Genomic DNA, 115,343 nt, shown 5'->3' with positions numbered 1-115,343 from the left:
CATCCTCTGTTAAATCTCCGTTCGCTACGACGGTCACTGCTGAGGACAGACGTTTAAGCGGACGTGTAATATTGCGCGTAAGATAGACCGCGATTAAAATACTCAACACTAAACTGAGTGCACCTGCGATGATGGAATAGATTTGTGCTCGATCCGCAGTTTTTTGAACGTTCACATTGCCTTTAGCCAATAAATCATTTTGGAAGTTCGCCATTTCTGCTGTTTTTTCCCGGATTGTAACATTGATCGGACGCAAGTTACTTTCTAAAAAAGCGGTCGCTTCTTCAACGTCTCCACCTTTTACCAGTGAGATCAGTTCTTCTGCAGAAGCGTAATATTGTTTAGATAACTCTTGCGTACTCTCAACCTTTTCTTTCATTTCAGCTGTAACTGCGATAGCAGCCATGGAGTCCAGAGAATCTTCCATGTGCTTATGCTGCTCTTCAAATAAGTCCAAATCCGATCCATCCCCACGTAACAAGTACGACCGTATGGATTGTCCTTGAAGCGCACTTTCCGCTTCGACTGTTTTAGAGAGAATACTCAGTGCAACATTCGTTTCCAGTAAGTCAGTGTATTCATCTTGAATGTTTCCAAGTTGAAACCGGCTCCATGTTGTCGAGATTAAAATAATCAAAACGATAATTCCAAATCCAGCTCCAAGCTTTTTCCCTATTGACATGTACATTCGCTCTTTTCTATCGTTTTTAGTTTCATACTAGTATTTTCGGCTGGTCAATTGAAATATGAATGATCTTGAAAGTTGGCGCAACAAATTGTTTTATTTGTTCCTATCCGTTCAATTGACTACTGCCTATGAATTTATAGCGATTTACTACAGTTGCTTCATATCACTAGCGTCGCATAAATAATGTGCGAATATTCTGTTTACCATTTTTATGTTTTTAGAGAAAAAACGAAAACACCAAAGTAACGGTAGTGAACATCCATTTTTTTACTATATCCTTTGGCAAGCTCAACAGAAGTTATTTCTTGCGGTTATGGAACGCTTTTTCCTTGGATTTTCCGAATCCATATCCGAGCTGGTTTCCATAAAGCTGCTTTTAAATAGAGACTGATTTGAAGATAGGTTCGTTTACTTTTGGTCTTTAGCTGCGCTAATACATTCAAGCAATAGACAATCATGGCAAGAAAGACTTGATTATGAACGCTTTGCTGACTTTGACCGTAGAACTTCTTGATGTTCAAATGTTGTTTCATCCATTTGAAAAACAGTTCAATTGCCCAACGAGATTTATACATCTCTGCGACTTCATCCGCTGATAAATCAAAATGATTCGTTAGGAGATTCAGCTGATTCCCTTTGGAATCTAAGACCTTGAGAAGGCGAAAAGTGTTTTCAGTACGTTTTTGTGCTTTACCAATGACCACCATCTCGTCCGACTCCACTGGTGAATTCTCAGACAGCTCAAAGCTTTCGATGGATCGAACAATCGCATTTTTGCGTAAGCGAGAAACGAAGAAATACCCTTCATCTGTCATCCGATCGAATCGTTCATAATCCAAATAGCCTCGGTCAAACACATACATGCATTCTTTATCGTCGATAAGAACTTTCAGCTGACCAAGGTCGTGTTCCTTTGCATTTGTTAAGACCGCCTTGTCGGGATAGGAACACCCTTTTTCCATGAATGCTAATCGTAAATGAAGTTTGATCCAGGACTTTGTTTTTCGGAATTTTGCCCATTGATGATTTTTCAGATTCAAAGGAAGTGTGCTCGAGTCAATAAGTTTCAAGGGAGTCGTTGTTTTTCGTCTGAATTGGAGATTAGTGGCTTCATTGATTTGAGTCACTAAATCTAAAAAGATTGCTTGAAAGAATCCCGTAGGAATTCGATCTAAACGTCTACCTAACTGGGAAAAGCTGATTGAATCAAGGTTAGAGGCTTCTTGTAATTCTTCCGAGAAAATGCAATCACTGATAGCACGCAAGCTCTCCGTTTCATGAAGTTGGGCATGCAATAACAATTTCGTAAACGAAGCCATATAAAGCTTCTTTGTATAGTAGTCTAGATGATGTGCGTTCACCTGTTCATCAAATAATACGGTAGAAATAGGTGAAAGCCATTGTTCAAATGAAGTTTTTCGTGTAATCTTATCCATTGTAGGGTCCTTTATTTTGGATTTGGATAGGTTACCACCGCCAACCCATTATAAAGGATTTTTTTGTGCAAAGCATTAATTTCGAATTATTCAAATTATAAGTTTGGTTATCTTATTTTAATGCGACGCTAGTGCAAAATACTATAAAATCAAATTAAAAAAAGAAGCGCCACGAGTGCGCTTCTTTTTTAAAAATCACTTATTTCAATTGGTATTTCGCATACCCTTCTTCAGAAGGTGCGATATAGATAATCCTAGAATCATTACCAATGTGCTCTTTACCTTTTATTGATGTATTGAATATCATCGTCGCACCTTCTACAGGTTGAATCGACCAGTTATTATCCACATAAGGTTCGATCTGGTCAATTGTCTCCAGATAATCAATCACGGCTTCACGATTCTCATCTTGATAGAAAATAACTTCTTTTGCATCACGGACACCCGGGAAGTTTCCACTGCCGCGATAGTTGTTCGTTACAACGACGAACTCTTGTGTTGCATCAATAGGCTCATCGTTATATTTCAAATTCTTTATGCGATTTGCAGTTTCATTGATAAGCTTGCCTTCTTTACTATCATACTTTGCAGGTTGTGTAATATCTATCTCGTACGTCAAACCGTCAATCACGTCAAAATTATATGAACGATGGTTTTCATTCACAATATCCTGTTCTTCTATTTTTAACGGATCCACTTGGTTGAAAGCTCCTGCAGACATCTCAAGCCATTCCTTTATATCGTTACCTGTCAGAACAACTGCTGCAACTGTATTATCATACACATACAAGTCAGCCATGTTTTTAATGGAAACATCTCCGGCTGGGATATTTGTATAATAATCTGAACCATATCTTCCGCCGAATTTCAAAGGTGATCCTGCGGATAATATCGGCAGGTTATTGTACTCAGTATCTTTGATTTTGTCTTCTACATAGTGTTTCTGTGCTTCTGTGAGAATTTGAATGGATGAATCATCACGGATAAGCCCAAAATAACTTGTCAACGGCGCTGTTGTTTTGGATACCGGAGTGCGGATGTAATCCAATGTCGCTTTATGAACTTCTTTCACAGCGTCCACGACCGCTTGGTTTACTTCTTCTGAGTCTTTATGAACTTCCCTTACAGATCCTTTTCCTGAAAGTACTGTCCACTTTCCGTCAGTTACCTTCAATTGGTAATCGAGTAATCCAAGATGGCTCCCGAAACGGTTTGGCATGACAACTGGGGTACCATTTAGTGTACCTTCTTCAGAATTCACATTTTTCACGTCTTTGAAATCTCCAGGAAACAGAGCATGATTATGACCTGTCAGTATACCGTCTACACCGTCAATTGCAGAAATCTGCCAAGTGACATCGTCTTCATCTTTGTCATGATTCTCATCACCGATGCCAGAGTGGGCAATGACAAATACGACATCAGCGCCTTCTTTTTGAACTTGCGGCATGAATTTTTCTACAGTATCTGATGCATCTTCAACGGTGACTTTCCCTTTTAGATGCGAGCCGTCCCACCGCAGAATTCCTGGTGCCACAACGCCAATTACGCCTACTTTTAATGTATGCTTCTTGCCCATGGAATCCATTACTTGCTTATCTAAAATAACATAAGGCGTAAAGCGATTTTTACCCGTCTTTGCATCATAGACGTTCGCATTTAGAACGGGGAATTCCGCTCCTTCAATAACGTTGTCCAAGTAATCCAGTCCGAAGTTAAACTCATGATTCCCTAATGACATCACGTCATACTTGAGTGCATTTAAGCCGGCTACAGAAGGATGCACTTCCCCTTTCTGAAGCGGTTTTTCCTTCACTTTATAGCTGCCTAACGGTGTTCCTTGAATTAAATCTCCATTATCGAATAGCAGCGTGTTTTCAACTTCCGCACGTGCTTCATCTATCAAGACACCTGTTTTGGCAAGTCCATAGTCTTGAATCTCTTTATCCTGATAGTAATCATAATTCATCAGGTTCGTATGAATATCCGTCGTGCCCATAATACGGAGTGCGACTGTCGTTCCATCAGGATGCTGCTGACTGATTTTAACTAAGCGCGTAATCATTGCACGCATTTCGTTTTTCATTACAGCACGTTTCGGCTTTGCGGTACCATCTGAATAGCCCTTCATCAGTCCAAGTCCGATACTTTTGGCCATCTCTGGACGCAGTGTAGCGCCGAAATCCTTTTTATCTTTAAACCGGTTTAATAAGTTCATCGGATAGGTTTTATTTGATTTAGCAGCTCGAGCTGATATAACAAATGCTTGCTCCCGCGTAAGCGAACCGTTCGGATCGAAAACCGTTGACGAACGCCCTTGAACAAGCCCTGCTTTCACTGCCGCCTCTACATAGGGTGCTAGCTGCTTGTCTACATCTTTAAATGTAATTGTAGAACCGTCACTTGTGGACAAATTCAAAGCCTGAACAACTTTTTGGATGAATTCCCCTCTCGTCGCTTCGTTAGACTTAGCCGCACTCGCACTTTGCGGAAACGCTAAACTTCCAACCGCAAGCAACATCACAAGAAGTCCACACCCAATTCTCTTCAATACATTCATTCATTTCTTCCTTTCATTCAATAAGTTTAGTAATTCCCTTGGAATCCAAATCTAGTTATCTTAAGACTATTTAGAGAAAAAGAGGCGCAACAGTTGCGCCTCTTTTGTTGTAGCTTATTTCAATTCATACTTCGCATAGCCATCTTTCGTTGGTGCAACGTACTTAATACGTGCATCGTTACCTAGATAATTCTTACCTTTTTCTGACGTTTCGAAGATCATGTTCGCGCCTTTAACTGATTGTATTGACCAGTTACCGTCCGCAGATGGATCGATTGGATCGACTGATTTCATGTAATCGACAATCGCTTCACGGTTTTCGTATTGATACGAAATTGTATCGATTGCATCCCGTACCCCTGGGAACTCACCGCTTGCACGGTAGTTATTTGTAACAACAATGAACTTCTGCTTCGGATCAATCGGCTTGCCGTCAAACATCAAGTTTTTCACTCGGTTTGCATTCGCATTGACGACTTTCCCTTCGCCATCATATTTGTTTGGCTGAGTTACGTCGTATTCGTATTCAACGCCGTCAATAACGTCAAACAAATACGATCTGTAATTTTCGTTCAATACATTTTGTTCACCAGACTTCGCTGGATCGATTTGATTGAACTGACCGCCCGACATTTCAAGCCATTCTTTCACATCGGCTCCTGTCATAACAAGTCCTGTAATCGTGTTATCAAATACATACAGGTCTGCCATGTTCTTAATCGCAATGTCGCCCGCCGGAATATCTGTATAGTAATCAGATCCATAACGACCGCCTGCTTTAAACGGTGCACCTACTGATAGAATCGGCAGGTCTGCGTACTCTGTACCTGGTGTTTGGCTTGCAACATAACGCTTCTGCGCTTCAGTTACAATTTGAATCGATGGATCATCTTTAACTAACGCGAAATAACTTGTAATTGGCGCATTAGTCGTTGAAACTGGTGTGCGGATGTAATCTAGTGTACCGTCATGAGCTTTTTGAACTGCATCCATCACATCTTGGTTGATTGCTTGTGAATCTTTATGAACTGCGCGAAGTGAACCTTTTCCGGAGACAATCTTCCACTTGCCATTTTCCATCTTCAGTTCATAGTCAAGCAATCCTAAGTGAGTACCGAATTTCCCTGGCATTACGACAGGTGTTCCGTTCAATAGACCCTCTTCTTGGTTTGCATTTTTCGTATCTTTAAAGTCTCCAGGGAACAACGCGTGGTTGTGGCCTGTCAGAATTCCGTCTACACCGTCAATGTCAGAGATCTGCCATGTAATATCATCTTCGTTCTTTTCATGAATTTCATCACCAATTCCTGAGTGAGCAATTACGAATACTACATCAGCGCCTTCTTCTTTAACTTTCGGCAAGAATTTCTTAACTGTATCTGCGCCATCTTCTACAGTGACTTTACCTTCAAGGAGCGCACCATCCCAGCGAAGAATTCCTGGAGCAACAACCCCGATAACGCCAACTTTCAACGTATGTTTCGCACCTTTAGAGTCAGTTACTTCCTTATCCATCACAATGTAAGGATTGTAACGGTTGTCACCTGTTTTCGCATCGTAAACGTTTGCGTTAATAACAGGGAAACCAGACTCATCAATTACTTGGTCCAGATACTCAAGTCCGTAGTTAAACTCGTGGTTTCCTAAAGACATGACATCATAGTCCAATGCTTGCATTGCAGCAAATGCTGGGTGAACTTCACCCTTTTTCAATGGATCCACACTCACTTTATATGTACCGAGTGGAGTTCCCTGTATTAAATCACCATTGTCAAACATCAGCGTGTTTTCAGATTCAGCGCGTGCTTCATCTACCAACACACCTACTTTAGTCAGTCCATAATCTTCAACCTTCGTATCCTGATAATAATCGTAGTTTACGAGGTTCATGTGCAAATCCGTTGTCCCCATAACACGGAGTGACACTGTCGCTTCATCCGTTCCTGGAGTTTCGCCTGGGTATTGCTGGCTTATTTTAACTAAACGATTTACAATTGCACGCATTTCATTTTTCATGACAGCTTGTTTCGGTTTTGCCGTGTGGTCAGAATACCCTTTCAACAGACCAAGCCCGATACTTTTCGCCATTTCTGGACGCAAAGAAGCACCGAAGTCTCGCTTGTCCTTAAATCGGTCAAGAAGGGTCATCGGATAGGTTTTGTCTGTTTTTGCAGCACGTGCAGAAATAACAAACGCCTGCTCACGCGTCAATGATCCATTAGGGTCAAAAACAGATGCAGAACGTCCTTTTACGAGGCCCGCTTTCACAGCAGCTTCTACATATGGAGCCAACTGCTTGTCTACATCTTTAAACGTAAGCGTCGAACCATCGCTCGTCGACAAGTTAAGGGCTTGTACAACTTTTTGGATGAATTCTCCCCGTGTTGCTTCATCAGGCTTAGCAGCAGTTGCTTCTTGAGGTATAATCAAACTACCAAGAGTTAGCAATACAACGAGAAAGCTAAAGCCGATTCTTTTAAGCAATGACATGTTCATCTCCCTTTCAATTCTTAGTTTTCATACTACTCTAACATACCATAGTTTCCTGATAGTTCCAATGCAATATTCGACAAGTTTGAAAGCCTTTTCATTCCTGTCAGAACGGGAATAGGAAGGTTAGTAACTTATTGCTTAAAACGGCAGTCTACGCATCTCTTATTCATCAAAATCGAAAGGATGATTCCCATGTTATCGGAAGATCTATCTAAACTTATTCGCAGCGCTTCATTCGAAATTGAACAGCTAGGCACACTGCCAGATGATTTGCTGCAGCTTGCTTTTGAAGAGAAATTATTTAAGTTATTCATTCCAGAAGAATTGGGCGGCCGCGGTCTGTCACTTCCTGAGGCGGCACGTGTTTTCGAGGATATGTCCTATGAAGATGGCTCCCTCGGCTGGCTGACGACAATCGGATCAGGCGGAAATCTGTTTCTTGAAAACATGACAGAAACCCAAGCGAAGGAATTATATTCACCTGCCGAAGCAGTAATCGCAGGAAGCGGTTATGCAACAGGCGAAGCCCACGCACAATCGGATGGGTATATGGTTTCCGGTGAATGGCGCTACTGCAGCGGTGCACCGTATGCTTCCATGTTTACAGCAAACACCATCATTTGGCGCGATGGTCAGGAAACAGACGAAATGCGCGCCTGCACTTTCATGCCCGATCAAGTCGAAGTGATTGAAGACTGGAATGCCTTCGGGCTTAAAGGCACAGGCAGTCATACTATCCGAGTAAAGAATGCATTTGTTCCATTCGATCGAACATTTTCAGTCGTTGAGAAAGTGAATACGCTGGGTTCACCCGTTCATTCATTCCCATTTGTTCAATTTTCACAAGTATCATTTGCATCGGTTTGTCTAGGTTTAGGCGCACGCTTTCTGGAAGAAGCACATACCCTTGCAGAACACGCAAAGTCCCGCTGGAATGCAGAGAAGATTGCTGGCACGGTGCGGCTGCTGAAAGAACAGCAATCCCGTTTCAGCCAAGCCCAACAATTGTTCCATTCAGCGGTTGAACGTCGCTGGGACATGCACGTGAACGGTTCACTCGATGACCACGAACTCGCGCAGTTGTCTGCGGTATGCATGGAAAGCTCAGACATCGCAACCGATTGCGCGGTTCAGTTATTCCGCAACCTCGGCATGCAAGCCGTCATCGAAACATCCCCTGTCAACCGCGCTTTCCGTGATTTGTGGACAGCCGGCCAACATGGATTCTTGACACGCTCATTAACCTAATTGTGGAAGCAGTCTCTAAGATTGATTAGAGGCTGCTTTTTGTATGTTGAGTTGTTACACGATATCGATTCTCCAATTGCGATTCCTTTTCACAGCGTGGTAGCCCTTCCCTATAACAAGCGAAGCGCTACCAATTAATCCCTTATTGCTCGTGAATTCTAATCTATTTCCGATTAACTCTCCCAGAATGCCGATTCTTTTCCTGATATTGCCGATTCTCCCTCTCGTCATGCCGATACCGACCGCCATAATGCCGATAACCATCACCATATTACCGATTCTCCTTCACAGCGCACTAGCTCCTCCCTAAAACAAGCGAAGCGCTACCAATTAATCCCTTATTGCTCGTGAATTGTAGTCTATTTCCGATTAACTCTCCCAGAATGCCGATTCTTTGCCTGATATTGCCGATTCTCCCCCTCATATTGCCGATACTGACCGCGATCATGCCGATAACGCTCGCCAAGTTACCGATTCCCCTTCGCAGCGCACTAGCACTTCCCTAAAACAAGCGAAGCGCTACCAATTAATCCCTTCCCATGCTCGAATTGTGTCCCGTTATCGACAAACTTTGAGTTGTGTCGGACAAATCTCTCGTAGTGTCGGACAAATCCACACTAGTAACCGCGAACACTCCCCAACTGATCGACAACCACCCCAAAATGTCAGACAATCCCCATCCATCCCAGCTACCAAAAAAGAACGACACCCGAAGGCATCGTTCTCTTCATAAATCCATTATCAATTCGCCATCGCAAACCATGGCCATTGAACACCTGGCTTCGCGAGCTTGCGGCCATATCGATCGTAGAACTCCACATTTTCAGCACTTGCACCGTTAATATAACGGATCTTCAACACGTTTTCAGCGCCAAAAATGCGTAACGGATTCGTTCCATCCACCACTACATCCCCTTGCACCGTCCACTTCGTATCAATCGTCAAGCCTTTTTCTGTCGGCTTCAACGTCACCTTGTTTTTCGCAAACCCGAGCCCGCTCAAAATTGCATATTGGCCAGTCAATGTAACGCCATTTTTCACGCGAGAGCGATAATCCATCGTAATCGACGAACCTTTCGCATCAACTGTTAAGCTTGGTTTCTTATAATTCAACAAGAAGTAATACTTGCTGACCGGAACCTTTTCCCACTCAAACGGCTGCTCTGGCTCAATCTTTGTCTTCAATGCCAATTGCACAAGAACCGGATCGTGATCACTTGCGCGACCCGCTATATCCGTATAATCCGCGTTCACATGCAGCATATCGATTTCAGCAGTGTCTGCTAAGTTATTCGACACCAGGACATGATCCAATACTTGCGAATTGCCTTGATACACGTACGAATAGCGATCCGACTCTTCGACTTTATTGACCAGATTCGTCATCAGTTCCCCTTCGTGGATCTTGAGCGCATCTGTAAATTGGAAGTCGTTGAAATCACCTAGCGATACAATATTTGCATCGGGGTTTTTCGTCTTCACATCATCTATGAAGTTATACACAATTTGCGCGATTTTTTTGCGCTGGATTTCACTGTTATACACAGGGGGCTGGATTGCGCCAAACAACGGCGTGTCTCCACCTTTTGAATTCCAGTGATTCGCAATGACAATTACGTCTTCACCATCGAACGTAAACTCTGCAGCTAACGGCTTCCGGCTGCTCTTGAACGCAGGATTCGCCGGGTCAATTCGACCAGGATTCACCGTCAAACTGCCGTTCTCATACCCAACCGCAGTCGTTGCATCCCCATGAGGAGCCCCGTCTTTCAATGAAACGCGCTCAGGATTGTACAAGAAGCCAACACGGATATTCGCATTCGGCTGCCCGCCATCCTGGTTATTCACCGGGTCGATGTTGACATACTCATACTTCACACCGCCTGCGTCTACAATCGCTTGAATTAACCGTTCATAACTTGCATTTGCTTCCGGTCCGCCAGCATCTGGTCCGTTATTATCTTGCACTTCCGTGACGCCCACGATATCTGGATTATGCATGTCGTTCGCAATCGCACGCGCTAATTTTTGCGCTTTATCGTTTGAAGTCGTCTTCGTATTATTCGAGAAGTTTTCCAAGTTGTACGATCCAACCGTCAATTTCTCATCGTCTTTGACAATTGTCGTCACTTCAGGCACTGCATCGCCTTTTACAAACTTGTCTTGCATCTCTTCTAATCCAACATAAATCTTATAGTTTTGGAATGAATACCCGACAACTCCGACGATTGGCCCTTCAAACTTGTCGCCTGTTGCTACTTCAAAATTACTCGCGACTGTATTCGGCTCCAAACGGAACTGAACCAAGTCTGCGTTTGGCTTGTCTTTTTTCAACAGCACTCCACCGTTTTTCGTCTCTGTCTTTCGAGATTCCAAAACAGTCGTCAAATCACCATATTGCTGAGGTCCAACGGCTTTTACATTGCCCACTTCAACGAGCATTGCTTCACGGCTTTCCCAGAAATCGCCTGCATATTTCGTCGGATCGAATTCCTTTAAGCCTTCGCTTAATACGTTATCTGCTGGTAAATTCGTTTCGTCAATGACGAATGGAGTCGGAATTTCAACACCGCTTTCCAACACGTTGACAACGCCGTTGCGATCTTCACGAACGTTGATTTGCGTCGTTTTCAAATCTGTTTGTTGACGGTCCGAATAGCCGTCAATCGCATATTCACTCACCTGACCTGTCACCGAAACCAAGTCGCCTTTTTTCAAGTTCCACGCATCGCGCCCACTATATAGCGTGATCGCTTCGGACGTATTCAAATCGCCATCGCGCTTTGCATCAGGTGTTTGAATGTGATAATACGTCGAGCCTTGCAGTTCATACTTATACGTCACAACGCCTTGGACTCCGTCGACCACTTGTCCGACAAATGGAGACTCATGGCCTGACCCTTGAATGTCATGGATTTGAAGTGCATCTGTAATCGTATAATCGAACGTTTGAACAGCACTCGTACGTCCATCTTCCGTTTTCGCCACCGCTTTCACTTGAACGTTATCCGTAATCTCCAAAGGCGTCGCATACGTTGCGCCGTTTTCAATCGGATCCGTTCCATCCAATGTATACAGGATTTCTGCATCCACGGTTCCTGTTGTCAGTGTCACATCGACCTTCTCAACAAACGTTCCGCTTCCCGGATTCGCAATAACTGGCTGAACGACTGAAGCATCTGCGACAATGTCCGTCGCACCACGCGGAATCACTTGGTAAATATCGTCAAACTGTTGGACAATCCCTGTAATCGAGTCGTACGTCATGCCCGCCTGTAAGCCGAGACTGTCGTTTTCATCACGTACAGTAAATTCGGTTCCATCCGTAGCTATGAAGTTCGCCCAGCCAGGACCTGCTTCTTTCGATGAAAGCGTGACGTTACTCACTGTAATAAGCTGAGACTCCACGTCTTCACCAATCGCTTCTCCTTTAACCGTTTTAGAAGTCGGTACTTCCGCTGCCGTTTTTTCAACAAGCGATGCACCATCTACTTGCAGCAACCCACGATAGTCGACAAGTTTACCTGTAATGGTTACTTCATCGCCTACATTTGCCGCTAAGCTTGTCGGACGCAGCGCGATACCGCCTGTTTCATCTTGAATTGAAATTGTATTTTTTAGTTTTGCTGTGACGATACCTTTCACACTGACTTCTTGTCCAGCTGGCAATGCACGTGCGTCTGCAATGGAAAGCAGCTCAAGCGGAACGTCAGGCTCTTCTGGATCAGTTGAATCGGAACCATCTAACTCATGAGACCCTAAGAATGTGAAGGTATCTTTCGGGTGCACTGTCCACTCTGCTGTTCTGTCAAACGGATCATCATAAACTGAATCGCCTTTCGACACTGCCGCATTTCGAACCAGCGTCACGTCCGTCCCCCAACCGATGTCCCGAGCGCCAACTTGTCCAAAGGAATCGATTACTGCATCTCCTTTTTTCAATAAAAAGGCATCGTCTCCATTGAAATTGGTAACGCCACCAATTTCAAAATCAGCTTTCGCTTTCAACTCAGGTCCTGCTTGGTTGTGAACGATGACAAATGTTTTACCGTCTTCGAGCATTCCTTCTAGCTGCAGTTTGTTCGTTGGTGCAACCGCACCGTTTGCGAACAATTCAATAGAATAACCACTTAAGTCAAGGGCAGCACCCGTGCCATTATATAACTCGATTGCCTTATTGAAGCTAGAGCCTTCCACGTACTCAGAAATCAGTAAATCCTTTGCTTTTGCAGCAGGTGCTTCTGCCGCATAAACCGGAACTGCCGGTGCAGCTAGTCCTGCGACAAGCGTTGTTGCCATCAGTGAACTTAACCATTTCTTTCCCGTTCGACCGTGCATTGCCTCACACTCCTTATTGGAATGAACCCGCCAATAGCCAAGCGTTTATCTACCGACAAGATTCTAGTTTCACATTAAGCGTACCATTGCATTCGACAACCTACTATGCGTCTTTATGGTAGTATTCGCCAATTTTAAATGAGCAAACGGATCTATTTTCAGAATGTTTTAAATAGGTATTAGCACACACAAAAAACAGCCTTATAATGAGAAGGCTGTTCAGAAAGGTTCATTTATCAGTAGATAATTCAGGATAAACCACCGTATCATCTTGTTCAATAATTGGCATCGCGCCCCATTTGCCCAGTTCATGCGGAACGAGTTCTCCCGTCCCCTCACTTGTCGGGACAATATGCACTACATCCCAATCATGTACCGCTAACCAATTGCTGATGATCAACCGATGACACCGTGCAGGGTGACGTTCGGAACAGCAATAGGCAGTTCTTTTACTAGATGCAATTTCTGTTAACTGCTTTAGACCTTCCTGAAAACAATGCGACAGCGTATAATCCGCGTAGTTATGGAAGGATTGGTTTTGCCAGCCGCCATTTAACGCTGGTGAAACGAGTTGAGAGGGTTGACGTCTTCCTCCAAGTTCCTCAATATGTGTGTACTCAATTCCTGCTGCGGGCAGCCATTCCGCCATTTTTTCTTTCGCAAACCAAGGAAATTTTCGACTTCCCGGAAATGAACGGACGTCCACAAGTACTTCGATTTCAGCTTGCTTCAGCAAAGCGATAAATTCTTCTTTTGTATGGGAATAGTGACCGATTGTGTAAATGTACATAGGATCCATCCTTTAAAAGCATTTGTTATTCACATGCCCTTATCAGGATCCCTTAAAACCTGACCTTCTTTCCGTCGTCAGCAGCTATTACTTTTACGCTTCCTTTTTCAACGTAAATCTGCATTTCGGATACGCACTGCAGCCTACGAACTCACCATACTTCCCCCGGCGCTGCACAAGTTCACTTGCACAGCGCGGACAGTCCCCCAAAGAATTTGCACTTTCTTCCACAGTGACTGCTGTTTCCAACTTTGCCAATGGTATTGGCTTATTGCTTTCACTTTTCATCGCGCTGGCATTAACTTTCGGTTGATTCAACTTAGATGGCTTTTGAGAAAACTGTTTACGTTTCACAAATTCCAAATGAGCTTTCTTCACCTGCCGCTTTTCCAGCCTGTCTGTAAAAACCAGCTGCTCAAGCAAGTCATTGATCCGCTTTAGTTCTGCTTCACTCAACACGTTGTCTCCAAATTTTATAATCACTTTATTCAACTCATTTGCGTGAATGACATGGGCAGTCTCAAATGGTTCCTTGAATTTAAGCTTCGCATCACTCGAGAACGCAATAATCGAATGTATGTCTAGGTTTTCATTGTTCAAATAGCCTTTTAACGATTGTATGTGACCGAAATTCTGCCAAATAGGATTGTACAATTTCTCTTTCCGTTTGTAGATGACTTGCGTCCAGTTTTTCTGCCGGTCACTTCCAAAAATCCATCCGCTATAATGCTTCGTCTCAATTACAAATATCCCTTTCGTAGATGTAACAATATGATCGACTTGGGTGGTGCCGCCTTCGCCATTCGGTACGTAAAGATCTGCAAAAACGCGATAGTCGCCGCCTAGTTTAGCCAGTCTTCGATTCACTTTCCACTCGCCAATCACGCCCCTGATCGCAGGTCGTTTAAGTCGATAAATCATTCGCAGAACGACCAACCCGACTAGTACGTAAAATATCGGCATTTTTGTATAGATTAAGATTCCTGATAAAAACCCATTCAATAATTCCGGCAATAGAATCCCTTCTTTCTACTCGTATGCACTTTTCAGCTTCGTTTAGTGTCCATGTAATCCTATTACTCTTAATCATAATGATTTAAGGAAGAAAGTCTACAAAAATATTGGTTTTTTTTACAAATTTATGTATTTAATCGAAAATAATATTAAAAAGGTTATTTCAATTCATTCACAGTTCACACTTTCATGGTTTAATTACGAAAGCTTTCAATCAATCGAACTTATTTTGGTTTTATCCATTTTTTTATAGTCAGTCTGTAATTATAAGAAAATATTGATCCAAAATGAGATTGATTTCGTTAGCTTTAAAATGATAACTGACCACACGAGGAGGGAATGCAATGAAAAAAGGTACATACAATCGATTTTGGAGATGGCATTTCTTCGGCGCCTTGTTCATGGCCCCACTGCTGATCACGCTCACATTGAGCGGAATTGGGTTTTTATTTTACAACAACGTTGAAAACATCGCGTACAAAGATCTTTTCTTCGGCAACAGCGAAGAGACCTACCAATTGACCATTGACGAAGGAATTTCACTAGTCAAGCATGAGAATGAAGGATTTGAAGTTTCTAAGATTATGATTATGAATGAGCCCTACAATACGAGGCTTACTCTAAAGTCCGATTCGGGTGAAGAGAAATATGTATTTCTCGATGAACACAACGAAATTGTTGGTTCTCAAAATCCAAAATATACGTACGCCAATATTATGAGAAACATTCATAGTTCGCTCTTTGTCGGTGGAACTGTCGTGAATTACTTAGTTGAATTAGCTGCATGCTGGGCAATCTTTTTATTATTTTCCGGTCTTTATATGACATTCAAAAGTCGTGCGCTAAAGAAACCGAAGAAATCGACACGTCGCCTTAAGTTTAAACGGATGCATGCGTATATCGGAACGATCATTACGATTCCAATGATTATTCTCATTTTCACGGGGCTTCCTTGGTCCGCGTTCATGGGGAACTTCATCTATACTGCGTCACAAGATCATCCGTCAATCGGGACGCCGCTGCTTCAACAGCAGCCGCCGACTTCTGATATGAGTGAGATCCCTTGGGCAACTCGTAAAGAAGAAGCACCTGAGTCTGAAAAGCCAGACCCGCATGCGAATCACGGTGGGAATGGTAAAATGCCTGGAATGGATATGGGGAATAACGGAATTCTTGTTGAGAAGTTGATGTGGAAAGTGCGGGATGAAAAGATTTCAAAGCCGTATTCAATCGTCTACCCATTTTCTGAAGACGGTGTGTTCACTGTATCGAAAGGCAGTAACACTGGTGTGACTGGATTAGATGTAAGTCCTGCTGCAGAAATGACTTCTTATTTCGATCAATACAGCGGCGATCTGATCTCTAAGGTGGGGTATGACGAGTATGGAATTTTGGCGAAGTGGTTCACGTGGGGAATTCCACTGCACGAGGGTCATTTGTTTGGCTGGCCGAACAAAATTATTAACTTAGTCATCTGCCTCGCGTTCTTGTTCCTGATTTTTTATGGATTCAAAATGTGGTTGTCAAGAAAACGAAAAGGTGATCTTTCAGCACCACCTAAAACAACAAGCAGCATTTCTATTGGTTTTGTTGTATTAATGGTAATTTTAGGCGTCATCATGCCACTTTTCGGAATTTCGTTGTTGTTTGTACTGGCGATAGAAGGTGTCTTGTATTTGGTCAATAAAGGTAAAAACTCTTCAAGCATAAATTAATCACGGGTACTATTGCTACACGAAAAGAGGAAGCCTCTCCACACGGAGTCGGCTCCCTCTTTTTTCATTCGTCATTCAGATACTTTAACGACCTGTTTCCCAAAACTTTTACTCTCGAATAGGTCGATGAAGGCTTGAGGGCTGTTTTCCAGTCCTTCGACGATGTTTTCTTTGTATTTTAACTTTCCTTCTTGAATCCATTTTGCCATTTGTTCGATGGCTTCATCGTTTTTGTCTTCGTAATCATAGACGACGAATCCTTTGATCATGGCACTTTTCGTGACAAGCTGGTTCAAGAAGCGGGGTCCTTGGTCTGGATTTTCTTCATTGTATTGAGAAGTTTGACCACTAACAACGACGCGTGCGTGATAATTGATTAACTGCAGTGCAGCGTCAGTAATTTCACCGCCCACATTGTCAAAGTAAATGTCGATTCCATCTGGACACACTTTCTCAAGTGCAGCTTTCATGTCTTTTGTCGTTTTGTAATTAATGGCTTCGTCGAATCCAAGTTCTTCTGTCAAATACCGGTTCTTTTCATCCGAACCCGCGATTCCAACTACACGGCAGCCTTTGATTTTAGCAATTTGGCCAGCATTCATACCCACCGCACCAGAAGCTCCGGAAACGACTACTGTTTCTCCTTTTTCAGGCGGTGCAATTTCTGTAAGTCCGAAATAAGCGACTAATCCAGGGACACCAAGAACGCCAAGGTAAGCAGACGCTGGTGCGATGTCGATATCAATCTTCTTCGTAGCTTCTCCATTCGAAACGGAGTAGTCTTGCCACCCCAATCGTTCGAAAACCGCATCCCCTTTTTCAAAGTTCTTGTTTTTGGATTCAATCACTTTACCGACAGATCGTCCGGTCAGCACTTCATGCAGTCCGAATGGAGACGTATAAGATTCTTTGTCTTTCATCATATTACGCATTCCCGGATCTACAGATAAAAAAAGTGTTTGAATTAGGATTTCGCCATCTTTCAATTCAGGCACATCCGCTCCGACTAATTCAAAATCACTCGTTTGAGGCTTCCCTTCAGGACGATTCGCTAATTGGATTTGTCTATTTTTCAATGATGTCATTTATAAGGATCTCCTTTGTGATACTTAAGTATAGTGAATGCACCTATATAGGTATACCCTTCGCGTCTCTAAATAAATCACACCAAAATAAAACACCTGTGAGTACGCGATCTCACGGGTGCCTTTTCAACTATATTTGCTACTCATACTTCGAACAAGTTATCTACACGCATCCACAAATGCCGCGAACAAGTTTTTAGACGGTGGATCTCCAGCGCACGCCGTGTCTTCCGGATGCCATTGAACGCCTAGTGCAAACGTGTGAACTTCACTCATAATTGCCTCAATAACGCCATCACTCGATGTGCCGCATACTGCAACATGATCTCCTATGGCTTTAACAGCTTGGTGATGAAAGGAATTCACTAAAATGTCAGATGAACCTAGGATAGCAGCAAGCTTTGAACCCTTTCCTAACTGAACACGATGGGATAAGTGATCTCTTCTCGCTACTTGTGCATGCTGCAAAACGTTTCTATCAAACTGAGCATAGATATCTTGATACATCGTCCCGCCTTGGGCAACATTCAACACTTGATGACCACGGCAAATCCCAAAAACCGGTTTGTCAGCTTTAAGGAACGCGCGGACTAATTCTAATTCGTTTACATCACGTCCTGGAAAGATTTCTCCAAGCTCATTGATTGGTTCTTCTCCATAGAATAACGGATTAATGTCAAAACCACCAGATAGCAATAGGCCGTCCAAACGTTCCACCAGCACATCCACATCGTTTTTAAAACCCAAAGCGAGCAACAGCGGAACACCTCCCGCTTCAGTAACCGATTGTACATAGGAATGATTGAGCATATATTGATAGTCGAAATCATGATGGCAGGTAATTCCTATTAATGGACTCATCCGCGCTCTCTCCTTCACCTTATGTTAGATTACTGGACTGAATTGGCGAGCATAATTGCTCCTCGAATGAGCCGATAGCAATGCAGCCAGTTTTCATTGGTAAAGCGGACTGTTACAGGATTACTTCTTTCATATAGCGGGACGATTTCCACAGCATCTGCAAAGCCCGTGTTCAAAAACTCGATTTCAACTGTATATGGACCATTCATATTGAAAGGTGTTTGACTGCCGATATCTTTCAATGACTCGGTCGTCTTTTGCTGAATCAGCGCGCATGATTCATTTGGACTTAAGTTCAATGCGGCTGTTCGGGATATCGACTCTTTTACTATCGCAGTCTTTATATCGGGCACTAACGCTCCCGCTTCCTCCGCCAGTAAATTGCAGCCTGATACAAACACGGTCGGCACATTAAAATGCCCAGCAACAAATGCATTCAGCCCAAATTCTCCCAATTCGATTCTATTAACCCGGACTGTCTGAATCACTCTACCGCTAAATGTATGATTGAGAATGCCGTTTGAACCCGCCCGTGTATGGTAACCTACGAACAGTGCTGCATCATAGTCTTCCGTTAACCCTTCTACCATCGCGAGCTTTTTCGGAGAACCCATCAACAATTTCGCTTTACTATGTAACTGATCCGGATAGATATTGCGCATAGTTCCGTGAGAATCATTGACCACAATTTCATCCGCACCCGCTTCAATCGCACCTCTTATACATGCGTTCACTTCTTCGGTCATCAGCTTACGAGCATAATCGTGCTCTTTCCCGTCGCGTATAGTATGCTCGGCATGGACGACACCCGCTACTCCTTCAATATCTGCTGAAATGTAAACCTTCATAATCCACCTCTTATTCTGTTACGACCTGAAAATGATCTAAGAACGCTTCCCCTTTTTCCGAAATTTTTGTTCCGCCTCTGCCAATACGCGCATGAATCAGCTGTTCTTCCTGCATAATTTCTAAGCGTAAACGCAATTGCTGGTCAGATAAGATAATCCCTTTATCGGCCAACTGTTCTTTGACTTTCGCTCTTCCCAGCATTTTGAATGATTCTTTTCCTTCTTTAAATATAGATAAGATCACCAGACTTTCATCTAGAAATCCGTGAGTGTCAATTTTGTGCTTCATGTCGGCAATTTCTTTTGTACTTAGTTTTTGGATAGATTCTTTTCTATGCACGCCAGCTGCCTTGTTCACTTGTGAAGTGTTCACTTCATCTTCTACAGGAATTGTTGCTTGATTCACAGCTACTGTGACTTGTGATTTAAAAAAGCGATTCATTAGCGTTGTTTCAGATATCGATGTCTCTAACTCAGACTCAATTTGTTTTATTGTTGAAAAGTCCAACGTCCGCGGACCGATGTCGATCACATTTTTGTAGGCAGCTGGCACCAATTCCATCTCACCTGGAGTAATAATCCAGTCCATATTTTCTGGTACTGGATGTAAAGGATCGTAAGTCTGATACTCGTGTTCATAATAAATACTGGATAATGATTCAGCTGTTTCGTCTGCATGTTCCATTGTGTCATTGATAATCAGGATACGTTGTCCGCCAGGCAGTGCAGATAGTTTTTTAGTTGCAGCAATATTTATTTCACGTTTTGCAATAATGATTGGACAAGAGCTTGGAATGAAAGAAGCAGTGATTCCTCTAAGGATTTCCTTAGAAAGCAGCACAAAGTCTCCTTCTCCAACCGTTTCTACGGTCAATTGCTGCAGTGTAATCGGACACACCTCTGTCTTGTCACCAAAAATATCAAATAGTTGATAGGCGACGATGTCTAAATATTCTTTTTGAATCGAGATGATATGAAGTTTTTTCATGTTAAATAGTCTCTAGCTCCTCAGCATAATGACATGCTACATAATGACCAGGTTCGAGTTCACGAAACTCTGGGACTTGAATTTTACACGTTTCTTGCGCAAATGGACAGCGCGTATGGAACGTACAGCCAGACGGAGGATTCGCAGGACTTGGGATATCACCTTTTAAAATGATCCGCTCCCGTTTGACCGTTGGATCTGGAATTGGAACTGCGCTTAACAACGCTTTTGTATACGGATGCAACGGTTTACCAAATAATTCATCGCGTGTCGCCAGCTCGACCAAGCGTCCTAAATACATAACCCCTACCCGATCCGAAATATGTTCCACGACACTTAAATCGTGCGCAATGAAGACATAGGTCAATCCGAATTCTTCCTGCAAGTCCTTCATCAAATTTAACACTTGTGATTGAATCGAAACATCCAATGCGGACACTGGCTCATCTGCAATAATCAGCTTGGGATTCACCGCTAGTGCTCGAGCGATTCCGATACGCTGGCGCTGTCCTCCACTAAATTCATGAGGGTATCGATCTGCGTGGTATTTATTCAGACCCACCACTTCCAGAAGCTCCGTGACACGCTGATTACGATTTCCTTTGTTAAAATCGTGAACAATGAGAGGTTCTTCAAGGATTTCTTTAATAGTCAATCTCGGATTCAGTGATGCGTAAGGATCTTGAAAGACCATTTGAAATTCTTTTCGAAGCGGTCGAATTTGGTCGTCCGTCATATTGGTAATGTCTTTCCCTTCAAAAATCACTTTTCCTTCAGTAATATCAAGCAACTTCATGATCATTCTGCCAGTTGTGGACTTACCGCATCCACTTTCGCCTACAATACTCAATGTTTCACCTTTGTTCACGGTAAATGAAACACCGTCTACCGCTTTAACCACTTCCTTCTTTCTACTGAACAGTTTTGAAGGGATTGGAAAATGTTTTTTAACGTTCTGAACTTCCAACAAGGTTTGACTCATCCGTTGGCACCTCCTTATGCAGCCAGCAGCGTACAGAATGATTATCCGTTAACTTATCAAACGATGGTTCCTGTTCCCAGCAAACGTCCATCGCATGTGGACATCTCGGTGCAAATTTACATCCCATTGGCATATGTGCAGGAATCGGGACGTTACCCGGAATGGAAGAAAGCCGATCGACACGGTCTCCGATTTTAGGGATAGATTCCAGTAATCCTTGAGTATACGGGTGTTTTGGATTTGTAAAGATTGAGATAACATCGCTTTCTTCGACCGCTCTTCCGCCATACATGACGACGACCCGGTCACACATTTCAGCCACAACGCCGAGATCATGAGTAATGAGCAAGATTGCAGTATCTGTTGTCGTTGTTAAACTTTTCATCAGTTCCAGAATTTGCGCTTGAATCGTTACGTCAAGTGCTGTTGTTGGTTCATCGGCGATCAAAACTTTAGGGTTACATGCCATTGCCATAGCAATCATGACACGCTGTCTCATTCCCCCGGAAAGCTGATGGGGAAATTCAAAAACGATTTTTTCCGGACGTGAAATTCCAACTGCCGTCAGCATTTGAATAGAACGCTCCCGTGCCGCTTTTTTCGATACTTTCATATGCAGAATAATCGACTCTTCCAGCTGCCGGCCAATTTTATAAACCGGGTTTAGCGAAGTCATCGGCTCTTGAAAGATCATTGCGATTTCATTGCCGCGAATCTTCCTCATTTCCCGTTCACTAACTTTAGTTAAATCTCTGCCTTCGTATAGAATTTCACCGCCTGCAATTTTTCCTGGAGTATCTTTTAACAGTCTCATAACAGAAAGGGACGTCACACTTTTCCCGCTTCCTGACTCTCCTACAATTCCTAAAGTTTCTCCTTTACCAACTTCAAACGAGACACCGTCTACTGCTTTGACAACACCTGAATCACGCGTGAAGTGTGTCTGTAAATTTTTCACTTGAAGAACCTTCTCTTCCATTCTTGTTCCTCCTTTCATACGACTATTATTCTTTTATCTTCGGATCCAATGCATCCCGCAGTCCGTCACCAAGCAAGTTAAACGCGAGTACCGTAATAAAAATTGCGATTCCTGGAAAAATCGTTACGTGTGGAGCAATGTTTAAATAGTCACGTCCGCCACTCAACATCGCGCCCCATTCTGGAGACGGTGGCTGAGCACCCAAACCAAGGAAGCTCAAACTCGCAGCGGTTAAAATTGCAGAACCGATCCGCATCGTGAAATAGACAATGATACTTGAAACAGTACCAGGGAAAATATGTTTCCAAATAATCCGTTTCTTCCTTGTTCCAATTGATTTCGTTGCTTCAATATAAAGTGTAGATTTCACTGCGAGTGTCGAACTTCGAACAATCCGAGCAAACATCGGAACACTGAATATCGCCACTGCAATAATTACGTTTCCTAAACCGGGTCCAAGAATCGCGATAATTCCAATCGCCAGCAAGATTCCAGGGAATGCAAGCAGTACATCACAAATCCGCATAATGATCGAGTCAATGCGTTTGCCATAATAGCCTGCAACAATTCCGAGGAAAGTACCGCCAATTGCCCCAAGCAAAACAGATGTTAATCCTACGTAAAGAGAAATCTGCGTACCCGCAAGTACTCGGCTAAAGATATCCCGGCCATAAGCATCGGTTCCGGCCCAATGTTGTGCAGACGGGCCTGACAATACGTTTTCATAATCCGGCTCCGTAATATCGTATGGAGTGATGAAGGGTCCTATAAATGCGAGCAGAATCAAAGCAACGACGAAGAAAAATGCGACAAACGCCAGTTTTTGTTTCTTAAACTTCCTCCAAAACTCGGAAAACGGTGTCTTAGATGGAATGTTTTCTAAAGTTTGTTGATAATAAGCTTCCTTATTTGATAACTTGAGTTCAACCACAAAGCACCCTCCTATTCATAACGAATTTGCGGATTCAAGATTCCGTAGAGTAAGTCTACGACTAAGTTAATGATGATGAATTCCAAAGCAAAGATCAGCATCTCGGCTTGAATAACTGGATAATCGCGATAAGCAACGGAATCGATTAACAGCTTACCTAGTCCAGGCCAGCTAAATACAGATTCGATAACTACGGATCCGCCTAGCAAGAATCCAAACTGGAGACCCGTCATGGTAACAACAGGAATCATCGCGTTTCGCAATCCATGTCCCCAAGTAATTCTTCTTTCGTTCAAACCTTTAGAACGACCTGTTCGAATATAATCTTCTTTTAAAACGTCCATGAGTGAAGATCGAGTGAAACGAGCTACGACAGCTGCTACACCAGTCCCCAATGTGAATGCAGGTAAGATATAACTTTTCCACGAGTCCATCCCTCCGCTTGGCAGCCATCCGAGCGTGACTGCAAACAGTTGAATGAGCATGAGTCCTAACCAAAATGACGGCAATGACAATCCGGATACCGCTCCAAACATTCCCAAATAATCTTGCCATTTATTCCGTTTCGTTGCAGATACTACCCCGATAATCAGTCCCGCAACTACTGCCCAGGACATACTCCACACGGTCAGCCAAAACGTCGGCATGAAGCGCTCACCAATTTCATAGCTCACTTCCCGACCTGTCTTTAACGATTTACCCAAATCCCCTGTAACTAAGTTTTTCATATACGTGACATATTGCTCTACAATCGGTTTATCGAGCCCTAACTCTTTTCTAACCAGTTCAACGTCTTCAATCGTGGCGTCTTCCCCTGCAACAAGTCTCGCTGGATCTCCAGGTATCATATGTACAAAAAGGAAAATGAAAATGGAAACCAATATAAGGATCGGTATGATTTGCAGCAATCGTTTTCCGAGAAATCTTAACATTCATAAGCCCCCTTTAGATAAAGAAGGAGCGCTTTAAAATTCAGCGCTCCTGTTCCAATTCTTTTACTCAATTTCAGCTTCAGAAACACTTAACGAACCGTCAGGCAATAGGTAGACGCCTTTTAGGTAGTTTTTCTTTCCAGCCAATGTGTTGTCAGCCGATAAGAATACCCATGGTGCATCATCCCAAAGTAATTTTTGAACGTCTGCATATGCTTCTGCACGCTTATCTTCATCAGCAGTTTCCAGCCCTGCGCTGATTAGCTTGTTTGCTTCATCGTTATCGTAATAAGATACGTTATACGATTTAGGCGGGAACGCGTCTGCTCCGCCAAGTAATGGGCGAATTCCCCAGTCAGCGTCTCCAGTAGATGGTGACCATCCGCCGTAGTACAACTCAAGCTCTGCATCGTCCGCGTTTTGCACGGACCAGATTTTGTCTGACAATGTTCCAGCTTCCATAGGTACCACTTCTACTTCAATACCTACTGCTGCTAACTGCTGTTGCAGGAACTCCATAGCTTTTACTGTACTAGAACTATTTCCGCCCCATAGCTTTGCTTTCATGCCTTCTTTAACGCCGGCATCTTTCAACAGACCTTTTGCTTTTTCAAGATCGAATTCATAGAGCTCTTGCTGTGAGTAGAACTGCACGTCTGGTGCAATAACGGAATCCAGCTTTTCGCCTTCGCCGTTCATAACCACTTTGATGAATGCGTCTTTGTTGATCGCATAGTTTAATGCCTGACGTACTTTAACATCGTTGTATGGCTCTTTTAATGTATTCATCGCCATATAGCGAACAACAATAGATTTTTCACTTTCCACTTCAATCCCGTTCTTTCCATTTACACCTTCCACTTGCTCAGTTGGAACTGGGTAGATGAAGTCTGCTTCACCCGTTTGAAGCATCGCAATTCGTGAACCGTTTTCTGAAACAGGCTTAAACGTAATTGCATCCACTTTTGGATATCCTTTTTTCCAGTAGTCTTCGTTCTTCTCAATTTTCAACCCTTCACTTGGCTTCCACTCAACAAACTTGAATGGACCCGTTCCAACTGGATGTTTCGCAACATCGTCACCAGATTCTTCAAGGGATTTCGGGCTGTGAAGCAATGCCGCAGGATGTGCGAATGTATTGATCATTGCCCCAAATGGTTCAGACAATGTGAATTTCACTTCATAATCACTAACAACTTCAGTTTTTTCGATCAAGGCGAATAGGCTGTGACGCTTCAATCCACTTTCCGGATCAGCAAGACGGTCAAAGTTCGCTTTAACTGCCTCTGCGTTGAAGTCCGTACCATCATGGAATTTCACATCTTCACGAAGTTTAAATGTGAATTCTGTCGCTTCATCATTTGCCTCATATTCTTCAGCAAGTAATGGGATAACGTTCATGTCCTTATCGAATCCAACAAGTCCCTCCATCATAGTTCGTTGAGCAGAACCAGACAAAGTATCGTTCGTGTCATGCGGATCCATCGTTGTGAAGTTGTCTGCAACCGCGATGACTAGATCGTTCCCTTCCTTTGTTGCTTTCTTTCCATCGCTTTCTTTTTCTCCAGCTCCTTCTTTCGTGCCAGAATCGCTGCATCCCGCTAATACAAGCAGCAACACTAGTACAAAAGCGGACAACCAACCATACGTCTTTTTCATCTTCTTCTCCCCTTTTTGTTTGACTCGTTTATGATAAAATGCACGAAGCATTTTTCAACGTAAACATCGGTTGCAAGTACCCAATTTTCTCGTCACGCGCATTTTTCAAAGCAGGTTCATGGTAAGAAGATAACTGTTCCAACTGGTCATCTGTCAGCAAATCCAATTGCTTAAGAACTTCAACTGCGGCCGGATAAACTGCTCTGCCATTCCCGTCTTCAATCTTAATTGCAATGCCGTATCCTGATTCAAGATCACCTATACAATAAACACCTTCTGCACCGGCTTTCCCGAACATTCTTCCATCCATGACTTTCATGAAGTCCGTACAAAAACGTTCTGTTCCCCCAACCATTTCTGGAGCTTTCATCATTGAAGAAGTCACGCGTTCAATCGCTTGTTTCCGCTTTTCAGGGAAGTGCTCGGGTCTTGCCATTTTCGCAAAGCTGAGTGCTAAACGATCTAGGGGAATACCGTGAACAGGAACACCACATCCGTCAATTCCAATTTCAATTTCATCTACCGGAACTTCGGATAAGTCACTGATTACTTCCAGAATACGTTGCTGAACGGGATGATCGAGTTGGTAATAGTCCTCAGTCGATTCGTTCATATGTTTAGCAGTTGTCAACATCCCGCTATGCTTTCCAGAGCAATTGTTATACACCGGTGTAATGGGTGTATTTGTTTTAATAACGTTAATATAAGTTTCAGACCATCTTGGCGGATGCGTTCCACATTTTAGGTCATCCACTTCAAGTTCCAAACGTGTCAAAATATCTTTTACTCGAAGTGTATGCTGGTCCTCTCCATTGTGAGAAGCACAAGCTAGTGAAATATCTGCAGCTTGCATATTGTAATGATCAGCCGCACCCGTTTCAATAATTGGTATTGCTTGAAGCGGTTTCATGGAGGATCTAGCAAACGTATGACGATATGGATCTCCAGAACTGTAAACCAACTTCCCATTCGAATCGACTACCGCAATGTGTCCGGTATGTCCGCTTTCTATGTATCCACCTCGTACGGCATTCACTAATCGTTCAGCTGTCACACGACCACTCTCCCACTATTCTATATTTTCTAATACTTTACATCATGTTACATCTTGTTACAACAATATATTTCAAATAAACCTTAAAATAGTTCAATATTTAGTTTTATTAGGTTCTTTTAGGTTAAATAAATTACAAATTAGAATAAACGTGGTTATACACCAAAAAAGCCGACAGCAGGTAATTAAACCTGCCATCGGCTTTATAAACATTTACAGTCAATCCAGTTTCACTTTCAACACATTTCCTGTATTCGCGTCAATCTTCACTTCATACTTATGACCGTCACTTGTACGGATATCAATTTCATAGATCAGCATGCCATTATCATATTCCAGCTCCGCCTTCACCACTTGACCAGGGACTTGCTGCAGTGCAATCTGCATCGCCTGATCCATCGAGACTTTGCGGTACTGCGGGTTTTGCCAATGATTCGCCCAATACGGATTCGGTTCAGCCCAACTCTTATTCGTCAATCCATCTCCTCCAATTCCCGTTCTCTATGACAGTGTATGCCTAGATTGGGGATGTGTGCGTATCAAGTAAGTTTGCTTTAGATAATCCATTCTTCCATAAAGAGTTAGCAATATGCTTTTGCTCAATTCTTATAGAACTATATCAATGTAGGTATTAAGAGTAGATAACTTAATAGAGTATTATTAAATTATCCCTAATATTCGACATTTATTTCAAATTCATTCTAAAACTATTATCCTAGGTTTTAAAAATGTGGTAAAGTAATAGGGACAAATTATTGTACAGTTCTTCATTAATTTGTAAAATATTATTCACTTTACATAGAGGTTAGGAGGAGAAGAGCAATGTCAAATCCAACGTATATTATAGAGTCTAACAGAATGTGTGAACAAGCGGGGATGAACCCACATGAAATCTCCTCTCCGAAACACTATTTAAATGAGACAGAATTTGAGATTAAAAGAAAATCATATAATGAAATATTGTCAGTTGTCAGCTTTTTTTCGAACAAGTTACTGAACTCGTTAAAAGGAACACCGATTCTTGTCGTAGTTTCAGATGCAGAAGGCTATCTTCTTTCTATTGAAGGAGATGAAACGATCAAATCTACAAGTGATCAGTTCGGTATCAAACTGGGAGCCCAATTCACGCTGAAAGATACGGGTACGAATGTTGTGAGTCTGTCTTTGCAACAAATGCATCCCATCAGCATTATTGGGGAACAGCATTATCACTCATCACTTCATGAAATCGCCTGTTATGGCACCGCTTTTCATAATAAAGAAGAAAACGATCTACTCGGCAGTATTTCGATTATGATGCCCATATGGTTCCAAAACCCGCTGTACTTGTCGATGCTTGTTCAAGTCGTCGATTCCATCGAGCGGGAGTTGCTGTTGCGAAAACAAAATCGCAAGCTCAACATTATGAACCAAATCATGTTAAAACGAACACGGAACGGCATCGTGATTACCGATGAGCATGGGATTACTACAGAGTTCAATGAATTTGCTGAACGTATTTCAAACAATAGCAGGGAGTCTGTCATTGGCAGAAATATTTGCGAATCTCCTTTAACAGGTGATTATTTTAAACAAGTCTTGCGAGAAGGTAAGACTTTCAACAACGAAGAGCTTAAATTTAAAGACGCTGAGGGGAACCAACTCGTCTGTCTGTTCGATGCGCAGCCTATTTTTGAAAATGGAAAAATGGTTGGTGCGTTTGGTCAGTTCAGAGATATCACAAACCGGTACCAAATGCAGGAAGAATACAACTACCTCGCCTATCACGATGACTTAACGAATCTGCCGAATAGAAGATACATTAACAAGGAAATCGAAACGGTCATTCACCAAATCGATGAAGGACAAAAGCGTAAAATGGCGCTGTTATTTTTAGACTTGGACCGCTTCAAAATCATAAACGATAACTTTGGTCATTCCTATGGTGATGAGCTGCTTCATAAAGTGAGCGATCGTCTTGCAAGTTGTCTAGGTGAAAATGATACGCTCGCCCGTATGGGAGGAGATGAATTCATCTTCCTGCTTACCGATTTCGATTCTCCGGAATACGCTATCAAAAAAGCTGAAGAAATCCTCGAGTTGTTCCATCATCCGTTTGTTGTGAACAACAAAGAGCTGCATACTACTGCAAGTATCGGGGTTGCGGTTTATCCGGATTCGCCCCTTTCAATGGAAAAACTGCTTGTCTATGCGGATAACGCGATGTACCAAGCAAAGGTACAGGGGAAAAATCGTTTTGTCGTCCATACGAGTGAACTGTCAGATGAAATGATTGCCGAATCGGTGTTGGAAATGGAATTGCGGCATGCGATTGAGCACAACGAATTCGTCCTACATTATCAACCTCAAATTCATAATGTTTCTGGTAAATTGATTGGTTTTGAGGCGTTAATTCGCTGGCAGCATCCTCGATTGGGCTTGCTTGCTCCAGGACATTTCATTAAACTAGCAGAAGAGAATGGATTGATCACCCAGATTGGGGAATGGGTGGTCAATGAAGCTTGTTTACAAAACAAAAAGTGGCAAGACGCAGGAATGACGCCAGTCAAAATGTCAGTGAACTTGTCGACACAACAATTTTTAACACGTAATCTGATCTCGTTTGTCGAAGAGGTTTTGGAACGTACTGGACTTGACCCTAAATACTTAGTTGTTGAAATCACAGAAAATATGGCGATGGAATACAACTATTCGATTCTCGTATTGAAACAGCTGAAAGAGCTTGGTGTCGGCATAAGTATTGATGATTTTGGCACAGGATACAGTTCGTTAAATTACTTAAAGAATTTCCCGATTGACTACATTAAAATCGATAAGTCATTCGTCAGTGAATTAATGAAGAGTGAAAATGATGCAATTATTGTGGTTGCAATCATTACACTTGCACACAATCTAGATTTGGATGTCATTGCTGAAGGCGTAGAAACAGAAGAGCAACTAGACTTCTTGAAAAGTCATAACTGCGATATTACACAAGGATTTTTGTTCAGTAAGCCGTTACCAGCTGCTGAAATAGAGAATGTCTACTTGTAACATCATTTGGGGTAGGGAGAGAGTTTGCGTATGAAGAAAGTTGCATCGGTGTTAGTCGAGAATTTTAAACAGTGGGGAGTCCATCATGTTTTTGGGATTCCGGGAAAAGCGATTTCTCCTATTTTGTTTGAATTATTGAGCTATGAAATGGAATTTGTTTTAAGTAAACACGAAGGCGCAGCGGGTTATGAAGCAGCAGGTTATTCTTTAATGAATGACACAATCGGTGTGGCAGTTGGGACATCCGGTCCTGGGGGGACGAATTTACTGTCAGCAGCTGGACAAGCAACCGCTTCTCACATTCCCCTGCTACTCATTACCGGGCATCCTTCGATGAAAGATACTGGAAAAGCAATGGGACAAGACTCCAGTATTTTCGGAACAGATTTGACGGATATGTTTCAAACAGTAACAAAGTTCAGTGCGCGTGTTGAACGAGGGGATATGCTTCAGCCTTATTTACAGCACGCATTGGAAAAAGCAGTGACTGGCGTTAAAGGGCCCGTGCATTTGTCAATACCATTCGATATATTACTATCGGAAATCGAACCGTTTCTGCTGGAGTTCCCAACGTCTCATGAATTGATTTCACCGATTGCATGCGAAGTTGCACAACAGCTCGATGATGCCAAACGTCCTCTCCTGTTTGTTGGAAAAGGCGTTCATTCCAGTAAATCGTATGCGGAAGTCCAGCATCTCGCAGAACATTGGAATATTCCAGTCGTTACAACTCCGGGCGGCAAAGGAGCTTTCCCATCCAATCACAGCCTGTCGTTAGGTGCGTTCGGGTTGGGTGGAACACCCGAGGCTTCACAGTATTTAAGCGACGGAGTGGATTTACTAATTGTTATCGGATCACAACTCAGCGACATGTCGATTGCTGGTCTATCTGAAGCCATGTATCCGAAACAAGTCCTTCACTTTGACTACAATCCTACGTTCATCGGCAAGTCACTTCCCGTTTCAACGACGCCGATCCTCGGAGACATTAAGTCCAACTTAACTGCAATTTTAAAAGACGTTCCCAAAACCGACAGCGGCAGCTTTAAGTTAGAAGTTACTAAGAACGTGTTAGAGGAAAATACACCAGGCAAACGGATGTCTGCAATCCAAGTGTTGAAAGCGATGCGCAATGCGTTGACTGAAGACGCGATTGTTTTCGGAGATGACGGCAGTCATTCGTTCTATGGTATTCAACACTTTGATATTTATCAGCCGGGGACATTCTTCTTTGACGATATCTTCGGCGCAATGGGCAATGGTATCGGGTATGCTGTCGGCGCTAAACTTGCAGCACCTGAAAAACTGATTGTCTGTTTAGTCGGGGACGGCTGCATGTTCATGCATGGAACAGAGCTGTCTACTGCTTACAATTACGACTCCGCTGTACTCTTCATCGTCGTCAACAACGGACGATTGGACATGGTGGAAAAAGGCATGCGCAAGATGATTGGAACTTCAATTGGCGGTATTTACGAAACACCGCTCGATGCGGCTGCATTTGCTCGATCGATGGGACTTGAAGCGAATACGTGTACAACTCCCGTTGAAATTGCAGAGTCCATTCAACAAGCGTTAGTACGCATTCAAGAAACGAACAAACCATATGTCATCGAAGCATTAGTCGATGAACACGAAATACCACCTACAATGGGGAGGCAATAACATGGACATTACCGAACGCAGCACGCAGCGTTTTGAAAACGGCACAGACGTCATGAACGAACTTTTCCCTGAAGAAGTTCAAGTCGGCATGCGCTATATTAAAGAAATTTCCCCAGACCTTTGGAACATGATTGTTTCTTTCGGCTTCGGAGAACTGTATGCAAAAAATACATTAACAATGGCTCAACGGGAGTACGTAACATTGACTGCACTTATTACTCAAGGCGCGTTCGACCAGCTCCGTCCACATCTCTATGCATCACTCAGAGTCGGGCTGACGCAGCAAGAGATTACAGAAATCATCATTCAATGTACAGGTTACGCTGGATTCCCAAAAGCTGTTCATGCGATGGGAATCGCCGGAGAAGTTTTCAAAAATTACGAAGCCGAAAACGCTGAGTCAAAATAACAAAAAAACGACACGTCACTAGAAGTTTCTTTCTTTTCGGACGTGTCGTTTTTATATGATTTTTATTTCTCTTAAACAGTCATCTGTTTTTCGATAAACGCTTTTAATACATGCACAGCAAGCACACAGTCATTTAAGTCCGTCCACTCTTCCGGATTGTGACTGATCCCTTTTTTACTTTGCACAAACAGCATTGCAGCAGGAACTTCACGGCCAAGCACCATAGAGTCATGCCCCGCTCCGCTCATTAATTCCATCGGTTCCATGCCAAATTGCTCGATGGACTCTTTCATATCAGAAAGCAACTTCTCTGGAATGAGCAACGGGTCAACCGTCAATGTTTGCTGACATTCAACTTCCACATTATGAACACTCGCGGATACTTGTGCAGCCCCAATAATCGATTCCACTAAAGCATCCCGTTTATCCTTATGAATATCCCGGATATCTACTGTCAACTCAACCTTTTGAGGAATTACATTGATGCCGTTCGGATAGACATTCAACTTCCCGATGGTCGCAACTGCTGTGTCACTAAACTTTCTAGGTAACGATGCAATCGCGTGGATGAAATGACTCGCTGCAACTAAAGAATCTCTTCGATCATCCATCGGCGTATTACCTGCATGTCCTGCTTCACCTTCAAACGTCACATTCATCCAGACGGGGCCGGCGATTCCTTTTACCGCGCCAACAGATAATCCATTTTTCTCTAGCAACTTCCCTTGTTCAATATGTAACTCAACAAATAATTCAATTTCACTCATGTCCCGTTTCGCTTCCCATACCGCTTCGAGAGAACTGCCATACTCGTCCATCACAGTTTCAAACGATTTCCCATCGAAATCTTTCAGCTCGCTTGGATTCTTTTCTTCCAAATGACCTGCCATAGCATGACTTCCTGTCAATCCAGCACCAAATCGGGAGCCTTCTTCATCCGAGAAAATAATCACCTCATATGGCTTTTCGGGTTGAATCCCAGTCTCTTTCCATGCTTCAGCCACCTCCAAAGCAGCAATCACCCCAAGAGGTCCATCGAAATTGCCTCCGTTCGGAACGCTGTCCACGTGTGAACCAGAACAAATCGCTTTCCCTTCTGTAACACCAGCCATTCTGCCGATCACATTGCCTGCCCCGTCGACAGTGACAGCTAATCCGGCTTCTTCCATCCAAGACATGACCAACTGCTTCGCTTGCTTTTCTTCAAATGAAAATCCTGGCCGATTCACGCCACCTTCAGTCGTCTTTCCAATTTCCGATAGCTCACTCAATCGTTCCGCCATTCTCATTCCGCTGACCCCGCTGCGTGATAAAGATTCATCATACCCCGTTGTTAGTTTTGCAAATACGTTCATCGATGAAGACATCGGCGACACTCCTCTTTTTGAAAAACATTAATAGACTGACTATATCATGAATTCAACTCATATTTTCCTTAAAAGTCTTTCTTATCATTTCTTTTTCGTAACTTCAGATAAAAACCTGCCCGCAAATTCGCGGAAGCAGGTTGTGTACATTTTTATGAGGTTAAATAATTCCTTGGAATCGGAGAATGATTTCAGCAATGACTGCAGACCCGAGAAAAGTGCCGAGCATCACAAGTGTTGCGACGACTATCGTTTTCCATCCGAGCTTTACAAAGTCCGTCCATGAACGGCCGATCGCAATTCCAGCATACGCTAAAATCGGTGTCGCAAGTGCCAGTAGCTGTACTTCTGTTGTCCACTCCACTACCTTCTCTGAACCTGGAAACCATGGCATCGACACGATAACTCCAATAATTGAGATATATGCGATGCTCGGGAAATTCACAGGAATCAGCTCTTTTAAGATGAATCCTGCTAAACAAATCACAATAAGCATAATCATGCCTGGTACCGCTGCTAGCGGCAGGATATCATATCCTGCCCAGTTCCCGACTAAGGAAGTGATGCCAAAAATCCCAAGTAACAATACCCACTCTTGAATATTTTTCAGCATCAGTAGCCCTCCTTATTTCGAGTCATGCGTGCATAGATTTTTTCAGTTAACGGCAGTCCGATGAAGATACTTACCCATAGACCTGTGGAAAGAGACAGCAAGTTACTTGCTCCAGAAAACGCAACGATCTGTGATTCAAGTTCAGGGAAAGCCGCAATGAGCGACCCACTTGCAGCCGCCATCATACTTCCACTTCCGACTCCTGATGCCATCGCAAACGACAGCGGACTTAGCGGTGTAAGCGTCGCAAGTAATCCTGAGATGAGTCCGAGAAACACTGCTCCGAACACTGTACCAAAAATATACATCGCCATAACCCCACGTCCTTCTGGAGAGTTGATGCCGAATTTATCCATGATGAGACCAACGTTCGGTTCACGGCCGATGGAGTGAGTCATTCCGACTGCTTCACGCTTCAGTCCTAACCAAATTGCAACCGGTAACGCAATCAGAATCGTTCCTAAGTTCCCAAGTTCCTGTAAAAGAAGAGCTGGACCTGCAGCGATTACTTCGGGTAAAGACGGTCCAATGATTACTCCAATCTTCGCGAGCAATAAGGCAACGCCAAGAACGATGAGCGGTTCTGCATTTTTCGATTGCTTCTCTTTCACAACTGGTGTGAAAAAGAGCCCCAACCCAATAACGAGTGCATACAGCATCGGCAGTAAAAGAATAACACCAGGTCCTACAGGAATCTTAAACGTTCCAATTAGTTCAGTTACAATGACAATCCCGAGTACAATTGCATGCAGCCGCCAATCTTTCCAAATCCCAGCAAGTGAATTTTCATTTCCATTCATCCGAATCCCCCCTTTATGAAGTCCCTTCGTTGTCCTAACTTAACTATGGAGTTCATGTGCAAGCAATTCCGCCACAGCCGTGGAATCCCGGTGGTATGCGCCTTCTGCACTTGCACGAGTAAACAATTCATACGCTGCATCACTAATCACCGTCGGGATTCCTTCACCGGCAGCTAAGTTCCGATAGAGTGTTAAATCTTTCAACATATTTGAAAGAGAAAACGTGACATCGTCAAATGTTTCATGAATGATATTCGGTCCGAATACCTCCATCACTTTCGTTTGACCCGATCCTTTTTGGAACAGTTTCGCTAACTTTTCTTTCGACATCCCTGCACGCTCTCCAGTTAGCAGCGCTTCTCCTAACAAGGAAATGATTCCGCCAACGACCATGTTGTTACACAACTTGACGATTTGGCCAGATCCGCTTGGTCCCATATATTCAACGTATTCTCCCATCGCTTCGAGTACTGAGGATACATGAGGGAACTTTTCCTCACTTCCGCCTGCCATAATAGTGAGGGATCCTTTACTAGCACCCGCTGGTCCGCCGCTCACAGGACAGTCAAAATACGAAATCCCGACAACATCCGCGGCTTCCGCCAAAGTTCTAGTTCGCGCGACGTCATTCGTACTCATATCGAGCACGGCACCTCCAGCCTTCAAATGGTGTAACGCTCCATCACGCCCTTCCAGTAAAACGTTCTCGACTAAATCAGTCGATGGCAAAGACAAGATAAGCACATCACTAAATTTCGCTAATTCTGGAACTGAACCTGCACCAGCCGCTCCTTCGTTCACAACCCGCTGTACCGCTTCTGGATTCGTATCGTATACCGTCACTTCATATCCTTTACGGACTAAGTTTGTTGCGATTCCGTACCCCATCAGTCCACATCCTACAACGCCAATCGTCTGCATGACTTCCCCTCCAATCATTCAATCTACTTCAAGAATTTTTACGTTTTACGGTCGGATATAAACCGTCTTATAATCCGTCCAGAAGTCCAATGTTGTGGAACCTTGCTCACGCGGACCAATACTGGATGCCTTTTTTCCTCCAAACGGATACTGATTCTCAAAATAATTGGATGGGATATTTACATGTGTCACACCCGATTCAACATTGCGGATGAAATGAAATGCCTTATTCAAATCATTCGTATAGATCGTCGAAGACAATCCGAATTCACTATCATTGGCCACTTCCAGCGCTTCCTCATACGTGTCGACGACAGTCATCGCCATAACCGGACCAAAGATCTCTTCTTTAAATATGGTCATATCTTGTGTCACACCGCTAAATAACGTCGGCGCCACAAAGTACCCTTTTTCTAATCCATCTTCCGTTAACTGCTTCCCGCCACATTCCAGTGTTGCCCCTTCATCAATTGCTGATTTCACGTAATGTAAATACGTATTCAACTGACCTTCATCGACAACAGGTCCGTTGTCTACACCGTCAGCAAAACCGTCCCCAACCTTCAATTTTTGTGCACGCACCACAAGTTTCTTCGTCAATTCATCCGCAATGGAACGGAGAACAATCAAGCGACTCGTACCTGTACACCGCTGTCCATTGTCCAAGAAGCCACTAATGACTAGGTTCTCTACGGTTTCATCGAGATTCGCATCTTCCAGCACAATTGATGGATTCTTTCCGCCCATTTCCGCCTGCATCTTGGCTCCTCGCTCGCTCACCGCTTTGCCTAACGCAAGCCCGACTTGCGTAGACCCAGTAAACGACACTGCTTTAATCTTTTCATGACTGCCAATCGCGTTCCCAATCACACCGCCAGGTCCAGTCACCATATTAATAACACCTGCCGGAACTCCCGCCTGTTCAAACAGCTCCATAATTTTAATGCTGATCAAAGACGTATTACTCGCCGGCTTAAAAATCACCGTATTCCCTGCGATAATTGCAGGAGCAATCTTCCAGATTCCGATACCAAGCGGAAAATTATACGGTGCAATCACACCGACTACGCCAAGCGGTTCACGAATTGTATATGCAAAAATCCCCGAATCGTGCGACGGAACCGTTTCTCCTGTCATCCGGGTTGCTTCTCCACTAAATTGTTTCATCGCTTCAATCGTTTTCCGAACTTCCCCATTCGCTTCACGGAACGACTTCCCGACTTCTTTTGTTATAATCGTCGCCAGCTCTTCTTGCTGCTCACCTAATAGCTGAATTAGGTTAAACAGCACATCACCGCGAGTCGGCGCAGCCGTATTCGCCCAACTCGGAAACGCATCTTCCGCAGCTTGGATCGCTAGCTCTACATCGTCTTCATTCGACTTTTGAAAGTATCCTAATACATCTTGATTCGCTGGGTTCAGGCTCGCATACGTTTCGTTCGTATTCGACGAAATCCATTCCCCATTAATATAATTATGATAAGTTGTACTCACATATACATCCCCTTTCAAACTAAATAACTATCTATTATGATAAATCAAACTATAGAATAGTTATATGTGGGGACAAACAAATATCTTCCCTACTTTTCATGGAGCTCCACATAGATTCGGAACGCAATGACAAAGTCCATCCAATCTTTTTCATTCGAAAAGTCGATTCCTAATAACTCCTCCGTCTTTTTTAAGCGGTAATACAGTGTGTTCGGGTGCACATGTAATTCTTTCGCCGTCTGCTTCTGATTTCGATTCGATCTGATGAACAGCTTCACAGTGTGGATTAAAGCCGTATCCGCCGTTTGCAGCCGATGCAGCTTATCGTGCATATACCGTTCTAGCAGCTCTTGGTCCACTTCACAAAGCAAACGTTCCAATCCAAGCATAGAATACTCGACAACTGGAATCTTATAACGCTTTGCATAGCCAACAGATCGCTTCGCTTCTTTGTATGAGACGGACAATTCCTGAATCGTCGTTTCCCGGCCAATCCCATAAATGTTATCTGTGTCATCTGACCAAATTTGTCGAATGCTTCGAAGCAGCTCTTGTGCGGGTTGTTCCGAACTTGTTGGGAGAATAACAATCAGCTGAAACGCACGTGCAAAGAGTAAAGGGGCTACTTGTTTAACCCGCAATCTCTGTTCCACCGACTTTATTAACCGTTCCTTGTCCACTAAGTGATCGACTTTCCACAAAGGCTTCTGATTCCCTTCAATTATTAAGCACTGCACACGCGTATCGGTCCGCCAATTCACATAGTGGAGAGCCGCATCCAATTCCCTGCCCGATATTCCTTCCAACAACTGATTAAACACTTGTTCTCTGAAATGGATCTCTTTTTCATACAACGCATTTTCTTTTATCAATTCCAGTGCGATCGACAAACTCGCCTGCTCAATTGTAATTTTCTCCATTTCATTAAACTGCTCAAACGGCTGTAGGAACGATAGAAATCCTAACGTATCGACCCCTTTTCGAATCGGGAAGAAGTGTTCCTCTTTCATCCCCTCCAAGTAGCTGTGATAACCGACTTTAGAACCAATCATTTTCTGCAGTAACGATAGAACCGTTTCAATCCCACGGCCTTCAATTATCATTTGATAGAATGTGTTATGTATCGAAATCGATTTCTCCAGTAATGTATTTTTTTGCTGCAGATGCTCATACACTTTCGCATTATCAATCGCAATGGCACTTTGCCCCGCCACAACTTCGATGACATTCATATCTTCTGCAGTGAAAATGCTATCTTGCTTGTAACTATTAACGACAACTACGCCTAAACAGCGATCTTTGTTTAAAATGGGCACACAAAACGTGCTCTTCACTTGGCGTTGATGCACCCCTTCATAGTAATGACGTGCATTCTGATCTGTCATATTTTCCATATGCTCTTCAATTTCCACACGCGTTGTGAACAACTTTGCCTGTCGATGAACGAACACTTTCCCCGTAATCGATTCCCCTTCAGCAAATGCAACACGTGACAAAGCCTCTTCTTGAACTCCTTCCCCTTTGGCAAAACGAAGCGTTTTTGTATCTTCATCGTACAAATAGATAATGATCACATCAGCCACTTCCACTAGTTCACTAGCTGCCTGAACAACGTTATGCAGAATTTCGTCCAGCTGCAGTGATTGGGTAAGCATCTTATTGATTTCTAATAGCTTATTCGCTTTATATAAATCCATTTCGAGTTTTGCCAGCATTTCTCCACCCCTTTAAGCTCTCCAATTATTCAATTATCCGATAATTACATCTTTATCTCAAGGTAATCCATATTTCACTAAATCTATTTTTCCGCCCGTTCTTCTCCTTTCCCCACCTCTCCTATCCCCGCTGTCCTAATCCATATCCCGAACGAAAGTTGCACCTATTCGTTAAAATCCATGTACAATAAGAGATAATTGACAAAGAACTAGCGATTGCCTGAAACCGGATCCTTGTTTACTTGGAGGTGTAAGAAAGTGATTAGAATCGCCGTGTTCGGTTCCGAAGAGACCGTCAGTTTGGTACAGCAGCATGCGCATCAGATCGTTGGGATCGAGATTCAGCCATTCCTCTATCACTCCATTTCGGATATAGAAAGGCTGCTGTCCCAAGCCATCCACTGTGACGTTTACTTTTTTTCAGGAATTCTTTCATACGTACATGCAGAGAATCTTTTAGGAGAATTCGATAAACCCGCAGTCTATATCGAAGATAACGAATTGAATGTCTCTTTGACACTGTTAACCGTAATTCACCATAACCTGACTGCGTTGGACCGTATATCCATGGATCTGCCTGATCGTAAAAAGCTGGATATCATTATTGACCAGCTGCAGATCATGCCCAAACCAACCTACATACGGGACTTTTCCTGGATTAAAACAGAGCGTGCCCGCACTTTTGAAACGGCCCCGCTTCTTCAATTCCATGCAGAGTTATGGGATGCCGGAAAGACCAGTCTTGCCATCACAAGCATCCACTCCGTATATGATCAATTGGTCCAGCTCGGGATTCCCTGCATGCGGATGGTGGATGCCGAAAAAACCGTTCTGGATGCATTGAACGAGGCGAAGCAGGCTGGCATTCTATTGAAGACACAGCTGTCCCAAGTCGCTGTCAGTACAATCTCCATCACTCATGATGGTCATACAGAACCGGCTCAAGAACAGATGGAACCTATCCTAAATGGGCTGCAAGGGATTGCGAAACAGATGAACGGTTCGCTGCAGAAAGTGGGGCCCGCCTCATTCGAGTCGTTCAGTACGAAGGGGAGCGTTGAATTCCTGATGGGAAATTCCGGATTGATGGCTCCCCTCCTCAAGCTTGCCAATGAGTTATCGATCGTCATCCATATCGGCACCGGTTTCGGGATGACCATTGTAGAAGCGAAGAAAAATGCAGCAATCGCCTTATCCTTCACAGAGAAAGAAAAAGGACATTATTTCATCGTTGTGACGGAAGACAAAACGGTCATTAATCCTCAAGTGGAGATGGCAGACCAAGTGCTGTCCACCGAAGACGAACGTGTCATCCATTTGGCGAAAACCGCAAAAGTCAGTGTCCCGAATATGATCAAGATGATGCAGTTCCTGAAATCCAGACCCGTCAACCGTATCACATCAGGGGATATCGTCGATTATTTCGGCATCACCCGCCGCAGCGCGGAACGGATGCTGAAAAAGTATATGGATGCCGGCTGGTTGAAAGTCATCGGGGAGGAACACCCTCATCAGAATGGCCGTCCGCGATCCGTCTATCGGCTGGATCTTCCCTAATACCCCTAATGAACTATGGGTTGTCATCGTCCTAGTAGACATGGCTTCCATAGTTTTTTTCTGCACCAAGCCCGTATAGCAAGAAGCAAGCTGGCAGTCTATATAAAAAAGCCTTCTATTAAAAATTATCTAAATACTTGTTGACTTCTGACAACCTCCCTCGTACAATACATTTAAGTTAGCGTCTGTATAGCGACGTTCAAAATTTGTTAGGGGGAATCCCATGGATAAGCCAGAAAAGTTGAAGGAAAAGAGGAAATTCAAAGTACCTCACGTCTTTGTCATTTTGTTTTCTGTGATCATCATCGCTTCCATTGCCACGTATATCGTCCCGGCCGGCCAGTATGACACCGTTGTGGATGAAAACAATCGCACTATCGTCGTGGACGGGACTTACCACACGGTCGATGCGAACCCTACTAGTTTCTTGGGCATCTTTCAATCCATACATAAAGGGATGTTGAACTCGGCCGGAATCATCTTTTACATCTTCATCGTCGGAGGTTCGTTTGGTATCCTCCATGCCACTGGCGCTATTTCAGGCGCAGTCGGCACCATCTCCAGAAAGATGTCTGGAAAAGAGTATTGGCTCATTCCTATTCTGATGACGTTCTTCGCATTGTCCGGTGCTATGCTGGGCTTAGCTGAGGAAACCATCCCATACATCACGATCCTGGTTCCTCTGATGGCATTGATCGGCTATGATTCCATGGTCGGCGCCGCCATCGTTCTGCTAGGGACATCTGCTGGATTTACTGCGGCATTTATGAATCCGTTTACAGTCGGTGTGGCACAAGGGATTGCAGAGATCCCTATCTTCTCCGGACTTGGTTTCCGTATCGTTTTATGGGTGATTTTCTTGAGCGTCAGCATTTGGTATGTGATGCGCTATGCGAAGAAAGTCAAAGCCGATCCGACGAAGAGCGTCTTATACGGCACTGAACAGGAATCCGGCGACACGGCGACACTGGAAGAAATGACAACGCGCCACAAGATCATTTTCCTAATTCTGCTCGCTACACTGGTCGGGCTTGCAGTCGGCGTCATTAAGTTCGAATGGTATCTGACTGAAATCGCGGGTCTCTTCCTACTTATGGGAATCGCGATGGGGATTGTTGCGAAGATGAGTTTCGATTCAATTGCCGAATCGTTCATCGAAGGATGCCGGGTGCTCGTGATGGGCGCGCTCGTCGTCGGAGTTGCGAATGCAATTTTGGTCGTCTTACAAGACGGCGGGATCATGGATACGGTGCTGTACGGGTTCTCATCCGTAATCGGAAACCTTCCATCCGTCTTAGCGGCATTCGGAATGTATGTCGTCCAATGCGCGCTGAACTTCATCGTTCCTTCAGGTAGCGGTCAAGCTGCGTTGACGATGCCGATAATGGCACCGCTTTCAGACTTGGTCGGAGTGACACGGCAAACCGCTGTGCTCGCTTTCCAATTCGGGGATGGCATCTCCAATATCTTCAGTCCGACGTCCGGGTACTTCATGGCGGGTCTCGCGCTTGCAAGAGTGCCTTGGTCGAAATGGGTGAAGTGGATCTTCCCGCTCATCCTCATTCACTATACACTTGGTGCAATCTTTGTCACGATTGCCCACCTGATCCATTTTTCATAACTTTCTTGGAGGGAATTCACTATGGAACCAACTACAGAATTAGTCGACTGGGCCATTGGCCAGCGGCGCTATTTACATCAGCATCCCGAACTGTCCCATAAGGAACGGGAGACAAGAGCCTATGTGAAACAGCAGCTTGAACAGATGGGAATTGAAACGTACTCTTTGACGGGCAAAGACGTCATCGGGGTCATTAAAGGGACCCATGAAGGGAAAGTGATCGGGATCCGGTCCGACATGGACGCCCTGCCGATCAAAGAAGAGACCGGCCTTCCGTTCTCATCAGAGAATGCGGGTATCATGCATGCGTGCGGACATGATGGGCATATGGCGATCCTATTAGGGATTGCGAAGGTTTTATCCACTAAAACGGCAGACTTGCACGGCACCATCCTTCTCGTGTTCCAGCATGCGGAAGAAGAATTACCTGGCGGGGCTACGGAGCTCGTTGCAGCAAATCTATTGGAAGAGATGGATGCGATCTTCGGCTATCATCTGTGGCAGCCTATCCCGTCCGGCATGATCGGCGTACGGCAAGGTCCTACGATGGCGGGTGCGGACCGCTTCTCCATCACCATCAAAGGAAAAGGCGGACACGGATCGATGCCGCAGCAGACAATCGATCCGACGCTGATCATTTCAACGATCATCACGTCCCTGCAATCCATAGTGAGCAGGAGCCTGACACCGAGCGAAGAGGCGGTCGTAAGCATCGGGGAATTGCATTCCGGTTCCAATTACAACATCATTCCGGATACAGCGGTCGCTTCAGGGACAGTCCGGTATTTCAATACGGAAACGTCAAAAGAGATACGCAGCCGGATGGAAGCCATCATAGAAGGGATCTGCCAGGCACATGGCGCTGCTTATGAGCTGAATTACACGCACGGCGATCCGCCTTTGTTCAATGACGCGAAGCTCACGGACTTCATGGAGTCGAAAGCGCAGGAATTGATAGGAACAGAGAATGTCCAGCGGATCGACGGGATCATGGGAAGCGAGGACTTCGCTTACTATTCGACCGAGATTCCATCGTCCTACATCTTCATAGGGATCGGTAAGGAAGGTCATCCTTATGGCCATCATCACCCGAAGTTCGATATCGATGAAGACATGATCGCTGTAGGAATCGAATTATTCACGAAAAGCTTGCTTGACTATTCGAAGGAGGCAACTGCATGAAAATCGCATCTGTTGAAATATTCGCCATCCGTTTACCGCTCATCACCCCGTTCATCATCAGCTACCATACGTATCACGACATGCCGTCGATCGTTGTGAAAGTGACGACGGTTAACGGCCTCGTCGGATACGGGGAAGGTACGCCTGATGAGCATGTGACCGGAGAAACGTGGGAAGGCACATTCGCCGCGATTGAAAAAATGCTGGCGCCTGCCATTTTGGGCGAGAATCCGTTCGATATCGAAAAGATCCATGACAAGATGGACAAAATCATTTTCGGCGCCACCACCGCAAAAGCGGCACTGGATATCGCCTGTTATGACCTGATGGGAAAAGCCGCTGGCCAGCCGGTCTATAACTTGCTGGGCGGTCGCTATCATGATCATCTGGAACTGCCAAAAGTCATCAGCATCCTTTCTCCTGAAGAGATGGCGAAGGAAGCGGAACAGGCGGTCCGGGAAGGATACCGGATCCTGAAATTGAAAGTCGGAACAGATAAGCGGATCGATATCGAACGTATTCGGGCTGTCCGTCAAGCAGTCGGATTCGATATTTCACTGAAAGTGGATGCCAACCAAGGATGGGAGACGACAGCGGATTCCATGTACGTCCTTGACCGCATCAAGGAATGTGAGATCGACTGGATTGAACAGCCTGTCATCGCTTCCGATATAGACGGCCTAAAGGAAATCAAACAGAAAGCAACCGTCCCCGTCATGATCGACGAAGGGCTGCATGGCAAGCAGGAAATGAATGAAATCACCGTGAAACGTGCAGTGGATATGATCAACATCAAGCTGATGAAGTGCGGCGGCCTCTATCCCGCAACCCAGCTCGTCCATCAGGCTGAACTGGCGGGCTATACTTGCCAAGTCGGTTCCATGGTGGAATCCGCTATCGCCTCAGCTGCTGGCCTGCATATTTCATTGGCAAAAAAACGCATCAAAAGCAATGAGCTCGCCGGCCCTCTCATGTTCAGCGAAGATATCGCCACGTTGGATATCCAAGTCCCGTTCGTCCATCTCAGTGAGGAGCCGGGTCTCGGTATCGATGTAGATGAATCGGTACTTGAAAAGCTCACGAGCAACTACGTGAAAATCGCACAATGACCCGAATGCAGAAACTCCCGTGATAAGGATGCTTATCACGGGAGTTTTGTTTTTCAGGTGTACGTGAAAACGGAAACGGTGTTCTCGCTAACCTTTCCTTATATTAAAATACTAATCAACGTTTAGGAGCCCTATAACCTGCGGCTTCGGCTTCCTCTGCGCTACAAAACCATCTAGCGACATTTGTTGTACGGTTGTAATAAGTGCTTCCCGGAGTATGATAAATCCCAGAATTACTCCCCTTTATGTCACAATCTGTTTGCGATGAACTTGAAGAAGAATTTTGCGCACTCGTTTGAGTACTTGGTGATGTGGTTGATGTACTTGTAGAATCGCTGGCGCTAGAGGAAGCTGCGCTTGCTGACTGTTCATTCATTTTATTAATAACCACGTCTTTCTCAGTGACCGTAGCCATCAATGTATCGGTTTTATTTTTCAAGGTTTCGATTGTCGCATTGAAACCTGAGATTTCTTTTTCCTTTGAACGTATATCCTCTTTAACCAACTTTAGTTCCTTGGCCTGTCCATTTGAAACCTTTTGCACTTCCTGCAATTCGGACTCTATTGCAAGCAACTCCGATTTCAATTCTTTATTGTCTTCAATAAGGGTGGAAGTCTTGGAACTCATTTCCAAGTTCTGCTGATTTGAGGTATCTTCCGCCCCACACCCAGATACAAGGGCTGCCAAAGCAAATACAGATAAAGATAATGAGATTGCTTTAACTCGTATGGCTTTCCTTTTCAAAAAGTACCTACACACTATTAATAATGTCATCAACCCGAAAAATCCGATTTTAATTCTCTCCCTTCCTGTTCCTCAATATTAACTGGAACAGATACCATTATTTATCTATTTAATAAAACAAATGTACCAGTTCCTTTGCGTGTTTCAGGGAAATCCAACGTTTTGTTAAGTGACCCATTCTTGTCTCCCCTGTCCATCTTTCCTTCCCCACGCTCTATATAGAGGAAAAAGGGGGAATACAAATGACACACTACCTATCAAGTTACGTAAACTTCAAAACAAAAGAGGAAATGGACGCAGCCGCGAGAATCCATACGGACATCCATTGGAATGCGATGAACAAAACGGACCGGGCTGTTCTTGAGATGATCCGCTGCTATTCCGTGAAATACTTGGCCGCCCATTTGAAACATGAAACGCTCGAACAGAAATTGGGACTGTCGAATTCCACAGTGCGCCGCACCCTCCGCAAGCTGGAAAACCTACAGATCATCGAGCGCATCCATTATGTACGTCTGGTCATGAGCGGTCTCGGCGCAAACATTTACGCCATTCTTCCTGTTATTGACCAGGGGAAAATGGCCACTGGACCAGCCCCGGTAAAAGCGGATCTGGCCAAGGTTTCGAAGTCCTTTTCCGGAAAGGAACCTTCTTTCTCTAAATCTAAAATTCTTTTAGATCTTATAAAGAGGTCTCCGCCTGCGGCAGAAAAGTTATCCACAACATTATTCGGGAAAATGAAATCCCTTCTTGCGTTCATTGGCGATTCTACAAATGCACGAAAGTTTTTCGGGATCCATAAAGCACTGTCCGGGATGATGTTGAAGTTCGATATCTACAAAGGGAAAGAGGAGTTGTTCGAGGATTTGGCGTATCAAGCAATGCATATCGCGGTGATGGCGACAAAGAAAAAGGAAATCCGCAATTTGCCCGGCTATTTCAACGGCGTGCTGCGGGAAGTGATTTGCGAGGCGCTGTTCAAGGACATCTATCAGGAATATTCGGTATCTGTCGATGATATTATCTACCCAGCACGAAAGCCCTCCTATGCTGAAACTACGGGGCTCTTCCGGATGGATTCACATTCAGTGGTTAACTGCCGTGCACAACGTTTCATCAAAAACTCGGCAATCCGGAGATTCATCGAAATGCGATTGGCAAGTTTCTCCGTTTGGTGACCTCCGTCTTCAAATACGAACAGCCGGGGTTCAGTTCAGGTGGAATCAGCAACTAGTGGCGGCACCGGAATAAGCGCAGCGATAGGAGCATCGGGCTGCCTTACCTTCTGTAAAAGCTATGGAATATAAAAAATCTACTTCTTCGGGGTTCGACTGGCTGAAGGCATGCTCCTTGTAAAGCGATCGCTCACAGCGGAAAACAGCTTTCGCGCCATTAATTCCACGACAAAAAAGATTGCAGGCAAATCCCCTGGTTTCCGGAGTTTGCCTGCAATCCAAATGGTTTCGTTCAGCTGATTCGGAAACTTTACAAGTTCGCGTCAGCGCCTTTGATCATCTCTTCGATCATCCGGCTGGCGTTTTCAGCCGCTTTCTTGATGAAGTCGTCATATTTCATCTCTGCTTCACCGCTTGCGTCATCCGAGATCGAACGGATGATGACGAATGGAACGCTGTTCAAATGGGCCACGTGCGCGATTGCAGCGCTTTCCATTTCTACTGCAGCTGGCGAGAACGTCTCTGTGATCCAGTCCTTCTTCTCGGGGCTCGCAATGAATTGGTCGCCGCTTGCAATTCTTCCTTGAACAACATGGATATCCGAGTCTAGTCCTTCTGCAGAAGCCTGCGCGAGGCCGATCAGTTTGTCGTCCGCTTCAAATACACTTGTATCCATGCGGGAAATCACTCCCGGTTTCTCTCCGAATGCAGTGATGTCCACGTCGTGCTGCACCGCGTCTGTTGAAATCACGATGTCCCCGATCGTAACATCCGGACTCAGACCGCCTGCAACACCTGAATTGATCAGATAATCCACTTTGAAATGATCGACGAGCACTTGCGTACATGCTGCCGCATTCACTTTTCCGACACCCGATTGGACCAGAACGATGTTCTCGCCATCCAGTGTGCCCTTATAGAATTCCATCCCTGCTGCTGTTTCCGTCTTCTCGATTTCCATCTTGTCGCGGAGGATTTCCACTTCTTCCAACATCGCGCCGATGATGCCGATCACCCGTTTTTCGGTGGGTTCATCATTCGCTTCCGCTTTCGGTTCACTTGCTGAGCATCCCGCCAAAGCGGAAATTGCAAGAATCACCATTGTTAAGATTGCAAGGTTCAGTTTATGTCTCATTGATAGAGATTCCTCCAAATTCGTTTTAATTACGAACAATAGATAACGTTTTATAGAATATCGTTCGTCAATTAAGTTAGTATAAAGGGAGACTCCGGGAGATGCAACCCGTTTTGCAAAGATGTTGGCTTTCCTGAGCTTCCAATGGAAATATATTGGAGATATCCGATTTATAAAAGGGTTTATTCCCCATATATGGAATCCTATTTAAATAGTCTATATGCAGCTGGTTGGCAGATTATAGTTCCTGCATGAAAGCGGGCACGAAACTTGCATAGGATTATAGATGGTAAGAGTTTTTACACTTCTATAGACAAGGGAGCGTTCACAGGATGAAAACTGAAAAAGAGGCACGCATCGTTACGGACAATTACCATGGAACGATTGTCGAAGATCCATTCCGATGGCTTGAGGAGGATGGAAGCCCCGAAACCAAACAATGGGATGAACAGCAGACCGCCAAGACCCAAGAGTATTTCAATGCAATTCCCGAAAGGAAAGAGATCGGCCGGAAACTCTCCCAGCATTGGAATTACGAAAAGTATTTTGTTCCGCAGAAAGAAGGGGACTATTACTATTTCCAAAAGAATGACGGACTGCAGAATCAGCCTGTCTTCTATCGCGCCAAGACGTTAACCGATCCGTCCCCTGAAGTGGTGATCGATCCGAACAAACTGAATGCTGACGGGACCACGGCCCTGACCAACATCTCCTTCAATAAGGATGGCAATCTGCTAGCCTATGCCCTTTCGGAAAACGGCAGTGACTGGCAGGAGATCAGGATTCGTAATATGGAGACGCACGCGGAGTATCCTGAAACGATCACCCGCTGTAAATTCAGCAGCCTGGCATGGGTTGAAGACGGGACCGGCTTCTATTACAGCCGCTATCCGGACGCCGGCAGTGTGAATCCGGTGGATGAAAGCAACTACAACCGTCTCTACTTCCACGTCGTCGGTACTGACCAGACAGAAGACAAACTGATCCATGAGTCCCTCGATGATAAAGAACTCGCATTTGGCGCCGTGGTTTCGGACGATTACAAGTACTTGATCCTGCAGTCTTGGAGAGGCACCGCCAACAAGAGTCAGCTGTATTACCGTCCGATCGACAGCGAAGACGGATTCATCCCGCTTGCGGACGCTGATGATGCATACTATTCGTTCATAGGAAATAAAGGTCCCATCTTCTACATCTACACGAATAAGGATGCCGCAAACGGAAAGATTTCCGCCATCGATATCAGCAAGCCGGAAGGGGAAAACTGGACAGATGTCATCCCGGAACAGGAAGGCGTCATGTCCTTCACGAAGCTGATCGACGAACAGTTCGCCAACGTCTATTTGCAAGATGTCAAAGATCATGTACAGCTGTATACACTGTCCGGTGACGTCATCGGCAAGCTGGACTTGCCCGAAGTGATCACAGTGACGAATGTCTCCGTGAACAAAGAGCAGCAGGAGATGTTCATCAGTTACACTTCGTATTTAAGTCCCACAACGGTTGCGCGATACGACTTCAATACGAAGTCCTTGGAAACCGTCTTTTCACCGGAAGGAGCGCTGGATCGTTCGGTATATGAAACGAAGCAAGTGTTCTATCCTTCCTCTGATGGGACAGAAGTTCCGATGTTCATCACACACCGGAAGGATCTCCAACTCACTCGCGACACCCCGGTCCTGCTGTATGGATATGGCGGGTTCAACATCAGCATGACACCTGCCTATTCCGCGTCGAACGCGATGTTCATAGAAGACGGGGGCATCTATGCCGTGGCGAATATCAGAGGCGGCGGAGAGTACGGGGAGGATTGGCACCAGGCGGGGACGTTCGAGCGGAAACAGCAAGTATTCGATGATTTCATCGCCTCTGCTGAATGGCTGATCGGTAATGGCTATACGAACCCTTCCAAGCTCGCGATCATGGGCGGAAGCAACGGCGGACTTTTGGTGGCGGCCTGCATGAACCAGCGGCCTGATCTATTCCGTGTCATCATCTGCCAAGTGCCCGTCACCGACATGTTGCGATACCAGCACTTCACCGTCGGCCGCTTCTGGACTTCGGAATTCGGGAATGCGGAAACGGATGCGGAACACTTCAAAACGATTTACGCTTATTCACCGATCCATAACATCAAGGACGGACAGTTGTACCCTGCCACCCTGATCACAACAGGAGATACGGATGACCGCGTTGTTCCCTTGCACTCGAAAAAATATGCGGCCGCCCTGCAGGAAGCGCAGGCCGGCGATGCCCCTATCCTTCTACGGATCGAAAAGGATGCTGGACATGGATTAGGCAAACCAACTGTGAAGCTCATCGAAGAACACACCGATATCTATACATTCCTCTATGAAGGACTGGGCATGTTTTCATAAGTGACGAACGAAAGACCACCCTCACAATACCGCTTGAGGGTGGTCTTTTTTGACATCTATTCACTGATTTTCGGGTCGAAGGCATCCCGCAGCCCGTCCCCTACGAAGTTGAATGCGAGAACGGTGATCAGGATCATGAACCCGGGGAATAACGGATACCACCAAGCCCCAAGCATGATCTGTGGGTTTTGAGCACTCTGCAGCATATTCCCCCAGCTTGGTGTAGGCGGCTGGATGCCGAGGCCCAGGTAGCTTAACGCAGCCTCCCCAAGAATGACTCCGCCGATTCCAAGAGTTGCGGACACAATGATCGGCCCCATCGCATTCGGCAGTATGTGTGAAAATATGATCCTTACATTCCGGATGCCCAATGTCCTAGCCGCCAAAACGAATTCAGCGGAACGCAGCGACAGGAATTCCCCGCGGACAAGACGCGCAGTCCCTGTCCAGCCGAAGATTGCAAATACACCGATCAGCGTCATCAAGCTCGGTTCAAAGATCGTGACGAGTGTGATGAGCAGGAATAATGAAGGGAATGAGATGACGGCGTCCACGAACCGCATGAGAACTGCATCCAGCTTCCCTCCATAATACCCTGCCACTGCGCCGATGACCGTCCCGATGAAAATGGAGCCTGCCACGGAAACGAATCCTACAAGCAAGGAGACCCTTGCGCCGTAAAGCAGCCGGCTCAATGTGTCCCGTCCGAGATTATCCGCCCCTAACACATACTTTTCACCCGGCGGACTCAGTTTATCCACCAGAACCTGCTTACTCGGGTCAGCAGGTGCGATAATTGGTGCAAACACAGCGCATCCGATAATGACAATCAGTAAAACCGCGCCTATGACGGCCAGTTTGTTTTTCATATACTTGCGAAGCATCACTTTTCCGATCGGTTCATGAATATAATTCTGCGACTCATCTATGAATATCGGATCATTTCCCATTGGGGCAATCCCTTTTGTTGTCATACCTTCCCCTCCTAGTACTCAATTCGCGGATCGAACATGGCGTATAGTATATCTGCAATCAGGTTCCCGATCACGACCAAAGCAGCCGCAATCACCACTACCGCCATGATTACTGGATAATCCCTTTGGAATGCGGCTTCCACAAAGAGCAGTCCAATCCCGGGCCAAGCAAAAATACTTTCAATGATGACCGAGCCCCCGATGAACGATGGCAGCATCAGCCCGAGGATTGTAATAATAGGTATAAGACCATTTCGCAGACCATGCTTGAAGATCACGGTCTTATTACGGAATCCATTCGCCTTAGCTGTCCGGATGTAATCCTGTCTTAACACGTCCAGCATACTGGATCGCGAGTATCTCGTTAACCCGGCCATGTCAGCAGTAGCCAGGACAAAGGCTGGAAGTATTAAATGATGGATGCGATCCCAAATACTGAAAGGTTCACCAAGGGTGGAAACGCCACCTGTAGGAAACCATCCCATGTGAACGGATAGGAACATAATCAGGACCAGGCCTATCCAAAAGTTCGGTGTTGCAATCCCTAAAAACGATACGAACGTAATGGAGTAGTCAGTCAGCGAATTGCGCTTAGTTGCTGAAATGACTCCAAGAGGGATAGAGATCAAAAAGGCGATAATGGAGGACACTAACATCAGTATCAGCGTATTGGGGAGTCTAGCTACTATCAGCGCACTGACAGGAACCCCTTGTCGTATCAATGATTCACCAAAGTTCCCTGTCACCATATTCCCCAGCCATCTGACATATTGAACAATGACATTATCATTTAAGCCATATGCTTCTTTATAAGCGACCAAGTTTTCTTGTTTGATCATGGGATCCATCATCAATGCAGTCGGATCACCGGGTGCCATCTGCATCATGATGAATGAAATGATTGTTATAATAAAAAGTAATGGAATAGCCATCAACGTCCTTCTCACTATATATGTAGTCATTTCAATCCGCTCCTTTTCGTGGTTTCTCTCTGTCAGAGGCATGTTGAATTTCTCTCATGAAGGGCCCGGGTGGAGAGTGTTACATTTGTTAAGCAATAAAGAGGGAACCTGCTGAAAGACAGTTTCCACATCCACTCGTCTCCAGCATTAGGTTCCCCTGCATTATGCTTCCTCTAGGTAACAGTTGTTCTTAACGTCTCCGCATCCATTGAGTCTGTCATTTTCTTATTCACTAAATTATTCGATATACCATTCGTGTAAGTTGTAGTAGGTATTGGATGCATTATAGGATGGGCCATGGAGATTAGGTGAATTCGCGAGACTGCCTTCCACATAGTAAAGGAATGTATTAGGCTGATCTTCGGCAACGATCCCGTCAGCTTCTGCAATAATCGCTTTTCTTTCTCCAAGATCGGACACTTTCGTGTTTTCTGACAGGAGTGCGTCCACTTTTTCGTTTGCATACCCGTTATAATTCAACCCGTTCTCGATTTCCGAGGAATGCCAGAACCAGGTAGGATCTGGGTCGCTTCCGATGGACCAACCAGCTACCATGGCGTCGAAGTTCCAATTCGGCGGACTCGTCTGTTCGACGTAAGCACTCCACTCAAGCACCTCGATTGTCGTCTTGATGCCGATTTCTTTGAATTGCTGCTGTGCAACTTCCGCGATTTGCTGACGAACCTCATTTGCCGATGTCGTTTTCAATACGAATTCGAATTTCTTCCCGTCCTTCTCGAGGATCCCTTCAGAATTCGGCTCCCAGCCAGCTTCTTTCAGCATCTTTTTCGCAAGTTCAGGATCATAGTCGAACTTCGGCATATCTGGATTGAATGCCCAGTTTGCAGGACTTCCCGGACCATCCGCTACGGTTCCCGCCCCGTCCAGTATAGCGGTGACGATGGATTCCTTGTCAATTGCATGTGTCAATGCCTGACGCACCTTTTTGTCCTGGAACAATTCATTCCTCAAGTTATATCCGATGTATTCGAAGGCGTTTGCAGGTCCGGAAGACACCACTACTTTCCCTTTCTCTTCCAGCTTGTTTGCTGTTTCGATATATTGAGGGGAAATGCTGGTCATATTGATATCTCCGACTTCCAGCTGGGCCATCAGCGTATTCATGTCAGGTACAATCTTATAAATGATTCCGCCAAGTTTCGGTTTTCCAAGGAAGTAGTCCTCATTCGCAGCAAGCTCGATGTACTCGCCCTCTTTCCATTCCTTGAACTTGAATGGGCCCGTTCCGATTGGTTCTTTTGTATTGAACTTATGCTTCCCGAGATCCGCGATCGGCACATCACCGAGGATATGCTTCGGCAATACTTCGAACTGCGCTGTAATCGTGATGAATGGCGCGTAAGGTTCAGAAAGGACGAACTCCACTGTATGCTCGTCGACCTTATTGATCTCTTCTATGATTTCAAATGGAAGTCCACGCGGTCCTACATAGTCTTCATCCAATGGAATGCCGTAAGAGAATACAACGTCATCCGCGCTGAACGGTTCACCGTCGTGCCATTTAACGTTTTCCCGTAAATGGAAAGTCCACTTCAATCCATCCTCCGAGAACTCCCAGCTTTCCGCCAAGTCCCCTTCAGGATTGAAATCCTGGTCAACTGTGACTAATCCGCTGAACATGAACCCTTCAAGCGTCGAACTTGAAGTGTCCGTCGAGTAATACGGGTTGAATAGAGTTGGTGCAGCAGTGGTTCCTAACATCAGCTTCCCGGCTGTTTCAGACTGACTGCCTTCCTTCTCCTCACCTTTCACAGTCACCTCCCCATCCGAACAAGCAGCTAACACGAGCATGGTCAATAACATAACTATGAGTACCCAGCCTTTTTTCAACATTCCAATATCCCCCTTTTTTATAAAGATCATTTATACACCGGTTCTCCCATCCATCTCCTTTCAGCAGAATAAAAGCATACTCACATTTATAAGGTTCAATCATATAAATGGCAGGCAACAAAATGTCCGGGACGGGCTTCTTGGAACTGCGGAGGCACTGTCTCACACACTTTCATCTTCATCGGGCACCGTGTATGGAAAACACATCCTGAAGGCTGATTGACAGCGCTTGGGATATCCCCTTTCAAGACGATTCTTTCCCTGTTTTTCGCGCCTTTACTTCTGATCGCAGGCACAGCCGAAAGCAGGGCCTGTGTGTAGGGATGAAGCGGTTCTTTGTAGAGGTCGTCCTTATCCGCTAGTTCAGCCATCTTCCCTAAATACATGACACCGACCCGATCGGCAATATGCCTGACGACACTCAAGTCATGGGAGATGAATATATACGTCAGATTGAACTCTTCTTGCAGATCTTCCAATAAGTTAATGATCTGTGCTTGAATGGATACATCCAACGCGGAAACCGCTTCATCGGCAATGATCAGTTCAGGATTCAACACGAGCGATCTTGCGATTCCTATCCTCTGCCGCTGTCCCCCGGAAAACTCATGGGGATAATGGTTGATGGCGGAAGAATGCAGACCGACTACTTCGAGAAGCTCTTTGATCTTTTCATCACGCTCTTTCTGATTGCCATATAACCCGTGCACTTTCATAGGTTCGTTGAGGAGATTCCCTAATGACTTCCTAGGATTCAAGGAAGCGTAGGGATCTTGGAAGATCATTTGTATCTTTCTTCTGATCAGGGGCCTGAGCTCCTTTTCCGGCAGCTTCGTAATGTCTGTTCCGCCAAATAACACGCTGCCGTCCGTCGGTTCATACAATCTGATTAGCGTCCTGCCCATCGTCGACTTGCCGCACCCTGATTCGCCGACAATGCCGAGTGTCTCCCCTTTCTTGACAGTGAAACTGATATCATCCACAGCTTTCACATGCCCTACGGTCCGTTGGATGATTCCCGCCTTCACGGGAAAGTGCATCTTGAGATTCCGGACTTCCAATAATGTCTCTTGTTCACGTGAATCTGAAATCTTCTTTTGCTGAATCGGTTCCAGAAAACTAGTCGAGCCCATCATTCCACCCCCACTTCTTCATACAAGAAACAACGGACGGATCTTGTGTCGTCCATCAGGGACAAGGCCGGCATTTCTTGCGTGCACCGGTCAAACACCTTGTCGCATCTCGAGGCGAACTTGCACCCCCTGATTTCTGCACCTGGGGCTGGCACATTGCCCTTGATAGCTTGCAAGCGTCCGATCTCCCCATCTATTTTAGGCACTGAGTTGATAAGCCCTACTGTATAGGGATGGAGCGGACTATCAAAAATGTCGTCAATGGAAGCGATTTCAACAATCTTGCCGGCGTACATCACAATGACTCGTTCCGCCAGTTCTGACACTACCCCCAGATCATGGGTGATCAATAGGATGGAAGTGGAGAATTTCATGCTCAATTCCTTCATCAGCTCGAGAACTTGTGCTTGGATCGTGACATCCAGCGCCGTTGTCGGCTCATCCGCTATCAGGAGCTGGGGATTACAGGACATGGCCATCGCGATCATCACCCGCTGTCTCATACCGCCGGAAAGGCGATGCGGATAGTCTTTCAGCAGTTTTTTCGGATCGGAGAACCCGACCAGATCCAACATTTCGACCGCTTTTATTTCAGCCTGCTTCTTTGACAGTTTTAGATGATACGTGATCACGCTCATCAACTGGTCGCCGATTGTCAAAACGGGATTCAATGAAGTCATCGGCTCTTGGAATATCATGGCGATGTCATTCCCACGGACTTTATACATCTTTTTTTCCGGTGAATTCGCTAGATCCACTCCGTTCAATAGGATTTGGCCGTCTTTGATTTTACCAGCAGGTGATGGAACCAATCCCATGATGGAGAGGGATGTCATGCTTTTCCCACATCCTGATTCCCCCACTAGTGCAACCGTCTCACCTTTCCTTATTTCAAAATCTATTCCGTCCACAGCCTTGACGACACGCTTCCCCTTTTTGAAGTGTGTCTTCAGATTTCTAACTTCCAGTAAACTTGTCAATGGAACCCACCCCGCTTTTTCACATGATAGTTCAATAGAGATATATATCTACTTTGCAAGTACCATGCCACAAATGGAAATCCACTCCATAAGCATTCCGCAGCATCAAATATAGGGAAGTTCATTGACCGAACGAATGAGTTGAAGAAGTAGGATGATCCACAGGAAATAAAAATTAGCAGGAGCTGTCTTTGTATATGTCAAGATTCTAAGAATATGAACTTACAATTGTCTATCTATTTTTACAGTTATTCTCTTTAACAAGTCTAAAATCCACCGATTACTTCCGCTCATCAAGACATATCGAAAAGGCTGCACATGCTCAGGTGAAAACCAAGCATCGTGCAGCCTTTTCTTAAAACATTTTACAAAATCACTAATTCCTTCGAAGACGGAGATAAGACTTCACAGCCATCTTCTGTAATCAGCAGCATATCCTCAATTCGCGCGCCGCCAACTTCTGGCAGGTAGATACCTGGTTCTATTGTGATGACCATATTGGGGAGCAGTATCTTTTCTGAGTCCACAGAGAAAAGTGGTTTCTCGTGCACTTCAAGTCCGATGCCGTGACCTGTACCTGTTCCTGAATATTGGTTATAACCCGTTTCAATTAAGATGTCTCTCATATATTTATCGACTTCTTGATCCGTCAATCCTGGTTTTATATGGGTTGCACAGTTGGTGAATGATCGAAGAACGGCTTGTTGGACTTCCAGCATTTTTTCGTTCGGCTGCCCCATCGAAACAACACGGGAAATATCCGACCAATAGCCATTGTAGTTGGTTCCAAAATCGATTGTAATCATGTCGCCAGTTTCAATGACTTTGTCACTTGCCCGTCCATGTGGAAGCGATGCTCGTTTACCTGACGCTACAATCGGACTGAATGTTGAAGTAATGCCACCGTTCTTCTTAATGAAACTCTCTAATTCTCCAGCGACTTCCAACTCTGTAATACCTGGACGAATCACATCCAATATATGCACAAACGCATTGTCCGTTATTGTAGTAGATGTCCGGATGTCATCAATTTCTTCTTGCGACTTCACCATACGCAAGTTCTCGATCACGTCATACGTAGGTATCATTTCACACCTAGTTAAACTACCTAACTTGGAATAGTTTCCAAAGTTCAGATGCTGTTGTTCGAATCCTAGACGCTTGATGCCGAAGTTATTAATTTGCTTCGCCACTTCATCATAAATCTTATGCTTATGTCCCGTGTGTTCAGCATGCAAGACCACATGTAAACCCGATTGTTTTTTTGCTTGTTCAAAATAACGATAATCCGTTATTAGAAGTACATCGTCTTTCGTAATTAACACGACACCATTACTTCCTGTAAATCCTGTTACATATCTGCGGTTCCAATCCCCATTAATCATTAACCCATCAATCTTTAGTTCATCCAGTTGGTTTTGAAGTTTCGCTATTCTATTCATTCATTTCCCTCCATTGTCAGGTTGACTACTAGTGGTTGGCTTTGTTACGCATTACAAAAGATATACCGGGAACACTGTTGTTACAATGATTATTGAGATTCCTGTAAACAATATAGCACTTGGAATTGAAGCATTTTTAGAAGATGATGTTGCAAACTCTTGTTGATCATTCACTTCTGATACGTACTGTTCCACTTTCGAAGAAGACTTCAAGAATTTTTTAAAGCTATAAAAAAAGAAATCAAAAATTCCTTTTTTCAATAGCAGAAGTACTCCTCCCACCATGAATATAACTAATCCAAAGAGAAAGAAACCGTCCCAGTAAACCGTTCTTACATCTAGTAATAGAAATATCAGCGCAATCATACAACTGCCACTCATAGTCAGTATAGATTTTTTCATCATCTCAAACAGTCCCTTTTAAAGATTTTCAAACTAAAACAGCTGGAGCATCCGACTTTGTCCTATATGAATCAACCTCGTCTTCCGTACACGCCACCCAGTGTCCTTCTGTAATTTCTCTGAGTTTATATTCCTCAGAATCGATGGTCCATTTCCCTTTAGGGATTCTAATTCGTTTCTTCTCAACTTCCGGGTCTGGTACAGGGATCGCTGACAGCAACGACTTTGTATATGGATGCAGCGGGTTATCGTATAACTCATCACTAGCTGCAACTTCAACTAGTTTTCCTTGATACATGACACCCACTCGATCGCTAATGTACTTCACCATTGAAAGATCGTGGGCGATAAATAAATACGTTAAGTTCTTCTCTTTTTGAAGTTTCTTAAGTAAATTCGTAATTTGAGCTTGGATTGAGACATCTAAAGCTGAAATTGGCTCATCTGCAATGATGAATTTCGGATCTACAGCAAGTGCCCGCGCTATACCGATCCGCTGTCTTTGTCCGCCACTGAACTCGTGTGGATATCGATTCGCATGTTCTTCTGCAAGACCGACCGTCTTCAATAACTCGTATACTTTTTCCATTCGATTGGCTTTTGATGTATATAACCCATGAATGTCCATTCCTTCTGCAATAATATCCGCAACGGTCCATCTTGGATTCAAAGAGGAATACGGATCTTGAAAGATCATTTGAATATCTTTGTTTAAGTTCAACGCATTCTTTTTATGAATATCAACACCTTTGAAGAAAACTTCACCCGATGTTGCGTCATATAAACGGACTAACGTTCTTCCCGTTGTTGACTTTCCGCATCCAGACTCTCCGACTAGACCGAATGTTTCCCCTTCATAGATATCAAAAGAAAGACCATCCACTGCTTTAATAACCGAATTCTTCCCGCCTTTAAAGTGCTGCTTCAAATCCTTAACTTCAAGTATTTTTTCTTTCCCGATTTCTTTCTTCGGTACTTGATCACTGATTGCTTTTTCTAATTGTTGTTTTTCCTCTAACAGCTTTGTAACTTTGGATGCCTTTTCATGCAAAAGCCAAGTGGCAGCAGAATGCGTTTCCGATACTTTAAACATTGGAGGTTCATGCAAAAAGTCAATCTTTAGCGCTTGTTCATTCCGTAAGGCAAACGCATCACCCGGTGGTGGATATAACAAATTCGGAGGTGAACCAGGAATCGTTTGTAGCTCTTCCTGATCGATCGTCAAGTCAGGCATCGCAGCTAATAGTCCTTTTGTATACGGATGCTGCGGATTATAAAACACCTCGTCCGTCCTCCCTATCTCCACAACCTTCCCTGCGTACATAACGGCTACTCGATCCGCGATATTCGCAACAACACCCAAATCATGAGTTATAAAAATAATGGATGTATCCATTTTCTTTTGAATATCTTTTAACAATTCTAGAACTTGAGCTTGAACAGTGACATCGAGTGCCGTTGTCGGTTCATCCGCTATTAAGATAGCAGGGTTACAAGCTAGTGCCATTGCAATTACGACACGCTGTTGCATTCCACCTGAGAATTGGTGCGGATATTGTTTCACACGCTCTGAGGCATTTGAAATCCCTACTAATTCAAGCAAAGAAATTACTTTTTTCTCTGCTTCTTTTCTCGTTATTTTTTGATGAGCAAGAATGCCTTCTAAAATCTGATTGTTGATCGTCATTGTTGGATTTAAAGAAGACATAGGATCTTGAAAAATGATTGAGATTTCAGACCCGCGCAGTCCTCTTATCTCTTTATTCGACATTTTAGTGATGTCACGATCTTGATACGTAATAGTTCCATTCACAATTCTTCCTGAAGGCTTCGGTATTAGACCCATAATACTCTTCGACATAACAGACTTACCTGAGCCTGACTCACCTACAACAGCTAATGTCTCCCCTTTGTATAAATCGAACGTCACTCCCCGGACAGCACGGACTTCCCCGTCGTATGTGTCAAAAGAGATATGTAGATCATCAACCGATAAGATTTTCCCCATCATTATTCACCTCTATTTCTTCATTTTCGGGTCAAATGAATCCCTGAGCCCATCACCAAGCAAGTTGAAACTAATCATGATTAAACTGATAATGACAGAAGAAAACATGAGCATATGCGGATATATTTTCAACATTTTAAATCCGTCGTTCACAATCATCCCAAGTGAAGCGATTGGCGGTTGTAGACCTAACCCGATAAAACTCAAAAATGCTTCTGTAAAAATCGCGGTCGGAATAGTGAACATTGTGGTGATAATGATTGGTCCTAAAGAGTTAGGTATGAGATGGCCCCAAATGAGGTTTTTATCTTTCGCACCTAATGTTCGTGAAGCTAACACAAATTCCTGTCCTTTTAACTTCAAAACCTGACCACGTACAATCCTTGCCATACTGACCCATCCTGTTATCACCATTGCCAACGTGATCGACATGATCCCCGGCTTCAATATTAAAATTAAAAGGATGACAACAATCAGGTTTGGAATCCCCATCAGCACTTCGATAATCCGCTGCATCACGTTGTCAATTCGTCCCCCATAATAGGCAGAAATACTGCCGTAAGCTACGCCGATTACCAAATCTAGAGTAGCTGCTAAAAATGCGATGTATAACGAAATTCTGGTACCTTGCCAGATCCGTGTCCACAAATCTCTTCCTAAATCATCTGTTCCAAACCAATAGTAATCCGGTACTTCTTTTGCAGCGTATTGGTCAGTTCCCCGTATATCAACACCACTGACACCAAGAAAGGATAGGTTTTCCAACACGGGCACTTTTGGAGGCAGATTCGTTCTTGTCAGATCCTGTTCATCAAAGCCATGCGAATTCATGTACGGACCAAATGCGGCAAGAAACATTATCAAAATAATGAGGATCAGCCCTGTAAACGCACCTTTGTTCTTTCTTAAACGGAGCCATGAATCTTTCATGAACGTGGACGATGGGCGACTTGTAATTCTTTTTTCTTCAAACGCTTTGCCTGACTCTTCAAATAGGTCATCCGTTAACTCATACTCATTTACCTTCACGACGCCCACCTCCTGAAAGACGAATTCTCGGATCAATGACGCCATACAACAGGTCGACAATCAGTATGACGATGATAAACAACAAGCTATAAAATAATGTCACGCCCATAATAACCGGATAGTCATTTGTTAAAATCGACTTGACGAATTGTTCTCCTAGTCCAGGTACACTAAATATCTTTTCAACGACCAATGTCCCGGTCATCAATGAAACCGTTAACGGTCCTAAAATAGTAATAATCGGGATCATTGCATTTCGTAAACCATGCTTCAAAATGACCGTATGTTCTTTTATTCCTTTTGCTCTCGCTGTCGTAATGTATTCATTGCCCAGTACATCAAGCATTTCTGTTCTCATGAATCGAGCCATCGTTGCAACTACAAATGCCGCAAGTGCAATTGTCGGAAGGATTGAGTACTCAAAGCCCTCCCAAAATGCTACTGGCAACCATCCTAGTCTTACGCCCACCCAATATTGTAGAAGTCCTGCTAATACAAAGTTTGGGATGGATAATCCTAGAACAGCTACCACCATGGCTCCATAGTCAATGAACGTATTGTGCCTCAACGCGGCAATAATTCCTAAAAAGAGTCCGAGTATCATTCCAACCACTAGAGATTGAGCCCCTAATATGGCTGACACGCCTATTCGTTCACCTATGATGCTGCTAACCGACCTGCCATCAAATTGAAAAGAGACACCAAAATCTCCTTTTGTTATATTACCAAGGTATTTAAAATATTGAACAGACAAGGGTTCGTTTAATCCATACCGTTCATTTAGTACTTCTTTTTGCGTTTCAGATAACCGTTCATCATTAAAAGGAGATCCTGGTAGCGTTTGCATTAAGAAAAATGTAAACGTCACAATGATTAAAAAAGTGAACAACATGTATCCAATTCTGCTAGCAATATATTTTTTCATGCAAGTCACCACCTATATCGTGTTGGTTAACAGATAATCTGCCGTATCCCTTCAAATAATCATTCAATTTGAAGAGATACGATTTGCAGATTATATCCGTTAAATTAGTTGTCGATTGTTACCCACTGGTAAGAATACGTAGAGTTTGCATGAGCAGTAAATCCTTTTACATTCGGCTTGATCAGTCGTGCTGATCCAGCTTGATAGAGTGGAGAAATTGCTGCTTCTTCCCCGATTAAAATCTCTTCAGCTTCCTGAAGTTCTGCAAAACGCTTGTCTAGATCCGTGAAATCCACCATAGCTTTTTTCACATTTTTATCGTATTGCTCATTTTTAAATTCCTGCCAGTTATACGCACCATCTGATAAGAAAACTGAGAGGAATTCTACTGGATCCGCAATATCGTTTCTCCAGCCTGAATACGATAAGTCATAGTTCAAATCATCTTCTAGTGCTAATTTTTGCTTGTTTGGCTGCTGATTGATCGTGATGCTCAAGCCCGGAAGATTTTTCTCCAATTGGTTTTTCATATACTCAGCCACTGACTTTCTTTGGCCGTCGTCATAACTAAGCAATCCTAGGTTTATTTCTTTTACACCCAGTTCTTCAAGTCCCTTGTTCCAAAGCTCTTTCGCTTCTTCAGGTGTTCCTTTGTTTAAATCACCAAAACGTTCTCTGAACTCTTCACCATCTTGTGATTCTACAAATCCAGGGAACACTAACCAATAAGCAGCTTTAGAACCATTCTTCAAAATAGAGTCTGCGGCTTGTTCTTTGTTCCATCCCATGTCAATCGCCTTTCGGATATTGACGTTTTTCAGGAATTCATTTTTCTGATTCATTCTCAGGAAGTATACTTCAGATTTTAGCGAAGTCGTATATTCTTCATGATCTTTGTAAACGTCTACAAATTCGGATGATAGATTCGCAACGTCGATGGTATCTGTTTCATACAGATTCACTTCAGTTGAAGTGTCTTTCGCTACTTTGAAATTCACTTCATCCACATTCACTGTATCTGCATTCCAGTAATCTGCGTTTTTCATCAACGTCCACTTTTGGTCATGGTCCCATGAGTCCAATGTAAATGGACCATTGAAAACGAGGTTTTCTGGTTCAAGTCCATATTTGTCTCCTTGCTCTTCAGAAAACTTTTCGTTTTGTGGATAGAACACTGGATTTGTTAGAAGTTCAGTAAAGTACGGTACATCATTTTCGAGTTCCACTTCTAATGTAAAATCGTCAGGAGCTGTTGCACCTAGTTCGTCTACTTTTCCGTACATCTCATCTTCAGGATCTTGGATATTAGCAGCATTTTTTACAGAATCCATCAAATACGCATGAGGAGAAATTGTATCTGGATGCAACGCTTTCTTCCATGCATAGAGGAAGTCTGTCGCTTTAGTTGGTTCCCCATTACTCCATAACGCATCTTCACGTAAATGGAATGTATATTTCAATCCGTCTTCACTCACATCATAAGTCTCTACAAGACCTTCACTCACTTTGTCATCTGCATCTATTCTGAATAGACCTTCAAATACGTTCTGTATCATTGTTTGTGAGAGTCCATCCATTGCACCATTCGTTTTCAAAGTTGGAATTTCTCCCGCTACAGCTAAATGGAGCACACTTTTCTCTGCTTTTTCATCTGATGTGGAGTCACCAGCTTTCTCTGGTTCTTGTGTGCTCTCCCCTCCATAACAGCCTGCCAACAAAACGAAACTTCCCAAAATCATCATGAAGAACCATAAGGATTTCTTTCTCATCTTTTTCGCCTCCTAATAATATTGTCTATAAGTCCAAGAGTGTTTAAATTACTTTACAGATAACGCAGTGACTATTTCCTTAGTGTCCAATTTCTTTTAAAAAATGAATATAGAAAGCTATAAAACAACTATTTTTTACACTTAATCACTTAATGAATCTACATACCGGAAATACTTTCGGATTATTCAGTCTTCCCTTTCTGCAATTCTTCCTTTAAATCAATTTACTCTTGTTACAGATAAAAAGCGGAACCCCAAACCCTCTCTTTAAACTCAATTAGATATGTATCCACGTCCCTTCTATTAGTCTAATTCTTGTACACTTCACCAAGTACATAATAGTATTGCAATTTCTATGCCAACCCACTCTAATTCTCCCGAATTTTCTAATTTTTAATCGAACTTTAAAATTCCATATGCTATAATAAATTCTATATTCAAAAGGTTTCATACATTTACATGGTCTTCTAAATGAAATGCAGATGATGGAACCACGCATTTGTTGGAACACTCTTTCATACCATTGAATTTAAGACACAACAAAACACTTATAAGATACTTCCGTTAACTTTAGAAGTATTGTATAAGCTGGAGCTTTTATAAGGGGGAATAGTCATGGAGCTGGGACTTCAGCAACGGCAGGAACTTAATTTATTGATGACTGTTGAGTTAAGACAAGCCATAGAATTACTACAATACTCCACCTACGAACTCGAGCAGTATATCCGAGAGCAGGAGCTGGAAAATCCGCTCATTCAACTGAAAGAGAAAGAAGAAAAGCCTGTCTATGAAGAACGGTTACACCGTCGGATTTCCTCTTACGGAAGTGCGGACATACCAATGGATGCGGTACAGTGCGCGGAAGAAAACAAACGGGAAGAACTACTGAAGCAAGCAAAACTCGTATATCCTGACGCCTTGACACAAAGCTTGTTAAAGTATCTGATCTATAACTTGGATGATAATGGATTTTTACAACACAATGAACACACGCCATCTCCTCTTTTTGATGAAGAACAGATTGAAAAGGGTGTTCATCTCCTTCAAGAGCTTGGGCCAATCGGGATTGGCGCTCGAGATTTAAAGGAATGTCTGCAGCTGCAAATTATGTACAATTATCCGGAAAACCAATTAGCTTCCTGTTTAGTGGAGAATCATTTGAACTTGATTGCCGATCGCAAGTGGAACGAAATCGCTTCAAAAATGGACATTACCATGAAGGAAGTGAAGAACCTTTTTGAATTCATCCAGACGTTGAATCCAAGACCGTGCTCATTCGTATCTGATGATTCAACGAAGTACGTAACGCCTGATATTATCGTTGAGTTGAAGGGAGAGGGCTTCACATTCCACTTGAACGACGGTTATCTGCCAGGGATACATATGAACAAAAGCTACTCACAGTATCTCAGCGACAAAAGTGATGCATCCAAATATGTTCAGACACAATACAAGAACGCCCAGTGGCTGCTGAGTAGCATTGAACAGCGTCGGAACACTATCATTAAAATTGTATGTGTTCTACTGGAAAAACAGGAAGAGTTCTTTAAGCACGGGTTCAATTCGTTAAAACCTATGACTCTTAAAGAAGTTGCCGATGAAATCGGGATGCATGAGTCCACGGTAAGCCGTGCAACTTCGAATAAGGTGATACAGACACCATTCGGTTCTTTTGAGCTTCGGATGCTGTTCACTTCTAAGCTGGAAACTTCAGATGGAAATACGGTCTCCCAAACAAAAGTGAAAAAATTATTGGAGAGTTTGATTGCAAAGGAGAATAAATTCAAGCCATATTCTGATCAAAAAATAGCGGAATATTTCAATGCGGAAAAAGGAATCACGATTTCCAGACGGACGATTAGTAAGTACCGGGAAGAGTTGCGTATTCCCCCTTCCAGCAAGCGTAAGGACATTCAAGTATGAAAGGCAAAAACAGGAGGAATGGGGATATAACATAGTCCCATTCCTCCTGTTTTTTAATTTACTTTGTTTTGCCTACTGAAAAATGGCCAAACCAGTATCGGTTATACCCGATAATAGCTGCGCTCAGTAAGATCATGTACATGCCCGTAGGCTTTTCGAGTGCGTAGAACAATGCTGTGAGAATGACAGTCGCAAATACAAGAGAGGCTACGATTTTGAGAATTGGTGATATTTTTTGCTGGAAGGTTATCGAAATAACTTTTTCACCGATCCACATGAGTAGTGTTGTCAAAATGATAGCGCTTACCATTAGTACCAAAAAATAAGTGAGTCCCATAGTTTCGCTCCTTTTTTGGAAAGACATTCGTTTCTCATAGTATATACTACATATCGTGTTTAATTCCACACTATTTAGAAAACATTTTCTATTCTTTTTATCTATTCACTTGATAATCGGATGATCCTGTTGATTGAAGCGGAGAGCGGCGACTCCGGAGGGATCAGCGAAGCTTGAAGACCCTGGACAGAGCAACGCGAGGGAAGCGGCTGAAAGCAAGCCCCTCGGAAAGCGTCCGCTCGCAGCGGAAATCAACTTTGCTAGCTAACACTATTTAAAAAGACAAAAGACTGTAGGCAACTCTAGATTTCTGGAGTTTGTCTACAGCCTCTATTCACTTTAAGGTAAGTGAATCATTGTCATACATGTAAATAGATACGGTTATTGCTTAATGTTAACAAACACACTCTTCACCTCTGTGTAGTTGGCCAAGCCGTATTCCCCGCCCATTTCGCGGCCGATTCCGGATTGTTTGTAGCCGCCGAATGGCATGGTTTCGATTTCGATGCCGAAGTCATTGATCCAGACAGTGCCGGCTTTCAGTTTTTTCGCTATATAATGTCCGGTTTTGATGTTTTCCGTCCAGACACTAGCAGCGAGGCCGTATACGCTGTCGTTAGCGCGTTGGATGACTTCTTCTACTGTGTCGAAAACGAATACTGATAGAACCGGTCCAAAAATTTCTTCACGGGCGATGGTCATGTCGTCTTTTACATCGACAAAAATTGTCGGCTGCACATAGAAACCTGTATCGAACGCTTTGCTTCCGCCAGCAACAAGTCGCGCTCCTTCCTCTTTCCCTTTTTCGATGAAGTCGAGAACCGTCTGCTGCTGTTTCGCTGAAACGAGTGGTCCCATGTCTGTTTCAGGATCCATTCCGGGTCCAAGTTTCAAGGCATTTGCACGTTCAACCAGACCATTGACGACTTCTTCGTGAAGTGACCGATGAACGTACACACGTGTACACGCACTGCAGTTTTGCCCGTGGTTGTACATCGTTCCGTTAAAAGCACCTTCAATCGCTTCGTCCAAATCAGCATCTTCACAAATGATACTCGGTGATTTTCCGCCAAGTTCGAGCGTGACACTTTTAAGCTGATCCGCCACTTTATGCATGATTCCTTTACCGACAGAGGTCGATCCTGTAAATGCGACTTTATCCACATCTTTATGCGTGACAATCGCATCCCCTGCTAATCTGCCAGCACCCGGCACAACATTGACGACTCCGTCGGGGAATCCTGCATCTTTGAATAGCTTCGCTACATAGAGAAGTGATAATGGTGTTTCACTTGCCGGCTTAATGACTACCGTACATCCGACCGCAAGTGCAGAGCCTAGTTTCCACGCAGCCATCGCTAACGGGAAGTTCCAAGGAATGATTTGCCCCACAACACCGACCGCTTCGTGAACTGTATAGTTCAAATAATCATTAGACACTGGAATTGTTTGCCCAACCATTTTCGTTGCCCATCCTGAATAGTATCTAAAATGCTGAACGGTGCCATCTACGTCATCAGCCAGTGCAACTTCATAAGGTTTACCGTTATCCAAGGCTTCCAATTGCGCAAGCTCTTCTCGGTTTTCTTCCAGAAGATCCGCGAACTTGTAAATAAGGTGAGAGCGCTCAGCGGTTTCCATCTTCGTCCATTCACCTTCATCGAACGCTTTTCTCGCCGCTGCTACTGCAACATCGATGTCTTCAGGCTGCGCTTCACTTACTTGGGCAATCACTTCTTCCGTCGCAGGATTCACGACATTGAAAGTTTTTCCGCTAATCGCCGGGTGGTAGTCACCGTCAATATAAAGTCCTTTTACACCTTGCAAAAACTCTTCAACTTTTGGTTTCAGTTTATAGTCAGTCACTTTCATTCCTCATTCGCCCCCTTCTTAGTTCGTTACGATTTCCAAGCTTTGCAGAAGTTCTTTCAATGTCGCTTCCTCTTCTTCATTCAATGGCAATCTCGGTCTGCGGCACGGTCCGCCTGCTAAACCTTGCAGATCCATTGCTCGTTTCACGATTTGAACGTATTTTCCTGATCCTTCAAGGAATGCACAAAGTGGCAGAAGTCTGTCGTACAAAGCCCATGCTTCATCCATTTCGTTGTTTTGAACGTGATTATACATATCTGTTACTAGGCGCGGTGCAATGTTTCCGGACACGCAAATCCATCCCGTTGCCCCAACTAGGAACGATTCAATTGCTAGATCTTCAGAACCACAGAATACTTTAATGAACCCTTCGCCTTGGCGAGCGATATCCCTGGCTTTGCCTATGCCGCCGCTGGATTCTTTCACGTGTGTAATGTTTTTCACATCACGGCCCACTTTTAGAATCGTTTCCGTGCTAATGTCAACACCTGAAGTGAATGGGTTATTGTAGATCATGACTGGAAATTCAACCGATTCCGCAACTGCTTTGAAGTGCTCATAGATTTCGTTCTCTTTCGGATGCGCATAGTACGAGTTGATAAGCAATGCAGCGTCCGCACCTGCTTTTTCAGCTTGTTGTGTATATTCGATTGCATCCGCAGTAGTTTCAGCAGCTGTACCAACGATGAGTGGAATCCGGCCGTTCACTTGTGCAACCGCAACTTCAACTGCCTTATAACGCTCTTCCTTCGTTAAACTGACAAATTCCCCCGTACTGCCGTTAATTGCCAGACCTGCAACACCTGAATCGATGAAGTGCTCGATGTTGTTCTTAAACCCTTCCCAATCGATTTCCTTTTCGTTAACCATTGGTGTAATGAGTACTGGGAATACCCCTTCAATTTTTACCATTATAAATTCCTCCTAAGTTTTATTTTATTATTTTGAATAACTTCCAACCGGTGTTCTATGTTCTTTCGTTCTGTTTAACTCTTCTAGTCCTTCAATTTCCTCTGGTTCTGATTCATTGGACTTCGTATACCAGATGAATTTGTTCGTAAATCCGTAAATGACTGAAATGAGTAATACTAACAAGTTGAACCATAAGAACGGTAAGTAACTCATTGTCGAGACTCCGAGTGCCGCTGCCATGAATACGCCGCCATCCGACCATGGAACCATCGGTGTCGTGACTGTCCCGCCTGCCTCAGTATTCCTCGAAAGTACCCGACGGTCGATATTCTGGCGATCGTAGTTATCACCAGTGATTTTACTAGCTGTGATAATGGAGACATATGCGCCTCCAAACAGATTCCCTAAGAAACCTGCAAGAATTGTAGATACTGTCGTTTTACCAGGATTGTTTGCCCACTTAGCCAAGTAGCCCCCAATCGCTCGTAACACGCCAATTTTCTCCATCAACCCGCCAACACCTAGTGCAAAGATGATCAACGCGATGACGTCAAGCATGAATACGATTCCACCGCGGTTCAGCAAGTTGTCTATGAATGCGACGCCTGATTCGATTGAATTTCCAGCATACATGACGTTGAATGCCTGCAAGAATGTAGCACCCTGGAAAAGATAAGCCCAAATTGTTCCCAGGAATGCTCCGAACAAAATAACAGGAATGGAAGGCATTTTGAACGCCAATAACCCAATAACGACAGCTGCCGGAATTAACATATACCAGCTAATACTGAAGTACTCCGTCAACGAAGCCATTGTGGTCGTTGCAGCACTTAAATCCCCGTTTCCATTGAAGAAGAATCCAGTTACTAAAAATAGTGCCGCTGCGATGATCCAAGCAGGCAAACTAACTGTCAGCATCGATTTAATATGGTCAATCAAGTCCACTTTTGATAGTGAAGCTGTCATTACGGTCGTATCGGACAGCGGTGATAACTTATCTCCTACGTAACAACCTGAAATAACTGCACCCGCGACAAGGGGTAACGGAAAACCGAAACTTGCGCCAATCGCCATCATAGCGATTCCCGCTGTTCCTGCTGAACCAAAAGAAGTTCCTGTAGCAATCGAAGTGACCGTACAGATGATGAACGCCGCCATAAGGAAAATATTCGGATCGATGATCGCAAGTCCATAGTAAATGATGGACGGCACGACTCCCCCAGAGATCCAAGTTCCGATTAAAGCGCCGACGGACAGCAACACGAGCACCGCTTCTAATCCGTCACTCACTCCGTTCAAAAGACCTTGCTGCATTTCTTTGTAGTTATAGCCGATTTTTAAACCAACTATAATGATCAAGAACCATGTCGTCAGCAGCGCCAAGTGAATTGAGATATCAAACTTGAGTATGAACGTGGTCATAATCAATCCGAAACCAATTAAAACAAATAGTGTTTCGCCTAAAGTAGGTAATCTCTTTTCAGTTTGCATACCCTTCCCCCTTACTTAAGTTCCCGTGTCCATTCCCCACCATTCCTTTTCGATAATATTAGTTCACGTTACGTCACCCTTTCTATACCAATAAAAACCCCTCCTTCAATGGGTCCTCTTGGTCAAAGATGAATTCATGACTGCCCGTGACATACGCTTTCGTTTCAACAAAGTATCTCGATTCATCCCCTGCGACTTTTTTCGCAACAAGTGAACTGCCGAAAATGCTGTTATTTTCGATTTCACACTGACTGCCTTCCTTTTGAGATAGCGCTGCCAGAATTGCAACCGTGCTATCCACACCAGGAGAACGCAAAATATAGCCGTCTTTTTCAAACGTTACAGATCGAACTTTCCCGGGTGTTGCAGGATCCGATTCAACAACGATAACCCCTGCGTAAGAAAGGTTGTCGTTCGTCAATTCCGTCGTCCGGTCCAACCCCCATTGATTCAACTCCGCCAGATGCTCCAATTCAATGCTCCGAATTGAAGCTGGCAACTGGTAAAGGAAGTAGTTCCGTTTTTCATCAATGCACAGTAACGTATAGTCCGGATCCGCTTTAACCTCAGTACACGAGTCGTTTTCAATCGAAATGGAAGTGACTTCTTGGTTTTCTACAAGCGCTTTCAACGTGTAGATGCCGTTTACAGTTTCCACTTTATAAAGCCCATCTGCAGATTGAGTTAAATTCCCCGTCTCGAGCAGAGCTGTTACTGTCGCAAGTAATCCTTCATATTTGAAGTTGCTCACGCCTTGATGATTGAAAAATAACAATGAGAAATCTGCAGCTCGTGAAGGAACAACGACACATCCATGCATACCACGATGCCCTCGCGGTTCATTCAACAACAAATTCTTTTCATTGGAGAAGTTATTTTTCAGCTCCTCATGTTGAGCGTGTATGTCTGCCCCACTTAATCGGATCGGTGATTGCGTTACGATTCTAAATGCTTCACCTGCTACATGCGCATCGATTGTGCAGTACATCTTTTCGTAATTCATTTAGACACCTTCTTTCACTGACTCATGTTCCATCGGCGGGATGAGTAAATACCCTTCACGCAGCGGGTCTTTTTCATTGTAGAAGAAGCGATGATTCCCCATGATCCACGCGGAACCTGTTACTTCTGTAATGACGGCATCCAGTTCTTTTACTTTCGTTTCTTCCAGCACTTTCGCTTTGAACAGCGTACCGACGATGCTTTCATGAACGAACAACTCATCCATTCCGATTTCCTTGTTTTTATACAGCGTTGCAAGTTTCGCAGATGTACCCGTTCCGCACGGTGACCGGTCAATCCCGCCTGGCGGAACAATCACTGTGTTTTTCACATCCGCATCGGGATGAACGGGATCTGTATAAAATTCGATATGCGTCAGTCCAGCGATAAATGGAAACTCGGGATGCACAACCTCTTCCGTTGCATTGATGGCATTCCGAATGTCGATTGCCTGATTAATGATTGTTGTTGCATTATCCTCTACCAATGACAGATTCAGTTTTCGCGCATCGATAATGCCATAGAAATTCCCGCCATACGCAATATCGCATTCCACATGACCGATTCCTTCGACGTCCATTTCGATGGACTTCAAAAGAAAAGCTGGGACATTATTGAACGTCACTTCTTCGGCTTTCCCGTCTGTGACTTTGATTTCCACGGCAATCAGACCTGCAGGCGTATCAATCTTGAGTTTCGTAACTGGCTCATGGACTTCAATCAGACCCGCTTCAACGAGCGCTGTACAAAATCCGATTGTATCGTGACCGCACATCGGCAGATAACCGCCCGTTTCAATGTAAATGACACCAACATCTGCATCGGGATGACACGGTTCTGTCCACAATGCACCTGACATGACCCCATGCCCCCGCGGTTCATTCATCAAAAACCTTCGGATCCAGTCATAGTTTTCTTCCATATACAACATCTTTTCGGACATCGTTTCTCCAACTAAAGGAGGCAATCCGCTAATGAGTGTTCTCGTCGGATTTCCACCCGTGTGTGTATCGATTGTCGTAAACAGTCTCTGGTAATTCATCAGATTGTCACCCTTTCTTTAAACCGGCTCAGCTGAAGCGGTTCGATTGGAATGCACGTTTCTTTGTCATTCAGCATTTCTTCAATCAGCTTGCCAGTCACGGCTGCAAGACTGATTCCATCTCCTTCATGACCCGCTGCTATGAAATATCCTGGTATTTCCTCTACCCGTGAAATGATCGGCAAGTGATCCTCCGTCCACGGCCGCAATCCTGCATACGTCCGGATCACCGTCATATCCGCGATTTTGGGATAAAACCGGATAGCACGTTTTGCAATGAGTTTCGTCACTTCATGATTCACTTTCGTATTAAATCCCCCAAATTCCCGGCTGCTTCCAATGAGGAAGTTTTGGCTTTCCGTTGGCTCGAACACGAGCGCAACGCCGTATTTTTCCATATCGGCATCCACAACACGCTCTCCGCCAAATTTCGAAATCAGATACCCGAACTCCATCACTTTTCTCAAACCAACAGGCTGTTGGCGTGAAGCGACAATCAACTGGCCCTTCCTCGGAAGAATCGGAATGTCGAGTCCGACCATTGCACCTAATTTCGGAGCCCATACCCCACCGGCATTGACGACTTTTTTTGCTGTATACGTTCCATTATTTGTTTCAACCACAAACTGTCCTGTTTCGTTTTTCGATACATTTTTCACTTCTGTATTCGTATGTATTTTCGCGCCGTTCTTTTCAGCACTATGAAACATGGAATACGTCATCATATATGGATTTACAGTCGAATCTGTTTTACATTCCAATCCGCCGTACAAGTCATCTGCAAAGTATTTGGATTCGTTCTTTAAATCTTCACGATCCAACATTTTGAACTCAAGACCTGCATCTTGCTGTTTGGTAACCCACTGATTTGCCGCTTCCATTTCAGCGTCATTTTCACACACCAAAATACTTCCTGGGTTGCGGTATTCAAAAGAAACTTCAAGTTCTTTATCCAACTCGTGGACAAGCATCTGGCTTTTCAAAGACATTTGACTGTCAAAACCAGGATCTTTATCGATTGCAAGAATGTTTCCATCACATCTGGAAGAGGTTCCGCTCGCTAACTCTTTCTTTTCAAGAACCGTTATATCTAGGCCTGCTTTCGAACCATAGTAAGCAATGGACGCTCCCATAATCCCGCCGCCAATCACAACGACATCCCGATGTATCCTATTCACCACAATAATCCCCCTCTCGCTCGCTTATTTATGTGTATTGCAAGTAGCGTGCCAAAATTGAAATCACTAGCACGTTATCAATCTCTATTGAAAATTCTAATAATTAGTGTAAAATTATTTATACGTTTGAAATTTTTAGACAGTTGAGGTGTTTAATTCATTGAACTTTTCACAAAAACTGCTCAGCAGAATAGTAGATACAGATTTTACGATTGTTGAATCAGAGCAAACTAACAATTTATTAGCAAAAGAAATCGCTATAGGAGCCTCAAAGAAAGTCTTCCAGATAACTAAAGCCGGTCCACAATGGATCAAAATGGATGACTTCTCACAAGAGGTTGTCTATATCCCTTGCAGCACGCTATCAGTAAACAGCACAATTGAAGACGCCTTCCTAGAACTTCGAAACGCTGACATTGCGCTCATTACGAATACTTCCGATCAGTTCATAGGCTTCCTGACGTACGAAGTATTTTCTAATTACTTGTTCACCGAATACCAAAGGGCACAAGCTTATTTGAAAACCATATTAGACACGATTGATGAATCCTGCACAGTGATCGACCAAGACGCGAAGGTTCTTTACTGGACAAAAGGCGCTGAAGAAATATTTTCAGTGAAGGAAAAAGACATTATCGGGCAGCCCATCACAAACTTCTTCAGTCCTGAACGGCTGGAAATCCTGAATGCGTTAAAAGATGGAAAGTCCGTGTACCACAGCCAGCACCATGCCCGTAAGGATCTGGTCGTGATGATCAATTCAAAACCAGTATATTTAAATGAAGAAATCATCGGTGCTGTCGTATCAGAAACAGACATTACGAGTCAGATTCTATTGAATAATGAACTTTATAATACGTCAGAAAAACTATTCATTCTGGAAGAAGAAGTTAGAAAAACGTCTCCTTCCGTCAATCCTTTTTCTTATATAAAAGGAAACAGTCCCGCTATTAAACGAACATTGGAGATAGCCCGTAAAGCAGCGACTTCCGATGCAGCGGTTCTGATTTACGGGGAAAGCGGCGTCGGGAAAGAATTGTTTGCGAAAGCGATTCACAACTTACGGGAGCCTGAAAACTCGCCATTTGTTGCGATTAACTGCGGTGCGATTCCAAGCGGATTATTCGAAAGTGAAATCTTCGGGTACGAAAAAGGGGCGTTTTCAGGAGCCAATCAGAAAGGGAAAAAAGGGAAAGTCGAACTTGCGAAGAACGGAACGCTATTTCTGGATGAAATCGGAGAAATGCCGCTTGAGATGCAAGTGAAAATCCTTCGGCTCCTGCAGGAGAAAAGGTTCTATACAGTTGGCGGTACAAAGGAGATCGAAGTGGATTTCCGTGTTGTTGCAGCGACGAACCGAGATTTGAAGGAATTGATCAGCGAAGGGAAATTCAGGGAGGATCTTTATTACCGGCTGAATGTCGTCAACTTCAAAGTCCCGCCGCTGCGCGAACGACCTGAAGATATTATCGAGCTGACACATTACTTCCTGTACGAATTATCCGTGAAGTATAACCGGCCGATTCATGGAATTTCGCAAGATGTCATGCAGGCATTGCTTCAACATACGTGGCCAGGAAATATTCGTGAACTGAAGAACGCCATTGAGCGACTCGTTGCGTTTTCAGAGAATGGAGAAATTCGAATCGATGACCTTCCGAACGAAATGGAAAGAATTCCGCAGGCCGCTGCAGATGAACAGGCTGACCTTCCCTCTTATCAGGTGAATACGACTGAACAGCTTTCGCTGCAAGAACAATTACGTGTTTACGAGAAAGACATTATCTTAAAGGAATTGAGTAAAGTCGATGGAAACAAACTTCTTTGCGCAAAAAACTTAGAAATTACGAGGGCCACTCTTTATAATCGGATGAACAAATTGGGGATCCAATTATAATATCCCAAACTTGGCTACATTCTTGCATAGAGTTTAAGTATGCGTATACACAAAGTATAAGAATGAGGTGAGGGACTTGTCGGAAAATAAAATGATCATTTGTAGATGCGAAGAAGTAACTTATGGTGAATTGAAAAATACGGCGGAAACGTATAATTGCTCCGCACGAGAACTGAAATTACGGACACGTGCGGGCATGGGGTATTGCGGAGGAAGAACGTGCCGATCGATGGTGGACAGTATTGCACATGCTTCTGTTGAACGAGACGTTACCCAGGTGACTTTAAAATATCAGCCACCCATTCGACCAGTCAGCTTCGGCAGTTTGGGGGGAGTTACAAAATGACGAGCAGAATCATTCATCACCCAGTATTGGACAAAGTCGATGAAACAGATATCGTTTCATTCAAATTTAACGATACGGTTTTAACAGGGTTACGAAACGAATCGCTTGCTGCTGCACTGCTTGCGAATAATATCCGAACGCTGCGTGTTCATGAAGAAAGCGGAACACCGCGCGGAATTTATTGCAATATCGGTCACTGCTTCGAATGCCGTGTCAATGTAAATGGACAGCAAGGCGTTCGAGCTTGTCTGACGCCAGTTGAAGAAGGCATGACCGTGTCAAGCGGCGAAAAATTCCTGACGTCTGTGAAAGACTGGAGGTCGAATAATGAATAGAGTCATTGTTATCGGGGCGGGTCCCGCAGGTTTGTCTGCAGCGATCACGATTGCGGAAAACGGTTACGAAGTTCTCATTCTCGATGAATATATGTTGGCTGGCGGCCGATTGTTAGGTCAGCTTTATGAAGAAGAAAACGGGAAATGGTGGAATGGAATTAAGGAATCGAAAAGCCTGCATGACAAAGCCGTTGCGCTCGGCATTGAGATTCGCTTAGGCACACCTGTTTCCAACATTGAAAAGCTGGATGGATCTTGGGTAATTTATACAGATGAAGAAACGTACTATACTTCCCATCTCTTACTCGCAACGGGTGCAGCTGAAGTTCCGCTTTCGATTCCCGGCTGGACGCTGCCTGGCGTGATGTCCGTTGGTGCTGCCCAAGTAATGACAAATGTACATAGGGTCAAACCGGGTAATCGCGGCGTGATCATCGGAGTGAATGTGCTGTCATCCGCCATTGCGATGGAACTGAAACTTGCCGATATCGATGTGGCTGCGATTACGTTACCGAAGATGAATCAAGTGACGAAGGAATCAGGCAACCCGATGGATGTCATGAATTCCCTGCTGCACGTGTCGCATATGGCGCCTTCAGCTTTTGTTAAGTTCGGAAGCAAGTTGATGAAAAATGAGTTCATGAAAAAGATGGGGATTACATTCTTCCCTAAAAAAGGCGTGAAGATGTGGGATATCCCGATCATGCTTCGAAAAGCGGTAATCAATATTTACGGTAAGGATGCTGTAGAAGGAGTGACGATTGCTACGATTAGTGCGTCGGGAGAAGTGATTGAAGGTACTGAAGAAACTATTAGTGCTGACTTTGTTTGTATTGCTGGCGGTCTGTATCCATTGGCGGAGCTAGCGGCAATTGCTGGGTGTCCGTTCTATTATATAGAAGAGTTAGGCGGGTATGTACCTCTTCATAATGAGCGGATGGAGACGGTTCTGGATGGATTGTATGTGGCCGGAAATATTACGGGTGTTGAGGGTGCGAAGGTGGCGATTAGCCAAGGGGTTGCTGCTGGGCTTGCGATTGCGAATAGTTTTAGCGGGGGCAAGCATGAAGTGGTTATTCAGGAGGCGATTCAGACGATTGGGCGTACTCGGGATGAGGCGTTCATTCAGTTTCATCCTGATGTGAAGGAAGGTAAGGAGAAGTTGCAGCGGTATTTTGAGGAGTATGGACAGGAAGTTAAGGTGGGCGTTACTGGTTAACGTGTTGATAATGGAAGGGGCTGTCTCGAAGAGTCATGTGCATGACTTTTCGGGATAGCCCCTTTTATCTTATGAATAAAATAAGTTACGATGTTGATTTACGTTTCAGATGAACGCTTTCCGAGGGGCTTGCCCTCAGCCAATCGAACAACGAAGAGTTCGATTTGCCGTATTTCTGTGCACTTTACAGAAATTAAGGCAGCCATATGCTCCTAACGCTGCGCTTTTACTCGCAAAAGCCGTTCTTCGTGACGGCTTTCGCTACGCTCAGTCCAGGGTCTTCGGACTTCGCTGATCCCTCCGGAGTCGTCATCTTCCACTTCAATCAACGGTTCTTCTAGGAATTAGCTTCATATTCTCTAATAGGATATTTCCAAACTAAATCCCTTGGGATAAATTCACAAACTTAATAATGAGGCACAATCTCACAAGTAGCCTCACGAAAGAAATCACCCCGCCATTTAGATCGTTACGTGCTGGCCGAGGTTTTGTTGTTTGGCGGTTTCGTAGACGCCGATTGCGACGGCTAGGTCGAAGTAGGCGGCTCCTACGCATTTGAAGAAGGTGATTTCTGTATTGTTTTCACGGGCAGTTACGTTGCCGACGTAGGCGTCTTTTAGTTCGCCGTGGATTTGATCGTAAGACCAATCATTTTGCTCGTTTGCGTGGATGAGCTCCCCTGCTTCTTCGGTTGCGCCATGAAAGTCATCGACGATGATTTTGTCTGCTCGGCAAATGAATTTGTGGTCCACTTCTCTCATATGCGGCAAGTAGGAGCCGACGCCGTTGACGTGGGTGCCTGGTTGAATATCATCCCCATCGAATACGGGTGTTTCCGATCTGGTGCTGCAGTTGATGATCTGTGATTTCTTCACGGTTTCGGATTTATTCTCTTCATCTATTACTTCAATGGTTATGGAAGAAGGCACACCGAATTCGATTAATTTCTCTTTGAACTTTTCTGCATTTGCTTTTGTTCGATTGACTAGATTGATGGTCTTGATGTCTCGGACTTCCAACACACCGAGTACTTGTTCAAATGCCATGCCTCCTGTTCCGATACAAGTTAGCACTTCCGCATTTTTCAATGCATAAAGGTCCGTTGCGATTGCACTGAGTGCGCCTGTTCTTAACCGGGTTAAGTAGGATGCGTTCACGAGTGAGACGTGCTCACCTGTTTTTGCATCCGATACGAGTGTGACCCCTTGGGTGGTTTTGCCTCCGGATGCTCGGTTATGTGGGAAAATAGTGACGGCTTTCATGGCCATCAATTCTTTATCCAAATCTGCACTGGGCATATATAAGACACTAGCTTCGTGCTTTTTAAATTCTATGACGGTCCGTAACGGATTTTCTACAAGTTCCTCCACTTTCGCTTTCAAGAGGTGTTTCAAGTCTGCTACTGCTTTGTCCATTTTGTACATGCTTTGTATTGTTTTTTCGTCGAGTACGATCAAAATGTTCAACCCTTTCTTTTAACGGATTTGATAATGTGATATACATAATATAGTTAAAGAATTACTGAGGAGAGTGTTTGTGATGGATCAGCCGATCGGTGAACGGATTCGTGATATTCGTAAAGATAACAAAATGACGTTGAAAGAAGTCGCAGATCGAACCGGTTTTTCGATTAGCTTTCTTTCACAATTGGAACGAGGCAAAAGCAATGCCACATTGGAGTCGTTAAAAAAGCTTTCCTTGGCACTAAACGTAAGTCCCGCTATATTTTTTGATGAAACAACCGCCGCTTCAAGTGACGATCCCTCTTCTGAAGTCGAGAAATTAAATCACCATAATATCATGTACAAAAGCCTGCATCATTCCATGGAAGACTATGCTTTCCAACCTTTGCTGGTTAACTTGAAACCCGGTCAAAATGAAGGAAATGCGTTCACACACAATGGACAGGAATTCCTTTTTGTATTAAAAGGTGTCCTTACGGTTCTATTGAATAATGAAAAGATAGAGTTGAAAGAACACGAATCCATTATGTTCGATTCAAACCAGACGCATTACTGGTACAACTATACAGACAAAGAAGTCGTCTTCCTTTGCGTTTCCCATGAGTTTCAATAAGAGCCGACGAGACGTGATGATCTCATCGGCTATTGGTCTACGTTCTACTTGTCCTCTAGTAAAAAACCAGTCGGTAATTCATCATTAGGATCCGTCACGAATTGATGGAAACCGGTAATGTATGCAGTTCCTTCCACTTGCGGGACAACCCCTGGAATCCCGGCAACCGTTTCTTCCCCAATAATTTCTCCTTTAAATTGACCGTCCGTAATGCATTCATGGATAAATGAATCTCCATTTTTCATCGTCCCATGTGTATATAAAGTCGCGAGTCTAGCAGAAGTGCCCGTACCACATGGGGAGCGATCGACTTGTTCATCTGCAAAGATTGTAACGTTGCGCAAATCCGAGTCTTCTTTTACTGGCGCATCCGAATAAATCACTCCATAAATCCCTTTTAGACCTGGCTCATCTGGGTGAACGACGTTATAGTTCGCTTCCACATAATGCTTTATTTTAGTCCCCCACTTTTGTAATTGAGGAAGATCTTTCTTTGATACTTTAAAGTCCAATTGACTTGAATCCATAATGACATAGAATGCGCCGCCAAATGCGATATCTGCAACTAACTCCTTACCTTCTATTGTCATTTCAATCGACTTTTCTAACACGAATGACGGGACGTTTTCAAACGAGACCGATTTCACTCGGTTCTCTTCAACATTGGCATACGCAATTACTTCACCCGCTGGGCTGTCAATCACAAATCTAGGTCGTTCTTCCGTTACCGCAAAACGTCCTGTTTCGATTCCCATTGTGACCACTGCGATAATTCCATGACCACACATCGTACTCCAGCCTTCGTTATGCATAAATAGAACTCCGAAGTCCGAATCCTCTTTAGCTGGAGGGGTAATTATACATCCGTACATACCGTGATGACCTCTTGGCTCATACATGAGCACTTTTCTGAACTCATCTAAATGTTCCATGCAATACTCTCTGCGTTCTAATTGCGTGTTCCCTTTAATCTCAGGAAAACCATCCGTAATAATTCGTAAAGGTTCACCAGACACATGCATATCCACTGTTGAAATCATTTTATTAATAATCATTTCTCCATCTCCTTCTTAAATTTAAGTATATTATTGAAGTGGTACTTAAATTCAGTATAATTGAAATAGTTTAGAATAGTCAATCCATTGTTAAAAGTAAACTAGTATTCAAAGCATACAAAGTTAGAAAAAGCGTCTTTTATCACAGGGATAGCAGACGCTTTTCCTTATTATCTATCGTTGAATCCTTGCATGTTTCGTGGGATGTTGAAACGTGCCACTCAAATTTATATGTGACTATGATACGATTGAAGTTACCTTAAAACACTGGAGTGTAAAATCTATATGTCTGTCACAATATTCCTATTAGTACTGCTGGCGGTTTTCGTCGGAGCGCTCGTCCGTGCTACATTCGGGTTCGGCGAAGCAGTCGTTAGTATGCCTTTACTCGCCTTATTACCAATCGATTTATATACTTCCATCTCGTTAATCGGTTTAGCAGGATTGACGGTTGCTTGTCTAACTGTTTCAACTAATTGGCGACACATTGACCGTCCATCACTTATACGATTATCTGCTGCTTCAGTCGTTGGAATTCCAGCAGGATTATTATTGGTTAAATTCGCACCAGCAATTGTCATTACTGTTGCGCTCGGAGCGTTCCTCATTCTGTATGGTGCCTATTCCCTGGCAAAACCATTGCTATTTAAAACGTTCCAGCAACCCATGCTGAATCATCCTGCTTGGGCATTCCCATTTGGATTTGCGGCAGGTTCACTTGGCAGTGCCTATAACTTTACGGGTGTGCCGGTTGTCGTTTTCGGGACAATGCGTCAATGGGAACCTGATCGTTTCCGCGGGACATTGCAAGCACATTTCCTGATTTCAGGTGTGCTGATCGTTATTGGACAAGCGGTTGGTGGTTTGTGGACGAAGGATTTAGTTGTTTTGTTTGGGTTTTCTTTGCCGCTTCTTGTGCTTGCGACGTTATTTGGTACGTCTTTACATCGGCGTATTCCCGCTCATCGTTTTCAACATTATGTATTTGTTTTGATAGTGTTGCTTGGGGTGTTGTTGCTGACTAATCCTTCATAATTAGGATGTGTTTTGACTCTTAGTTTTACATCAATTAAACCAATTTCTATTAAACCTAAAATCGCATAATGAAAAGTACCTCTGTCCGATAGTTATTGATCGGACAGAGGTACTCTTATTCCCATTTATGAATTTTAAAGTCTATTGCTTTTAACTCAAACCCGCCATATCAAAATACTCACTCTTCACTTCATTATATTCCTCAGTAACCTGATTCACGTGTTCCACAACATCCACCATCTTTTGACTCTCATCATTAATGGTTTTAACCTGTTCTTCCAGTGCAGCCAGTTCAAAATTCCCTTGTTCCAGGTTTTCGAAAAGCTTACTTTGTGAGTCCAATTGCTTTTGATAGAGTTCAAAATAGCTGTCCATCAGTTTCTTTCGATCCTTCATCAGTGTCATGATTTTCGTTGCTGTCTTCTTCTCATCTTTGTCTTTGATCAGCTTAATATTTTCATCTATGGACATCAATGTAGCATACGCATTCTGGAAGTTTTCACGAGCCTCGTCCAATTTCTTACTTTCGGTGGAAATCTCTAAATCATTTAGTGTTTGTTTTATTGTCTCGGCATCATTATTTTCAAGACTTAATACCTTTTGGTAACTCTCGTTCACCTTTTTTCTGCTCGAGGCTAAGTCTTTTTGATTGGCTGTGAATTTGTCTTCCAAGCTTGCTGATTCTTCTACTTTTGTATGGATTTCGGTCGCTTGTTCTTGGTCCGACTGACATCCTGCTAGTACTGAAAGCAAACCTGCAAGTATGGCTAGAAACATAACTTTTTTCAAACGGGATCCCTCCTTAGGTCAACCAGTGAGTTAGCTGATTGATTGACAGCGGCCGTTACAAGGGAACGTTACGGGCGGCTGCTCATTTGTTAACACTTTCGTTTTATAGCCTTGCTTCTTAATATAAGAAAGGAGCTCTGGCAAGAATTCAATCGTATGGGGTTTATCATGAAGCAGAACGACAGGTGTAACTCCTGCATTCATGTACTCATCGATTGCTTTCTTTGTATGCTCTACATATCGTCGATCTTTTAATTCCCAGTCACGGCTGTCCACATTCCAATCCCAAACCTGGAAGTCATTTTGGTCTAACACGTAGCGCATATCTTCTGTTAAATAAGGGATACTGCCGTATGGAAGTCGGATCAGGTTGGACTGAACTCCCGTGACATCCTTAAGTATTTGGCGATCCTCAATCATTTCATCCGCAGGTGCAGACGCACTGCTGTAGATTTCACCTGCTTCATGGGTTATCCCATGTAAAGCTAGACCGAAACCTTCATTCTTCATGCGAACTACAGCTTTCGAATGTTCTTTCATATTCGGTCCCAGCATGAAGAACGTCGCTTTCATTTGATAGGCATCCAAGATATCCAACAATTGGTCCGCAACAGCAGAAGGACCGTCGTCAAATGTTAAATAAATTGCTTTTTCTTGCTGATCCATCACATTTTGCTTGGCAACTGCTTCTTTTCTTGCAATCTCTTTCTTTTGTCGTTCATCTAGTAGAATAGACTGTCTCAAAGGGGATTCTTCAAAACCGCCAATGGGTTCAAATGAAACCGGCAATGTTTCCAATGAAGTCGTATGTATGGGAGCTGTCTCCTGTTTCGTCTTATTCGCAATAAAAAATCCAGCTATTAAAACAACTACTAAGACCGAAAGAATTGCGGACAGAACTTTCCCTTTTTTGTTTAATCGCATGTTGAAGTTCGTCCTCCTATTCTTTTTAAAATGATATACTCTATTTCACTTCCATTTATGGATTAGATAAACATCAAGATTATCCAAGTTCATACCAATATGTATAGACTTTAGTTGAATCAATCAATTAATTAATTATATTAGCATATAATACCATAAAATATGTTGTTTTTCTTTTCGTGTGCCTGTACAATACAAAAGTTTAAAATTATTCACGGGCAATCATAATGTTCGATGAATCGGCAAGCAAAAGAACCGGAATCTTGCACTCCGGTTCTTCCCACTTAATACAACAAATACTGTTTACGTACGACTTGGAATCTTTTCAGGTCTTTGCCCCATCGCATTTTCATCTCTTTCACGGTCATTCCGTTTTCAATACCTGGACGGATCCAGCCATTCCCGATTAAGTTATCGAAAAATGAAGTTAGCTGAACGTCTTCAGGATAAAGGTCTTTCAAAGTCTTCACGATGTGAAGCCCCGTTTCAACAGGCTGGTATTTCGTTCTTTCAGTTACATGGACCTGGACACCGTGAGACAATTTGCCACTATGTTTCGAAAATGTCGGGGTGAAGGATGCAGCCCGGAATTTCACGCCTGGCAGATTCAAGTTATTCAGTGAAGAAGCAAGTTCTGTACTGTTAATGAACGGTGCACCGAGAAGCTCGAATGGTTTTGACGTTCCGCGTCCTTCAGAAACATTGGTTCCTTCGATTAATGCTGTACCTGGGTAAACGAGCGCTGTCTCTAGTGTTGGCATGTTCGGTGACGGCATAACAAATTGAAGTCCTGTTTCATCAAAATACGAATCCCGCTTCCATCCTTTCATCTCCACGACTTTCAAATCCGCATTGATGTTGAATTCTTTATTGAACAACTTCGCAAGTTCCCCTACCGTCATTCCGTGACGTAAAGGTATTGCATACTGTCCAACGAAGGATGCAAACTCAGGGTCAAGTACGGGTCCTTCAATCTTTTCACCCCCAAGCGGATTGGGACGATCCAACACGACAAATGGAATCCCTTTTTCCTCCGCTGCTTCCATTGCAAGCGCCATCGTGTAGATGTACGTATAGAAACGCGTCCCGACATCTTGAATGTCAAAAACGAGTACGTCTACGTTTTCAAGCATTTCAGGAGTCGGTTTTCTTGTTTTACCATAAAGGCTATAGACCGGCACACCCGTAACTTCATCGATATAATAATCGACATATTGACCGGCTTGCGCATCTCCACGAACGCCGTGTTCCGGACCGTAAAGTGCTTCAAGATGAATGTCGGGATCATTATTTAAAAGGTCGACAACACTGTTCAATTCGCTGTCAACGCCAGTCGGATTCGTGATCAGGCCTACTCGCTTCCCTCCCAGCAGGTGTTTTTCATGTTTCATGAGCCGTTCGACGCCGAGTTCAATTTTGTGAGTTCCTTTTCCTTGGCCCTTCCCTTTATGCTTGCCATTATGATGTGAGTTGTCCGCAAACGCCACTGTGAATGTTGTCATGACAAGCAATGCCGAGATGACGGCAATGAACCACTTTTTCATCATCCATTCTCTCCCTTATTCATTATAAGAAATCCCATGTCCAAATTCATAAAGTATCCCACCTAAAGGATTTGGAATCGTAACAGGCAGTTTCCCTGAAGGCTGCACGTCTCCGAAAAGAATGGAGGCAGTCGCTTTGAAACTCGCTGTCCGGAAACTGTATTGCGCTAGGTACGCATCGACATTAGGGTAAGCCATAACGTCATACGGATTTCTGACACCTACTGCAATGACAGGTGCAGTGGACTTTTCCACTAACTCATTCACCATCTTCATTTGCGGATTTTCTGGTGAACGTGCCGCAACAGTTGAAGTGGTCGTTCCAACAATCACTGCCGATGCATCCGCCACTTGGGCAAGTTCACTATCCGTCAGTGGTTTCCCCGTTTTCACTAAGATCGTGTTGTCATGTTTACTTTTCACAGCTTGGTACAATTCATCAATATAGGAATCTCCAACAACCGCTATTTTTTCTGAAACGCTTGGACGTAACGGAAGAACGCTGTCATTCTTCAACAATGTCACTGATTTCTCAGCCACTTGTTGTTCAATTTGTTTATGAGCGTCTGAACCGACTGTCTGCAGTGCATTTGAAATTTTATCCTCAATCGGCTTCGGCGTTTCTTCTTTCATAATGCCTCGTTTAACCTTTAGTGATAAAATCCGTTCCACTGACTCTTCAATTCGAGACTCTGAAATTTCACCAGAACGAACAGCGTCTACTAAACCAGTTGCCACGCTTTCAAGTCCAACAGGCATTAAGACAAGGTCCGTTCCTGCTTGTACGGCCCGAATAACTGAATCGACAGGTCCAAAATGATCTGCAATCGCCTTCATATTTAACGCATCTGTTGTGATCAGCCCATCGTATCCCATCTCTTCTCGCATTAACTCCGTCAGTACTTTATACGATAACGTTGCAGGCACATTAATTTCACTGCCGTCTTTTTTCGAAATTACAGTTGTACCGTCAATCTTCGGGAACGTCACGTGTGCTGTCATAATGGCATCCACGCCTGCCTCCATCGCTTTTTGGAACGGATACAATTCCACTTGCTTCAATCGTTCTTTGTCATAAGGGACTTCCGGTAGCCCTAAATGCGAGTCAACTGCAGTATCTCCGTGACCTGGGAAATGCTTCGCTGTACCGGATGTTCCAGTTCCTTGAAGTCCCTTTGTATACGCAACACCTAATAGAGCTGTCAATTCTGGGTCTTCACTGAACGAACGGACCCCAATCACCGGGTTATCCGGGTTGTTGTTAACATCAAAAGAAGGGGCGAAGTTCATGTTAATGCCGAGTGAATGAAGTTCTTCACCGATCGCTTCGCCGACTTTCTCCGCAAGCTCTTCAGATCGTGTTGCGCCGAGCGCCATATTGCCGGGCATGTCCGTTCCTGACTGAAGTCTTGTGACAATCCCACCTTCTTGGTCAATCGACATGATAAGTCCATATTTTTCAGAAGCCTCTTGGTAGTCGGCAACTAATCGAGCCGTTTGCTCCGTCGTTACAACGTTTTCTCTGAATAAAATCACGCCGCCTAAATGATATTTCTGAACAAGCGCTTCAATTTCCGGAGTCAATTCGGTCACATTTTTTCCGTTGTAGTTACGGAAATCCGGCATGAGCATCTGCCCCACTTTTTCTTCTACCGACATATGACGGATTGCATTTTCAATCAGTTTGTATTGCTTGCCGTTCATTTTAATCACCTTATACGCAATAGAAGGTTTTCCCGGTCTTTTCTTATGGTTTTTTTCCGGCTTCCCTTGTATCGCAATTCGGTCAGTAAACTTGCCGTCCGTCACTTCAATGAACGTCTTACCAGGTTTTCCTGAAGTGCGGACTTTACCAGTACCATCGACCGTAGCAACATTTTTGTTTTTTGATTTCCATTTCAAGTTCTTTGAAACAGCTTTAAAATCGCCACCTTTGTATACGTGTAGCGCCGTCAATTGGATAGTTCCATCATCCAATTCAGCAATAGACTCCGGGACATTTTGCAGCAAAACCAGATTCTTCACTTTCGACTTCGATGACTGCGCCATCGCCGGCTGCCCAGCCATGGCACCCGTCAAAACAAGTATCCCGATTAGAACAGGTATAACCAAATAGCGTCGCAAATTTTTCATCCGCAAATTCCTCCCTTTACTCATTTCGTTTCAACCATTCCGTCGTTTTTGAATCTGGATGCACTTTTTTACCATCCAGTTTAAAGTCCCCTACATACCACCCTCTGCCATTTACTGCCGTATCCGTTTCATATCGGAATCGGATTTGCTTGGTGCCTCGAGGTAACGAAATCGTCGTGCCGCTCCACTTCTCTTTTATTCCTGTCAGACGCGGAGCAAATTCTTCCCATGCCTGTCCATCTTTAGAAACTTCAATGACGCCATAATCCGAATCTGTCTCAAGTTCATACCACGTGTTGAATGAAAACTTCTTCGCATTTCTCGGAGTATTCATTGTTAGTGTTCGGTTCAGCTTATCCCCATATCCTGAAAACCACGCAGTCGATTTCTTTGGAATCGGTGCAGGGATTGCATCCGCTACATGTCTTACAAAATCACGTCGAACTCCGTTCAGCGAAATCGTCTTTCTTGAAGGATGTACGCGATTCGTCAATAAAATCGCGACGGTTTGGTTTTTCGGACTGATGACAATACTCGTCCCGGTATAGCCAGTGTGGCCCGCAGTTGAAGGATTGGACAGCGCATCCATATACCAGCCTTGGTTCAGTTCCCAGCCAAGCCCGTGGTCATCGCCCGCGAATTCAGGGATCTGATTTTGCGCTAACAATTTCACTGTTTTCGGTTGGAGAATACGTTTGCCGCCATATCTGCCTTCATTCAACATCATATGTGCAAAAACCCCTAAATCTTTCGCTGTAGAAAATACGCCTGCATGCCCTGCCACACCATCCAACGACCACGCATTCTCGTCATGCACTTCTCCCCACACGAGACCTCTGCCGATTTCAGGCTGATATTCTGTTGCGGCAATTCTATTTTTCAATGAAGCTGGTGGATTATACATCGTGTCTTTCATGCCAAGCGGATGAGTGATTTCCTCTTTTACATACTGATCCAATCGCTTCCCGCTAAGTTTTTCAATGATTGCACCTAACGTAATCATATTAAGGTCACTATACGTATAGCTGGTTCCGGGACTTGCTTCAAGCGGCTGCTCAAATACTAGATTTAACCGGTCCTCCCGCGTCTCTCCTTGAGAATGAAGCGGAATCCAAGCTGTAAACCCGGAAGTATGAGTCATCAGCTGTCGAATCGTCACATCTTCTTTTCCATTTGCCGCAAACTCAGGAATGTACTTCACTACGGGGTCATCCAGGCGAATCTTTCCTTTTTCATAAAGTTTCATCGCAGCTACAGTTGTGAAGATTTTACTGATCGACGCAACATCGAAAATCGTGTCAGTTTTCATAGCGACAGGGTTTTCCATCTCGGTCAACGAGTCATCCAAATAGCGCGCCGCATCACCATAAGCCTGCTGTTTCACAATGTGCCCGCTGCGAGCGACTAACACTACGGCACCCGGAGTCGTTTTCTCTGCAATCGCCTGCTTGAACACATCATCGATTTCATTCAACGGCTCGTCCCTCATTCCAGCTCCACGAACTGATCCTGGATGCAAAACTGGAGCACCGTGACCAGGATGATTCCAAGACTTATTCGGAACATGCTGCCTATGCGCCATAACTGGTTCAGTAAACACCATCCCACTCCCTAACGTACAAACAAGCACTGCAGTCAAAACTTTCTTTCTCGCACTGACCATTTGCTTCATCCTCTCCTTATTTATGTAAGCCTTTCCACCTTATCTGATTATTCAATCAATTACCATACGTCTGAAGGACCTTTATTTAGTGGAAATCTGGTAAATAAGGGAACTCGCAAATTAGTTAAATCGTAGAGTGAAACAGTACAACTTTTAATGAGTTTTTGACTTATTTCATCTAGTATTAGTGAAAGCCGGGCGTTTTGTGTGGTGTTTATATCGTTTAAAGGATATGTGAACTAGAGAAGCCGGATGAATAGTTAGAACCCAATTCTTTAATGGAGGTTTAAAATTTATGTGAATTAAAACTTCTAATATATCATTAATTTTCGTGAATATAAGTTTCATAAATCACCTTTAGAATAAAGAAAATTAAAACTATTCCCGAGTAAAAAAACGCAAAAAAGCCCTTAGCTATTAAGCCAGCCAGGGACTCTTGTGTTGTATTTGTTATAAGACCATAGAACTGTTCAGGATGAAGAATCTGTGGATTGGACGATATGCTGTTTCTGCATGATTATTTATTCATAGTCTTGGGGTATTTTTGTATGCTTGTACGTCACAAAAATCAATACTACCTCGAATAATTTCAATATTGTTTCTCATATTAGTCGGTCTAAAATTCTTCAATCATCTCATGCACCTTCCCCATCTCCTTATCAGACACCATCAAATACCAAATATCACCGATGAATTTTCCATCACCCGTCATCTGATACGTGGTCAACTCGTTGCGGACACTTTTGTAGTTCGTCACGAGATTTTGCATATCGTCGAACTTCATATTCGTCACCATGTTTTTGCCTAAAATGTCGATTAGTTTATGAATCCTTGTGACAGAGGTCATCGATGCACCTTGGTTCAGCACGCCTTGGATGACTTGCCGCTGTCTGTCGTTTCGTCCAAGATCGCCTTCAGGATCTTGTTTTCTCATGCGGACGTAAGCAAGGGCTTGTTCGCCATTTAACTTGATGTTTCCTTTCTTAAAGGAGTATTCATCCAAGTTAAATGCTCGCTCGTTCGTGACGGTAATGCCGCCAACCGCGTCGACTAGTTGTTCCAGTCCATCCATATTGACGCGGACGTAATAGTCCAAATCTATGTCGAGGAAGTTTTCCACAGTCGCTACAGACATTTCATTTCCGCCAAACGCATAAGCATGGTTGATTTTATCCGTAATGCCTTTTCCGACAATTTCAGTTCGGGTATCTCTCGGAATGCTGATCATTTGCATACGGGAATTTGTAGGATTAAGCGTCATGACAATCATCGTATCGGAACGACCGCGGTCTCCCTCTCGTTCGTCCACACCTAGAAGCAATATGTTCAGCGTCTCCCGCTGCTCTACTTTTTGTTTTGACGCGACTGCGCTTATCGCTTGAATTGGTTCATGCGTCACTTCATTTACTGTGGCTTTTACTGAGTTATAAATTGTAGAGATATAAATGCCGCCAGCGGCTGCCATCGTGAGAACAACGAACATCGAAATCCACAGCCATTTCAATCGATTGTGTTTTCTGCCATTCATCTCTTTCACCTCCGTGATTGGGTGATTTTTCAAGACATTAGTTAGGAACTACTGCGAACCTGGTTTGGGTTGTACCATATATGTTCAGTCGTACGCTGAATAGAGCGCTTGGCGATGAGAATTGATCGGTTAGCACTCGGAAACGGGCGGTTCGGCAAGTGAATCGAGCGGTTAGCCAGATGTATCGGGCGGGTTCCGGTCCGAATCGGGCGGCTCGCAACTGGAATCGGGCGGGTTCTAGCCGCAATCGGGCGCCTCGCAACGGAAAATGGGCGGGTCTCCTTCGGAATCGGGCGCCTTGCCATGCGAAACGGGCGGGTACCGAGCGTAAACGAGCGCTTCGATATGGAGAACGAGCGGTCGGCTCCCCTAATCGAGCGCTTCGGCAAGAGAAATGAGCGGTCGGCTCCCCTAATCGAGCGGTTCGGCAAGAGAATCGAGCGGTTAGCCAGATGTATCGGGCGCTTCGATCCTGGAAATCCACACTCAATTGCCATAATATCCTACATACCAATCCGCAAATTTCCGCAACCCGTCCTCAATGGAAGTCGCCGGCTTAAACCCTATGAGCTCTTGTAGTTTCAACGTCGATGCATACGTCTTCCGAACATCGCCAGGCTTGATTGGTTCAAAGTTTTTATTGAATAAAACCGGTTTCCCCGTTGCGTTGCTTAACGCCGTTTCCAACGTTTCAATGAAGTGCATCAACTTTTCAGGGTGATCATTTCCGATATTGTAAATCACATGGGGTGCGCCGTTAGCAGCCACCGGAGGACAAGCAATCAGTTTCTCGATTCCGCTCACGACATCGTCGACATACGTGAAATCCCGATAGAGATCCTCTTCCAGATTGCCGTCATTGTAGATGGCAATCGCTTCGCCCGCAAAGTATTGATTTGTAAATGAAAAGTACGCCATATCGGGTCTGCCCCACGGACCATACACTGTGAAGAACCGCAGCCCGGTAGAAGGAATATTGTACAGATGACTGTACGTGTAGGACATCAATTCATTGGACTTCTTCGTTGCCGCATATAAAGAAACGGGATGATCCGCGGTATCGCTTTCCTCAAACGGTACCTTCTGATTGGCACCATAGACGGAACTGGATGAAGCATACAAAAAATGTTTGACTGGATGATTTCTGCAGCATTCCAGCATATTGTAAAACCCGATCAGGTTGGATTGAATGTACGCATCAGGATTTTCGATAGAATAACGCACCCCGGCCTGCGCTGCTAGATGGATGACCACTGTCGGCTTTTCTTTCGCAAAAATGACTTCCATAAGCGAAGCATCCGAAATATCCACTTTGTAAAAAGTAAATAAGTCGTTCGCCTTCAACCTCTCCAAACGGCTGTGTTTCAACGTTCGATCATAATACGCATTCAAATTATCCACGCCGATCACGCTGCAGCCAAGGTCCATTAAGTGAGCGGACAAATGAGAGCCGATGAACCCTGCAGCGCCTGTAATGAGGATGACGTCATTTTTTGAGAGGGATTGAGATTCCATGTTGTTTCGCTCCTTTGCTCCCTTGGAACTTTGTTGAAAAGCGTCCGACGGAATGATACTCTACACCTGCTTTTTCCATTTCAAGTACACTGTATATATTGCGTCCATCGTAAACGAGCGGGGTGCGCATGAGTTCGGCGTACCGCTCGGGCGTCGTCAGTTTCACTTCATCCCATTCCGTAAAGATGAAACAGACATGTGCATCGAGTAACGCTTGTTCGACATTACTGGCATACGTGATTGCGCCGATTCCGAAACGGCCTTCCGGATACATTGTCGAAAACCGCACCGCACCAGACGGGTCAAACGCATAGATATCCGCACCTTGTTCGAGGAGTAAAGGAACGTTAACTAGAGACGCCGCTTCCCTTAAATCATCTGTTCCCGGCTTGAATGTTAACCCGAGTACCGCTACCTTCAGCCCGTTGAACGTAATTAGCCGCTTATTCGCTTCTTTAAAAAGTTTCGTTTTCTGCTGTTCGTTGACTTCAACTGCGGATTGCACCGTCCTCAGCTCGTAGCCATTCTCCCGCGCTAATGACATCAACGCTTTCGTGTCTTTCGGGAAACAAGAGCCGCCGTAACCAATTCCTGCATTCAAAAACTTATCGCCAATCCGTGCGTCATAACTCATCCCTTCCGCCACGTCTTGGATATCTGCGCCGACCAGCTCACATAGGTTTGCAATGTCATTGATATACGAAATCTTGAGGGCAAGAAAGTCGTTCGATGCGTACTTGATCATTTCAGCGGAGCGCCGGCTGACGTTGACGATCGGGCGATGGAAAGACGTATAAATATCCGTCAACAAGTTCCGTGCCCATTCACTTTCCGTCCCGATGATGAACCGATCTGCGTACATCGTGTCGTGAACTGCCGAGCCTTGCGCTAAGAATTCAGGGTTCGATGCGACTTCAAAATGGACGTCATTCACTAAAAAGTCTCGAATGAATTGCTCCACTTTATCATTCGTTCCGACTGGTACCGTCGATTTCACGATAACTAGGCAATCTTTTTCAATCGACTCCGCGATTTGCCGGGCAACAGACGCAATATGTGTCAAATCAGCTGATCCATCTGCACGTTCAGGAGTTCCGACGCCAATGAAAATCGCATCCGCATCTTGATAAGCCGCCTTAAAATCCGTCGAATACGACAACCTGCCCAGTTCAACATTGCGCTGCATGAGTGATTCGAGACCTTCTTCGTAAATCGGAGAAATTCCAGCCCGCATCATCTCCACTTTGTCTTCATCGACATCCACACATGTCACGTGGTGACCGACTTCTGCGAACGTCGCACCCGCCACTAATCCAACATACCCCGTCCCTGCAATTGCCAGCTTGTACATCTTCTCACCTTCCCTCTCCATTATTCCGAGATAATAAATACGAGAAATGAACCTGTTCGATAACGCATTAACGGAATTGCTGTCTCTTCCTGATTGTGTTCACGAACGCAACGATTTCTTCAATCTTCATGAAATAAATCATCACCAGGTAAATCACAACACCGGCAGCGATTGAAACCAATAGCGGTAAATAAGAACTTTCCAGTTGAACGAACAGCAAACTGTAAACGGACCTCGCTGCGATTCCCATGATAAGAGAGGCAACGATAATTTTAAACAGCGACGGATAATTGCTCTTCATCCCTAACGTACCAATCTTCTTTTTCAAACTTCTCGCAAGCAGCGCCGTACACGCAATGCTCGAAATACTAGTAGCCAATGCGATTCCGCTAATCCCCATATTTTTCGCTAAAATGATATTTAAGATAATATTCATCACAACGGTAATCATGGCATTGATCATCGGCGTTTTCGTGTCCTGAAGTGAATAGAACACCCGAAACAGGATTTCCTGATAACTGAAACTCAGCAGGCCAATCGAGTAAAATGTCAGTGCGGAGGCGGTCAGCAAAACGGCCTCATTGTCAAACTCCCCCCGTTCAAACAACACGCTCACAATCGGCTTGGTTAACACCAAAACCCCTACAATAGAAGGAACTACTAAAAAACTGACAGCGACCATCGACATGGAAACCGTCTTTTTCAGTCCAAACAGATCATTATCCGCCACCATTTTTGAAATCACTGGGAACAAAACCGTCGCAATCGAGAGAACAAAAATTCCGAGGATGAATTCATTGATTCGCTCTGAGTAAGCAAGCGCTGCAATCCCACCGGTTTTCACACCCGAAGCGAGTGTTCTGTCCACAATCGTATTTAACTGATTGACCGAAGCGCCAATCATGACTGGAAATGCGATGAGTCCCATTCGCTTGATGTGTTGATCTTTAAATGATATGTTGAATTTGTGGCGAAATCCTGCTTTTTTAATATAGAAATAGATAAGAACGAATTGAGAGGCAGTGCCCACTAACGTTCCAATCGCGAGCACGAGAAGGTTGGTGTGTGCACTTAAATACAGGGATAGAATGACTAGCAAGTTCATCGGAATGCCGATAAGGGCGGGAACGACAAAGTTGTTTTTCGTTTGTAAGTATCCCGAAAACATTCCGACATAGCCTGTAAAATACATCCCTAAAATACTGACTCTCGTAAACATGACCGCCTGGCGAAGCGTTTCTCCTTTAAACCCAAAGGCAACTGCATTGATGAGCGGTTCAGTGAACACTAATCCGAAAACGACCAGCACGGTAATAATGAGAAACAGAATGCTTAAAAGATTATTCGTAAATGCATTCGCTTCTTCCAACCCTTTCTCCGATTCGATTTTGATGAACATCGGAATGAATGCTGTGGAAATTCCTGCTGCTAATAGGCCGAATAGGACGATGGGGACTGTTCTTGAAATGAGGTACGCGTCGGCGATTCCTGAAATCCCATAAAAGTTCGCCAGCGTCATATCTCGTGCAAATCCAAGCAGCTTGGACAAAATTGTAAAGACCATTAAGAGGATCGCGGCTTTTTTCATAAGATAACCTCATTGTCAAAAAGAAATGGCCTGGCATATTAGTACAAGTTCATAAACAGGACAATTTTCATCAATAAATTTCAAAATAATCGATTGTATCCTTGCTCGGTTTTTTCAATACGTGATGCAAAACGGCATCTGTATGTTCACCAAATAGCGTACCCGTATTAAATTGATGAAAATTGATATCTTGGTACGCTAGATTGATTTCGATTAAGATCGGTTCTCCTTTGTCATTGAGCGCCATATCCCATGAAACTAGCGAAAAGTATTTCACCTGGTTATGAAGTTCCGCAGCCTTTTCTTTGATCAACTCCACATGATGGACTCTTCCTTTAACAAATTCGTAACCTGTATACGGATGGTGCGTGTACTTATTTCCGAACTTATCAATCGCATACTCATTGAAGTTTCCGTCTTCATCCAACCCGCACGATAACCCGCCGACCATTTGGTTATCGATACTTTCGCCATTATTACCGAATCGCACAACGGAGGACAATACATGAATATCGTGATTCAGACGCAGCGTTAGAATTCGCAATGTATTGAGTGATCTTGGGTAGACTTCCCCCAGCGACTTGTGTTGTTCCAACCACCCTTGTAGAACAAAGTCACTGCCGCCATAGCGCTTTTCAATATCCCGCAATGTGACGGGAGTACCATGTAACACGTATGAATCGTTTTGAACTTCCAAGATTTCAATGTCTTTCCCATCTCCCGTGTCAATGCTCGGTTTGACAATCACTTTCTCCGAAAAGTCCGCAAGCAGCGCTTCCGCATCTTCTGGTGTTAACTTTTCATAGTTCTTTCCGTAATAGATTCCGTGGATATTTCGAAGGATGATGTTCGGCTCTTCAACATTTTGAAAGAATTTTGTGTAGAAGTTTTTATCTGCGTACATCTTTTGAAAGTGTGTGTAATTCAATCGCGGTTCTATGAAAGAGTAAAAAAGGTCTTCTGGTATAAAGCGCTCGTCTTCGATTCCGGTCACACTGGTGTAGGCCTGATGCCAGTCTTTCTTAATCTTCCGATTGAATTTGCCTTCCCAATACGAATCGATTTTTATTTTGTATTCATCTGAAAGCGGCTTATCCAATTCCGGATTCAGTTTGAAGAGGCGAACGATTTTTTTTCGATTCCCGGAAACTAATCGATACTGATTCATCTGCCCCATTCCACGGTTCATCACTTCTTTGATTCCACTTTTTATCGTCACGATTGTTGACTCCTTTCACTTGCTTTGAGGATTATTAACGCCGTTTGAATAGTTACCCGCTGTCTATACCGGAGTGTGGTGATCTATCAGACTTTCAAATCCATCAAATTCCCTAACGTGACATCGTCTTCCCAATTATCAAAAGGAATGAAGCCAGAACCATCGTAAAACGTCATCTCACCGAAATAGAGCTGCCCGTTGGCATAATACCAATCCACACGGACGTGAATCATATCGCTCGCCAATTGTTCGGATAAGCGAACCATTTCATCAAAAAAGCCAGGCTTTTCGATATAGTTATTTGCCATTCTCATATCTAGATCTTTCACCCCTTGCGTCATGAATACAAGGTTCCAGTTCATGTCATACAGATCTTGATGATATTTTGGAGTCCCTCGGTCAAAGTGAACTTGTATGAAGTGGGCTTTGCCGTGAAAACAGACCACTTTGTAATCTCTTAAAATACGAGTATTGTGATCTTCAATATACTTTTCAGCTAGAACTCGAGGTCGCACACTTTTGTACGGCCATTCTCTCCCATACCAATAAGCATTTTGTTTCAGGCCTTTCTCTAATTTTTTAACTGTCTTTCTGAAATCTAGTTGTCGTTTATCCGTACAAACGATGACGCTTTTCGAATCGTGATTGCATTTCAACACAAACTTGTTCGGCAATTTTTCAAACTCGATATCATTTGCATCGTCCCAGACACCAATGAGCGGAACGACATACTGTTCTCCAAGAATTTCTGCGATATGCTTTCTTACTTCCACCTTGTCCACGAGCATCGGATAAAAGGATTGGCGGTCATTCATTTTCAGCCATTGCAGTTTTTCGTTGTACGTAATCGGGTCTTCAAGATTCAATCCATACTTCAGATTTTTATAAAAAAGTAATTTTAAATAGAGTTCGTCTGGCACTACACGTAAGAATCGAATTATTTTTGTTCTCATATCCTATCTATCTCCTTTACTAGAAAAGTTTTAAAGCCTATCATGTTTTAAAACTCGAAAAACTTTAAGCTAGTTAAGTTTCCTCTAGAACACGCGAGCAGCAGCAACAGACACGACAGGTAAAAAACGAATCTACGGAAATTCCCTCTCACGATATTTGTTTGGTTCTGTTTAGCGAACAGACTCAACATAAGCGGAATCGCCATGATAGATAGGAAAATCACAAAACGATGGAAGATATTGTATTCAATTGAGAAAATAATAAGTAAGATACTCAGATACTTGGAAAACCCTATCAAATTCCTCTGACTTTCAAATCCCCCTTGTAGCCTGTTCGATTTTGAAACAAGTCGGAGAATATACATAACAAATAGCAAACTTATGATTCCGATCACGTACTCCCAAAAGTATGAAAACTTATCCTCTAACAAATAAAACACAGCCTTGTCATAACTTTCGAGCAGATAGAGCCGGCCGAAAACAAGTATCCCCGCGACAGTTATCAAGATGAACAGTATCTTGGTTAAGCGCTCGTAATTGGTTTTACTCTTTTCGAAAACATAATAACTAAAACGAATACCCGTTAACACAAGTCCAGCCGGATGGATGAGAGAGGCTGCAATGTACCAAAAGGCATGCCTATAAACCGATTTGCCTTCCACCATCTCTTTGTAAATAACCACCGCAATAAATGAAAAACTCAACATTGTTCTTATTCCTGAGATCACTTCAATGAGAACTCCTAATGACATGAAGAAGAATAATACAAGTGATGCATCTGAAGTTCGAACGTTAAAATGAAACACACTTCTTTTAAAAACGTAAAAAATATTGCTATAAAATATGAATGATGTAATAGCAGGTAAAAGACCATCAATATTAGTTTTTCCAATTAAATGCATATAAAGTAAGTTAAGCGGGGCATAAGATTGCATCATTTCTCCCCATAATTTACTGAAGCTCATGCCTCCCCAAATATGCATAATCGGTACTAATCGATACAGATCCGCACCCTCCGGAGGGACGTAAAAGAATGACATAATAGATAGAACTAAGGTATAAAAAAATAAAACAACACTTAAATAATTTCTTTTCAAGTGGGTAATCAGATAACAAATGATGCACAGAACCAGTACATATAGTGTTAAGGCGAACAGTCTTTCCGTTACATTCATAAGTCACCCTCTCCAATGCTGATAGATAAGATGAACGTAGTGGCTATTGCATATAGGTCGTAGTTGGACATACTGGTTTACTTTCATTCAAAGAGAAGTTGTCTCTCCCCCATTCAATCCCAAAAAACCGCTTTTGCAGTCAAATTTTCAAATGATTCGGCGCTCTTTTCAGCTAAGGAATTCCAGTTATACGCATCGGATAGAGTTCGTGCATTTTCACTCATACGTGGCAGATGTTTTTTTTGTTCCATTAGTCGTTTTAATGCGTTCGCAATACTTTCTACTGAACTCTGGGCAGTCAGACCCGCATTCGTACGTTCCACTTCTTCCTCCATATTGGCACCTGGAGTGATCACACAAGGCACCCCGTACGAAAATGCTTCAATCAGTCCCATCGGGTGTCCTTCAAACCGGGAAGTTAACAAGAAAAAGTCACTGTTCAACAGTACATCCTCTTTCTCTTTGCCAAAAATCCCTTCATGAAGTTGAATACAATCTTCCAATCCGTGTTTTACAATCAATTCTTGAATCACGTTCTTTGACCCGTTGTCGTCAGGTCCGTAAATATCAATGGAACAGTTGTGTTCCATCATTTCTTTTTTCACCGCTGCACACGCTTCAATGAGCAAGTCCAATCCTTTTTGATAAATATCCAGCCTGCCGATGAAAACTCCTTTCAGGCTGCCATTCGCAGCATCCCAATCTTTTGTAACCGCCTTTTGGTGGATTCCATTCGGAATAACGATTGCTTTGATATTCCATGAATCTCCAGACGCGCGATACTCTTCTTCTGTTAAATATTGAATCGCGAGTGCATCGCGGGCAAAACTGTTAAAGAACAGCTGATTTGCAAGTCTTTTCTTCATCGGTTTCTTTTGCTGGCCTTCTTTTGTCAATGAACTCCTAGGAATGATGAGGTAAGGAATGTTTCTTTTTTTTAGATCTTGTGCGATTTTTAAATAGCACTGAAAGTAGAACCCTTGAAAAATGACCAATTCCGGTCGTTGAAACGATTCCGGAAAATCCAGTACACTCTTAGCGGTATAATCTTCACTTGTATGACAGATATAGTTCCGTTCAGCTTTCAAAGGAAATCTTGAACTGAAGTTATACCAGAACACGTCATCCAGTTTACTTTGACTTTCAATTTGTGCGGGGACGCTATACGTGGGGCCATGTGACGGGTTGCCGGATAATGATGAGATATACACGATTTTCATGGATTATCACCCTGTTCCAACAAGGTTTGTTGATTTTCTGGTTGCCTGCAGTGGAGATTGATGATATCTACTAGTTCTTCGTAAATGATTCTCCTATCAAACCGTTCTTCTGCTAATCTGCGGCTGTTTTTCCCCATACTTCTTCTAAGTAATTCATTGGTACTCAGTTGAATCAATTTCACGGCTAAATCTTGTGGATCGTTGTTGTTGCAGTTGAATCCCATGTCATATTTCTCAACGAGGTAGCGGTATTCCATGGATTCTTGTGTATTCAAAACAGGAAGGCCCGCCGCCGCGTAGTCACTATGCTTATTGATAATACTTTGCGCTGCCCCCCGGGTAATCGGATTCACTGCGATATCACACTCATTTAAGATTCCGACCATTTGACCGTAGTCCAACCTCCCCCTGAAGTCTGTCTCTACCCCTTTCTCCTCGGCATACGTTTCGAACGTTTCCTTCAAAGGACCGTCCCCCATCACGATGAAACGGATACCGGAAATCCCGCGATCTTTCAGCAGTTTCAATGCGTCAATCACTACTTTGATATCGTAGCTATGTCCAAGAGTTCCGATATACGCTACCCAAAGTTCTTCATCAGGTTTGCTCAGCACTTTAAATTCCTGGGCGAGCTTGTCAAAATGTTCGAGATCTGTTCCGAGAAACACAATATGTGCTGTGTCACATTTTTCATTCACTCTTAGCGCCCTGCTGGAATACGTATCAGACACGCCAATAATGGCATCTGCTGCGGCATAGATGAAATCCGCTTTCTTTTTCATCGGATAATAAATAGCTTTACTCAAAAGTCCCTTATCGAAAATCATTTCAAACGCTTCCGGCCACAAATCCTGGACATCGATGATGAACTTCACATGATTCGCACGTGCGTATTCGGCTGCAACTTTTGCTGCGTCTAAAGATGGAACCGAGCAATAAATGACGTCAGGACGTTTTCTATGCTGTAAATAATTCTTTAAATTTCTTCCGAAAATATAATGGCTGTAAAATCGATTCAATGAAACATTCTTTTCATAAGGTGGTTCTGAAATCATCGTAAAGGTATACGGTATCGCGATAAGTTCCTCTTTGGTCAGCTGTCTCGATTTCTTTGTGCGATGTGAAAAATCAGTCGTGACAAGCTCAACTTTTGTATTTGCATCACTTAACTTCTCCGCTAGGTAGTGGAACCGACCGTTTCCTTTTTCGTTTGGCGCCTGTGTAAAGTGAGCAATAATAAGGATATCTCGCATGATCCGTTCCTCCCTTTTTAACTGTCACGACACTCAAGTTCGTTACCATCACTTCATTGAACTTCATCATATACATACCTGCATCGTAATCGCCGATCACAGGATAATTCACATTTCCTTCCATGTTGTTAACGATCATTTCCGGGATATTCACTCCACATTCGTACGCATGTGGATGACCTCCTCCAAACCTTGGATTCACTTCTGAAATGTAATACTTGCCTTTCACTTTGAAGATATCCAAGTCAATGACACCACGCATGCCGCTCACTTCCGCAAACTCCGTCATCAAGTCAAACAGCCGCTTGTCTTTCATGGAAACTGATTTATCCGTTTCTCCCGCACGCATTTTAATCTTTTCTTTCACAAATATGGACACCACTTCACCCGAAATCATATCGATATACACGTCGGCACCATATTCCGTACCATCCATGAACTCTTGAATCATCAAATCATCGAACTTGCTGAACAATAATTCGATACCGTCCCGGGAAGTGACCTTATTGATATTCATGCTGGCACTGCCTTGAATCGGTTTCACGAACACGGGATACTCGATATCCCCCGCTTCTATTCCTTTATAAAACAGCTCTTTGTCCACATATGTTTTAATTGTGTTGAATCCGTTTTGACTTAGAAACTTCACCATTTTGTATTTGTCAAAACACATTTCAACCACGTCCCAGTCTGGAATGATTGGCATTACGCCGATATCTAAAAAGTCCTGTTTGTGTTTGGCTAATAGACTGAGTTCCGGATCGATTAAGGAAAGAACTGCATTCACGTTGAATTCCTTACAGACTGCAAAAATTTCATCGATATACCCTTCGCTGCTCATTCTCGGGACAATAACCGCTTCGTCCGCTTCATATAATGCAGGAGCAAGCCGATCACAATCTGTCGCAATCACTTTGCCTCTTCCGTTCAATTCTTTTTTGAAATACTGCACAATCTTATTCCTCGTTCCACAGCTTAATATGAGTAAATTGACATCGTTTTTCATTCTCCAATCCCTCCAATTCATCGTTTTATCCCATAAATTACGAACACAAACAAAATGAGAGTCTCCGGGCAATCTCTAGTAAACTTAGAAGTATTGAACAATTATTCTATCTCAATCTTCACACCCTTTTTATCACTTGGTGTGTAAATATTTTCCGGTTTAATCACTCGTTGTAAGGTAACGAACAAAATTTTAATATCCAGCCAGATCGTAAATCTTTCAATATATTTTACATCCATCAAAATACGTTCCTGCCAAGTGACTGAATTTCTTACGATCACTTGCGTCAACCCTGTAATTCCAGGTTTCATCAGAAAGCGCTGTCGTTGATAATCACTGTAATCTTTGTATTCATATGGATGCCTTAACACTGGCGGCCTCGGCCCAATCAGGCTCATTTCACCCATCAATACATTGAATAACTGTGGCAATTCATCCAAGCTCGTTGCCCGAAGAACCTTTCCCACTTTCGTTATGCGAGGATCATCGATGGAGTCCACAAACGAGTAAACTCCTTCCACTTCCTGCTGGACAACCATCGTTCTAAACTTGATAATTTTAAAACTTTTCCCGTTTCTTCCTAACCGATCTTGTCTGAAGAATACGGGTCCGCGACTTGTGAACTTGATAGATAGTGCAATCCCAATCAGCAAGGGTGACAGCACTAGCAATCCGACTAGACTTCCTATAAAATCCATTAAGAATTTAAGAAATAAGCTTGAGTTTCTCATTTTTGCTGATCACCGTCCTTCTGATAATGGCTGCGACTCGTTCTACATCCGCTTCGGTCATTTTCGTATCACTTGGCAAGCACACCCCGTCTTCAAACAACTGATCCGAAGTGCCATTTCCAAAGTAATCGTATCGTTCAAAGAACGGCTGTAAATGCATCGGTTTCCATATGAAGCGGGACTCAATGTTCTCTGCCTCCAGTGCCTCGATAATATCGATGGGACGAACTTTTCCTGAACAGGTAATGCAGCTTAACCAATAGTTTGGCGCATTCCAGTCATTGTCTGGCATGAAACCGATGTCTTCTAGTTCACCCAGCTCTCTTTTATACCATTCATAGATCGCCCGCTTTTTCGCAACGCGTTCATCCAGCACTTTCAACTGACCTCTTCCGATTCCTGCGGTAATGTTGCTCATTCGGTAGTTGAATCCTAATTCACTATGTTGATAAAAGAGTGCGGGATCTTTAGATTGTGTTGACCAAAACTTCGCCTTTTCAATCCGTTCTTCGTCGTTCGATATAAGGACGCCTCCGCCAGAAGTGGTGATGATCTTGTTTCCATTGAACGAATAGATTCCATACTTTCCGTGAGTCCCTGAAGGTTGTCCTTTATAAGTGGTTCCTAAAGATTCCGCCGCATCTTCTATGACAACAGCCCCGTATTTTGTACAAACGCGTGTGATTTCATCGATATCTGCAGAGAGTCCATATAAGTGGACGACAATGACTGCTTTCACATTCGGATATCTCAAAAACGCTTCTTCTAAAAGTTTCGGACACATATTCCATGTAGCTGCATCACTGTCGATAAATACTGGAGTCGCTCGTTGATACAAAATCGGATTGGCAGTCGCAGCGAACGTAAGTGACTGACAAAAGACGATGTCCCCTTCACCGACTCCAGCTGCTAAAAGCGCTAAATGGATTGCCGCAGTTCCTGACGACACAACAGCAGCTGATTTCACATTGACGGAATGAGCCAGCTCTTTTTCAAATTCGTTTACATTCTCGCCCGCCGTCGTAATCCAATTCTTATTAAATGCATCTTGGATATAATGCAATTCGTAGTTTTCATCACTCATATGGGGTGAAGAAAGATAGATTCGTTTTTCCATTCCGGACACATCCTTTCGTCGTCTGAATGCATCATTGCAACAAGGCTCATTGAAAGAAATAGGATTCAATTATCCACATGTACGAATGAATGCAAATCAGCAAAAGCGATTTTGTCCATTTTCTTATGCTTTACGAATGACAACTTGGATGTAGGTTTGCGGAATATGGATTTCCACAATCATGAGGTGAAGGAATTATTGTCGGTTAAGATACGTTAGCAGTTAGGAAAATGGAATCATCATTTTTCACTTGGCTAGGCGTCAGACAATAGTTACATTGCAATTCTTGTAGGATATATACTTATTGGGTGCAGGTAGTTATCGTAATTGAAAAGTAGAAATGCAGAAAGTTGTCAGCGACACGTTCACAGTACAGAGACGGCTAGCGGCAAAGACAAAGTATCGGAAGGTATAGATCATAAGGGGCCGAAAAGGTTTCGGCTTAAAGGAGTGGGCAGCTGAATCGGTTAACTGGATCGTTAAACAGCTAGATAAGAGCATTTTGCAAAGAAGAATAGACTTGAATAGTACGCGGGTTTCAGGTTAAATCATCTCCATCCGCGGAGCTGCTAATGGAGTTTCTGTTTCAAATTCGGATGTTACTTCGACAGATTTACGATTGGCAAGTCCAATCAAAATTTCCATCATTTCTTCTACAGGAACGACGAGCAGCTTGTCCAATACATATTGCTGTTCGAGCGCTGTGATCGGCGTCGCTTTCCCTACGTAAATCTTAGGAAATACATAGTCACTTTGTCTCTCACTCGGATTCAACAATTCTTCATATAGCTTTTCACCAGGCCGTATGCCTGAGAATCGGATGTCTATCTCACCATCTTGATAGCCTGAAAGACGAATGAGCGTTTTTGCCAAATCGACAATTTTAACGGGTTCCCCCATGTCGAGTACGAATACTTCGCCTCCATTCGCGAGCGTCCCTGCTTGGATCACCAATCGGGAGGCTTCAGAAATCGTCATGAAATATCGGGTCATTTCCGGATCCGTCACAGTCACTGGTCCACCTTGCATGATTTGCCGTTTAAACAACGGAATGACACTTCCCCGGGATCCAAGGACATTACCGAATCGGACGACTGCAAATTTAGTTTCACTATGCTTCGCCAAGTTTTGGATAATCATTTCAGCAAATCGCTTCGTTGCGCCCATAATGTTGGATGGGTTGACCGCCTTGTCTGTTGAGACGAGTACGAAATTCGGAACACCGCACGTATCGGCAGCTTCCGCCACATTTTTCGTTCCAAAAATATTGTTTTTCACTGCTTCACGAGGATTATCTTCCATTAGCGGAACATGTTTATGTGCCGCTGCATGGTAGATTACGTCGGGTTCGTATTTCTTCATAAGACTGAACATAAGATTCCGATCTTGGACATCTGCAATGACAGGGACAATGACAATCGATTGCGAAATCGTTTCGCGTAATTCTTGGTCGATTAAGTAAATCGAGTTTTCCCCGTGTCCGACAAGTACTATTTTGCTTGGGTTAAAATGACACACTTGACGGCAAATCTCAGATCCAATTGAGCCGCCAGCTCCTGTGATCATTATTGTTTTACCTGTCAGGTTGCTTTGAATCGCTTCAATATCAAGTTTCACTTCACTGCGTCCGAGCAAATCTTCAATTTTGACGTCTTTCATGTCGGTTACCGAAAGCTTTCCAGTGAGCAGTTCTTCAATACACGGAAGCGTTTTAGTCTTCACGCCCGTCTTTACGCATCGTTTGATAAGTGTCGCTCGATCTAACTTCGACAAAGTAGGAATGGCAACGACAATTTTATCGACTGCATGTTCTTTTACAAAGTCTTCAATCTGATCGGTTGCACCAAAAATCTTAATTCCTAAAATCTCCAATCCGCGTTTCTTATGATCATCATCCAGAAATGCGATTGGCCTCATACCATAGACCGGATTGTTCAACAGCTGTCGCGTAATAATAGTTCCAGCTTGTCCAGCTCCTATTATCACTACTTTTTCCATCGGGACAGCCTCGCTCTTTTTCCGACTGCCTATCAGAACGCGATACGACAATCTCGAACCGCCAATGAGCAGCAACAGAACCATCCAAGTGAGAAGCAACGCGCGCATGTTGACGTCACTCATTAGTAAAAGTTGAACGGAGGCAACGAGCAGTAACGAAACTGTCACTGTTTTAAATATCGCTACTAGTTCTCCAATGGAAGCATAGGACCATACTTTTCGATACAATCCATAATGCCAGGCAACTAAGAAGTATCCAATCGTAATGGTTAACGAGCTGGTGATGACGATCTCTCGTGTAAATACGGAGAAATTTGGATTCAAAATGTAGTACCCAAAGAAAATTGACGAAAGCACAATCACCGTGTCTAGGAGAAACAACGTAGTTAGTCTTCTTCTCAACGACATTAGGACTCACACTCCTGACTAATTTCCTACCACCGTATATTATTTCCTAAATCGTATCACAAGATTAGTAACAAAGCCATATGTATTCGGAATAATTAAACTATTAAAGACTTGTTTGCCCATAATAACTACCATATACCAATAAATACCATTCCTGAATTCTTCAAATTTCATCCGTTTTCCTCTTGTTTCGCTATCTTAGTAAAACTAAGCATTCCGAATATAATCTTTTAGTAACTTGAACTTTATCTTGGTTTCAAGATAGTTTAGCATTCTTTATATGCTCTAGATTTCTAATGAAAAGTCGGTTCATTGTTATTTAAAAAGAACTTCAACTTCCAGTTGCTCTTATTTTCCTAATCAAAATCTAAAATCAATGAATTGTTCATTATAGGAGATATATAGGTAATTGTAATTATCTAGCTTTCGGACTTTTAAGCGATTGTTCATCGTAAAAGTGGTTGCATTGCCTATTGGAAGCTCAAAATAAGGAATTAAAAGTGTTAATAACTCTATCAAAGATTAGTTCAAATCAAAAAGACTAAGTAGGCTTTGGCCTTCTTAGTCTTTATACAAACCTATAAATAAAAATCAAAAATTACTCTTTCAGTAAATCACTATTCAGATATGAATGAAGAGGACGTCAATAGCACGAGGCGCGAAGAAGAAATGAATTCATCAGCTATTTCGTTTTAAATGAACCAATGACTCCTAAAACTGGCAGGTCCAGAAGCTTTTCAATATCATCCTCAGTCTTTATGGTCGTATCCAAGTAGTTCCGTAAAAATGTTATCCCCACTCCAGTAGTCAAACCAATAACAGCTCCAATAGCCATCATGATTTTCATTTTAGGCTTAACCGGCTTCATAGAATCTATTAACTCAGCACGAGACAGAATATATACATTATCCACCTTCATCACTCTTTGAATCTCTTCTTGAAACACGTCACTGATTGTATTTGCGATTTCGACCGCAGTTTCAGGTGATGTATTTTCAACTTTAATCGTAATTACTTGGGAGTTCTCAGAACTTTCTACTGTCACTTTATCAGTTAACTGAGAGGCTCTTTGGTTCAATTTAAGTTCATCGATGACAATCGACAAAATTGCAGGACTTTTAATGATTTCACTGTACGTATTAATAAGTTGGAGGTCTGATTCAATAGTTGGAGAACTGGAAGATTGTTGCTGAACCTTTTCTTGGTTCACTAAAATTTGTGTAGAAGACTGATAGATAGGAGTCAGAAAAAAGTAGCTAACTAAATACGCCGCCGACATGAAAATGAAAGTTATAGCTAAAATAAGAAGAAGTTTTTTTCTCAGAACATTGAACAATCCTTTAAGATCCAATGTTTCTTCATTCACGTTGTCCGTCCCCCTTTAATAGTTCAAATATTCTAAAAATCATACCATGAAAATTATATACTGGATAGTTTAATTTGAATTTCTGTTAAAACAACTCATTATGTATTAGATTTTTTATTACTTTTTAGATAAGAATTAATTATAAATATATACATTCTACGACGTTATAATCATATAACACTCGGATTTACTCTTTACTATTTAAAACAAAAAAACCTCCTTAACGCCAAAAAACGTTGGAGGTTAACAAATATTAATATGTGATAAAAGTTTTTTAGCAGGCTTCAGCTTTCCAATAGAACCAAATCGCCTATCGTGATTTCCTTCTCTACCTCGCTGCTTGAGACCGCCAATCGATAATCGACTTTGCGCGTCATTTCTTTCGCCATCTTTTTGGCAAGACCCGCATTTCCAAAGTGTTCATCACGTCTTTCATAGATATCTTGGTAATGGCGAACCATTACGTCCCTCGCATCGGCCGTTATACCATACCCCCGGATATAAAGCTCCGTGATCTCCATCAGTTCTTCAGGCGTATAATCTTCGAAATGCAAAGTTAGACCAAAACGGCGTCGCAATCCTGCGTTGCTGTCGAGAAAACTGGTCATTTCTTTTTCATAGCCTGCAGCAATGAGCACGAATTCCCCCTGTCGATCGGACATCTGTTTCAGCAGCACTTCCACTGCTTTTTTCCCGTAGTCATTTGCTCCGCCGCCAACGAGTGTATACGCTTCGTCGATGAACAGCGCACTGCCCATCGCCCGTTCAATCTGTTCAGCTGTCTGCTTCTCGGTTTCCCCGATGTGCGTACCAACTAAATCGCTCCGGTCCACTTCAATCAGTTCGCCGCGCTCAAGCAATCCAAGCGCTTGATAAATCCCAGCCAGCACGCGTGCGATTTCGGTTTTTCCTGTCCCGGGTTTACCTATCAGCAGCGTATGGTTCATCAGCTTTTCAGCAGAGTGATTTTCCCGTTTGTAATACCGCATCAATGCAATCATTTCATCAATTTCAGCTTTCACAGTATCGAGCCCAATGAACTGATGAAGTTCTGCACGTTTCTTTTCAAGCAATACTTCATCAATCGGCACGTCATAACTTTTCACGTCTCGATCTTTCACGACTTGAAGAACGTCTTTTTCTTCAAATGTTGTCAACAATTCTTCCGTCCATTTGTCCCGAGGGTACTTCGCAATTCTCTGTGACTGCGCGAGTCCGATCTGATCGTAAAGTGTACGCACCATCCGGGCATTACTAAATGTCTGATCACGCTTGCGATAGCGTTCAACAAACTCATTCTGTACAGCTTGTTTCGCAGCTTCTGTGATCGAATAGCTTCCCTCACACTTGGATAAAAAGATCTGCATCAATTCATCGGGTGTATAGTCCTGGAAGTGTACTTTTTCCGTAAAGCGATCTTTCAATCCAGGATTCGAGTTCAAGAAACGGTCCATATCATCGGTATATCCCGCTGCAATCACAACAAATTCACCCCGATGGTTTTCCATCGCAGGAAGCAGCGTATCAATGACCTTTTTGCCATAATCGTTGCTTGAGCTCTTTCCAGAAGTAAGCGTGTACGCTTCGTCGATGAAAAGTATTCCGCCCATCGCTTCTTTGATCTTCGCTTTCGTTAATTCCTCGGAACTCCCGACGTGAGTTCCGACAAGATCTTCCCGCTTCACTTCAACTAGGTGACCTTTCTTCAACAGACCAAGCCATTTGAAAAATCCGCCCATAAGTCGCGCAATCGTTGTTTTACCGGTACCAGGATTCCCTTGGAAAATCATATGGGGAGCCGCGAGCTGAATGGTTTTCAATCCGCGCTCTGCTTTGAATTGATTGATTTCCATCAGATTCTTCATTTCATGCAGCTTGGCTTTCACATCTTCCAGTCCAATGTATTCATCCAGTTCGGCCATTAACAAATCCATCAGCTCTGCATTGCTGTACGGGGCGTCTGGATTTCTTTGCATTACGCTGGCTTTCTTCATCGACTTTTCATCTGGACCGCCAGCTACCGGCGGAATCGACAGTTTTGTATTCTTCAATTCCGGTTTACTCTCATCCAGCCGTTTCAAATCTCCGCCACTGTTTTTGCTGAACTGACAGTCTTCAAGGACAGGAGTCGATTTTTCCAGCAGCAACCCCGCCTTCGATCCATTCATCACTTGCATTGACTTAAAGAACGCATCTGAACACTCATGCAATACGATTTGGTCTGCTCGGTGTCCATGCACATTCGTATCTTTTACTTCTGTACATACTACCTGACTTAACGACAGTCCAGAAGCGCTGCCATCATAGAGTTCACACTCCGTCAACGAAACGGACGCAGACTTCGCAGCGCTTACTTGCGCTTTTTTATGATGAAATAAAACCGTTCGTTCCAAAGAAAGGCTTGTCCCAGGACCCGCAAGTATCCCATTCTTTTCACCAGCTGAAATCCTGCAGTCTGTAATCTCCGCTTTCGCATCGGAACTAAGTAAAATGTTCGAACCTTTGTGGCCGGAAAGGATACAATTTTCTATGTTCAGTGTCGCTTCTTTCGCTGACACGCCCGCACTTTTGCCACTTTTCACTTCAGTTGCAGAAACAATCAGTTCGGATTGGTCAGCAGCATAAATCTGGATGTCGTCATGATGACTGACCAGCGTATCAGATACTTTCACTAGACTTCCAACTGCGTAAATCCCAAAACTTTTTCCATTCTCCAGTTCACAACCAAGAACGGTTACAATGCTTTGGTCAGCTGCGGATAACTGAGACAACTGATTGTATTTCATTGAGGATTCAATGATTGTACACTTGGAATTCTCACATACAATCCCTTTCTGTTCACCTGAAAGAAACTGAGTTTGTTTAATGGAAACATCACTTTGGTCGATACAAGCAAGCTGACCCCCTTTTTGCCCTTTGAACAGCGAGTCTGTGATTTCAACAATCGAGCCGCTGCTAATCATTCCTTCAGCTTCACCGTTTTCGAATGCACTGGATTCTATTTCGATTTGCGATCCATTTATGAGATGGACATGAGCCGAATTCTGCATAGAAAAGTTACAGTTTTTCATGACTATTTTAGACTGATTACAAGAAATTCCATTCGTTTTCCCAAAATAGAAATTTGTCTCTTCCAAATCCAGAAAACTGTCTTCAATCATTAGAATTTGTGCACCGCTATTTCCAATAAGAGAACTCTTCGTAATCGTACATCGACTGCCAGCAGTCAGTCGGATCCCTTCTTCCTGACCGCTCAAAATTCCGGAGTCAGTTACCGCGAGTTCCCCGCCATCCCGTACCGCAATCTGAGCATTTTCCGTTGTCTCTTCAACGAGGCAATCGAACAAAGCCAGACGGCCACATACTTCAATCCCTTGTATATTCTTTTTAAATACCGTATGCTCCGCAGATACTTTTGCCCCTGCATCTACTCGCATCGCAATCCCTTGAATGCTGGAGAAAAGACAGTGCTGCAGCGTTACCTGCCCCGACTCTATATGAAGTCCGCAGTCAAGTTGCGAAGTGCCATAACCGATAGTAATCGATTCAATGCGTACTTTATCATTCGCAGCAATATGAATACCGTTTGTTAGACAGACGGAATGTCTATCTCCCGCTGCACTTTTAAGAAGTAGTGGCTTATCAATCTTGACACGTTCATGGTATATACCATCCGCAATTTCCACCGTATCGCCCGGCATGGCTGCTTGAATTGCAGATTCTATCGTTTGATACTTAGCATCTTCACTTTGAGAAACATTAATAATCGCCACGTGTCTTCCCTCCTTTCTTTGTTTGAGTAAGTTACTTTTCGTACTATGTATTTTCTGTACCAAACCTTTTATTGTGATATTCATAGTTATATAGCAGACATAAAAAAAGACACTGTAAAAGACACAGTCACCAGAAGTGCAACTTAGCTTTTTCAGCTGTTAAATCTACCTTCATTTTACCATACTATTTAGCAGGGACGCAGGAAGTTAACTCGCTAATTCAGGTGGGATTTAATTCGAAATCAGTGCAGTTTATTTAAAATTTTATATATTTCCGCCACCATTTTTTCAAAAGAATCTCACTTCAAGTCACAGACACAATTCCCCCGGTACTGTATAATTTATTGAAAACTAATTTGACCCATGAGGTGGCTGACGTATGGATGATCAAATGAACGCAGATATGATGATTGAACAACAACTGAAACAAGCACTTTCGGGAATTGCAATCGGGTTTTCACTGTCGAGAGATTATGGCGATGGCCCTTTTTATCGCTATTTCAACAATGAAAAAAAGAGGAATCGAGCCCAATCGTTGCTCGTCTTCACCGCTTTGCTCGGCAGTTGGCATGCAGGACACGATGTATTCTATTCCAAAGAATATTTAAACAATTGTACATACATCCCTCCAGAGCCTGGTCACCGATTGGATGACTACTTACATGCGTTCTTAGACCATTCAGAAACCATCCAAAAGGAGTTCCCACATATGCACTCGGACATCACGTTCTACCTATTCACTATGGATCAGGAGACTGCATTCGAAACCTCGTTCCCAAAAATGAGCCCCCTCCTATTTGAGCGGATGCGCCAGGATCTTTTCATAGAACCTGAGTTTGATCCAAACAACCAAACTAAGAACATTTATTTTGATGACTTGCTGATTGAAGCTGGAGATGAAGACTTTTTTGAGCGAGGAATCTATTGAAGTTATTAAATCTTCTATTGGTTAAATCTGAAACAGCATCTGTCTAGTTGAGCTGTAAACAACAATCGCTTCCGTTCCATAAAATGAGGTGGAAACTGGATTACGTTCATTGTCGTTTCATATAACAAGTTTCCAAAATAAGTAAAGCTTTTTCATCTGACAAATGCTACGATAAAGCTTAAGATGAAGTGCAATTCAGAAAACTCCATTTTAAACGATTTCAATTTACAGTTCCACATTCCACTAGGCAGGTGACCTTTATGAATTATAACCAGTTAACCGAAGAACTTAATAGAATCGCTGACGAATCTGCAGGGGACGTTTCCATCTATGCAACGACTCATGAAGGTGAGATTGCGATTCGAGAGAATGAAGTAAAACATTCCGCCAGCATCTTGAAAGTACCAGCGGCCATGGCTTGCCTAGCAGCCGTGGATCGCGGAGAAATCGATTTGGATATGCTGTTAAAAATCGATGAGCCTGTCGGGGGATCCGGAGTTCTTGCATATATGAGCGGCATGGAACAAATGACGCTACGAAATGCATTGACGCTATCCATCATCGTCTCCGATAATACAGCAGCGAACCTCGTGATTGAACATGTCGGCTTCGAACGGATTCAAGCCTTTTTCAACCAAGTCGGCGCGACACATTCCCAGCTTACGCGGAAATTCATGGATTACGACGCGCTTGCCCGCGGGCTGGAAAACGTCGCAACTGCAAAAGACATGGTCCGCTTTCTCGCTTGTCTAGATCCTTCTAGTGAAATCCTGTCACTGACGAGCAAACAGCAATTGAAAACAATCATGCGCGACCAGCAGCTAATCGACAAGCTCCCTGCTTTTCAACCGATTTTTGATGAAACACTGATCATCGGAAACAAAACAGGCACGCTTCCCGGTGTGGAGCACGACATCGCTTACTTTGAAACCGGTGAAAAATACGTCAACATTGCTGTCCTCACAACAGACTGGGAATATAATCACGAAGGTCAGCAAACGATTGCTCAGATTGGAAAAGCAGTGATTCAGTATGTTCAAGGAAACTTAAATAGCATCCACTCATAAAATAACAATACGAGTGATTGGAGGGAATCCAAATCATCTTTCAAGTATACCGAGCTATACACATTTTCGTAACCGGCTTCATCGTCATCCTGTTTTCTGGTTTTCTCGCTGTAGGAGGACTTGGTGAAAACTTTACCGACAGTACGTTTACTGATCCACTTTGGCTGCTCCCTATCCCTATCTGGTTAATTGGTGCCGTCCTTTCCTTTGTAAAAAGGACCGTAAAAATCGGGCTAGTCATCAGCGCTTTACCGTTTTTGTTTTTTGTTGTTTCGATTGTTCAGGCGTTTTTCTCGTAAGTCACGAAGTCATTCTCTGTTCCTTACAAACTCAATTGAGAATAAAAGCCGATCTTCCCGTGTACTACACTACTCGGAAGATCGGCTTTCTTTATTCATTCATTTCAGCATCTTTTGTTCACCTTCAACTATTCCAAATTAATTCCAAGCTAGCACTTTCGCTTTTTATCAGATCTTTCTTTATAATTGGAATATACTTTCAAAAGGGAGAGATTTGAATGACGCACACAAAAGAATACGTTCCGTCTTGGGATTTAGAGTCGATTTTCGCAGGAGGCAGTCAATCGGAAAGCTTACAACAGAAGTTCTCTGAACTGACGAAAGAAATCGCACGGATGGATGAACAAATAGAACACTTTGTGCCTAAAAATGCTTCTGCAGCTGAATTAGCTGCAATTACGGATCAGTTGTCGCCTATGCAAAAACAGTTGCGCGATGTTTTCGCATTTATCAGCTGCCTTAGTGCACAAGATGTCCATGACGCAGATGCCACAGTCTGGGTCGCAAAACGCGGTGAGTTAAGTGCCAAAATGGGAGCAATCGGGACGAAGCTGGACCAGAAGCTGAAAGAAATTGACGACGAAGCATGGGATCAGCTGATGGAGTCACCTGAACTGAAGGAAATCGCCTTCCCGCTCAGTGAAGCGAGATATCGCGCGAAAGAATTGCTGCCACTGGATCAAGAGATTCTCATCAACGACCTGGCGGCGGATGGCTATCACGCATGGAACCAGATGTACGAAACGGTCGTGGGCAATATGACTGTTACGGAAGAAGAAAACGGAGAAACGAAGCACTATTCAATGGGACAAGCTTCTAACAAGATGTCGAACTCTGATCGTAATGTCCGTAAAGAAATGTTCGATAAAACCCAGGAAGAGTGGAAGAAAAACGCTGCCTTATTCGGACAGACACTGAACCACTTGGCTGGATTCCGCCTGCAAATGTACCGCCACCGCGGATGGGATGATGTTCTGCAGGAACCGCTTGAAAACAACCGGATGAAAAAAGAAACGCTCGATGCCATGTGGACAGCGATCGAGCAAAACAAAGCACCCTTTGTAGAATTCCTGAACAGAAAAGCAAAATTACTCGATATAGATAAGTTAAGTATCTATGACATCGGCGCGCCTCTAGGAAAGAGCGTAACAAATGTGACATACACCGAGGCCGCCAACCGCATCATCGAGCAGTTCCAGAACTTCAGTCCCAAAATGTCCAACTTTGCGAAAACAGCATTCGAAAACCGCTGGATTGAAGCAGAAGACCGTGCCGGAAAACGTCCTGGTGGTTTCTGTACAAGCTTCCCAAACACAAAACAGACGCGCATCTTCATGACATTCTCGGGGTCAGCTTCCAATATCGCAACGCTCGCCCATGAACTCGGTCACGGTTTCCACCAGCATGTCATGAATGATTTGCATATCAAAAACCAAGGGTACGCCATGAACGTTGCTGAAACGGCATCGACATTTGCAGAAATGATCCTTGCAGATGCAGCCGTGAAAGAAGCCGCGTCAAAAGAAGAAAAGGTAGCGTTGCTAGAAGACAAAGTACGCCGCGGCGTCACGTTCTTCATGAACATCCATGCCCGTTTCCTTTTCGAAACAAAGTTTTACGAAGAACGAAAAAACGGTATGGTCCCTGTGGAAAAGCTCAATCAGTTGATGATCGCCGCACAAAAAGAAGCGTACTGTGACGCGCTGGACGAATACGATCCAATGTTTTGGGCGTCGAAACTGCACTTCCACAAAACGGGAACACCGTTCTACAACTTCCCGTACACGTTCGGGTACTTGTTCAGCCTTGGCATTTACGCACACGCACGTGAACAAGGAAGCGGTTTCGAAGACGAGTATATCGCACTTCTGCAAGACACCGGCCGCATGACTGTAGAAGACCTGGCTCAGAAACACTTAGGTGTTGAACTGACAAAGCCGGATTTCTGGGAAAAAGCGATCCAGCTTTGTGTGGACGATGTGAATGAATTTATGGAACTTACGGAGTAACTAAACAAAGGCATCAAAAATCCTAAGTGCTGCACAACTTGGAATATGCCATATATTTTATAACCACACTGTTAAATCAAAAAGTCTGCCAACAGGTTGGACAGTTGGCAGACTTTACTTTGTGACGTTAATAAAGTTATCAGAACGATATTTGAATTCTGTATAGTTACTTTTTGCATACGATAAATAATATGTATTCTAACGTTTGGTATAACTAGAAAATTACTTTAGGTATGGTTTTTTATAGCATTTATTTTATTTCTCATTATCTAAGTCATCTGGGATAAAGCCTTCTCGTATGTATAATTCTTCAGTTATGTTTATTGCTTTTCTAGACTTGTATAGTAGAGTTAAACGTGTTTGACTTTTTTCGTACTTCTGATCGATTCTAGGAAAAAAAGATATTGGGATGTAGTTAGCAGACAGTTTATCTTTCTTTAAAAATAGATTTAAATAATATTCTTGGGAGTCATTAATTATTTTAAACCGGATCAAATATTCGGCATCAATTTTACTATATGCCCTATTCTTTATAAAGTTAAATGTAACTTCTTCCTTGTTCAAACCAAAGTTAATAATGGGCATTAAAAACGGAAGAAATTCAATACGTTTCTCTACCGAATGCTCCAACTCTTCATGAGTATAATGGCTACTCTTTTCGAGTTGCGAAATAGTGATTCCTCCATTTTCTATCCCATTAATAATCTGATCCTTATTATGGTTTTTATAAATTGAACCTTTAATGTCTTTCAACTTATCTAAACCAACAACATGTGGAAAGTGTTCGCTCTTAGCTACTATATTAATAATGTGTTGATTGCGTTTTTTATCCCCAAAAATAAAGGTGAACTCATACTTCATGAATTCTGTATAGAAGTGTGAAGCGTTTGCAAGTATGTCCATCTTGTCACCTCAATAAAATTAATGGATTTAAACAAAAGAGGCTGGGACAAAACTAGCTCATATGAAGTAAAAAAGCGAATCCTCACTTGAAATTCAGTGAGGATTCGCTTTTTCTTGTCATGAATTCCTATTTTCAGTCTGGTTAACTGTTCATAGCCGTGTATT

91 protein-coding genes (1 of these 91 running past the window's edge) are annotated in these 115,343 nt (G+C 43.5%); 23 read left to right on the top strand and 68 right to left on the bottom strand.

Annotated features, from left to right (window positions below):
* The 4 genes from QT716_RS12045 to QT716_RS12030 form a co-directional block, all read right to left on the bottom strand.
* Window positions 1-682, bottom strand: the 5' portion of a protein-coding gene (locus QT716_RS12045) for a methyl-accepting chemotaxis protein (protein ID WP_317936312.1). It extends 1,004 nt beyond the left edge of the window; only the first 682 of its 1,686 coding nucleotides appear in the window; it begins with the start codon at window positions 680-682; its stop codon lies off the left edge, out of view.
* Between the two features lie 317 nt (window positions 683-999).
* Window positions 1,000-2,124 carry an IS4 family transposase gene (locus QT716_RS12040; protein ID WP_317936311.1) on the bottom strand — a complete coding sequence of 375 codons (1,125 nt, stop codon included), beginning with the start codon at window positions 2,122-2,124 and terminating at the stop codon, window positions 1,000-1,002.
* Window positions 2,125-2,323: 199 nt separating this feature from the next.
* Window positions 2,324-4,684: a bifunctional 2',3'-cyclic-nucleotide 2'-phosphodiesterase/3'-nucleotidase gene (locus QT716_RS12035; RefSeq protein ID WP_317936310.1), complete on the bottom strand. Its 2,361-nt coding sequence runs from the start codon at window positions 4,682-4,684 to the stop codon at window positions 2,324-2,326.
* A 114-nt stretch (window positions 4,685-4,798) separates the two neighbouring features.
* On the bottom strand, window positions 4,799-7,174 hold the full coding sequence (locus QT716_RS12030) for a bifunctional 2',3'-cyclic-nucleotide 2'-phosphodiesterase/3'-nucleotidase (protein ID WP_317936309.1): 2,376 nt from the start codon (window positions 7,172-7,174) through the stop codon (window positions 4,799-4,801).
* 195 nt (window positions 7,175-7,369) lie between these two features.
* On the opposite strand from QT716_RS12030, the gene QT716_RS12025 reads away from it, so the two are divergent.
* Entirely contained in the window at window positions 7,370-8,425 is a 1,056-nt protein-coding gene (locus QT716_RS12025) for an acyl-CoA dehydrogenase family protein (RefSeq protein ID WP_317936308.1), read from the top strand.
* Window positions 8,426-8,479: 54 nt separating this feature from the next.
* Here QT716_RS12025 and QT716_RS12020 read toward each other — a convergent pair whose 3' ends face one another.
* The 4 genes from QT716_RS12020 to QT716_RS12005 form a co-directional block, all read right to left on the bottom strand.
* Window positions 8,480-8,695, bottom strand: a complete 216-nt coding sequence (locus tag QT716_RS12020; RefSeq protein ID WP_317936307.1) for a hypothetical protein — start codon at window positions 8,693-8,695, stop codon at window positions 8,480-8,482.
* A gap of 471 nt (window positions 8,696-9,166) precedes the next feature.
* On the bottom strand, window positions 9,167-12,763 hold the full coding sequence (locus QT716_RS12015; RefSeq protein ID WP_317936306.1) for a chitobiase/beta-hexosaminidase C-terminal domain-containing protein: 3,597 nt from the start codon (window positions 12,761-12,763) through the stop codon (window positions 9,167-9,169).
* Between the two features lie 229 nt (window positions 12,764-12,992).
* The gene (locus QT716_RS12010; RefSeq protein ID WP_317936305.1) at window positions 12,993-13,553 is read right to left on the bottom strand and encodes a DUF488 domain-containing protein; all 561 of its coding nucleotides are present in this window, start codon (window positions 13,551-13,553) and stop codon (window positions 12,993-12,995) included.
* A 93-nt stretch (window positions 13,554-13,646) separates the two neighbouring features.
* Window positions 13,647-14,567, bottom strand: a complete 921-nt coding sequence (locus QT716_RS12005) for an NERD domain-containing protein (RefSeq protein WP_317936304.1) — start codon at window positions 14,565-14,567, stop codon at window positions 13,647-13,649.
* A 344-nt stretch (window positions 14,568-14,911) separates the two neighbouring features.
* Here QT716_RS12005 and QT716_RS12000 point away from each other — a divergent pair, with 344 nt between their 5' ends.
* A complete protein-coding gene (locus QT716_RS12000) occupies window positions 14,912-16,282 on the top strand; it encodes a PepSY-associated TM helix domain-containing protein (protein ID WP_317936303.1) in 1,371 nt (456 codons plus the stop codon).
* Window positions 16,283-16,353: 71 nt separating this feature from the next.
* Here the strand turns inward: QT716_RS12000 and QT716_RS11995 are convergent, their stop codons facing one another.
* From QT716_RS11995 to QT716_RS11945, 11 genes are all read right to left on the bottom strand, one after another.
* Window positions 16,354-17,367 (bottom strand): NADP-dependent oxidoreductase, encoded by a 1,014-nt coding sequence (locus QT716_RS11995; RefSeq protein WP_317936302.1) that lies wholly within the window; start codon window positions 17,365-17,367, stop codon window positions 16,354-16,356.
* A gap of 159 nt (window positions 17,368-17,526) precedes the next feature.
* A complete protein-coding gene (locus QT716_RS11990; RefSeq protein ID WP_317936301.1) occupies window positions 17,527-18,228 on the bottom strand; it encodes a gamma-glutamyl-gamma-aminobutyrate hydrolase family protein in 702 nt (233 codons plus the stop codon).
* 29 nt (window positions 18,229-18,257) lie between these two features.
* Window positions 18,258-19,076, bottom strand: a complete 819-nt coding sequence (locus QT716_RS11985) for a M55 family metallopeptidase (protein WP_317936300.1) — start codon at window positions 19,074-19,076, stop codon at window positions 18,258-18,260.
* Between the two features lie 10 nt (window positions 19,077-19,086).
* Window positions 19,087-20,064, bottom strand: a complete 978-nt coding sequence (locus QT716_RS11980) for a winged-helix domain-containing protein (protein WP_317936299.1) — start codon at window positions 20,062-20,064, stop codon at window positions 19,087-19,089.
* Window position 20,065: 1 nt separating this feature from the next.
* Window positions 20,066-21,046 carry an ABC transporter ATP-binding protein gene (locus QT716_RS11975; RefSeq protein WP_317936298.1) on the bottom strand — a complete coding sequence of 327 codons (981 nt, stop codon included), beginning with the start codon at window positions 21,044-21,046 and terminating at the stop codon, window positions 20,066-20,068.
* A complete protein-coding gene (locus tag QT716_RS11970) occupies window positions 21,012-22,025 on the bottom strand; it encodes an ABC transporter ATP-binding protein (RefSeq protein ID WP_317936297.1) in 1,014 nt (337 codons plus the stop codon). Before QT716_RS11970 ends, QT716_RS11975 begins: the two co-directional genes overlap by 35 nt.
* A gap of 25 nt (window positions 22,026-22,050) precedes the next feature.
* Window positions 22,051-22,899, bottom strand: a complete 849-nt coding sequence (locus tag QT716_RS11965; protein ID WP_317936382.1) for an ABC transporter permease subunit — start codon at window positions 22,897-22,899, stop codon at window positions 22,051-22,053.
* 68 nt (window positions 22,900-22,967) lie between these two features.
* Complete coding sequence (gene gsiC / locus QT716_RS11960) at window positions 22,968-23,888, bottom strand: glutathione ABC transporter permease GsiC (RefSeq protein WP_317936296.1); 921 nt, start codon at window positions 23,886-23,888, stop codon at window positions 22,968-22,970.
* Window positions 23,889-23,951: 63 nt separating this feature from the next.
* A complete protein-coding gene (locus tag QT716_RS11955) occupies window positions 23,952-25,547 on the bottom strand; it encodes a glutathione ABC transporter substrate-binding protein (RefSeq protein WP_317936295.1) in 1,596 nt (531 codons plus the stop codon).
* A 28-nt stretch (window positions 25,548-25,575) separates the two neighbouring features.
* The gene (locus QT716_RS11950) at window positions 25,576-26,601 is read right to left on the bottom strand and encodes an asparaginase (protein ID WP_317936294.1); all 1,026 of its coding nucleotides are present in this window, start codon (window positions 26,599-26,601) and stop codon (window positions 25,576-25,578) included.
* Between the two features lie 219 nt (window positions 26,602-26,820).
* Window positions 26,821-27,078, bottom strand: a complete 258-nt coding sequence (locus QT716_RS11945; protein ID WP_317936293.1) for a PepSY domain-containing protein — start codon at window positions 27,076-27,078, stop codon at window positions 26,821-26,823.
* 345 nt (window positions 27,079-27,423) lie between these two features.
* Here QT716_RS11945 and QT716_RS11940 point away from each other — a divergent pair, with 345 nt between their 5' ends.
* The 3 genes from QT716_RS11940 to QT716_RS11930 are packed head-to-tail and all read left to right on the top strand — an operon-like array spanning window position 27,424 to window position 31,708.
* Window positions 27,424-29,634: an EAL domain-containing protein gene (locus QT716_RS11940; protein WP_317936292.1), complete on the top strand. Its 2,211-nt coding sequence runs from the start codon at window positions 27,424-27,426 to the stop codon at window positions 29,632-29,634.
* Window positions 29,635-29,664: 30 nt separating this feature from the next.
* Complete coding sequence (locus QT716_RS11935; protein ID WP_317936291.1) at window positions 29,665-31,299, top strand: thiamine pyrophosphate-binding protein; 1,635 nt, start codon at window positions 29,665-29,667, stop codon at window positions 31,297-31,299.
* A 1-nt stretch (window position 31,300) separates the two neighbouring features.
* Window positions 31,301-31,708, top strand: coding sequence for a carboxymuconolactone decarboxylase family protein (locus tag QT716_RS11930; RefSeq protein ID WP_317936290.1), 408 nt, complete (start codon window positions 31,301-31,303; stop codon window positions 31,706-31,708).
* Window positions 31,709-31,779: 71 nt separating this feature from the next.
* Here the strand turns inward: QT716_RS11930 and QT716_RS11925 are convergent, their stop codons facing one another.
* The 6 genes from QT716_RS11925 to QT716_RS11900 all read right to left on the bottom strand — a co-directional run bounded on the left by QT716_RS11925 (window position 31,780) and on the right by QT716_RS11900 (window position 38,618).
* Entirely contained in the window at window positions 31,780-33,075 is a 1,296-nt protein-coding gene (locus QT716_RS11925; RefSeq protein ID WP_317936289.1) for a Zn-dependent hydrolase, read from the bottom strand.
* A 160-nt stretch (window positions 33,076-33,235) separates the two neighbouring features.
* A complete protein-coding gene (locus tag QT716_RS11920) occupies window positions 33,236-33,688 on the bottom strand; it encodes a hypothetical protein (RefSeq protein WP_317936288.1) in 453 nt (150 codons plus the stop codon).
* The gene (locus QT716_RS11915; protein ID WP_317936287.1) at window positions 33,688-34,488 is read right to left on the bottom strand and encodes a DUF3100 domain-containing protein; all 801 of its coding nucleotides are present in this window, start codon (window positions 34,486-34,488) and stop codon (window positions 33,688-33,690) included. Before QT716_RS11915 ends, QT716_RS11920 begins: the two co-directional genes overlap by 1 nt.
* A gap of 39 nt (window positions 34,489-34,527) precedes the next feature.
* Complete coding sequence (locus tag QT716_RS11910; RefSeq protein WP_317936286.1) at window positions 34,528-35,409, bottom strand: NAD(P)-dependent oxidoreductase; 882 nt, start codon at window positions 35,407-35,409, stop codon at window positions 34,528-34,530.
* A gap of 45 nt (window positions 35,410-35,454) precedes the next feature.
* On the bottom strand, window positions 35,455-36,903 hold the full coding sequence (locus QT716_RS11905; protein ID WP_317936285.1) for an aldehyde dehydrogenase family protein: 1,449 nt from the start codon (window positions 36,901-36,903) through the stop codon (window positions 35,455-35,457).
* An 89-nt stretch (window positions 36,904-36,992) separates the two neighbouring features.
* On the bottom strand, window positions 36,993-38,618 hold the full coding sequence (locus QT716_RS11900; protein ID WP_317936284.1) for a helix-turn-helix domain-containing protein: 1,626 nt from the start codon (window positions 38,616-38,618) through the stop codon (window positions 36,993-36,995).
* A 258-nt stretch (window positions 38,619-38,876) separates the two neighbouring features.
* Between QT716_RS11900 and QT716_RS11895 the strand changes: the two genes are divergently transcribed.
* The 4 genes from QT716_RS11895 (at window position 38,877) to QT716_RS11880 (ending at window position 44,087) form a co-directional block, all read left to right on the top strand.
* Window positions 38,877-40,175, top strand: a complete 1,299-nt coding sequence (locus QT716_RS11895) for a hypothetical protein (RefSeq protein ID WP_317936283.1) — start codon at window positions 38,877-38,879, stop codon at window positions 40,173-40,175.
* A gap of 223 nt (window positions 40,176-40,398) precedes the next feature.
* On the top strand, window positions 40,399-41,796 hold the full coding sequence (locus tag QT716_RS11890) for a YfcC family protein (protein ID WP_317936282.1): 1,398 nt from the start codon (window positions 40,399-40,401) through the stop codon (window positions 41,794-41,796).
* Between the two features lie 21 nt (window positions 41,797-41,817).
* Window positions 41,818-42,978: a M20 metallopeptidase family protein gene (locus QT716_RS11885; protein WP_317936281.1), complete on the top strand. Its 1,161-nt coding sequence runs from the start codon at window positions 41,818-41,820 to the stop codon at window positions 42,976-42,978.
* Entirely contained in the window at window positions 42,975-44,087 is a 1,113-nt protein-coding gene (locus QT716_RS11880; protein WP_317936280.1) for a mandelate racemase/muconate lactonizing enzyme family protein, read from the top strand. The genes QT716_RS11885 and QT716_RS11880 overlap by 4 nt, the downstream gene beginning before the upstream one ends.
* Window positions 44,088-44,202: 115 nt before the next feature.
* Here QT716_RS11880 and QT716_RS11875 read toward each other — a convergent pair whose 3' ends face one another.
* On the bottom strand, window positions 44,203-44,862 hold the full coding sequence (locus tag QT716_RS11875; protein WP_317936381.1) for a sunset domain-containing protein: 660 nt from the start codon (window positions 44,860-44,862) through the stop codon (window positions 44,203-44,205).
* Window positions 44,863-45,074: 212 nt separating this feature from the next.
* Here QT716_RS11875 and QT716_RS11870 point away from each other — a divergent pair, with 212 nt between their 5' ends.
* Window positions 45,075-46,010, top strand: a complete 936-nt coding sequence (locus QT716_RS11870) for a DeoR family transcriptional regulator (protein WP_317936279.1) — start codon at window positions 45,075-45,077, stop codon at window positions 46,008-46,010.
* A gap of 307 nt (window positions 46,011-46,317) precedes the next feature.
* On the opposite strand, the gene QT716_RS11865 is transcribed toward QT716_RS11870, so the two are convergent.
* Window positions 46,318-47,142 (bottom strand): 5'-methylthioadenosine/adenosylhomocysteine nucleosidase, encoded by an 825-nt coding sequence (locus tag QT716_RS11865; RefSeq protein ID WP_317936278.1) that lies wholly within the window; start codon window positions 47,140-47,142, stop codon window positions 46,318-46,320.
* A gap of 332 nt (window positions 47,143-47,474) precedes the next feature.
* On the opposite strand from QT716_RS11865, the gene QT716_RS11860 reads away from it, so the two are divergent.
* Window positions 47,475-49,520, top strand: a complete 2,046-nt coding sequence (locus tag QT716_RS11860; protein WP_317936277.1) for a prolyl oligopeptidase family serine peptidase — start codon at window positions 47,475-47,477, stop codon at window positions 49,518-49,520.
* Window positions 49,521-49,576: 56 nt separating this feature from the next.
* Here QT716_RS11860 and opp4C read toward each other — a convergent pair whose 3' ends face one another.
* From opp4C to QT716_RS11805, 11 genes are all read right to left on the bottom strand, one after another.
* Window positions 49,577-50,470, bottom strand: coding sequence for an oligopeptide ABC transporter permease (opp4C, locus tag QT716_RS11855; protein WP_317936380.1), 894 nt, complete (start codon window positions 50,468-50,470; stop codon window positions 49,577-49,579).
* A 35-nt stretch (window positions 50,471-50,505) separates the two neighbouring features.
* The gene (locus tag QT716_RS11850; protein ID WP_317936276.1) at window positions 50,506-51,456 is read right to left on the bottom strand and encodes an ABC transporter permease; all 951 of its coding nucleotides are present in this window, start codon (window positions 51,454-51,456) and stop codon (window positions 50,506-50,508) included.
* Window positions 51,457-51,693: 237 nt separating this feature from the next.
* Window positions 51,694-53,310, bottom strand: a complete 1,617-nt coding sequence (locus tag QT716_RS11845) for a peptide-binding protein (RefSeq protein ID WP_317936275.1) — start codon at window positions 53,308-53,310, stop codon at window positions 51,694-51,696.
* Between the two features lie 95 nt (window positions 53,311-53,405).
* A complete protein-coding gene (locus tag QT716_RS11840) occupies window positions 53,406-54,443 on the bottom strand; it encodes an ABC transporter ATP-binding protein (protein WP_317936274.1) in 1,038 nt (345 codons plus the stop codon).
* Entirely contained in the window at window positions 54,443-55,423 is a 981-nt protein-coding gene (locus QT716_RS11835; RefSeq protein ID WP_317936273.1) for an ABC transporter ATP-binding protein, read from the bottom strand. The genes QT716_RS11840 and QT716_RS11835 overlap by 1 nt, the downstream gene beginning before the upstream one ends.
* 365 nt (window positions 55,424-55,788) lie before the next feature.
* Complete coding sequence (locus tag QT716_RS11830) at window positions 55,789-56,865, bottom strand: M24 family metallopeptidase (protein ID WP_317936272.1); 1,077 nt, start codon at window positions 56,863-56,865, stop codon at window positions 55,789-55,791.
* Between the two features lie 51 nt (window positions 56,866-56,916).
* Window positions 56,917-57,270 (bottom strand): DUF3899 domain-containing protein, encoded by a 354-nt coding sequence (locus tag QT716_RS11825; RefSeq protein ID WP_317936271.1) that lies wholly within the window; start codon window positions 57,268-57,270, stop codon window positions 56,917-56,919.
* Between the two features lie 25 nt (window positions 57,271-57,295).
* A complete protein-coding gene (locus QT716_RS11820; protein ID WP_317936379.1) occupies window positions 57,296-59,275 on the bottom strand; it encodes an ABC transporter ATP-binding protein in 1,980 nt (659 codons plus the stop codon).
* A 12-nt stretch (window positions 59,276-59,287) separates the two neighbouring features.
* Window positions 59,288-60,349 (bottom strand): oligopeptide ABC transporter permease, encoded by a 1,062-nt coding sequence (opp3C, locus tag QT716_RS11815; protein WP_317936270.1) that lies wholly within the window; start codon window positions 60,347-60,349, stop codon window positions 59,288-59,290.
* On the bottom strand, window positions 60,291-61,229 hold the full coding sequence (gene opp3b / locus QT716_RS11810) for an oligopeptide ABC transporter permease (RefSeq protein ID WP_317936269.1): 939 nt from the start codon (window positions 61,227-61,229) through the stop codon (window positions 60,291-60,293). The genes opp3C and opp3b overlap by 59 nt, the downstream gene beginning before the upstream one ends.
* 104 nt (window positions 61,230-61,333) lie before the next feature.
* The gene (locus QT716_RS11805; RefSeq protein ID WP_317936268.1) at window positions 61,334-62,998 is read right to left on the bottom strand and encodes a peptide ABC transporter substrate-binding protein; all 1,665 of its coding nucleotides are present in this window, start codon (window positions 62,996-62,998) and stop codon (window positions 61,334-61,336) included.
* A 615-nt stretch (window positions 62,999-63,613) separates the two neighbouring features.
* Here QT716_RS11805 and rpoN point away from each other — a divergent pair.
* Entirely contained in the window at window positions 63,614-64,921 is a 1,308-nt protein-coding gene (gene rpoN / locus QT716_RS11800) for an RNA polymerase factor sigma-54 (RefSeq protein WP_317936267.1), read from the top strand.
* 58 nt (window positions 64,922-64,979) lie between these two features.
* On the opposite strand, the gene QT716_RS11795 is transcribed toward rpoN, so the two are convergent.
* From QT716_RS11795 to QT716_RS11765, 7 genes are all read right to left on the bottom strand, one after another.
* The gene (locus tag QT716_RS11795) at window positions 64,980-65,258 is read right to left on the bottom strand and encodes a hypothetical protein (protein WP_317936266.1); all 279 of its coding nucleotides are present in this window, start codon (window positions 65,256-65,258) and stop codon (window positions 64,980-64,982) included.
* 381 nt (window positions 65,259-65,639) lie between these two features.
* Complete coding sequence (locus QT716_RS11790) at window positions 65,640-67,130, bottom strand: aldehyde dehydrogenase family protein (RefSeq protein WP_317936265.1); 1,491 nt, start codon at window positions 67,128-67,130, stop codon at window positions 65,640-65,642.
* Window positions 67,131-67,148: 18 nt separating this feature from the next.
* A complete protein-coding gene (gene dapA, locus QT716_RS11785; RefSeq protein WP_317936264.1) occupies window positions 67,149-68,042 on the bottom strand; it encodes a 4-hydroxy-tetrahydrodipicolinate synthase in 894 nt (297 codons plus the stop codon).
* 27 nt (window positions 68,043-68,069) lie between these two features.
* Window positions 68,070-69,533, bottom strand: a complete 1,464-nt coding sequence (nhaC, locus tag QT716_RS11780) for a Na+/H+ antiporter NhaC (RefSeq protein WP_317936263.1) — start codon at window positions 69,531-69,533, stop codon at window positions 68,070-68,072.
* Window positions 69,534-69,615: 82 nt separating this feature from the next.
* Entirely contained in the window at window positions 69,616-70,536 is a 921-nt protein-coding gene (locus tag QT716_RS11775) for a proline racemase family protein (protein WP_317936261.1), read from the bottom strand.
* Window positions 70,537-71,577, bottom strand: a complete 1,041-nt coding sequence (locus QT716_RS11770) for a proline racemase family protein (protein ID WP_317936260.1) — start codon at window positions 71,575-71,577, stop codon at window positions 70,537-70,539.
* The gene (locus tag QT716_RS11765; RefSeq protein ID WP_317936378.1) at window positions 71,577-72,746 is read right to left on the bottom strand and encodes an NAD(P)/FAD-dependent oxidoreductase; all 1,170 of its coding nucleotides are present in this window, start codon (window positions 72,744-72,746) and stop codon (window positions 71,577-71,579) included. The genes QT716_RS11770 and QT716_RS11765 overlap by 1 nt, the downstream gene beginning before the upstream one ends.
* 169 nt (window positions 72,747-72,915) lie before the next feature.
* Between QT716_RS11765 and QT716_RS11760 the strand changes: the two genes are divergently transcribed.
* The 4 genes from QT716_RS11760 to QT716_RS11745 all read left to right on the top strand — a co-directional run bounded on the left by QT716_RS11760 (window position 72,916) and on the right by QT716_RS11745 (window position 76,552).
* Complete coding sequence (locus QT716_RS11760; protein WP_317936259.1) at window positions 72,916-74,652, top strand: sigma-54 interaction domain-containing protein; 1,737 nt, start codon at window positions 72,916-72,918, stop codon at window positions 74,650-74,652.
* A 91-nt stretch (window positions 74,653-74,743) separates the two neighbouring features.
* The gene (locus QT716_RS11755) at window positions 74,744-74,998 is read left to right on the top strand and encodes a (2Fe-2S)-binding protein (RefSeq protein WP_317936377.1); all 255 of its coding nucleotides are present in this window, start codon (window positions 74,744-74,746) and stop codon (window positions 74,996-74,998) included.
* Window positions 74,995-75,333 (top strand): (2Fe-2S)-binding protein, encoded by a 339-nt coding sequence (locus QT716_RS11750; RefSeq protein ID WP_317936258.1) that lies wholly within the window; start codon window positions 74,995-74,997, stop codon window positions 75,331-75,333. Before QT716_RS11755 ends, QT716_RS11750 begins: the two co-directional genes overlap by 4 nt.
* Complete coding sequence (locus QT716_RS11745) at window positions 75,326-76,552, top strand: NAD(P)/FAD-dependent oxidoreductase (protein ID WP_317936257.1); 1,227 nt, start codon at window positions 75,326-75,328, stop codon at window positions 76,550-76,552. The genes QT716_RS11750 and QT716_RS11745 overlap by 8 nt, the downstream gene beginning before the upstream one ends.
* 461 nt (window positions 76,553-77,013) lie before the next feature.
* On the opposite strand, the gene QT716_RS11740 is transcribed toward QT716_RS11745, so the two are convergent.
* Window positions 77,014-78,009, bottom strand: coding sequence for an ornithine cyclodeaminase family protein (locus QT716_RS11740; RefSeq protein ID WP_317936256.1), 996 nt, complete (start codon window positions 78,007-78,009; stop codon window positions 77,014-77,016).
* 82 nt (window positions 78,010-78,091) lie between these two features.
* Here QT716_RS11740 and QT716_RS11735 point away from each other — a divergent pair, with 82 nt between their 5' ends.
* Window positions 78,092-78,628: a helix-turn-helix domain-containing protein gene (locus tag QT716_RS11735; RefSeq protein WP_317936255.1), complete on the top strand. Its 537-nt coding sequence runs from the start codon at window positions 78,092-78,094 to the stop codon at window positions 78,626-78,628.
* A gap of 44 nt (window positions 78,629-78,672) precedes the next feature.
* On the opposite strand, the gene QT716_RS11730 is transcribed toward QT716_RS11735, so the two are convergent.
* Entirely contained in the window at window positions 78,673-79,683 is a 1,011-nt protein-coding gene (locus tag QT716_RS11730) for a proline racemase family protein (protein ID WP_317936254.1), read from the bottom strand.
* A gap of 285 nt (window positions 79,684-79,968) precedes the next feature.
* Between QT716_RS11730 and QT716_RS11725 the strand changes: the two genes are divergently transcribed.
* Window positions 79,969-80,718 (top strand): sulfite exporter TauE/SafE family protein, encoded by a 750-nt coding sequence (locus tag QT716_RS11725; RefSeq protein WP_317936253.1) that lies wholly within the window; start codon window positions 79,969-79,971, stop codon window positions 80,716-80,718.
* A 150-nt stretch (window positions 80,719-80,868) separates the two neighbouring features.
* Here QT716_RS11725 and QT716_RS11720 read toward each other — a convergent pair whose 3' ends face one another.
* The 6 genes from QT716_RS11720 to QT716_RS11695 form a co-directional block, all read right to left on the bottom strand.
* Window positions 80,869-81,507, bottom strand: coding sequence for a YkyA family protein (locus tag QT716_RS11720; RefSeq protein ID WP_317936252.1), 639 nt, complete (start codon window positions 81,505-81,507; stop codon window positions 80,869-80,871).
* Window positions 81,508-81,537: 30 nt separating this feature from the next.
* Window positions 81,538-82,431, bottom strand: a complete 894-nt coding sequence (locus QT716_RS11715) for a polysaccharide deacetylase family protein (RefSeq protein WP_317936251.1) — start codon at window positions 82,429-82,431, stop codon at window positions 81,538-81,540.
* Window positions 82,432-82,715: 284 nt separating this feature from the next.
* A complete protein-coding gene (locus tag QT716_RS11710) occupies window positions 82,716-83,975 on the bottom strand; it encodes an exo-beta-N-acetylmuramidase NamZ family protein (RefSeq protein ID WP_317936376.1) in 1,260 nt (419 codons plus the stop codon).
* A gap of 15 nt (window positions 83,976-83,990) precedes the next feature.
* Window positions 83,991-86,108 carry a glycoside hydrolase family 3 N-terminal domain-containing protein gene (locus QT716_RS11705; protein WP_317936250.1) on the bottom strand — a complete coding sequence of 706 codons (2,118 nt, stop codon included), beginning with the start codon at window positions 86,106-86,108 and terminating at the stop codon, window positions 83,991-83,993.
* A 16-nt stretch (window positions 86,109-86,124) separates the two neighbouring features.
* Window positions 86,125-87,711: a serine hydrolase gene (locus QT716_RS11700; RefSeq protein WP_317936375.1), complete on the bottom strand. Its 1,587-nt coding sequence runs from the start codon at window positions 87,709-87,711 to the stop codon at window positions 86,125-86,127.
* Window positions 87,712-88,387: 676 nt separating this feature from the next.
* On the bottom strand, window positions 88,388-89,299 hold the full coding sequence (locus tag QT716_RS11695; protein ID WP_317936249.1) for an LCP family glycopolymer transferase: 912 nt from the start codon (window positions 89,297-89,299) through the stop codon (window positions 88,388-88,390).
* Between the two features lie 158 nt (window positions 89,300-89,457).
* Between QT716_RS11695 and QT716_RS11690 the strand changes: the two genes are divergently transcribed.
* Window positions 89,458-89,697, top strand: a complete 240-nt coding sequence (locus tag QT716_RS11690) for a hypothetical protein (RefSeq protein WP_317936248.1) — start codon at window positions 89,458-89,460, stop codon at window positions 89,695-89,697.
* An 88-nt stretch (window positions 89,698-89,785) separates the two neighbouring features.
* Here the strand turns inward: QT716_RS11690 and QT716_RS11685 are convergent, their stop codons facing one another.
* The 14 genes from QT716_RS11685 to QT716_RS11620 all read right to left on the bottom strand — a co-directional run bounded on the left by QT716_RS11685 (window position 89,786) and on the right by QT716_RS11620 (window position 109,972).
* Window positions 89,786-90,814, bottom strand: a complete 1,029-nt coding sequence (locus tag QT716_RS11685; protein ID WP_317936247.1) for a GDP-mannose 4,6-dehydratase — start codon at window positions 90,812-90,814, stop codon at window positions 89,786-89,788.
* Window positions 90,786-92,165: a UDP-glucose dehydrogenase family protein gene (locus QT716_RS11680; protein ID WP_317936246.1), complete on the bottom strand. Its 1,380-nt coding sequence runs from the start codon at window positions 92,163-92,165 to the stop codon at window positions 90,786-90,788. The genes QT716_RS11685 and QT716_RS11680 overlap by 29 nt, the downstream gene beginning before the upstream one ends.
* A gap of 67 nt (window positions 92,166-92,232) precedes the next feature.
* The gene (gene murJ / locus QT716_RS11675) at window positions 92,233-93,753 is read right to left on the bottom strand and encodes a murein biosynthesis integral membrane protein MurJ (protein WP_317936245.1); all 1,521 of its coding nucleotides are present in this window, start codon (window positions 93,751-93,753) and stop codon (window positions 92,233-92,235) included.
* A gap of 70 nt (window positions 93,754-93,823) precedes the next feature.
* Window positions 93,824-94,972 carry a sugar-transfer associated ATP-grasp domain-containing protein gene (locus QT716_RS11670; RefSeq protein ID WP_317936244.1) on the bottom strand — a complete coding sequence of 383 codons (1,149 nt, stop codon included), beginning with the start codon at window positions 94,970-94,972 and terminating at the stop codon, window positions 93,824-93,826.
* 86 nt (window positions 94,973-95,058) lie between these two features.
* Window positions 95,059-95,925: an ATP-grasp fold amidoligase family protein gene (locus QT716_RS11665; protein WP_317936243.1), complete on the bottom strand. Its 867-nt coding sequence runs from the start codon at window positions 95,923-95,925 to the stop codon at window positions 95,059-95,061.
* 47 nt (window positions 95,926-95,972) lie between these two features.
* Window positions 95,973-97,100: a hypothetical protein gene (locus tag QT716_RS11660; protein WP_317936242.1), complete on the bottom strand. Its 1,128-nt coding sequence runs from the start codon at window positions 97,098-97,100 to the stop codon at window positions 95,973-95,975.
* Between the two features lie 113 nt (window positions 97,101-97,213).
* Window positions 97,214-98,320: a glycosyltransferase gene (locus tag QT716_RS11655; RefSeq protein WP_317936241.1), complete on the bottom strand. Its 1,107-nt coding sequence runs from the start codon at window positions 98,318-98,320 to the stop codon at window positions 97,214-97,216.
* On the bottom strand, window positions 98,317-99,573 hold the full coding sequence (locus tag QT716_RS11650) for a glycosyltransferase family 4 protein (protein WP_317936240.1): 1,257 nt from the start codon (window positions 99,571-99,573) through the stop codon (window positions 98,317-98,319). Before QT716_RS11650 ends, QT716_RS11655 begins: the two co-directional genes overlap by 4 nt.
* On the bottom strand, window positions 99,482-100,579 hold the full coding sequence (locus QT716_RS11645; protein WP_317936239.1) for an ATP-grasp domain-containing protein: 1,098 nt from the start codon (window positions 100,577-100,579) through the stop codon (window positions 99,482-99,484). Before QT716_RS11645 ends, QT716_RS11650 begins: the two co-directional genes overlap by 92 nt.
* Before the next feature lie 101 nt (window positions 100,580-100,680).
* Window positions 100,681-101,310, bottom strand: a complete 630-nt coding sequence (locus QT716_RS11640; RefSeq protein ID WP_317936238.1) for a sugar transferase — start codon at window positions 101,308-101,310, stop codon at window positions 100,681-100,683.
* Entirely contained in the window at window positions 101,285-102,427 is a 1,143-nt protein-coding gene (locus QT716_RS11635; protein WP_317936237.1) for a DegT/DnrJ/EryC1/StrS family aminotransferase, read from the bottom strand. The genes QT716_RS11640 and QT716_RS11635 overlap by 26 nt, the downstream gene beginning before the upstream one ends.
* A gap of 543 nt (window positions 102,428-102,970) precedes the next feature.
* Window positions 102,971-104,833: a polysaccharide biosynthesis protein gene (locus QT716_RS11630; RefSeq protein ID WP_317936236.1), complete on the bottom strand. Its 1,863-nt coding sequence runs from the start codon at window positions 104,831-104,833 to the stop codon at window positions 102,971-102,973.
* Between the two features lie 682 nt (window positions 104,834-105,515).
* Window positions 105,516-106,199 carry a YveK family protein gene (locus QT716_RS11625; RefSeq protein WP_317936235.1) on the bottom strand — a complete coding sequence of 228 codons (684 nt, stop codon included), beginning with the start codon at window positions 106,197-106,199 and terminating at the stop codon, window positions 105,516-105,518.
* Between the two features lie 284 nt (window positions 106,200-106,483).
* Window positions 106,484-109,972, bottom strand: a complete 3,489-nt coding sequence (locus tag QT716_RS11620) for a right-handed parallel beta-helix repeat-containing protein (protein ID WP_317936234.1) — start codon at window positions 109,970-109,972, stop codon at window positions 106,484-106,486.
* Window positions 109,973-110,351: 379 nt separating this feature from the next.
* On the opposite strand from QT716_RS11620, the gene QT716_RS11615 reads away from it, so the two are divergent.
* The 4 genes from QT716_RS11615 to QT716_RS11600 all read left to right on the top strand — a co-directional run bounded on the left by QT716_RS11615 (window position 110,352) and on the right by QT716_RS11600 (window position 114,275).
* On the top strand, window positions 110,352-110,900 hold the full coding sequence (locus QT716_RS11615; protein ID WP_317936233.1) for a hypothetical protein: 549 nt from the start codon (window positions 110,352-110,354) through the stop codon (window positions 110,898-110,900).
* 260 nt (window positions 110,901-111,160) lie between these two features.
* Window positions 111,161-111,967 (top strand): serine hydrolase, encoded by an 807-nt coding sequence (locus QT716_RS11610; RefSeq protein ID WP_317936232.1) that lies wholly within the window; start codon window positions 111,161-111,163, stop codon window positions 111,965-111,967.
* Between the two features lie 17 nt (window positions 111,968-111,984).
* Window positions 111,985-112,266 (top strand): hypothetical protein, encoded by a 282-nt coding sequence (locus QT716_RS11605; protein ID WP_317936231.1) that lies wholly within the window; start codon window positions 111,985-111,987, stop codon window positions 112,264-112,266.
* Window positions 112,267-112,484: 218 nt separating this feature from the next.
* Window positions 112,485-114,275, top strand: coding sequence for a M3 family oligoendopeptidase (locus QT716_RS11600; protein WP_317936230.1), 1,791 nt, complete (start codon window positions 112,485-112,487; stop codon window positions 114,273-114,275).
* Between the two features lie 255 nt (window positions 114,276-114,530).
* On the opposite strand, the gene QT716_RS11595 is transcribed toward QT716_RS11600, so the two are convergent.
* Window positions 114,531-115,178 carry a hypothetical protein gene (locus tag QT716_RS11595; RefSeq protein WP_317936229.1) on the bottom strand — a complete coding sequence of 216 codons (648 nt, stop codon included), beginning with the start codon at window positions 115,176-115,178 and terminating at the stop codon, window positions 114,531-114,533.
* Window positions 115,179-115,343 lie beyond the last annotated feature (165 nt).

Source organism: Sporosarcina aquimarina (assembly GCF_033253705.1).
GTDB classification, from domain to species: domain Bacteria; phylum Bacillota; class Bacilli; order Bacillales_A; family Planococcaceae; genus Sporosarcina; species Sporosarcina aquimarina.
Note: the sequence above shows the minus strand (reverse complement) of the source record. Positions and strands in the feature narration are given on the sequence as shown.

What these genes read in the sequence shown, in the direction of transcription:
- nhaC (WP_317936263.1), bottom strand. Translation starts at nt 69,533, where the DNA reads ATGCAAACTGAAAAGAGATTACCTACTTTAGGCGAAACACTATTTGTT.
- QT716_RS11795 (WP_317936266.1), bottom strand. Translation starts at nt 65,258, where the DNA reads ATGGGACTCACTTATTTTTTGGTACTAATGGTAAGCGCTATCATTTTG.
- QT716_RS11770 (WP_317936260.1), bottom strand. Translation starts at nt 71,577, where the DNA reads ATGAATTACCAGAGACTGTTTACGACAATCGATACACACACGGGTGGA.
- QT716_RS12030 (WP_317936309.1), bottom strand. Translation starts at nt 7,174, where the DNA reads ATGTCATTGCTTAAAAGAATCGGCTTTAGCTTTCTCGTTGTATTGCTA.
- QT716_RS11870 (WP_317936279.1), top strand. Translation starts at nt 45,075, where the DNA reads ATGACACACTACCTATCAAGTTACGTAAACTTCAAAACAAAAGAGGAA.
- QT716_RS11980 (WP_317936299.1), bottom strand. Translation starts at nt 20,064, where the DNA reads ATGAAAAAACTTCATATCATCTCGATTCAAAAAGAATATTTAGACATC.
- QT716_RS11680 (WP_317936246.1), bottom strand. Translation starts at nt 92,165, where the DNA reads ATGTACAAGCTGGCAATTGCAGGGACGGGGTATGTTGGATTAGTGGCG.
- QT716_RS12015 (WP_317936306.1), bottom strand. Translation starts at nt 12,763, where the DNA reads ATGCACGGTCGAACGGGAAAGAAATGGTTAAGTTCACTGATGGCAACA.
- QT716_RS12040 (WP_317936311.1), bottom strand. Translation starts at nt 2,124, where the DNA reads ATGGATAAGATTACACGAAAAACTTCATTTGAACAATGGCTTTCACCT.
- QT716_RS11600 (WP_317936230.1), top strand. Translation starts at nt 112,485, where the DNA reads ATGACGCACACAAAAGAATACGTTCCGTCTTGGGATTTAGAGTCGATT.
- murJ (WP_317936245.1), bottom strand. Translation starts at nt 93,753, where the DNA reads ATGAAAAAAGCCGCGATCCTCTTAATGGTCTTTACAATTTTGTCCAAG.
- QT716_RS11665 (WP_317936243.1), bottom strand. Translation starts at nt 95,925, where the DNA reads ATGAGAACAAAAATAATTCGATTCTTACGTGTAGTGCCAGACGAACTC.
- QT716_RS11925 (WP_317936289.1), bottom strand. Translation starts at nt 33,075, where the DNA reads ATGTCTTCATCGATGAACGTATTTGCAAAACTAACAACGGGGTATGAT.
- QT716_RS11745 (WP_317936257.1), top strand. Translation starts at nt 75,326, where the DNA reads ATGAATAGAGTCATTGTTATCGGGGCGGGTCCCGCAGGTTTGTCTGCA.
- QT716_RS11730 (WP_317936254.1), bottom strand. Translation starts at nt 79,683, where the DNA reads ATGATTATTAATAAAATGATTTCAACAGTGGATATGCATGTGTCTGGT.
- QT716_RS11975 (WP_317936298.1), bottom strand. Translation starts at nt 21,046, where the DNA reads ATGAGTCAAACCTTGTTGGAAGTTCAGAACGTTAAAAAACATTTTCCA.
- QT716_RS11850 (WP_317936276.1), bottom strand. Translation starts at nt 51,456, where the DNA reads ATGACTACATATATAGTGAGAAGGACGTTGATGGCTATTCCATTACTT.
- QT716_RS12000 (WP_317936303.1), top strand. Translation starts at nt 14,912, where the DNA reads ATGAAAAAAGGTACATACAATCGATTTTGGAGATGGCATTTCTTCGGC.
- QT716_RS11825 (WP_317936271.1), bottom strand. Translation starts at nt 57,270, where the DNA reads ATGATGAAAAAATCTATACTGACTATGAGTGGCAGTTGTATGATTGCG.
- QT716_RS11710 (WP_317936376.1), bottom strand. Translation starts at nt 83,975, where the DNA reads ATGAAAAAGTGGTTCATTGCCGTCATCTCGGCATTGCTTGTCATGACA.
- QT716_RS11755 (WP_317936377.1), top strand. Translation starts at nt 74,744, where the DNA reads ATGATCATTTGTAGATGCGAAGAAGTAACTTATGGTGAATTGAAAAAT.
- gsiC (WP_317936296.1), bottom strand. Translation starts at nt 23,888, where the DNA reads ATGTTAAGATTTCTCGGAAAACGATTGCTGCAAATCATACCGATCCTT.
- QT716_RS11685 (WP_317936247.1), bottom strand. Translation starts at nt 90,814, where the DNA reads ATGGAATCTCAATCCCTCTCAAAAAATGACGTCATCCTCATTACAGGC.
- opp3b (WP_317936269.1), bottom strand. Translation starts at nt 61,229, where the DNA reads ATGAAAAAATATATTGCTAGCAGAATTGGATACATGTTGTTCACTTTT.
- dapA (WP_317936264.1), bottom strand. Translation starts at nt 68,042, where the DNA reads ATGGTAAAAATTGAAGGGGTATTCCCAGTACTCATTACACCAATGGTT.
- QT716_RS11700 (WP_317936375.1), bottom strand. Translation starts at nt 87,711, where the DNA reads ATGGTGTTTACTGAACCAGTTATGGCGCATAGGCAGCATGTTCCGAAT.
- QT716_RS11935 (WP_317936291.1), top strand. Translation starts at nt 29,665, where the DNA reads ATGAAGAAAGTTGCATCGGTGTTAGTCGAGAATTTTAAACAGTGGGGA.
- QT716_RS11660 (WP_317936242.1), bottom strand. Translation starts at nt 97,100, where the DNA reads ATGAATGTAACGGAAAGACTGTTCGCCTTAACACTATATGTACTGGTT.
- QT716_RS11610 (WP_317936232.1), top strand. Translation starts at nt 111,161, where the DNA reads ATGAATTATAACCAGTTAACCGAAGAACTTAATAGAATCGCTGACGAA.
- QT716_RS11695 (WP_317936249.1), bottom strand. Translation starts at nt 89,299, where the DNA reads ATGAATGGCAGAAAACACAATCGATTGAAATGGCTGTGGATTTCGATG.
- QT716_RS12025 (WP_317936308.1), top strand. Translation starts at nt 7,370, where the DNA reads ATGTTATCGGAAGATCTATCTAAACTTATTCGCAGCGCTTCATTCGAA.
- QT716_RS11595 (WP_317936229.1), bottom strand. Translation starts at nt 115,178, where the DNA reads ATGGACATACTTGCAAACGCTTCACACTTCTATACAGAATTCATGAAG.
- QT716_RS12010 (WP_317936305.1), bottom strand. Translation starts at nt 13,553, where the DNA reads ATGTACATTTACACAATCGGTCACTATTCCCATACAAAAGAAGAATTT.
- QT716_RS11880 (WP_317936280.1), top strand. Translation starts at nt 42,975, where the DNA reads ATGAAAATCGCATCTGTTGAAATATTCGCCATCCGTTTACCGCTCATC.
- QT716_RS11890 (WP_317936282.1), top strand. Translation starts at nt 40,399, where the DNA reads ATGGATAAGCCAGAAAAGTTGAAGGAAAAGAGGAAATTCAAAGTACCT.
- QT716_RS12020 (WP_317936307.1), bottom strand. Translation starts at nt 8,695, where the DNA reads ATGGTGATGGTTATCGGCATTATGGCGGTCGGTATCGGCATGACGAGA.
- QT716_RS11990 (WP_317936301.1), bottom strand. Translation starts at nt 18,228, where the DNA reads ATGAGTCCATTAATAGGAATTACCTGCCATCATGATTTCGACTATCAA.
- QT716_RS11865 (WP_317936278.1), bottom strand. Translation starts at nt 47,142, where the DNA reads ATGAGACATAAACTGAACCTTGCAATCTTAACAATGGTGATTCTTGCA.
- QT716_RS11635 (WP_317936237.1), bottom strand. Translation starts at nt 102,427, where the DNA reads ATGGAAAAACGAATCTATCTTTCTTCACCCCATATGAGTGATGAAAAC.
- opp3C (WP_317936270.1), bottom strand. Translation starts at nt 60,349, where the DNA reads ATGGCGTCATTGATCCGAGAATTCGTCTTTCAGGAGGTGGGCGTCGTG.
- QT716_RS12035 (WP_317936310.1), bottom strand. Translation starts at nt 4,684, where the DNA reads ATGAATGTATTGAAGAGAATTGGGTGTGGACTTCTTGTGATGTTGCTT.
- QT716_RS11930 (WP_317936290.1), top strand. Translation starts at nt 31,301, where the DNA reads ATGGACATTACCGAACGCAGCACGCAGCGTTTTGAAAACGGCACAGAC.
- QT716_RS11705 (WP_317936250.1), bottom strand. Translation starts at nt 86,108, where the DNA reads ATGAAAAATTTGCGACGCTATTTGGTTATACCTGTTCTAATCGGGATA.
- QT716_RS11920 (WP_317936288.1), bottom strand. Translation starts at nt 33,688, where the DNA reads ATGCTGAAAAATATTCAAGAGTGGGTATTGTTACTTGGGATTTTTGGC.
- QT716_RS11820 (WP_317936379.1), bottom strand. Translation starts at nt 59,275, where the DNA reads ATGGGGAAAATCTTATCGGTTGATGATCTACATATCTCTTTTGACACA.
- QT716_RS11845 (WP_317936275.1), bottom strand. Translation starts at nt 53,310, where the DNA reads ATGTTGAAAAAAGGCTGGGTACTCATAGTTATGTTATTGACCATGCTC.
- rpoN (WP_317936267.1), top strand. Translation starts at nt 63,614, where the DNA reads ATGGAGCTGGGACTTCAGCAACGGCAGGAACTTAATTTATTGATGACT.
- QT716_RS11940 (WP_317936292.1), top strand. Translation starts at nt 27,424, where the DNA reads ATGTCAAATCCAACGTATATTATAGAGTCTAACAGAATGTGTGAACAA.
- QT716_RS11775 (WP_317936261.1), bottom strand. Translation starts at nt 70,536, where the DNA reads ATGAATTACGAAAAGATGTACTGCACAATCGATGCGCATGTAGCAGGT.
- QT716_RS11840 (WP_317936274.1), bottom strand. Translation starts at nt 54,443, where the DNA reads ATGGGCTCGACTAGTTTTCTGGAACCGATTCAGCAAAAGAAGATTTCA.
- QT716_RS11860 (WP_317936277.1), top strand. Translation starts at nt 47,475, where the DNA reads ATGAAAACTGAAAAAGAGGCACGCATCGTTACGGACAATTACCATGGA.
- QT716_RS11615 (WP_317936233.1), top strand. Translation starts at nt 110,352, where the DNA reads ATGGATGATCAAATGAACGCAGATATGATGATTGAACAACAACTGAAA.
- QT716_RS11725 (WP_317936253.1), top strand. Translation starts at nt 79,969, where the DNA reads ATGTCTGTCACAATATTCCTATTAGTACTGCTGGCGGTTTTCGTCGGA.
- QT716_RS11830 (WP_317936272.1), bottom strand. Translation starts at nt 56,865, where the DNA reads ATGAATAGAATAGCGAAACTTCAAAACCAACTGGATGAACTAAAGATT.
- QT716_RS11645 (WP_317936239.1), bottom strand. Translation starts at nt 100,579, where the DNA reads ATGAAAAACGATGTCAATTTACTCATATTAAGCTGTGGAACGAGGAAT.
- QT716_RS11875 (WP_317936381.1), bottom strand. Translation starts at nt 44,862, where the DNA reads ATGACATTATTAATAGTGTGTAGGTACTTTTTGAAAAGGAAAGCCATA.
- QT716_RS11915 (WP_317936287.1), bottom strand. Translation starts at nt 34,488, where the DNA reads ATGAATGGAAATGAAAATTCACTTGCTGGGATTTGGAAAGATTGGCGG.
- QT716_RS11750 (WP_317936258.1), top strand. Translation starts at nt 74,995, where the DNA reads ATGACGAGCAGAATCATTCATCACCCAGTATTGGACAAAGTCGATGAA.
- QT716_RS11885 (WP_317936281.1), top strand. Translation starts at nt 41,818, where the DNA reads ATGGAACCAACTACAGAATTAGTCGACTGGGCCATTGGCCAGCGGCGC.
- QT716_RS11640 (WP_317936238.1), bottom strand. Translation starts at nt 101,310, where the DNA reads ATGAGAAACTCAAGCTTATTTCTTAAATTCTTAATGGATTTTATAGGA.
- QT716_RS11985 (WP_317936300.1), bottom strand. Translation starts at nt 19,076, where the DNA reads ATGAAGGTTTACATTTCAGCAGATATTGAAGGAGTAGCGGGTGTCGTC.
- QT716_RS11805 (WP_317936268.1), bottom strand. Translation starts at nt 62,998, where the DNA reads ATGAGAAAGAAATCCTTATGGTTCTTCATGATGATTTTGGGAAGTTTC.
- QT716_RS11910 (WP_317936286.1), bottom strand. Translation starts at nt 35,409, where the DNA reads ATGCAGACGATTGGCGTTGTAGGATGTGGACTGATGGGGTACGGAATC.
- QT716_RS11735 (WP_317936255.1), top strand. Translation starts at nt 78,092, where the DNA reads ATGGATCAGCCGATCGGTGAACGGATTCGTGATATTCGTAAAGATAAC.
- QT716_RS11970 (WP_317936297.1), bottom strand. Translation starts at nt 22,025, where the DNA reads ATGGAAGAGAAGGTTCTTCAAGTGAAAAATTTACAGACACACTTCACG.
- QT716_RS11650 (WP_317936240.1), bottom strand. Translation starts at nt 99,573, where the DNA reads ATGCGAGATATCCTTATTATTGCTCACTTTACACAGGCGCCAAACGAA.
- QT716_RS11715 (WP_317936251.1), bottom strand. Translation starts at nt 82,431, where the DNA reads ATGCGATTAAACAAAAAAGGGAAAGTTCTGTCCGCAATTCTTTCGGTC.
- opp4C (WP_317936380.1), bottom strand. Translation starts at nt 50,470, where the DNA reads ATGGGAAATGATCCGATATTCATAGATGAGTCGCAGAATTATATTCAT.
- QT716_RS11995 (WP_317936302.1), bottom strand. Translation starts at nt 17,367, where the DNA reads ATGACATCATTGAAAAATAGACAAATCCAATTAGCGAATCGTCCTGAA.
- QT716_RS11655 (WP_317936241.1), bottom strand. Translation starts at nt 98,320, where the DNA reads ATGAAAATCGTGTATATCTCATCATTATCCGGCAACCCGTCACATGGC.
- QT716_RS11900 (WP_317936284.1), bottom strand. Translation starts at nt 38,618, where the DNA reads ATGCTGGCAAAACTCGAAATGGATTTATATAAAGCGAATAAGCTATTA.
- QT716_RS11630 (WP_317936236.1), bottom strand. Translation starts at nt 104,833, where the DNA reads ATGTCGTTGAGAAGAAGACTAACTACGTTGTTTCTCCTAGACACGGTG.
- QT716_RS11955 (WP_317936295.1), bottom strand. Translation starts at nt 25,547, where the DNA reads ATGAAAAAGACGTATGGTTGGTTGTCCGCTTTTGTACTAGTGTTGCTG.
- QT716_RS11790 (WP_317936265.1), bottom strand. Translation starts at nt 67,130, where the DNA reads ATGAAAGTGACTGACTATAAACTGAAACCAAAAGTTGAAGAGTTTTTG.